We start from the raw sequence: 115343 nt of genomic DNA, 5'->3' as shown, positions 1-115343 counted from the left end.
GAACGTATGTAGTCGCCGCGATTGGCGCATTAGCCTCGCTTTTGTATTGGGCGATGCAAGTTTTCGGAGGTTCCAGAGACGAATAAAAACAAACCCGTTACGAGAGTAGCGGGTTTTTTATTTAAAAAATTTTGAAGTGCAGACACAGAAAAAGTAGTGACCATATCAAAGGATGAATCAAGATACAATACAATCTCGATTTTCCCGGTTCTCGGTAGTATTTATAGATATCTTTTAGTAACAAAATTATACTGATAGGAATTAATAATAGGAACAAAAAGAAACCCAATCCCGGAGTACACGGACCGCTTGGAGCCATTTTGTCGCCAATAAGTATTGCAATTACATAAACCACATAGAACAAAATCCATTTCAACTCTTTTCTCATAACTTTTATTTCTTTAACTCCCAACTTTTAACTCCTTACTCTGAACTAGAGCTGAATCTGTCGTTCCAATTGCTGTTCTAAAGAAATAAAAGTCTCCGTTCTTGAAACGCCTTCGATGGGTTGGATTTTTTTGTTGAGCAATTGCATCAGGTGTTCGTTGTCGCGACAAATAATTTTGATGAGAATGCTCCAGTTTCCGGTGGTGTAGTGACATTCCAATACTTCAGGGATTTTTTTGAGTTCTCTTACGGCGTCGGCATTGCTCGAGGCTTTGTCTAAATAAATGCCAATGAAGGCCATGGTTTTATAGCCTAACACTTTATTGTCTATCACCACTTTAGAACCCGAAATCACACCGGCTTCTTCGAGTTTGCGCAAACGTTGGTGAATGGCGGCACCGGAAATCCCGATTTTGTTGGCGATTTGTAAAATGGGCTTTCGGGCATCTTCCATAAGATCGCGGAGGATTTCTTTGTCGATACCATCAATTTCTATTTGTAGTTGATTTATTTTCATGACTCAAATATTTAAAGTAAAAATAAGGATTTACTTTAAATGTTTAAACAAAAAAACCAAAATCGGTTAAGATTTTGGTTTGTATAAGAAGATTTGCTGAAGGTAAAATGGTTTGCCGACTAGCCCTGATGGGAGTGGCACGAAGTAAAACGGACAGCAGGAATTACGCTGCCAAAAATGCCCGAGCCATTCGCTTCTCAGTAACTCAGTTGCGCTGTTAATTCCCTAACAGTCGATCCGGATTGTAGCCTACATAAGGCATTTCGGTTTCTTTGAAAACCACGCCGAAGGTTTCCAATTCATTTAAGATTGGGTTGTACACTTCGGGACGGATGGGCAGTTGTACACCCGGCGTTTTGATGTTGCCGTTGAGTATTTGCAAGGTCGCCATAGCCACCGGTAAGCCTACGGTTTTGGCCATAGCGGTATAGGTTTGGTCGTCGCCGATGCAAACCATTTTGGAGTCGATTTGTTGGCGCTTGCCATTGATTTCGTAGCCGAATTTGTGGTACATGACAATCATGTCTTTGTCTTCGGGTTGTAGTGACCAGCTGTCGTTGAGGATGCGTTCGAGGATTTGCGCCGGTGTGGCATTTTTGAGTCCGACCTTTTTATTCGGGTTGAACAAATCCAGTTCTAGGAGTTTGTCCCACATGATGTCATCTTGCTCAATACCCAATTGCAAACGGGTTTTGATTTCCACCGAATCGGTTGGCGAATACGGTAGGAACGAATTGATGAAATCGCGGTAACTCATGTTTTCTGAGTCTTCCATTACATAAGTGTCATCGGTCATGCCCAATTGCACAAACATGTTCCAAGCTTTCGAAAACCCTACGCGACGAATGGTACCGCGGTACAAGGTGAGTACATCGTCTAAGCCGTATACGCTGTGGTATTTGAGGGAATCACGGTTGGCGTAACCTTCAAATTTGCCGTAGCCTTCCACTTCCAGGAATTCGGTTCTGCGGAACAATTTGTGGTACGGAATGTATTTGTATTTGCCTTCTTGGATGAATTTGGAAGCACCACCTTGACCGGCCAACACCACATTACGCGGTGCCCAAGTGAATTTATAGTTCCACAAATTGGTATCGCTTTCGGGCGCTACTAACCCCCCGCAGAATGATTCGAATAAAATCATTTTGCCGCCTTTGGCTTTGATGTCGTCTATGACTTTCATCGCGCTCATGTGATCGATACCCGGATCAAGTCCGATTTCATTCATAAAAATCAATCCTTTGGCTTTGACTTCGGCATCTAAGCTTTGCATGGCATCGGATATATAGGAAGCCGTAACCATGTTTTTTTGGAAGGCTACACAATCTTTGGCTACATCGATGTGCATGTGTGCCGGTAACATAGAAATTACGATATCGGCTTTTTGGATTTCAGCTTGGCGTTGGGCTTCGTTGTTGATGTCGAGCGCAATTGCCGTAGCGTTGGGATGGTTATTGGTTTTGCGTTGCGCCAATTCTAACGATAAATCGCCTATGGTTAGGTGTAAATTTTCTTCGTTGGATTTGTTTAAAAGGTATTGTATCAAAGACGATGCGGAACGACCGGCACCGATAATCAGAATTTGTCTCATGCGTTTGTTTGTTGTTGGTCACAAATGTATGAATTTGATTCTAACAAAAAAGCCCATCGTTTCGGATGGACTTTCAGTTATTCTAAACCTTCGAGTTCTTCGAGCTCTTTTTTGGCTTCTTGTTTGGTTTCGATTTTTTGTTGTTCAAATTGGGTATCGGTAGCGACTTCGTCTTTAACCAACAAAGTTTTGCCTAATACTACAGTTGAGCATAATGCGGCAATTGTTAAAATGATTTTAGGGAATTTCTTCTGACTGTCTTCTGATTTTTTTAAAGTTAGTAAACCAAATACGAATGCCAGTCCAATAGGCAAAAAGGCCAAAGTATCTAGCGGTAATATGGTAAAGGCGATACCTAAAACACCAAAAACAACGGATAAGATTAAAAATAGTTTTCTCATATGATAGGTCTTAAATGCCCGAGGCAGACGTTAGTGTTAATTGTCCGGTGCCGACAGGAATACTGAATTTGAGTAAGGCAGGAATTTTGTTAGCGTCAGCGGTCAGCCAAATTAGATTTTTGTCTTTGCCTTTTAAAGCATCCGTTTTGGCGCTGATAGACAATTTGTAACATTCTTTTTTGCCCAAATTACCGGCGTTTACGGTTTCTTTCCCCATAAATTTAAGGGTAACCGGAATCTGTTTTTCATCAAAAACAATCATTAGATTTTGGGTTTGTCCCACTTTGAATTTGCTGAAATCGAGTGTTCTGACTTTATACAAAAGCGAAATCACATCTTGTGTTGAAGCGCCAATGGTGAATTTTTTTTGGGTTTCGGGTTTGTTTTTTCGCTTTGTAGTGCTGTTTACCGTGTTGCCTTTGAATGCATATTTTTCCTTTTTGGTATAGCCGCCTTCGTCTATGCTTCTTTTGTACAAACTGGGTTTTAGGTTTGCGGGGTTAACATAAGACTCATAAATGTCTCTGATTTTAAAAAACGAGTCCCATTTGCTGTAAGTAGACAATTCACAACTCAAATGCAAATAGGCATTTTTGGAAGTCGATACGGTTTCGGTGCTCATGGTTACCTGTGCCAATTGCGTCATCAATCCGCTCATATTATAGGAGCCGGCATATACTAATTTTTCTCCTGATTTAATTGCCTGACCAAAACTTAAGTTAGAAAAACCTAAAACAAATAGGCAAACGCCCCAAATAATCTTTTTCATAGTTGAAAATTAAGTTGCAAATATAAAATTTTAAAAAAGGTCAGCCATAAAAGAAAAGTGAAATTACTTCGATTTGGAATTGAAATAACGGATAAATTTGCAGAATAGTATACAACACAAAACCTATGGAACGAAAAATCATAAGCTCCGCCTTAATTTTAGGAATCACAGCAATTATTTTGGGTGCATTCGGAGCACATGCCTTAAAAAAAGTATTGACAGAGGAAGCATTAGTAACTTTTGAAACCGGTGTGAAATACCAAATGTATCACGCGCTGTTTTTACTTTTTTTGGGAACAACCGCCTTGGTATCGGATGTTGTCAAAAAAAAGGTGTTTCAGTTGGTAGTTGTGGGTGTAGTTTTCTTCTCCGGATCTATTTATGTTTTGGCTACTCGAACCATTACCGGAATTGATTTCAGACCGTTGGGTATCGTTACTCCAATCGGCGGAGCCTTGTTAATATTGGGCTGGACAGCTTTGTTGTGGAATTTAACACTTCGAAAAAAATAATATTCAGAGAAAAAAATAGTTTCTGAAATTTAATTTTTACCTTTGTACCCTGTTTCATAATACAACACAAACTCAATTTTATGGAGAACTACGCTCAAATTACGAAATCGATTTCGTTGGACCAATATGGTATACAAAACGTTCAAGAAATCATTCATAATCCCTCTTTTGACCAATTATACAATGACGAACTAAATCCGAATTTAGAAGGTTACGAAAAAGGACAACTTACAGAACTCGGAGCAGTAAACGTGATGACCGGAGTATTTACCGGAAGATCACCTAAAGACAAATACATTGTTAAAGATGCTGTAACCGAAAATACCATTTGGTGGAATTCTGAGAAGGCAGCTAACGATAACAAACCTATCTCACAAAACACTTGGGAAGCTTTAAAAGAAACGACAGTTAGTCAATTATCCGGAAAAAAATTATATGTGGTTGACGCTTTTTGCGGCGCCAATGAAAATACCCGTTTGAAAGTTCGCTTCATCATGGAAGTGGCTTGGCAGGCGCATTTTGTTACCAATATGTTTATCCGTCCTACGGAAGAAGAATTAGCTAATTTCGGTGAGCCTGATTTTATTGTCATGAACGGTTCCAAAACTTCTTTCAAAGATTATGCGGCTCACGGATTGAACTCTGAAGTGTACATCGCTTTCAATTTAACCGAAAAAATGCAATTGATTGGCGGTACTTGGTATGGTGGTGAGATGAAAAAAGGAATGTTCTCGATGATGAACTACTACTTACCATTGCAAGGAATTGCTTCAATGCACTGTTCTGCCAACAAAGGAAAAGACGGCGATGTGGCAGTCTTTTTCGGATTATCAGGAACGGGAAAAACCACTTTGTCTACAGATCCTAAACGCGAATTAATCGGCGATGACGAGCACGGTTGGGACGATGAAGGCGTTTTTAACTTTGAGGGTGGTTGTTATGCTAAAACCATCGATTTGAGTCAAGAAAACGAACCGGACATTTACGGAGCGATTAAGAGAGATGCCTTGTTGGAAAACGTAACGGTTGATGCCAACGGTGCCATTGATTTTAAAGACGGTTCGGTAACCCAAAACACCCGAGTTTCTTACCCGATTTATCACATTCAAAATATTGTTAAACCGATTTCTAAAGCCGGTCACGCTACCAAAGTAATTTTCTTAACAGCGGATGCATTTGGCGTCATGCCACCGGTTTCTAAATTAACACCGGAGCAAACACAATATTACTTCTTGTCTGGTTTTACGGCCAAGTTAGCCGGAACGGAAAGAGGTGTTACGCAACCGGAGCCGACTTTTTCCGCTTGTTTCGGTAAGGCGTTTTTATCCTTACATCCAACGAAATACGGAGAAGAATTGGTAAAGAAAATGGAGGAAAATAACGCTACAGCTTATATGGTTAATACAGGTTGGAACGGAACCGGAAAACGTATCTCTATTAAAGATACTCGTGCTATCATCGATGCTATTTTAGATGGTTCGATTGAAAAAGCGGAAACCAAAACAATTCCGGTCTTCAATTTGACAGTGCCAACTTCGTTGCATGATGTGAATTCTGCTATTTTAGACCCGAGAGATACATATGAGAACGCTGCAGATTGGAATGCCAAAGCAACCGATTTAGCCTCAAGATTTATTAAAAATTTCGCTCAATATACCGATAACGAGCAAGGGCAAAGCTTAGTAAAAGCCGGGCCTCAGGTATAAACAAACCAAACTAACTAACCAAAGAAAAAGCCATTCGATTTTGAATGGCTTTTTTATTTTGTAACGGGATTGTTAATTATTTTCCTTTGTTGGCTTCGGCTATGTATTTTTCTAAAGCCATGGTCATTGAAGGTGTTTCCGGAGTCGGAGCCAAGATGTCAATGCGCAAACCGTGTTCTAAAGCTTCTTTTTGAGTAGTGCTTCCGAAAACAGCAATACGGGTATTATTTTGTTTGAAATCAGGGAAGTTTTTGAACAACGATTTGATTCCGGTTGGACTAAAGAAAGCCAATACATCGTAGTACACATCGGCTAAATCAGACAAGTCGCTCATTACGGTTTTGTAAAACGTAGCTTGAGTCCAATCTACTTTTAAATTGTTTAAAGTTTGCGGCACATCATAATTCAATTGATCTGAAGCCGGCAACAAAAACTTTTCTTCTTTGTATTTTTTGATTAGTGGAGACAAATCAGCAAAATCTTTTTGTCCCACATATATTTTGCGTTTGCGGTACACTACATATTTCTGCAAATAGAAAGCAATAGCTTCCGATTGGCAAAAGTATTTTAAATCTTCCGGAACTTTGTAGCGCATTTCCTCAGCTACTCTGAAAAAATGGTCTACGGAATTTCTGCTGGTTAAAATGATGGCCGTATAGTTGTTGAGGTCTATTTTTTGAGCTCTAACGTCTTTTGCACTTACTCCTTCTACGTGAATAAACGAGCGGAAATCAACTTTTACCTTATGTTTTTGTTGTAACTCAAAATAAGGTGAGTTCTCTACTTTAGGCTCCGGTTGAGAGACCAAAATTGTTTTCACTTTCAAATTTGACATTTTAATGTGCTAAATTTTTTGTAATCAAATAATATATAAAATAGTACGGTGCTATTTCAAGTGCGCAAAGATACAAAATAAAATAAAACAACTTGCCGATAAGTAAGTTTTGATAAATCTTTAAAGAAACTAAGTAAGAATACAAGTTTATTATTAAAATGATACCAATAATGCAAAAAAGCAGCACATTTGATGTGTTGTTGCTGTAAAACATATAAATGTTTAGGGGAAGAATCAGCAAACTGATGAAGGTTCTGTAGCTAACTTTTTGCAAATTGAGTTGTTCGGCAAATTCTTCAATGTTGAATACCGTGGCGATAATCTTCTCGATAAGAAACTTAGAAAGTACAAAAACGCCGAAAAAAGTAAAGATTCTGATGAATAACAGCCAATCGGTTTTGGATACATAACCAAAATGACTTAACGCCATCTGTATAAAAAATGCAAAAGAGATGTTCTGAACCACAAACAAGAGAATGGTAAAACCACTCATTAAATGTGACGGATCTTTGTAGACTTTGATGTATTTATCCGAAACTAAAATCTTCAAAAAATCGTTAAAACGCGTTTCAAAGGCTGTTCGGGTAATGGCAATTAAGGCAAAAGAGAAAACGAAAAGATAAGTTGCCCAATCTTTTGCATCGATTACCCTTGGTTCAAAAACAATTTCCGTCATATATCCGACAAAATTACTAATTTTTTATTTGTTAAATTATTATAATATTATTAAGATGAAGCACTGATAAAAAGTTTATTTTTGCACAAAGTATGACTGCATCTTTATGAGCGACGGCATTGTAATTATCCCGACCTATAACGAAATTGAAAACATCGAAAGTATCATTCGAGCCGTTTTTTCATTACCAAAATCTTTTCACGTTTTAATTGTTGATGACAATTCTCCGGACCAAACGGCGGCTAAAGTCATCGAATTGCAAAAAGAATTTGAAAACCGTCTTTTCCTCGAAGTGAGAAAGAAAAAAGCAGGCTTAGGCACAGCTTACGTTCACGGTTTTAAATGGGCTATGCAAAATCAATACGATTATATTTTTGAAATGGACGCCGACTTTTCTCACAATCCCAACGATTTAGAACGATTGTATGAAGCTTGTGTGAACGGTGCTGATTTGGCTATCGGTTCTCGCTATGTTACTGGTGTGAATGTGGTGAATTGGCCACTTAGCAGAGTGTTGTTGTCCTATTTCGCTTCGGTGTATGTGCGCATGATTACCGGTATGAAAATTATGGACGCCACGGCCGGATTCATTTGTTACCGACGTTCAGTATTGGAAAAAATTAATCTGGATGCTATTAAATTCATCGGTTACGCCTTTCAAATAGAAATGAAGTACCGTGCTTTTGCTAAAAATTTTAAAATTGTGGAAGTACCGGTGATTTTTACCGATCGCACCAAAGGCCAGTCTAAAATGAGTGGCGCCATCATTAAAGAAGCTATTTTTGGGGTTATCTCACTCCGAATCAGGAAGTTTTTAAACCGATTATAAATTACCGAAAATGAATACCGTTTTAATTAAAAATGCCAAGATTGTAAATGAAGGAAAGATTGTATTAGGTGATGTTTTGATTGAAAACGAATGGATAGTCGAAATAGCCGAAAACATCAGCCCTAAATCGCCCGATTGCAAAATCATTGAAGCCGAAGGCCAATACTTGATGCCCGGCGCTATAGACGATCAAGTGCATTTTCGCGAACCTGGATTAACCCACAAAGGCACTATAGCTTCCGAAAGTCGTGCTGCTGTTGCCGGTGGAATTACCTCTTTTATAGAACAACCCAACACGGTTCCGAATGCAATTACTCAAGAACTTTTAGAAGACAAATATCAAATTGCCTCTACAAGATCATTTGCGAATTATTCGTTTATGATGGGTGGCACCAATGATAATTTAGAGGAGTTGTTAAAAACCAATCCTAAAAATGTTGCGGGAATCAAGCTTTTTTTGGGTTCGTCAACCGGAAATATGCTGGTGGATAACCAAGAAGCCTTAGAGAAAATATTTTCTTCTACCAAAATGCTAATCGCGGTTCATTGTGAAGATGAAGGAACCATCAGAGCTAATTTAGAACGGTATAAAGCTGAGTTTGGCGAAGACATACCGGTGGAATACCACCATTTGATACGAAGTGAAGAGGCTTGTTATTTGTCGTCTTCCAAAGCTATTGAATTGGCTAAAAAAACCGGTGCTCGATTGCACGTTTTTCATTTGTCTACGGCTAAAGAAATGGCTTTGTTTACCAATAAAATTCCGTTAGAGGAAAAACAAATCACAGCTGAGGTTTGTATTCATCATTTGTGGTTTACCGATGCCGATTACAAAACCAAAGGCAATTTGATTAAATGGAATCCGGCTGTAAAAACGGAAGCCGACAGAGACGCTTTGTGGAAAGCTTTGTTGGATGACCATATTGACGTAATTGCCACCGACCATGCGCCACATACTTTAGAAGAAAAACAACAAGTGTATACCAAAGCACCATCGGGTGGACCATTAGTGCAACATGCTGTAGTGGCGATGTTTGAAGCACACCACCAAGGCAAGATTTCGATTGAAAAAATAGTGGAAAAAATGTGTCACAATCCAGCCAAAATTTTCAAGATTGAAAAACGCGGATTTATCAAAAAAGGCTATTATGCCGATTTAGTTTTGGTAGACACCGCTATGCCTTGGAATGTTAAAAAGGAGAACATCTTAGCACAATGCGGATGGTCGCCTTTTGAGGGCTATAACTTTAAATCGAGAATTACCCATACTTTTGTAAACGGAAACTTAGTGTATCACAATTTTAAAGTCAACGACCAACCGTTTGGAAAACGATTGCTGTTTGACCGTTAAACTATTGAAAATGTTGCACATGCTTAAAATTTTAAAGATGCGTTTAATAACCCTTTTGCTGGCTTTTTTATTGGTTTTTGTTGGTTGTACTACTGCGGTAGAAAAACCTAAAAAGTTAATTGAAAAAGATAAGATGGTCGATATCTTGTACGATATAGCTTTGCTTGAAGCTATAAAATCGCAAAATGTAAATGGCGGCATCAGTTCCAAAAAATCCAATGAATTTTTGTTCAAGAAATACAAGATTGACAGTTTACAATGGGAAGAAAACAATAAATATTACGCTTCTGACATTGAAGAATACAAAAAGATGTACGAAGAAGTAAAGAAGAGAATTCAAGAAGAAACTACAAAAGCCAATAGCACTTCCGCCCAAGGCGCTCCGCCATCCAGCCCGGAGGAACCGATGGTGCGATAGTTATTTTTGGTGTAAACGAACCACTTCGGCTATAACCGATTCAATGCGTTGGAATTCAAAATTCAACGCATTTTTTATTTTGGCATTCGAAATCGTGTCGGAAGACAAAAGCGATCGGGTACTGTATTTAGACAACCTTCTTTTGGTGTTGAAGAAAGTCGCCGAAAGCCAATCCAAGCGCCAACCTACAGACAACATCCAAGGTTTAGCCTCTAATTTTGGTTTTTGGACACCCAACTTTTCTGCAATTAAAAAGATGATGTCTTTGAAGGTTCGATTTTCGGCTATCACAGAAAATCGTTCTCCCGAAATTGCACTATTCATGAGCTGTATCATGACCGAAGCTACATCGGTGGCGCTTACGTAGCCCGTAGCGCCATTGGTGTAAAAAGGAAATCCTTTTTGAACAGCAGAAAAGAAAATACCGCTGCCTTGTTGCCAAAAACCGGCTCCGAAAATTACGCCCGGATTAACAATCACTACATTTAAACCTTCTTGCTGACCGCGCCAAATTTCCATTTCGGCTCCGTATTTAGAGATGGCGTAATCGCTATGCAGGTATTCCGGATTCCATTCGGTTTCCTCTGTTATAATGGTTTCGTTGGGTTTTAAATCGCCTAAGGCCGCAATAGAACTCACATGACACAGTTTGCTCACTTTAGAGTCTATACAAAAGTTCACGATGTTGGCCGTGCCTTCGATATTGGTTTTGCGGAGTTTGTTTTCGTCTTTCGGGTTGTAGGAGATGAGTGCGGCGCTGTGGTAAACATGTGTTACGCCTTGAAAGGCTTTTTCCAAAGACGGCACGTCGATAATGTCGCCTTCCATCCATTGGATTTTGTCGAATTGGGCTTCCTTGCCATACAATTGGAACAGTGATTGGGTTTTGCGGATGTTTTTTTCGTTTCGGTAAATGGCCCGAATTTCCGTCTCGTTTGCCGTTAATTGCAACAGCAAATGCGCGCCTACTAATCCGGTTCCGCCTGTGACTAAAATCATTTGGTAAAGATAATTAGATTGTTAGATTTTTAGATAATTAGATTGGATAAAAAGTACACCTTTAGTCATTCTTTTAGCCCTGATGGAAGCTACTACCGTGTAGTGCGGACAGCAGGAAAATGGATTCCCGATAAATCCCGAGCCTTTCGCTTCTAAAATTCCTAATTCTGTTTATCTTTGCGCTCATTAGAGAAACAATTACGAAATGAGGAATTTAGTAGCAGAATTGCAATGGCGTGGCTTGGTTCACGATATGATGCCCGGAACAGAAGAGCAACTTTTAAAGGAAATGACCACGACCTATATTGGGTTTGACCCGACCAGCGATTCGTTGCATATTGGGAGTTTGGTACCGATTATTTTGTTGGTGCACTTGGAGCGTTTTGGTCACAAGCCGATTGCTTTGGTTGGTGGTGCTACGGGGATGATTGGTGATCCTTCGGGGAAATCGGACGAGCGCAATTTGTTGGATGAAGCGACTTTAGAAAAAAATGTAGCCGGGATTAAAGCGGTGTTATCTCGTTTTTTAGACTTTAATTCGACGGCGGAGAATGCGCCGATTTTGGTGAACAATTACGATTGGATGAAGGATTTTTCGTTTATCAATTTTGCGCGTGATGTGGGGAAAAGAATTACGGTAAATTACATGATGGCCAAGGATTCGGTTAAAAAACGTTTGAGCGGCGAAAGCGGCGAAGGGATGAGTTTTACCGAGTTTACGTATCAGTTGATTCAAGGATACGATTTTCATCATTTGTACAAAACGCATAATTGTTTGTTGCAAATGGGCGGAAGCGACCAATGGGGCAATATTACTACCGGAACAGAGTTGGTGCGCAGAATGAATGGCGAAGGCGCGAAGGCGTATGCGATGACATGTCCGTTAATTACCAAAGCCGATGGTTCAAAATTTGGAAAATCCGAAGGAGGTAATGTTTGGTTGACGGCGGATAAAACTTCGGTGTACAAATTTTACCAGTTTTGGTTGAATACTACGGATGTTGATGCAGAGAAATACATTAAGATTTTCACTTTTTTAGATAAAGACACGATTGACGCTTTAATTGCCGAACATCAAACCGCGCCGCATTTGCGTGTGTTGCAAAAACGTTTGGCGGAAGAAGTAACCACTTTTGTTCACGGTAGAGAAGAGTTGGAGAAAGCGATTTTTGCTTCAGGTGCTTTTTTTAGTCCGACGATGGACGATTTGAAAAAATTAGACACCAAAACGTTTTTGGAAGTGTTTGAAGGCGTGCCGCAAGCAGCAGTTGAAAAAGCGGATATTGCCAACGGTTTGGATATGATAGCCGCACTTTCAGCCAAGACCGGTTTCCTGGCTTCAAACAGTGAAGCGAGAAGAGAGTTGCAGCAAAACGCGATTTCTTTGAACAAAGAAAAAGTGACTGCGGATTATGTGATAACCGAAAATGACTTGATTAACGGTCAGTTTTTGATGCTGCAGAAAGGAAAGAAAAATTACTATTTAATTAAAGTGGTATAAATAAAAAGGAACCGATGAGGTTCCTTTTTTTATTCGCCTAAATTGATTTCCATTTTGTTGGATGTAAACCAGCCTTTGGTTAAGGTTTTGTCTTTTAAAAGTTCCTTTTTCTCTGCTTCGGAAAAACTCATTAGTAGCTCTTCGGTCATTAAGTTGATATGGAGTTCAATAAAATGCTTTTCTTTTTCTTCTATGTAATACTCTATAACATCGTTTCTATGGTATCTTCTTTTGTCCCAGACCAGAATTGACCTGAAGTGTTTGGTTTGATTAGCCTCCATATTTTGAATGTGCTCTAAGAATCCCTCTTTCTTGATTTGAGATAATTGTTCCGGAGTTCTGGATTTTATGTAAGTATCCACAGAATCAATATATCGAGTATAGTCGGCTTCCGATTTAAAATACCTAATATTACTATTGCCGGTTAAAATGCCGTTGGCTTCAATGGCCGTGTCATTTTCATAAAGCTTGTAGTACACATTGGGACGGAGAGAGCCGGCTCCGATTGGTATTACCTCTTTCGGATCTAAGATAAAAGTGATGGGTTTGTTGGTAAGATTGGTTAGGTGGTAATGTAAAACAAATTTTCTTTCGGTTTCATTGGAATTTAATACCGATAAAGAGTCGATTTTTATTTCGATAGGTTTTTCTTGTCCAAAAACGGTAATAGCGAAAAAGAGACAGACAATCAATTTCATAATGGCATTTTGTTTAGAACGAAAAAAAGCCAATTTTATTACAGTACCATTAAATTACAACCACGAATGTCAGAATGATCAAAACGACCCAGGACTTCGAAAGCGTTGTTGGGTTGTTTTTTGCCCAAATCTTGCGTGGCGATGAAGGAACAAGAGTTGATGTTGGCCAAGTCAATGATGTTGATACCTCCGGTTTTGCAGTAATCCACATAGCTTAACGCATCTTCGGTGTCTCGGATTAAGATGTGCATCCAACTCGGGCATTCGAAAATACCGTTGCCTAAGGAATAGGCTTGCGAGAGCAATTCGGTCATCCCGTATTCTGAATGGATACTTGGAACGCCAAAACCACTGCATAGGATTTGGTGCAGTTCTTCTCTAATCATTTCTTTGCGTTGGCCTTTCATACCGCCGGTTTCCATAATGATGGTGTTTTTGAGCTGAAAGTTTTGCTTTTCGATTAGGTCGAGCAAGGCATAAGTCACGCCTATTAAAATTACATTTTGGCCTGAGTTATCCAACTCAATCAATTTCGAAATCAGTTCGTCGTAATTGTGCAGGTAAAAGCCGCTGTGTTCGTTGTTAGATAATTCGATTAAATCTTTTACCATATAAATCAGCGATGAACCACTGCGCTCTAAATAGGATGGAAGCAAGGCCAAAACCGCATAGTCTTCGATATTGCCGTAGCATTCTGAAAAGGCTAAGCGATAACTTTGTTCGTATAGTGAGACATCGGTGACTAAATGTTGGCTGGTAATCATTCCGGTAGTTCCGCTGCTAGTGAAGGTTTCTTGGATTTCGTTGGTGTTTGAAACGACTTCATGACTTTTAAAAAACTGTATGGGTAAAAACGGAATTTGTTGCAGCGATTTTACTTTTTGTACATCGGTTTTTAAGAAGTCGCAAAATTCCTTATAGACCTTGTTGTTTTCGTATTGGAAACGAAACACCTTTAGCGCTATTTTTTCAAATTGCTTGTGCGAGGAAATGGTAAATATGTCTTGTGGATGAACCAAAGTGTTTAAAGATTTAGCGCAAAAATACGGAAAATAAAAAAGGCCCTAACGTTCATTAGGGCCTTTTTGGTATTGTTAGGATTGGGATTATTTAATCACCAATTTAGTAGTAGCTGTTTTACCTTCTTCAGTAATTCTAACCACGTAAACACCGGCGTTTAATCCGTTAACGTTGATAGCGTTATCAGCCGTTGTAGTGTTTAATACTTGTTTGCCTAATACATCAAAGATAGCAACGGTTTTCTCTCCGTTAGCAGCAGTTTCGATGAATAAAGTACCGTTAGCAACCGGATTAGGATACACTTTTAGACCAGAGATTTGGTTTTGAGTAGTGCCTAAGGTAAAGTTAGCTGTAGTATCGATTCTTAATTCGTCAGCTATAACTGTTGGGGTGATTGCTGGACCATCTTGTCTGAACATAAATCCACCCAAGTTCGCAAAAGCTGTAGCAGGAGTAACACTTAACACTGGTGAAGCACTTCCTCCTATAGTTGGATTAATGTATAATGACAAAGCATTATCAGCAAAATCATATCTTAAAACTACATACTGAATGTCGCCAGCATTGTATAAAGTTGGATCCCAGTCTGTAGCAGTAGCACCTGTTCCTAAACCGTATTGGTATTGAGTGCCGTTTTTACGAGTCCAAATTCTGGCATTAGTCGAAGCACCGGCTGCATCAGTAAATAATGCAAAATAGTTACTAGTTAAGTCGGCTGTAACGTTGGCTAAATCAGATACGGTTACAATAAATGAAGCAAAGATTGAACCTGCATTAGTGCTGGTGAATAATGTTCTTGATTCTCCACCTGTACCTGAAAAAGTAATTGAATTTCCTGATGATGTGATACCGGCATAAGATAAACTTCCGCTTGCAATAGTAATATTATCGCCTGAATTTACTAATGACCATTTTTGTTCAGCATTTAATGAACCGCCAACAGTGTATGGGAATGAATCTGTAAAAGGCAGCGTGTTTACCGGTTTACATTCGGGAGCAGTAACGGTTTTTGTTAAGCCACATGCGCCACTAACGGTTAAAGTTACGTTGGTGCCTTCAGGGATGTTGGTGATGATAATATTACCTTGGGCTGTAGTTGATGGATTGTCGCCACCAATAGTTCCGGCATTAACTGATAAATTGTATGAACCGGTATTTCCACCTGTAAAAGGAATAGTAGCAGTGTAAGTGTCTATATTCAAAGTTGTAGCATCACAAACAGCAGTTTCTGCATTTAAAGTTAAGCTACAAGCAGCAGCGCCAAACCAAGTAGTAAATACTTCGATTTCGTCAATAGTAATATTTTGTGTAGCGGCATATTGTCTTAAAAACACTCCTCCGATACTGGCTGTTCCACCACCTGTTGTAGTATGTTCAGGGGTTCCTGCGGCAGCTTCAGTAGCCGGAACTCCTGAAGATTTAACCCAAATGCTGGCAGCACCGGCTGCAGTTACGTCATATTTTACTATAATAAGGTAGGTAGTATTCAAATCGAAATCTGTAGGAGTAGCTGCAAATGAAGCCGTACTTGTGTTTGAGATTCCAAAATTAATTTTACCGGTTGTAGTTGACGGTTTTACATAAATTCTGGCTGCAAATGTACTTGGAGCAGTTCCTAAATGCGCAAAGTAACCTGCATCTCCGGAAGTAACATTTACTAAAAATGAGAAATACAAAGATCCTGACGTTACAGCGGCAGCAAAAGGCTTGTTGATGTCTTCCCCAGTGTTGTCGAGTCTCGCTGCATTGTTGGCAACGGTATTGTAACCTGTGTAGGTCAATCCGTTAGATGCACCAACATCAACGGCATTAGTTCCAGCACCACTGTGTGCACTCCAACCATTTGCAGTCAATACAGCATTGTCCGGATAATTAAAATCTTCTGTCAATACTTGTCCGAAAGACAAAGTGCTTACAGTAAGTAATAATAAAGAGTAAATTTTTTTCATTTTTTTTAAGTTTATTTAGCCTACAAATATAAGCACAATATTTGTTTGCCGAAAATAAGAGCGTAAAAAAATGATTAAAAAAAAGTTAAACCTACAAAGTTTAACTATCTGACAATTAGTTTTCTAGTGGTAGTGGTGTCTCCTTCGGTAATTTTGATAATATAAACACCCGGCGGAATAGTGCTGATGTTTAATTCGCGAGAAGAAATAGTGGTTTGTAGCACCTTTTTACCCAATACGTCAAAAATTAAAACCTCTTTGTCCAGACTAGTTTTTGAAGTGATGTAGATTTTTCCGTTGCTTACCGGATTTGGATAAAAACCAAGCGTTTCTCCTTGTTGCTTCCCATCCTGAGCAAAAGCGCCGAGAGAGAACAAGCAGAAAAATAAAATGGTGTATATGTAGTTTTTAGCCATGATAAAAATTTGGTTAAGACAAATGTATAAAAATAATTTCAAATATTGTACCAAAAAAAACTCCTTCTTGTTGGGAAGGAGTTTTTTATAGTTATTTTTTTATTATTGCGATAAAGTCCAGCCGGTGGCCCAAGATGGTAAAGCTGTATCGTTTCCTGCACCAGTTGCAGTAGTTGTTCCTGTTAGTAAAGCGCTTACATCAGCTGATGAGGCATCAGTCTTTTTGCCTTTAGTGTTTGTTGCAATATCTGTAAATTCATAGTTAGTCACTTTTAATGCTGTGCCTACAAAAGCAATTGTCTCATCGTGCTCAACATCTACACCGGTTTTCCAACCACTTAAAACTACATTGGTGAACAAAGCTTTGGTTCCTCTTCTTAATTTTAATCCTTGGTTTTCTGTGTAAATTACTGCATCTGCTGTACTGCCCGGACCAACTAATGTCAAGTTTGTGATTGATGGATTAGATATAGGAGTGTTGGCAAATCCGAATTCATAATTGTCTGCTTCAATTCCTCTGTTTCCTCTTCCGAAAGCAAGTTTGCCGTACCAGTTGGTGTTGGTTCCGTTCCAACCTTCAGTCCAGTCAAATTGATCGTCTTCATTTCCTAAAGAAACTAAGTTAGAAGTGTTTACAGTTCCTCCGAAAAATTCAAATCCGTCGTCAGAACCGTGGTAACATTGCACATATTCAAAAATAGTTCCTGAACCTACTCCGAATAAAGATACACCATTGAATTCTTTAGTAGCACTAAAGTTAGCTCCTGTATATTCTAATCTTAAGTAACGGATTGAACCTGAGTTATCGTTAGCAATAGTTCCACCATAAGTTAAGTCGGCCACTTCAGATTGTGCTGTACTAGCTCCACCACTTACAGTATTGATAGGTGCTTTTCCGCAAATTACTAATCCTCCCCAATCACCAGGTGCAGGAGTAGTATTACCACTGGTCATGATAACCGGATTGTTGGCTGTACCGTTGATGAAAATTTTCCCACCTTGTGCAACGGCAATATAAGCAGCGGTTCCGCCGGTAGCATGAATTTCTGTTCCTGCCGGAATGGTTAAGGTAGCGCCGTCTCTTACTACTAAAGCACCGGTTAAATTGTAAACGGTGTTGGCATTCAATATTACTTCGCCATCATTAATGTTCCCTTTAAAATCAGAAGGATTAACTTCAAAACTTGATGTAGGTCCGTTGTCATCAGAAGTCGAACAAGCCGTTAGTAAACCGGCTACTACTGTTAAAATTCCGAAAGCTTTTAAGATTGTTTTTTTCATTTTGTTATTGTGTTTTTTGTTGTTTAAACTCTGATACAAAAATCAATCAGCAGTGTTTCTTTAAAGTTAAGCGAGTATGATACTTAGATTATTAAAACAATTTCTAATATTATGCGAATGTTTCCTGTGTTAATTCAATTTATATCAAAAAAAAAGGAGCAACTCTGCGTTGCTCCCTGGTATTTTTAGAATTGATAATTAAGACCTAAACTGATAGCGATCCCTTTTCTGTAAGAGAGCACGTTTACATCTCCCGAACTGTTTTCTTGCACACGGTTAATGGCAGGATTTAAAAGGTTTCTGGCTACAAAACCAAGGCCTAAGTTTTTATTGAACTTTAATTTGGTTACAAAATCCAATGAACCAAAAGCTTTGTCCACTTGATTGCCTCGTCCGTTAGTTCCGATAGAATATAAACGATCAGAGAAATGGGTAAAAGCAATTGTGCTGGTTAAGCTGCTTTGTTTTTCATTCCATTCTTTCAAGAATGAAATATCTGCATTTAGTAACAAATCAGAAGCTCCCGTTAATCTGCTTTCTTTTTCAGTAAAATCAACATTGTAATCTGTTTCGCGAATTACTTTATTAGAATTTAATTCTTGGTTACTATATAAATAAGAAGCATTAACTCCCGCACTAAGTTTTTGGGTGTTGTTTTCATCGAAATTAAACAATAGCTTTCTGTATTCTACTTCAGCACCGGCTACGTAACCGAAATCACCGGTATTTACAAAAGAAACGTCATTGGTAGAAGATACAATAGTTACTTCGTTGATAGGGTTCTGAATGTATTTACCAAAAGCGGTAACCGAAATTACTTCTTCGTTTTTAGGGAACATTTCCCATTTTAAATCGATGTTGTAATCGTCTGATTCATACAAATAACGGTTTCCGATTTTAGTTTCGTTTACTTCTTCGTAAATGAACAACGCTCTTTCTTTAAATTGCGGTAAAGTGTAAGTTTTACTCAATCCCAAACGCAAGTTTTGTTTTTCGGTTACTTCGTATTTTAAAGTCAAACTCGGCAAGAAAGCCATTTTGTCTAATTTGTCGTCGTCACCGGTTGGATCAAGTGAAGTATTCCAAGCCACTTCTTGCAACAAGTATTCTGCTCTTAATCCAAGGAAAGCTGTTAGTTTGTTAAACTTGTATTCTGTATTTAAATAACCACCACTAACCAATAAATCTCCTGTGTAAAATTGAGGTTTTGTAGCATTGGCTACTTGTGCATTCCCACGGAAAGTAGAGATTTCGAAAAAGTTATTGTTGTAGTTTGTTGCGTTGAAAAATGCATCCAAGTTATTAATATCAACAACATCTCCGGTATGGTTGTTATTCGGTTTGAAGTTGAATTGCGTCGCTTCAAAATCACGTTGTTTGATTTTGGCAGAATAACCCGCAGTGAATTTTCCTTTGTAATCGCCTTCAGCATTTTTGTTGAATTTGTAGTCGATAGCCAAATGAGCTGCGATTTCATTTTCTTCCAATTTTTGAAAGTAACGGTGGTTATTGGCTGCCGATTGTCCTAGTAAAATATAACCGAAATCATATTCGTTTAAGATGTTTTGCGTTCTGTCAGGTTGGTCACCGGTAATAGTGTTGTAAGATACGCCCCAGTTGAATTTAGAACGTTCGGTTATTTTGTGCTCTCCTAAAAGTTGGTTGATCCAAAGGGTGTTTTTGTCGTATTTATTTCTACGAACAAAACCGTTATTGTCTTCACCACCATCAACAAAATAACCGCGATATTCTTCTTTAGAAAGAGAAGAAGTGTTGATTAAAACCGAGTTGAAATTGATTTTGTGACTTGCATTAATCTTGTAAGCGGCATTGATCATACCGGTAAAATTGGTGCTGTAATTCATCAGGGTAAAAGTTTCCCAATCTTTATTTGCTACACCCATACCGTTGATACTTTTGGCACTACCGTCGGTAATGGCATTGTATTCATTGCTGTAATTGGCTGTACCAAAAAGGCTTAGTTTTCCTTCTTTTCCGATATCGAATGATTTTCCTCCTGAAAGACCAATAGAGCCGGCAAACGGATTTCTGTCTTCTAACTGCAACGTACTGAAGTTGTATTCGGTTAAAGCATTACCGGGAATTGATTTAGACCCGAAACCGGTAGCATTATAACCTTTTTGTAACTGAAAATTGTCTTCAGCTACGGCATTGGTGTTGATTTTTGAACCAATATCCACTTTAAAAAATCCTTTTCCTTTGTATTCTTTAGAAACGATATCGACGTTTCCTCCGGCAAAATCTCCAAACAATTTACTGTTGTATACTTTATCAATACCAACAGATTCTACGATGTCAGTCGAGAAAATGTCTAAAGCAATATTCTTTTTCTCCGGATCGTTGGACGGAATCGGTAAACCATTTAAAGTAGTCGAGTTGTATCGGTCACCCAAACCACGCACAAAAATATTTCCTGAACCTTCTTGTTTGGTGATTCCGGTAGTTTTGGTTACAGCAGTAGCCACATCACTAACTCCTTTTCTGGATAATTCCTGCGCTCCAATACTTTGTTTGATTTCAACGGCATTTTTTTGTTCTAAAAGTAAAGCCGATTCTTTTTCACGACTCACCACTTTCTGAATTACTACATCTTGTAATTGATAACTTCCAGAGCCTAATGCTTTGTTGATGGTTAAAGTTTCGCCGGCTTTCACTACAATTTTTTCTTCTATGGTTTCATAACCTAAAAAGCTGAATTGTATGGTGTAAGTTCCGGCTTCAATGTTCAAGCTGTATTTACCGGTTTCGTTGGTTGTTACGCCTATGTTTGTTCCTTTAATAATAACATTCGCAAACGGTAAAGGCTCATTGTTTAAATCTTTATCCGTCAAAGTTCCACTTACGGTTCCTTTGTTTTGGGCAAAACTTATAAGGTTGATTAGTAATAAGGTAACAATTAATTTAAGTTTCATTGTAGTCGTGTTTAATTTTGGTGCAAAGAAACTATCGCATTGTAAAGGTCGTGTTACTCCATTATTACCTTTTTGTTCCTTTAGTTTTACCAAATTGTTAACATATTAAATTACCGTTAACTCCACGAAAGCGATATATCATCATTTTGTATTATCTTTACCTTTACTACCGCGAAAATAGTATGCGTTTGTTATGAAGAAAAAAGACATTAAGATTTTATTAGTCGATGATGAACAAGATATCTTAGAGATTGTAGGATACAATCTTGCTCAAGAAGGGTATCAAATTGTAACGGCTACTAACGGTAAAGAGGCCATTACTAAAGCCAAAAAAGAGCTGCCACATTTGATTATTATGGATGTGATGATGCCCGAAATGGACGGAATGGAAGCTTGCGAAAACATCCGTAAATTGCCTGAACTCAGCAATGTCATTATTACTTTTTTAACTGCACGCAGCGAAGATTATTCTCAGGTAGCCGGTTTTGATGCCGGTGCCGACGATTATATTACCAAACCTATTAAGCCGAAATTGTTGGTGAGCAAAGTGAAAGCATTGTTACGCCGACTAAAAAGCGATGACCAAACCACCGAAACCCTCAATGTAGGCGGTATTGAAATCAATCGCGAAGAATATAAAATCATCAAAGAAGGTAAGGAAATTATCCTGCCGCGCAAAGAGTTTGAATTGTTTTATTTATTGGCTTCCAAACCCGGGAAAGTATTCAAACGCGAAGAAATCCTGGATAAAGTTTGGGGCAATGAAGTTATTGTTGGCGGCAGAACTATTGATGTTCACATCCGAAAACTCCGCGAGAAAATCGGTGAAGATTTATTCAAAACCATCAAAGGAGTAGGTTACAAACTCGAAGTCTAAATGAAGGTCAATTTCAAGAAAACATATACTTTTGCGTTAGTTTCTACAACGTATATTACCCTTTTTTCCACCGGTTTTCTTGGTATTTTATTGTGGTTTTTCCACGAATTCTCCTGGGCTATTCTACTAGTTTTTGCCTTGTCAATGGCTACCTTTTCTTTCTTCGTTATACAGTATCGCGTCGAGCATTTTATTTATCGAAGGGTAAAAAAAATCTACGACGATGTTTCGTTACTCGAATCGACTTCTTTCCGAAACCAACCCATTACTACTGACATGGCTACGTTAACCAAGCAAGTGAAAAAATTTGCAATGGATAAAAAGATGGAAATCGAAACGCTCAAAGTGCGTGAAGAATACCGTCGGGAGTTTTTAGGGAATGTCTCGCACGAACTTAAAACGCCGTTATTCACCGTTCAAGGCTATCTTTCTACTTTGTTAGATGGCGCGATGAACGATAAAAATGTGCGTAAAAAATACTTGGAAAGAGCCGAGAAAGGCGTAGAGCGACTGATTTATATCGTAGAAGATTTGGATATGATTTCCAAATTAGAAACCGGCGATTTGAACTTAGAGTTGTCTAAATTTAACATCGTCGAGCTTATCCAAAATGTCTTTGATTTATTGGAAATGAAGGCTGATAAAAAGAACATCATTCTGATGTTCGACCGTAAATACAGTAAACCCATCAAGGTCTTTGGCGATAAAGAAAAGATCCAACAGGTGTTGACCAACTTGATCATGAACTCTATAAAATACGGCAAAGAAAACGGCACTACTGAAGTCAGCATTGAAGATTTGGTGAACAATAAACTCATCATCCGCATCCGCGATAACGGTGAAGGTATCGACAAGCACAATTTGTCGCGAATTTTTGAACGCTTCTTCCGCGTGGACAAAAGTGGAGCGCGCAGCGAAGGCGGTTCCGGTTTAGGCTTGTCTATCGTGAAACACATTATCGAAGCCCATGGCGAAAAAATTTATGTGGAAAGCGAGTTTGGCAAAGGTTCTGAATTTTCATTCACCATGGAAAAGTATAAATAACTGTTTCCAATTTACGGTTGCCTCACTTTTAGGGAAACCTTTATACAAATCGATTTCGAGCAATTTTTCGGCTTTAAATTCGCCTTGCTTGGCAAAGGGCGCCATGCCTTTTCGTTTGCATCGTTTGGCTAAATATTCTTGTTCAAACTGACCGGGAGTCGGAATAAAAAAAGCTTTTTTCTCCAATTTTGCCAAATCCATCACCGTCGTGTAACCCGAACGACAAAGTACCAAGTCACTCTCATTAAAAGCCTTTTCCACTTCTTCCGAAGTCATAAAATTGTAATACGTGATGTGACGGTCTGTTTTGATGTTTTGCTCCGGTTCTACTTTTCCTTTGATAAAAAGAATACTTCCTTCGTAATCCTGAAGTTCAGCTGTTAGTTTATCCTCCAACATAGTCCGTTGTGGTTCCGGTCCCGACAAAATAACCATCAAATCGTATCGCAACGGCAAGTTTTTTTTGACCAAACGACTCAATGGACCAAGGTATTTTAAGTTAAGCGAACTGTTTTCCAAGTGGCCTAATTTTCCCGTCAAGTTGGGCTGGTCTTTGCAGTCCGGTATCCAGCATTCGGTAAATTTTGCTATAAAAAATTGGTGTAGCTTGGAGGAAATCCAAGTGGTTTTACCCGACAATACATTTAGCTGGTGTGTGATAAAAACGCTCGGCACTTTTTTGCTGTAAACGCCCAAACGGTTATCGGAAATAATGCCTTTTAAATCGTATTGTTTGACCAATGATTTGACCTTCTGTTTTTCTTCAAAAATGGCCTGAATCATTTTCGGGCTGTTCTTAATGAGTTTCCATTTGAAGTCCTTTTCGTCTTTGGCATATTCTATTTCGTAAGAAGGCAGTTCAATCGAAATAAGTTCCGGAAATTCTTTTTGTAACAGTTGAAGCGCTACACCGTCAGAGGCAATAATAGGTGTAAAGCCATATCGCTGTAGTTCTTTAATGATAGGGATACAGCGGGTAGCATGACCCAAGCCCCAATTTAAGGGCGCAATTAGTATGTTTTTCGAAGTCGTTTTCAAGTTGGGAAGGTAAGCTTTTAACATTGCAAAGTAAAAAAGATTTCGGATAGTTTATATTTCCTTAATTTTACCAAAAAATTAAATCTGTGGGCAGTAAGAATAAACTAAAGCGATTCAAAGAAAACGAAACCTTTCAAAACGTGTTCCAACCAACTCGTGAAGAAGTAGTAGGTGGACAATTTCCGTTAAAAGGCAAATGGAACAGCGAATTTTTCAAAAATAACCATCCTATCATCATCGAATTGGGTTGTGGTAAAGGCGAATACTCGGTAGGCTTGGCCGAACAATATCCCGACAAGAATTTTGTGGGTATCGATATCAAAGGTGCCCGATTTTGGCGTGGTGCTAAAACGGCTGTAGAAAGCGGTATGCACAATGTGGCGTTCGTTCGTACCCAAATAGAACTCATCGAAGGGATTTTTGCCGAAGGCGAAGTAGCCGAAATTTGGATTACGTTCCCCGATCCGCAAATCAAATACAAACGTACCAAACACCGCATGACCAATAGCGAATTTCTGAAATTATACAAACGAATTCTCCAATCGGACGGCGTGGTTAACTTAAAAACCGACAGCGAATTCATGCACGGTTATACTTTAGGGTTATTACACGGCGAAGGCCATGAAGTGTTATACGCCAATCACAATGTATATAAAAACGAAGGTGCACCTCAGGAAGTAATCGGTATCCAAACTTTTTATGAGAAACAATATTTGGAAATCAACAAGGCAATTACGTATATTCGTTTCAAAATCAAATAGATGACCAACTTCTTGCCGCTTGTATTGGGTTTTTGCATTGCTTTTTTGGCGGTTATACTTCCGGGTTTAATCAACATGACAGCAGCCAAAATCAGTTTACAAGAAGGTAAAAACGAAGCGATTAGCTTTGCGGTCGGTGCTTCGGTAGTGGTGTTTGTACAAACCTTTATTGCCGTTTTGTTCGCCCGATTCATCAGCCAACACCAAGAAATTGTAGCGACCTTACAGGAAATAGGTATCTTTATTTTTGCCGGATTGAGCGTGTATTTTTTCTGGATTGCCAAAAAGCCGAAAAAAATCAAACCTGAAGCCAAAATCAAAGGCAAATCGAACCGCTTCTTTTTTGGGATGTTGCTCTCGATGCTTAATTTATTGCCGATTCCTTTCTACGTATTTGCCAGTATGGGTTTAGCCGCAGCGGGTTACTTTAGTTTTGATAAAATTCCGGTGGCGACTTTTGTAGCTGGTGTCGTATTGGGTTCTTTCAGTGTTTTTTACTTGTATATTGTCGCCTTTAAAAAGATTGAAAAGAAAACCGAATTTTTAATGCGAAACATCAATTATGTCATTGGTTCGGTGACCACTTTCATGGCTATTGTAACGCTAATAAAACTTCTTTGCGATTAAAATGGAAGACAATTTTTTCGAAAGAGTATACGATATTGTCCGCCAAATTCCCGAAGGAAAGGTCACTTCCTATGGCGCTATTGCAAAAGCGCTAGGTTCGGCTCGTTCCGCACGTATGGTTGGTTGGGCGATGAATGCCAGTCACGGACACGATGATGTTCCGGCGCACCGAGTAGTCAATCGCATTGGGATGCTTTCCGGGAAACACCATTTTGACGGCACTAACTTGATGCAACAATTGTTGGAAAACGAAGGCATCGAAGTTGTCGATAACCAAATCGTCGATTTTGAAAAGCATTTTTGGCAGCCTGAGGTTAAGCGATTGTAAGCGATATTATTCCAGCAAACAAACCGTAAACTTCGTCCTGTTTTCACCATTTTCAAAAGCCAAATAGCCGCCGTGCGCTTCGATGATGTTTTTGGACAAAGTCAGCCCAATACCCGCACCGTCTTTACGAGTGGTAAAGAATGGCAAGAAAATTTTATCTTCAATTTCGGGTTCAATGCCGGCACCGGTATCAGTAATAATAAGATAAAGGCGTTTTTCTTTGAGTTCAGCGCTAATGCTGATTTCTCTTTGGTCTTTTCCCTCTAAAGCATACATGCTGTTGGTTAGCAAATTGATCAGCACTTGCTCCATTTGATTGCGATCTACTGTAATCCATCGTTTAAAGTTCAGTTGGTTAACCACGGCAATGGATTCCTTTTTGAACAAAGGTTGCATGATTTGCAAACAGCTTTCCACCAATTCCGATAGCTCTGTTTTTTCTTTTTTAGGCGATGGCAACATGGCGAGTTTTCGATAGCTTTCTACAAATTCCTGCAGGTGATTACTGCGATTGTGCATCGTGGCTACGCTTTGTTTGATGTCTTCCAAATCTTCGGCCGACAAACTTTCTTGTTGGACCAATTCGTTTAAATTTTGCGAAAGCGAGCGAATCGGTGTGAGCGAATTCAACAATTCGTGTGAAATGACTTTCATCAAATTAATCCAAGCTTCTTTTTCTTTTTTCTCTACTACTTTCTGAATGCTATCCAATAAAATAATGTAGTATTCTTGGTCAAAAGTCTTGGTTGCTGAGGTTTGGATGAGGAAAGTTTGGGTGTCTTGTTTGTTAACCCTGATTTGCAATGAGGTTTTCATTTCCTGAAAATCTTGTGCTTCAATAATCTCGCAAAGCGATGGCAATTGGTTTTTCAAATAATGCCATCTGGAAACTTTCGGCACTTCAAAATGCTTCGAGAAATAATCGTTCATCAAAAAGATGTTCCATGATTCGTTTTCTTTTTGTAAGATGATGATGCCGGTTTCGATGTTGTTTAGAATCGACCGATAAATCAGGTCTTTCGAAAGTTGTTCGTGCTGTTTTTCTTTGAGTTTTCCATACAACTGAAACAAACTGGCGTAGTTGTGATAGGATTTGTGTTGGGAAAAATCGGCTGAAAAATCGTTTTGCAAAATCGATGCAATAGTTCGGTCAAACACCAAAAACGCATTGCGCAGAAAAAAGTACAATTCGGTCAGCAACAAAAAAGTAACAAAACCCGAAAACAATCCGGTGTAAATCAAATCTTCGGAAAACAAATAAATGCTTAGCCCAACACAAAAAACCACCAAAATTAGGCGGAAGAAAAGCAGTTGGTAGAGTTTGTAATTTTTAAACATTTATTCCGGATTGATATTGTATTTTTCCATTCTTCGGTACAAAGCGGCACGCGACAAACCTAGTTCTTCCGCTGATTTGCTGATGTTATAACCGTGTTTGACCAACACTTTTTCAATGGTATTTTTCTCTACATCCGACAGCGGCAAATCGTCTTTGCTTTCGTAAATTGTAACCAGATCTAAGTCTAAATCGGCCGCCGAAATCGTGTTGTTGTCACACAAAATCACCGCGCGTTCAATGCGGTTTTCCATCTCGCGGATGTTGCCGTTCCAAGCGTGTTTCTCCATTTGTTCCAAAGCTCTCTCGCTGTACACAATTTTGTTTCGGTTGTATTTGGCGATCATTTTATCCAATAAAAATTGGGCCAACGGAATCTTGTCTTCTTTGCGTTCTTTCAAGGACGGCAAGGTAATTTCCATAGTATTAATGCGATAATACAAATCTTCGCGGAAGTTTTTTTGGGCGACTTCTTCCTTCAAGTTCAAATTGGTAGCTGTGATGATTCTCACATTCAGCGGACGCGGCTTTGATTCGCCCAAACGAGTCACGGTTTTGGTTTGGATGACTTGCAACAATTTCGATTGCAAATGTAAAGGCACATTCCCAATTTCATCCAGGAAAATGGTACCGTTCTGCGCATTTTCAAAACGTCCGGCGGTATCGGCTTTGGCATCGGTAAACGCACCTTTGGCATAACCGAACAATTCGCTTTCAAAAATATTATCGTTTAACGAACCCAAATCGACATGCACAAACACATTGTTTTTTCGATTAGACTGTTGGTGAATGTACTGCGCCATCACAAATTTTCCGGTGCCGTTTTCACCCAAAATCAGGACATTGGCATCGGTTTTAGCTACTTTTTCACCCAAAGCATAAGCCTTTTGGATCAAGTTAGATTGCCCGATAAAAAATGAATCCGTTAAAGTATTTTGATCCGTTTTCTTTTTAACTTTTCGGGATTCTTCAACAGCTAGTTTTACCGTTTGCAGAAGTTTTTCGTTTTCCCAAGGTTTCAATACATAATCAAAAGCTCCATTTTTTAAGCCTTCTACAGCGGTTTCCACTTTTCCGAAGGCTGTCATTAAGATGACGATGGTTTTAGGCGAAAGTGTTTTGATTTCTTTTAAAAAGTACAAGCCTTCGCGTCCGTCTTCAAATCCGATGCGGTAATTCATGTCCAATAACACCACATCTATGTCGTTTTCCGATAACAATCGAAGCACATTTTTCGGATTGTTGAGTGTAAAAATCGTCTCAAAGTGTTTTTTCAAGAGCATTTTGGCCGCAAAAAGAATGTCTTCTTGGTCGTCTATGACTAAAATGTTGGCGTTTGTTTTTTTCATTGAAGCAGCAGGTATTTCAAATCACTGTTCGGTTTCGGACAAATGGTGTTCGATTATGAACACTTGTATTTTTTATTCAGCTGTAAATCGCTTAAAAACAGCGTTTTGTAAATTTTAAAACTTTGGCACAAAATTGTACTCACTCGTACTAAAATAGTTACAATGGACACCATCCTCGAACGTAAAAATAACAAAAAAAAGTATCTGACCGCAGCGGTTTTAGCGGCACTTATTTTGGGTTATGCCGCTTATGCCATGATAACCAAAAAAAGAGCCTATAATGTAGCCCAAAGCGAAATCACTATCAAAACCGTAGAATCTGACTTTTTTGAAGATTTTATGGTGTTGCAAGCCCGAGTAGAACCTATGAATTCGATTTTAGTCAACATAGTCGAAGGCGGTTCCGTACAAGAAATTTTTGTGAGTAACGGCGATAAAGTAACCCAAGGCCAACCGTTGGCAAGGTTATACAATCCGAATACCGAGTTGAATTATATGCAACAGGAAACGGCTATTATCGAACAAATTAATAATCTCAACAAAGCCAAATTGGATTTGCGCAATCAAGAACTGAATTTGGCCAAAGATTTAGTATCGATTGAACACGATTATCAAGATGCCAAAAACTTGTATGATTTGCATAAAAAATTATTTGACCAGGAAATTTTAGCCAAAAACGATTGGGAAAAAACCCAAGAGAATTTTCGCTTTCAAAAAGAACGCATGAACATCATCAAACAAAGTGTGACCAAAGAAAAACAAGCCAATCAAATTCAAATCGGACAGCTCAATCAATCCATCGGTATCATGGAAAAAAGTTTGGGTGTTTTGCGCACCAATAAAAAGAATTTTTTGGTAATGGCACCGCTTTCAGGGCGATTGTCTTCGTTTGAACCGGTGTTAGGCCAAACCTACCAACAAGGTCAAACTTTGGGTAAAATAGATGTGATGAAAGGCTATAAATTATTAGCCGATGTGGACGAATTTTATTTGCCGAAAGTAACCCAAGGGCAAAAAGGAACCGTCGATTTTAACGGTCAAGAAGTAGCTGTGGTAATTGCCAAAGTAATACCCGAAATCAAAGGCGGGAAGTTTCAGGTTGAGTTGAATTTCAGCGGCAATGAGCAACTCGATTTGAAACAAGGATTGAGTTTCAGTGTGCGACTGAATTTATCTGAAAAAACAAAATCGATTGTACTTTCTAAAGGCACTTTCTACCAAGAAACCGCCGGAAAATGGATCTTTGTAGTCAATGGCAATAAAGCCGAAAGGCGCAAAATAACCATCGGCAGAGAAAATCCGTTATATTACGAAATTACCAAAGGATTACAACCCGGCGACAAAGTAATTACTTCTACATATCGAGATTATTTGGAAGCGGAAGTGTTGAGTATTGAATAACACAAAGAGTATGAATATCATTTTAACTAACAACCAACAGTAACAAATGAAACTATTATTGACATTTATTTTCAGTTTAGTAATAAGCTTAACGATTTCGGCCCAAGAAAATGCGCCTACTATAAAAGGGAAAGTGAAAATTTCTATTAAAGAAGGCACTTTTGAATGTGATTTAACCATCAGCGAAATTCCGGCTATTCAGGATTATGTGATCAGATTGAATTCGGGGATGAATTTATTACACATGAAAAGCAAAAAGCCGAATGAGTTTGTTTTGGGCTACAATAAATCGTTAACAGATTCTACATCAACAGGGGAAACATTAGCCTATTTTTATCCTGATAATAAAGGTAAGGGGAAATTTTTGCCCAAGGAAATCCAATTTAGGTATGTTGGTAAATATCCGGTTGCGACCGATACCATTGAAAACTATTCCAAAGGAGATTGGAAAGGTAATATTGCATTCAATGGCTATTCGGTTAGAACTGATGGAAGTCAAAGTGCATGGTATCCGTATCTTTATGATGCTAAAAATGATATTTCATATGAGAAGATGTACTATGAAATAGACTTTGAATGCGTGGATTGCTCTACCATTTATGTAAACGGAAGTAAGCCGGTTAAGTCACAGAAAGTTACTTTTAAGAGTGAGCAACCTTATGAATTGGCCTTATTTTGCGGAAAGTTTGATTTTGTAAACGACGGCAATCTCATTTTACTAAACCCAACCTTTACCAAAGAAGATGTAACCGATTTTTCAAGCTTAGTTTCACAATACAAACAATACTATGAGAGTAAATTGAAAATCAAATTCTCAGAACCCCCGGTGTTTGTAAGCACAACACCAACTGCACCAAAGTATGGTTGGCTGTTTGTTTCATATCCTACAATTATGGGCATCGGTTATGGAAACGACGGATTAGGAGCACTTTTTGACAAAAAACAAGATTGGTACAAGCAGTATATAGGCCATGAACTTGGACATTATTATTTCGGAACCTACAAAGTTTTAAACTCGGAATTGGGCGATATGATGTCGGAAGGATTTACCGAATACATCTCTCTTAAATTAGTTGAGGACATTCAAGGAAAAGACATTTACGATAAAAAAATAGAGGAAAATATTAAGTATTTAACCGATTTTAAAACCATTCCGATAGCCAAAATAAAGTCAATCTCTGAAATTGGTGACCGACAAACTTTTGTTTACGATTATGCTCCAATGATGTTCATCGCCATTGAAAAAGAAATCGGTACAAAAAAAATGTGGGAATGGATGCATACTCTTTTAACCGTTAAAACCGATTTTACCAATTACAATTTTCTGTTGTCAACCTTGCGTCAAACGCTCCGTGATGAAAAGAAATTGCAAACAATAATAGACCGTTATTTCGCTAATGAAAAATCGGTAGAAAATATTATCAATGTCATCAAAAAACGAACACTATGATACACATTCAAAATCTTTCCAAGGTTTTCAGAACCGAAGAAGTCGAAACCAAAGCCCTAAGCGAAGTTTCAATCACAATCAATCAAGGCGAATTTGTTACCATTATGGGTGCCTCGGGCAGCGGAAAATCGACGCTGTTGAATATCGTTGGCCTTTTAGACAGTGCTACTTCCGGAAACTATCAACTCCTTAATCAAGAGATGACCGGCTTAAACGAACAAGAAAAATCCAAAATCAGAAAGCAAAATATTGGGTTCATCTTCCAAAATTTCAACCTGATTGATGAGTTGTCGGTATTTGACAACATCGAATTGCCGTTGATTTACAACAATGTTCCGGCTTCCGAAAGAAAGCAAAAAGTAGCCGCGATAGCCGAGCGTTTAGGAATTTCACATCGCTTAAAACATTATCCGCAGCAGCTTTCCGGCGGTCAACAACAAAGAGTAGCCGTGGCCAGAGCTTTAATCAATGATCCGAAAATTATTTTGGCCGATGAACCTACCGGAAACCTCGACAGTAAAAATGGGAACGAGGTCATGGAATTACTCACCGATTTGCACGCCAACGGCTCGACCATTCTAATGGTAACGCATTCTGATTACGACGCTTCGTTTTCGCAACGCACCATTATCATGAAAGACGGTATGGTACTTTCTGAAAAAACAAACAGCAGAAACGTCGATGTTTTTGTGTCTTGATCATCACTTTTAAAAATCATTATTATGTTTAAAATTATCACCACAACCATCGCCTTTTTATTGGGTTTAATAGCTTTCGGACAAGTGTCTGAAAACAGAACGGTAGCCGAGTTTTCCAAGTTGAAAGCCTCTCACGGTATTGAAGTTTTTTATACGGTATCAACCACACAAAGCGTGAAAGTAGAAACCGATGACAATGAAAAATTAGCCTACATCAAAACAGAGGTAGAAGGCCAAACCCTCAAAGTGTATGTTGATAATAATTCCAAAGAAGACTACAGCTACGGAACCGGTAAAGGAAAAAACATCAACGGAATGCGTTTTAAAGTTTTAAAAGTATACATCACCGGCAAAGCACTTACAGCCATCAAAGCGAGTTCTTCGGCCAGTGTGAAATTGGAAAACCTGAATTCGGTGGATCAATTGGAAGTGGCTGCCAGTTCGTCGGCGACAGTTTCCGGAACTTTTGATTGTACCGATTTGCAAGTCGATATCTCTTCAAGCGGAAATTTTAAAGGAAAAGTCAATGCCAAAAATGTGGCAGTTGAAGTCAGCAGCTCAGCCGATTGCGATTTGATGGGAAAAGCCGATAAAGTTACCATCAAAGCCAGCAGTTCAGCCGATTGTAATGCCAAGGATTTAGTGGCTGAAGAAGTAACGGTAAGAGCTAGCAGTTCAGCCGATGTAACTGTTTTTGCTTCCAAATCATTAGATGCCACAGCCACTTCCAGCAGTAGCGTGGATTATTTCGGCAACCCTTTTCAAGTGAATACCGATAAAAGTTCTTCGGGTTCTGTGAACAAACGATAATCATCATCATCAAAAAACGAACAAATCATGTTACAAAACTGGTTACACATATTTTTATTCCAAATCAAAAACAACAAGCTTTTTACGGCTTTGAATGTTTTAGGATTAAGCATTGGAATAGCCGGACTCATTTTTGCCATTTTGTATTGGAACGATGAGCACAGTTACAATGCTTGGAATCCCGAGAAAGAAAAGGTTTTTGAATCTATTAGTAAAGTCAGCGAAGACGATTATTGGGCAAGTAATGTAGCAGCGTTCGAACCCTATTTCAAAAAAGATTTCCCCGAATTAGACACGTATTGTTATTTCGACAATTGGTATTTTGAAGAAATCATTCAGTACCAAAACAAAAAGGAAATCGTTAAGATTACCGATGCCCAAAAAACATTCTTCGAGTTCTTTCCGTTTACCTTTATCAAAGGAACGGCAAAAAGCGCTTTGCAAGACAATGCCAGTATTGCTATTTCTGATAAAACAGCGGAACGATTATTCGGTTCAGAAGAGCCGATAGGTAAAATGGTGACTTACTCAGGCCGAAAATTAGTGGTAAGAGGTGTTTATACTATTCCCGGAAAATCCTCTATGGCTCCGAATGCCGTTACTTGTTTGATGGACGGCCGATTGGTAGAAAACAAGGACAATTGGGGTAACTTCAATTACGGCTTGTTGTTAAAACTCAAAAACCCGGCCGACAAAGACAAAGTAAGCGCTCGTATGGTGAAAATTCTTCACGAAAATCGAGCGGTTCGTTGGGCCAAAGAAGAAGGGTTAACCATAGCCGAATGGATGAAAAAAAATGGTCCGGGCAAAACCCAAATCATTTTAGAACCACTCAAAGACGCCCGTTTACACGCCATAACCGAAGGCTATGCAGAAGGCAAAGGCAACTATCAGTTTTTGCTGATTATGCTGGGTTTGTCGGTTTTGATTTTAGTCTTGTCGATAGTGAACTATGTCAATTTAGCCACAGCCAATGCCATCAAAAGAGCGAAAGAAGTTGGTGTTCGTAAAATTTTAGGCGCTTCCAAAGGCAATATTGTCAAGCAATTTTTGTTTGAAACGGTGCTTACGGTGTTGTTTGCCATTTTGCTGTCGTTGGTGTTGGTGGAACTTTCTTTGCCTTATTACAATGAGTTTTTGGGCAAGAAGTTACTCATTCATGGCAATCAATTTTATGGGCAATTGATTTTGATTTTTGTTTTGACTATTGTTTTAGCAGGCATTTTTCCGGCGATTTATGTGTCCAATTTTGAAACTTTAAAAGTGTTGAAAGGCAATTTCGGGCGAAGCAAAAGCGGCATTTGGCTCAGAAATACGATGTTGATATTGCAGTTTTCGATTGCCACGTTCTTTATTATCGGGTCCTATATTGTTTACCAACAAATCCAATACATCAGCACCAAAGATTTGGGTTTTAAAGGCGATAAAGTTGTCGCCATTTCCTATCGCAATCCCTACGATTGGCGCGAGAAAGATTACTTGGCCAAACTCACCAATCGCTATAATTTGATTAAAGCCGAAGTGTCTAAAATAAAAGGCGTGGCGCAAGTGTCTACCGGTGCGTTTTCTTTTGGCTCAACCAATGGTTCTACGTCGAGTTTTGTTTACAAAGAAAATACGATTCAAGGCCGTAATATGGGTGTCGATTTCGGGATGTTGGAAATGATGCAAATCCAACTCAAAGAAGGTCGCTTTTTGTCGGATAAAATAGCTTCCGACACCATCAATTCGATGTTAATTAACGAAACCACTTTGAAGATGATGAACGAGAAAAACCCAATCGGGAAAGAAGTGGATTGGAACGGCAATAAACTCAAGATTATCGGAGTGGTTAAAGATTTCAACCTGTTCGGGCCGCAAGCGGAGATTCCGCCGATGGTGTTTTTCCACTTCAAAACCATCGATTGGATGTTGCAAAACGCGAGTAAAATTCATGTCAAAATTAGTGGAGATAATCCGGAGCAGACCTTAGCAGAGATTGAAAAATTCTGGACTAAAAAAGTCGACACAGAATATCCGTTTAGTTATGATTTTGTAGACAAGGCGTATGCGCGGACTTACGAGACTTACGTCAAACAAAAAAACTTGTTTGCATTGCTGAATGTTATCGTAATTCTGATTGCGCTTTTTGGTTTGTTTGCCTTGGCTTCCTATTCTATTCAGCGACGTATGAAAGAAATTGCCATCCGCAAAACCCTAGGCGCAGAAACCGGAGTTTTGCTCAAAGAACTATCCAAACAGTACATCATTTTTTGTTTAATTGGGTTTGCCATCGCACTATTTCCGGTGTATTATTTACTCAACAAATGGTTGGAAAATTTTGCTTTCCGCATTGAAATTAGTTTTATGCCATTCGTTATTGGGTTTGTCATTTTATTGCTGTTGACGCTGTTAGTAGTGCTTTCCAGAGCCTATCACGCTACCCGATTGGATGTGTTGAAATACTTGAAATATGAATAAAAAAGTTTTTTTAATTGTTTTACTGTATACGTTTTGCCCTTCTGTATTTGGTCAGGATAATTCCTGGCCATTGCAGAAATGCATTACCGAAGCCATGAAAAACGCCATCGAAATTAAAATTGAACAGCTCAACGTAAAAAAGGCACAAAAGCAACACAATTCAATCGTTAACCAAATGTTGCCCAATGTTTCGTTTACCGGAAATCAAAGCTATAATTTTGGGTCAACTATCGACCCGGCTACGAATGGCAGGGTAAGTTCTAACATCCAAAACGACAATTTCTTTTTGAATGCTCAAATGAATCTCATCGATTTTAAAGCCTTTGCCACCGCTCAAAAAACCAAAATAGAGATAGAGAAAGCCAAAGCCCAATTGGCCATTATCGAAAACGAATACCAACTTCAAATTTTAGAAAGTTACTACCAAGCTTTGTTTACCCAAGAGTTGTTGATGATCCAAAAAGAGCAATTCAAAAACGCACAATTCAACCTGAACCGAGTGACCAAGGAAGTCGAAATCGGCAGCAAACCCAAAAGCGATTTATACGATATCCAACTCAGTTTTGCCCAAGAAGAATTACGCATGATGGAAACCGAACAGTCGTTGTTGCGCCAAAAAACACAGTTGTTTCAACTCATGAATGTGAACGATGTGGCTGTAGCCGAAGTGATATTGGAAAATGCTATACCGGCTGATAGCGATGCAGTAAACCAATCGATTTCAAACCCTAAAATTAAATTTGCCGAACTCAATTACCAAAGCATTCGCAAAGATACTCAGTTGGAAAGAGCCAATAATTTACCAACGCTGACCACCTATTACGGTTTTTCGACTTTCTATTACAAACCACTGAACCAACCCAATGCAGTGGTAGCCGATTTTAACCAACAAATCAGTGACAACAAGAATCACCAATTGGGTATCCAGCTCAATGTGCCGATTTTTAACGGTTTCCGAAACAATAAAAGAATCTCTGCAGCCAAACTGGAAACCGAGAAATCCCAATACGCTATAGCGCAGGAAAAGTTGAAAGTGGATAACCAAATTGTCCTCGAAAATCAAAACCGCAATAATTACCAAAAATTATTTGCCAAACTCCAAGAAACCAAATCCTACGCCGAAGCTTCTTTTCGCACTTCACAGGCCAAATTTTCTTCCGGAGTGATTGATGCCATCGTGTTTTCGAGTGTTAAAAATCAGTGGCTGAATGCCGAATACGATTTGCTTAAAAACAAGTTGCAACAACACTATGTGGCTTTAAAAATCAGCTTGCTCAACGGAAACACTTTCTAATGTTTTTTAGCCTATTATTGTATCAATATTTTCAATTCATTAACGATTGTTTCCAAACATTTCGTATTATCTTTGCAATCTAAATTCAGTTTAAATAAAAGAAACTGAAAGATTTAAATTTAGTACGAAATGAAATTAGATAGAAAAGAAATTTTGGCTGCTTTGGAAACCATTACCATTGCAGGCGAAGGCAAAAATATGGTCGAAAGCGGTGCCGTAAAAAACGTGCTGACTTTCGGTAACGAAGTAGTTGTTGATTTAGTTATTGCAACACCGGCCATGCACATCAAGAAGCGTGCGGAAGACGATATCAAAAAACTCATCCACGATAAATTTTCACCCGAAGCTGTGGTGAAAGTGAACATCAAAGTGGAAACGCCTGAGCAAAATCCGAATCAAATCAAAGGCAAACCCATTCCCGGTATCAGCAATATTATCGCTGTTGCTTCCGGTAAAGGCGGCGTTGGTAAATCAACTGTAACAGCCAATTTAGCGGTGTCTTTAGCCAAAATGGGCTTTAAAGTAGGGGTATTAGATGCTGATATTTACGGACCAAGTATGCCCATCATGTTCGATGTGGAAAACGAAAAACCGCTTTCTATTGAAGTCGACGGCAAATCCAAAATGAAACCTGTAGAAAGCTACGAAATCAAATTGCTTTCCATCGGATTTTTTACATCACCCAGTCAGGCTGTAATTTGGCGTGGCCCAATGGCAGCTAAAGCCTTGAACCAAATGATCTTCGATGCTGCTTGGGGCGAACTCGATTTTATGTTAATCGATTTACCACCGGGAACCGGCGACATTCACTTGTCCATCATGCAATCGTTGCCTATCACAGGTGCTGTAGTGGTAAGTACACCGCAAGCCGTAGCTTTAGCCGATGCTAAAAAAGGGGTTTCCATGTTCTTGTCGGACAGCATCAATGTTCCGGTATTGGGTATCATCGAAAACATGGCCTATTTTACGCCGGAAGAATTGCCAAATAACAAATATTACATCTTCGGCAAAGAAGGCGCGAAAGACTTGGCAGCCGATTTAAACGTGCCGTTCTTAGGCGAAGTGCCATTGGTACAAAGCATCCGCGAAGCCGGAGATTACGGTCGCCCTGCAGCCTTACAAACTGCTTCGGTCATCGAGAATGTATTCGAAGAAATCACCCGTAATGTAGTGCAGGAAACGGTAAACAGAAACGAAAGTTTACCGCCTACTGAAGCGATTAAAATCACCACCATGGCCGGTTGTTCGGCTGTGAAGAAATAGACCGGTTAGACTTCTTAGATTTTTAGACTTCTTAGAAAATGAAGTATTTTAAAATCTAAAATGTCTAATAATCTAACCATCTAAAATGTCTGAATTATGACTAACGAAGAATTAATTGTCAATATCGAAAAAGCACTAGACGAAATCAGACCGTTTCTGAATTCTGATGGCGGCGATATCAGCTTGGTTTCTATAGAAGACCAAAAACACGTTAAAGTACGTCTTCAAGGCGCTTGTACTTCTTGCAGTTTGAGCGTGAGCACCATGAAAGCCGGGGTGGAAACCACCATCAAAAAGTACGCGCCGCAAATCGAAACCGTAGAAAACGTAGTTTAGTCATTTTGTCCTAATGTCTACACTGAGCACAGTCGAAGTGTAGGGCGTTACCCTGCGGGTCGGGCTATTCGTTGCAATCTTTTCGGGATTGATAATCCCAAAAAGGATTTCCACTTCTATCCCTAACGCGAATGTAGCTTGGTATGACAAAAATCATAAAATAAAAGTTCGGGTTTAAAGACCTTAGCGCCTTTGAATCATAGAACCTCAGAATCTCAAAGCATGATAGAAACAGATATACTGATCATCGGAGCCGGACCAACAGGTTTATTCGCTGTTTTTGAAGCCGGTTTGTTAAAATTAAAATGCCACATTATTGACGCTTTGCCGCAACCCGGCGGGCAGTTGGCCGAATTGTATCCCAAAAAACCCATTTACGATATTCCCGGTTATCCCGAAGTATTGGCGGGCGATTTGGTGAACAATTTAATGGAGCAAATCAAACAATTTCAGCCCGGATTTACCTTAGCGGAAACCGCGGAAACCATCGATAAATTAGAGGATGGAACGTTTATCGTGACCACCAACAAAGGCACCAAACACCACGCTAAAGCCATCGCTATAGCCGGCGGATTGGGTACTTTTGAACCGAGAAAACCCGAAATTGAAAACATCAGTTGTTACGAAGAAAAAGGCGTAGAATACTTTGTGAAAGATCCGGAATTGTTCCGCAATAAGAAAATTGTCATTGCAGGCGGTGGCGATTCTGCCTTGGATTGGAGTATCTTCTTAGCCGATGTGGCTTCAGAGGTTACCTTAATCCACCGCAGAAATGAATTCCGAGGCGCTTTAGACTCGGTAGAAAAATTACAAGAATATAAAAAGTTAGGCTTGGTGAATTTAGTAACACCGGCTGAGGTAGTTCGCTTACACGGCGATGACCATTTAACTGCCATTACCATCAATTCCGATGGCCAAGAGCAAACCATCGAAACTGATTATTTTATTCCGCTTTTCGGGTTAACGCCAAAATTAGGAGCTATCGCCAATTGGGGATTGGAAATTGAGAAGAACGCGATTAAGGTCAACAATGCACTCGACTACCAAACGAACATTGACGGTATTTATGCCATAGGCGACGTTAATATTTATCCTGGTAAATTGAAGCTTATTTTGTGTGGTTTCCACGAAGCTACCTTAATGTGTCAAAGCGTTTATAATCGCTTAAATCCCGGCAAACGTTACGTGCTAAAATACACTACAGTTTCCGGTGTTGACGGTTTTGACGGTACTCGAAAAGAAGCAGAAAAAGCAGTAGTAAAATCAATCGACTAATGGCACAAGACATCACTATTAAAATTACAGATCGCGACGGTGTCACGCATGAAGTGCAAGCGCCAACCGATATGAATATGAATATTATGGAGTTGGTTCGTTCATACGAATTGGCTCCCGAAGGAACTATCGGCATTTGCGGAGGCATGGCCATGTGTGCTTCTTGCCAATGTTATGTTTTAAATGATATTCCGTTACCGGAAAAAAATCCTGATGAAGAAGCTATGCTTTGGGAGGCTTTTAATGTGAAAGATAACAGTCGTTTAGGATGTCAGCTGCACATTACGGAGGACATGGACGGACTAGAGATTGAATTGGCTCCGGAGAGTTAGAAAATAAAAAAGGCGAGAAGTATAAAATTCTCGCCTTTTTTTTATGCAGTTGATTGTTCGTTATTCTTTAATAAATTGTACTGTTTTAGTAGCTTTATCTTTGGTGATTTTCACAAAGTAAACACCTTGTGAGAACGATTCGGTGTTGATGGTTAAGTCAGCTTCTGTCGAAACATTTACTTGTTTAACCAATTGGCCTAAAGTATTGTAAACTGCGAAGGCATCAGGTAACTCCTCGTTGATAGAGATAGACACAAAATCGGAAGCCGGGTTAGGATACAATTTCACTTCATACATCCAACCGAATTCTGAAGTGCCCAACGATTGACAACCCAAAGAAGAAGCTAAAGTATTTCTTCTCGGTGAGTTTTGCATTACGGCTAGTATTCTCGCTTTTTGGTTTAAAGTAAAGATGTTCATACAAGCATCGTTAGTATAATCCATATAGTTTTCTACCATGTCTACACCGGTAGAAGAAGGACAAGAGTCATAAGTGTCTAAACAATCATAATTTTCCCAACCTGCGGCAGGAGTGTCTGCACAGTAGTCAGTGTTGTTGGTACAATTTATAACACCGGCAACCTGAGAACCACCGTCTCCCCAAATATGTCTCAATCCGAAACAATGTCCAATTTCGTGGGTAGCTGTTCTTCCTAAATTATAATCAGTGAAATAAGAACCTTGATTTGGGGCTACATCAGCAGAACCAAAACAACGGTAATCAATGATTACACCATCTGTATTGGCGGCACCTCCATTAGTATTTAGTCCGCTTAAACCGGAATTACTTGGGAATTGTGCGTATCCTAAAACGCCGTCCAAATCACCACCAAATTGGCATACCCAAATATTGAAATACTGGGTTGGATCCCATTGAGTTTGAGGTTTTAAAATGGTTTCAACATTAGTTTGGTTCCAAGTTGTGTTACCTAAGTTAACACGGTTTATACCATTAGTAGCCACTCCGTTCGGGTCTCTTTGAGCCAAACAAAACTCAATTTCTACATCGGCACCAACTGCATTAGTATTGTATCCTGGCGTATCCAACATTCTTCTGAAATCTTGGTTCAAAACGGTAATTTGAGACAAAACCCTTGCGTTAGAGATATTTCTACCGGTTCCTACATTTTGTCCGCTATGAATCACGTGAACGACTACCGGAATAGTAATTACTACATTAGGTGTTCTGCCGGTTGTCAATCTTTCTTGGATTTCGGCTACTTTGGGAGCAATCCATTGCTCGAAAGCTTCGGTATTGGCTCTCTCTGGGTCGTTGGCTCTTAGAAAGTGTTCGTATTCATCTGTAACACATCTTATTGAGCCGTTTGAAGCATTAATACTTCTTACCGGAGTTCCGAAAACACTTCTGTTGGGCGTGTTTTGGTTTTGGGCAAAAAGCATAGTGCTGAAAAGTAAAAGCGTAAAAGTTCTTAACATATTCATTATGGTTATTGGTAATTTATAAAATAAGTCGGCTAATGTAATAATTTATAAACTTTTTTAAATAAATAATTTAAAAATTAACTTCAACAGATAAATAATTTTCTTAGAATTGAAAATGTTACAGTCCTAATTTTGTTTTGGCCAAGGGTAAAATACGCTCCACAAATTTCGCATAAGCCTGCGTTGAAGGATGCAAACCATCGGTCGCCACCAATTCGGGTTGTAATAGACCAAGTCGCGTAATGTCTGTGATATAAACATAAGAAATGCCGTTGCTTTCGCAATAGGCTTTCGCAAAGGCATTGTATTGGTAAACACCTTCTGAGATTGAAACGGAACCTTGTCCGAAAGGCGTATAAGCATAATCAGGAATGGAAACTACGATTACCCTATTTTTGTTTCCTCCGGCTTTGGCAATAGCAATGTCCACCAACTCCGGAAATTCCTGTTCGTACAGGCTGAAAGGTTTGCCTTGGTATTGGTTATTGACTCCTATGAGTAAGGTGACTAAATTGTAATCGTTAGCCGGGTTTTGAGCCGCTATAGAGGTTTTTAAATTGGTCGTGGTCCAGCCGGTTTGCGCAATGAGTTTAATTTCGAAATTATCGGCAGTGGTTAAGTATTGTCCAAGACTGTCTTTTAGTTGTTCCGGAAAACGACAAGTTTCACAAACACTTTGCCCATAAGTATAACTATCTCCTAGGGCCAAATACTTAAACAATCTTGGTGTTGGCGGAGGGGAGGTTTGTTGGTCTTCGGAACAGCTGTTCAAACCGAAAGCCAAACCAAAAATTACAAGCATTTTAAAAATGGATTTCATCATTGAATTTTTGGTTTGACTCTTATCTTTAAGCAAGCTCTAAACGGGCTTCGATTTTTTCTTCAATAGCATTCCAAAGTCCGATTCGTTTTTCCAACGCTAAAACCGAAACTTCTTCTACTTCCTTCCACTTTTGGGTATCGTCTTGGCAAAGTTCGTTTATCATTTGCATCGCCATCGGACCGTGTTCGTCGGCATCCAATTCGATGTGTCTTTCAAAGTAATAAATCAGTTTGTTTAGATCCACATCCGGGAAATTTTGCTGAAAGTTTTTCAGGATTTCGGTAAACATATTCGGAATCAAATCTTCGCGACCAAAGGTAAACGCAGCGGCAATTTTATGTACTTTGCCTTCTTCAATTACTCGGAAGGTAAAATCGAGAAACGCCTTAACATTCTCATGTAAATCACTTTGTTTAATGGCGATGAATACGTTTTTAGTGTCGACTACATTCTTCAAAAAGGCTTCCAATTCGGAAGTTGAAGCACCGCAACTTTGCATCGCTTCCACATACATTTCAAAATGACTCAAGCGTTTCCCGTCTAAAGTCAAATCGCTTTCTTCCGCCAATACAATTTCGTTAATCAAATAACGGGTTTCCGGATTTTCCGAGGCAAACCAAGGTGTTGTAGTGCAAGTTAGTTTGTTTTGCAAGGCTTTCAGGAGCGACATAAAGTCCCAAACCGCATACACATGACATTCTAAAAACTGACGCAAATCGTCCATCGTTTTTACTTTTTCATACAGCGGATGTTGCAACAATATATCTTTTTGTGGTTGGATAGTTTGATTAATAGTGGTGATAGTCATAACTTTTTTTTAGTATTTACGTTCCGTAAATCAATATGGATTTATCGAAACAAAAATAAAAATGCTTCCCGTAATGGAGAAGCATTTTGTATCAATTTTATTGATTGTTTAATATTTTATTTGAAGGCCGGCATACCGGTAATATCGGCACCGGTAATCAGCAAGTGAATGTCGTGTGTACCTTCGTAAGTAATTACACTTTCTAAGTTCATGCTGTGGCGCATGATAGAATATTCTCCGGTGATTCCCATTCCACCCAAAATTTGACGGGCTTCGCGGGCAATATTAATCGCCATATCCACATTGTTTCTTTTCGCCATCGAAATTTGAGCCGTAGTCGCTTTGCCTTCATTTCTTAAAACACCTAGTCTCCAAGTCAACAATTGTGCTTTGGTAATTTCGGTAATCATTTCAGCCAATTTCTTTTGCTGTAATTGGGTAGCGGCAATCGGTTTGTCAAACTGTATTCTTTCTTTGGCATAACGCAAAGCGGTATCGTAACAATCCATAGCAGCACCAATAGCACCCCAAGCAATACCGTAACGAGCCGAATCCAAACACATCATCGGAGCACCAAGACCTGATTTACCCGGTAATAAGTTTTCTTTCGGCACTTTTACATTGTCAAAAATCAATTCGCCCGTAGCCGAGGCACGCAACGACCATTTGTTGTGTGTTTCCGGCGTGGTAAATCCTTCCATACCGCGTTCCACGATTAAACCGTGAATTCTACCTTCTTCATTTTTGGCCCAAACTACTGCGATGTCAGCAAACGGTGCATTTGATATCCACATTTTGGCGCCGTTCAACAAATAATGGTCGCCCATATCTTTAAAGTTGGTCACCATACCGCTTGGATTAGAACCATGATCAGGTTCCGTCAATCCGAAACAGCCCATGAATTCACCTGTCGCTAATTTTGGCAAGTATTTCATGCGTTGCTCTTCAGTACCGAATTTCCAAATCGGATACATCACCAAAGACGATTGTACCGATGAGGTCGAACGCACACCCGAGTCACCTCTTTCAATTTCCTGCATGATCAAACCATACGAAATTTGGTCTAATCCTGCACCGCCATACTCCTCAGGAATATACGGACCAAATCCACCTATTTCCCCCAAGCCTTTGATGATTTGTTTTGGGAATTCCGCACGTTGTGCATAGTCTTCAATGATAGGAGAAACTTCACGCTTCACCCAAGCACGCGCAGAATCACGCACTAATTTGTGTTCTTCCGTTAATAAATCATCCAATAAATAATAATCCGGAGCTTGAAATAAATCTGGTCGCATAGTTTAAAATTTGGTTTACGAAAACGTTTGCAAAGCTACACAATCTAAGTTAAAATCTCAATCAACAATTGTTATAATTTTTTGAAGCTTATCCGGCTGTCCGCTCTATCTTTTTTGTTTTGTCATGCTGAGCTTGTCGAAGTACAAAACAAAAAAGGATGCCGCTGCCATCCGGGCTAGGGCATTGGCTTTACGCTCAACGGTCGAGTTTTTGAAACGCTTTTTTTTTTTCAAACAAAAAATCAGCCATTTCCAGTACGTCTTGGCGTTCTGCTAAAACAGTTGCTCGGGTATCGGCTTCACAATAGGCAATGAACAACTCTATTTCTTCCGGTTTTAATTTGAGGCTGTTCAGGTAAAAGTTGCGGTCGTAATGACTGCTGAGGAAATCTTTAAAACTAGGTGGCGGAACAGGTTTTTGCTGCGGTTCTTTGTCTTTGTTTTTGAACCAATTGGATATGCCTTTAAACATCCGTACAAAATCGACACCATTTTCAATAGTGCCGTCATAAACATTAACAACTTTTAAGGCATTGGCTTGTTTGGATAATTTAATGGCATCAATATCACCTTGAGTGATTTGCACTTTTAGGCTTGACTTGTTCACAATTTCAACATCTTCCAAGGCTATGGGTTTCTTTTCAATGGTAATCGTCAATTGGTTTTGATTGAAATATGTTTCGGTAATTTTGAGTTTGAAATCGAGGTATTCTTTGGAAAGTATGTACAGTTCATCGCCTAAAGCAACACCAATACTAAAATGCCCTTGGCTGTCTGTAGTGGTGCTTTTTTTTGTAGTCAAGTTGACAAGGTCGATATTGGGAATACCTTTTCCTTCGCAAACTATTTTTCCGGTTACCACTTTTTCGTTTTGAGCTAAACAAAAGGTTGTCGTAAAAAGCAAAAAAGTAAAGAGTAGTGTTGGTTTCAATAATCAGACTTTAAAGATGGAACCTCTAAAGTACTATTTTCATTTTCGCCAACTGATAAAGTAGTGTTAATTAAGATTTTTTTACCAACTTGACAATCTTACATTTTCAAGTAAAAATCTTTAGTCAATGCAATATAGTCTTCGGTGTATTGGTGTCTGGCCGTTTCGATGATCAATTCGTCAATCGGCAATTTATGGGTTTCAGCAAAGGAAAAAGCAACTAAGCTTCGTTTGATTTCGGATGTCGGTGTGCCTTTCACTCGGGTAATTTTGAGCGGAAATAAATCACATTCTTTAGCCAAAGCAATTAATCTCGCTTCTTCTTTGTGCGGTACAATCACAGCTAAAACACCTGTTTCGGAAAGCAGTACGGAAGCAGCTTCCACCAAATCTTCAAAAGGTAAAGCGTCTTGAAAACGCGCTAAATCTCTCGATTCATTTTCGGTTTTGTAATCTTCATTGTAAAATGGCGGATTGGAGACTATCAAATCGTATTGCTGCGCCAGTTCGCTATCGCTCGTGTCCTCATCTTCCAAATCGTCCATAAAATCATCGAGTGAGGCGTGAAAACAAAACAAACGGTCGTTCCAAGGTGAGTTTTCAAAATTGTCTACGCATTGTTCAAAGGCGTTTTCGTCTATTTCTATGGCGTCAATATGCTCGGCCTGACTTCTTTGGGCCAACATCAATGCTATTAATCCGGTTCCGGCACCAATATCCAAAACGGAAAAAGGGCGGTGGTCAATCGGCGCCCAAGCGCCAAGCAAAACCCCGTCGGTGCCTACTTTCATCGCGCAGCGGTCTTGTTGGATGGAGAATTGTTTGAATTGGAACAGAGACATCTTAGATTTCTTAGATTGGTTAGACCTTTTAGATAATTTGAATCTAAGAGCGTAGCGATTCTAACTTTCTAACGCGAAGCGGTCTATAGCGAAGCGTTTCTATAAATACATTTCAATTAAGCCTTCCGGTAGATCCATGATGACTTTTTTGTTTTGTCTGTCGATTTTTACCAAGAATTGGTCAATCATTGGAACTAATATTTCTACAGTACCGTTTACCACTTCAAATAAGGGTTGCGCTGTAGTGTCATTGATGGAGACTATTTTTCCGAAAACACCGAGGCGTTTATCTTCGATTTCAAAACCAATGACTTCGTGGAAGTAAAATTTGTTACCTTCGAGTTTTGGTAACATCTTCAAAGGCAGGTAGATTTCGCAGCCAATGAGTTTGTCGGCTTCCTCTTCGGAATCGACATCTTCAAATTTGACACGTAGGAAATCGTTTTTGTGCAGGTTGCTGTGTTCAATAAAAAATGGAACCAGATCTTTGTTGAATTCAACAAATACTGATTCCATATTTTCATATAATTCGGGTTCGTCGGTGTCTAAATAGACTAAGAGTTCTCCCTTGAAACTGAATTTTTTGGCAATTTTACCTAAATAGAAACAATCTTTTTTATGCATGTTGCCTAAAATAGATTAAGCTTCTGTCTCTTCGCTTGCTTCTTCAGCAGCAGGAGCTTCTTCAGTAGCTTCTGCTACAGTCTCTTCAGCAACTTCAGCTACAGTTTCTTCCACTGCAGTTTCAGCTACAACTTCTTCAGTAGCTTCTTCTGCTACTTCAGCAACTTCTTCCGCTTTAGCAGCTTCAGCAGCAGCGGCAGCACGTTTGTCGTTAGCTTCTTTTTCAGCTTTTAAAGCTTTGGCTTTAGCGGCTTCTTGTGCTTTAGATAAACCTTCTTTTTTAGCGGTTACTTTGTTTGCTTTTTCTTCCAACCATTTAGCCAATTTAGCATCAGCTTGTTCTTGAGTCAAAGCGCCTTTGCGAACACCTCCGTCTAAGTGGTGTTTCATTAAAGCTCCTTTGTAAGAAAGGATAGCTCTGGCCGTATCAGTTGGTTGAGCACCATTGTGTAACCATGTTACTGTTTGATCCAAGTTCAAATCAATAGTAGCAGGGTTAGTGTTTGGATTGTAAGTTCCTAATTTTTCTAAGAATTTACCATCTCTTTTTGAACGAGCATCAGCGGCTACGATCCAATAAAAAGGTTTCCCTTTTTTTCCGTGTCTTTGTAATCTAATTTTTACTGACATAATCTTTTTGATTAATTTGAGGTTCTCGACCTCGGTTATTTAAGGGCGCAAAGATAATCTTTTTTCGCAAACAAACTAATTGAAAATTATATTTTTACGGCCAAAGCCTTGTAATAACTAACTTTAACGTTATTTTTTTAAAATTTAATTAGCATTTTTATATTAAAAAGTTATTTTTGTGGAGAAATACATTGAAAAAATGAAAAGATTTTTGTCCCTAATTTTAATTGCTGCGGTAATGACTTCTTGTCAAGAAGACGTCAAATTCAACGATCCGGGTTTACAAGGATTGAAGGATGATATTTTCTGGACCGCAGGCGATACCAGAGCCTACCTCGATGCTAACGGAAGACTTTCCATAGAAGCCAAGACCCAATTTGAGACGTTGACTTTAAACACAAGTGGCACTAATGAAGGTACCTATGTTTTAGGAACAACTAATGCCAACAATTCAGTTACTTATTCGTCAACTATTGATAATGTTGACTTGGAATATGCGACCGTAGCGGTACCGGGACCGGTTAATGCCATTACTTCATTAAACGGAGGAACAGGTTACAGCAGTGGAACATCGGTTTTAACTACCGGAGGTTCAGGAAGTGGTTTAAGTGTGAATATAGTAGCCAATGCTTCAGGTGTTGTAACCAGTGTAACATTAGCTTCCAGAGGTAATTTTTATGTAGCCGGTGATTTGATTACAGTAGTAGGAGGAAATTTAAATTGCAAATTCCGTGTGCAAAATGTACAAAACAGTAACGGTGAAATTAAAATTACAGAATACGACAACGTAAATATGACGGTTTCCGGAAAGTTCAAGTTCAATGCGGCCAATGCGAATAACAGTCCGTTTGGCGGTCCTATTTTGAACTTCCAATACGGTGAGTTCTACAAAATACCGGTTTTTCCATCTATTTAAGTATCAGTTCGTTCAAAATAATAAGCCGTCAACAGACGGCTTTTTTTATTTATTCGCAATTAATTCACTTTTATGGTGTTTTGCGTTTTATTTAAGGTTACCTTTGTCAAAATTTAAAAATTAAAATATGAACATTTTTGTTGGGAGTCTTCCGTTTAGTATAGACGAAGCAGATTTACGAGATTCTTTTGAAGTCTATGGAACGGTTAATTCCGTAAAAATTATTACTGATAAATTTACTGGAAGAAGTAAAGGATTCGGTTTTGTGGAAATGGAAAATGATGCGGAAGCTCAAAAAGCAATCGATGAGTTAAATGGAGCTACTGTAAGTGGTAGAACTATAGTGGTAAACAAATCAGAGCCGAAACCGGAAGGGGAAAGAAGAAGCTTTAACAATAACCGTGGAGGTTATAACGGAGGTGGAAATTCTCGTGGCGGATATAACGACAGAAACAGCGGCGGAAGATACTAATCCGAAAACGCTTACTATAACTCAAAAAACCATTCGATGCTTCGGGTGGTTTTTTTGTTAATAACTAAAGTTGATTTCCTAAGTCTGAAAACGTATTTTTGAAATTGTTCCGAAGATTGTTCGTTTGCCCAAATACACCTCGGAATATGGAATTTAACTTTGGGATTTTCACCTATGTATTTAATTTTTGATACCGAAACTACCGGTTTGCCCCGTAATTGGGCGGCACCGATATCCGATACCGACAATTGGCCTCGTTGTATACAAATAGCATGGCAATTGCACGATGCTATGGGTAATCTGATAGAACATCAGGATTATTTGGTCCGGCCGGAAGGGTTTAATATTCCCTATGATGCCGAAAGAATCCACGGAATTTCAACCGAATTGGCGCAAGCCCAAGGTATTCCTTTGTCGGAAGTGCTTGAAAAATTCAATACGGCTTTGTCTAAAGCCAAATTCATAGTCGGACAAAATGTAGGTTTCGATGTCAACATCATGGGTTGTGAATTTTACCGTTTGGGCGTCAATTCTCCAATGGCAACCTTACCGGTTTTGGATACTTGTACCGAAGTCACAGCCGAATTACTCAAACTACCCGGCGGACGTGGCGGCAAGTTTAAATTACCCACGCTAACCGAGTTACATAGTTATCTTTTCAATGTGCCGTTTGCCGAAGCACACAATGCGACAGCCGACGTTGAAGCCACAACACGTTGTTTCTTAGAGCTCATCAGACGCGAGGTTTTTACCAAAGAAGAGCTCGACGTTCCGGCTGATTATTTCCGAGAATTCGGCGAAAAAAATCCGAAGGAAATTCAGCTCATAGGATTGCAACACATCAACTTGAAGCAAGCTTCGGAAGCCATCAGAAAGCAACTGCAAGCCCAAGAAGTCGTTACACCAACCCAACATGAAGAGCAAGTACATCATGATATCACAGACGTTCAGTTTGTGCACTTACACAACCATACGCAATTCTCCGTATTACAGTCTACCATCAGTGTAAAAGATTTGGTGAATGCTGCCGTTCAAAACAAAATGCCGGCAGTGGCCATGACAGACCACGCCAATTTAATGGGTGCGTTTCATTTTGTACGCGATATTATTTCGCACAACAAATCGGCGCAAGCCAAAAACAAACAAGCTGAAGAAAACGGCGAAAACCCAACAGAAACTATCGTAAAACCTATAGTAGGATGCGAGTTTTATGTGTGTGATGATTTAAAAGACAAATCGCGCAAAGACAACGGTTACCAGATTGTCTTTTTGGCTAAAACCAAAAAAGGGTATCACAATTTGGCCAAATTATCCTCTATCGCTTACACCGAAGGGTTTTATTATGTGCCTCGAATTGACAAGAAAGTCATCCAAGAATACAAAGAAGATATTATTGTCCTTTCCGGAAATCTCTACGGAGAAATTCCGAGTAAAGTTTTGAATATAGGTGAAAACCAAGCCGAAGAAGCGCTTATTTGGTGGAAAGCACAATTCGGGGAGGATTTCTACATCGAGTTGATGCGCCACAATCAAGAAGATGAAAATAGGGTGAATGCCTCGCTCATTTCTTTGGCCAAAAAACACGGCGTACAAACGGTGGCCACCAACAACGTTTTCTACATCAATAAAGAAGATGCCAATGCTCACGATATTTTATTGTGTGTGCGAGACGGCGAAAAACAATCAACGCCTATAGGTCGCGGTCGCGGTTATCGCTACGGTTTTAACAATCAGGAATACTATTTCAAATCGAGTAACGAAATGAAAAAGCTCTTCCATGATTTGCCGGAAGCCATTGTCACCACTGAAGAAATTGTCAATAAGATAGAAATATACGATTTGTCGCGAGAAGTGCTCTTGCCAAAATTCGATATCCCGGAGGAATTTGTAGTGTCCGAAGACGCCCTCGACGGCGGTAAACGCGGGGAAAACAAATACTTGGCGTATCTGACTTTCGAAGGTGCTAAAAAGCGTTATGGCGAAATCACACCGGAAATTCAGGAGCGCTTGGACTTCGAACTAAAGACCATCGAAAACACAGGATATCCGGGTTACTTTTTGATTGTACAAGATTTTATAGCGGCTGCCCGCCAAATGGACGTTTCGGTTGGTCCGGGTCGTGGTTCCGCAGCAGGTTCCGTGGTAGCGTATTGTCTTGGCATAACCAACATCGATCCGTTGCTGTACGATTTGCTTTTTGAGCGGTTTCTTAACCCTGATCGTGTGTCGATGCCCGATATTGATATCGACTTTGATGATGAAGGACGAAGTCGTGTTATGGATTATGTAATCAACAAATACGGTTCGAAACAAGTAGCGCAAATTATTACTTATGGAACGATGGCGGCCAAATCCTCAGTCCGTGATACCGCGCGTGTATTGGATTTGCCATTATTTGAAGCTGATAAAATCGCTAAATTGATTCCGACGACTCTGAATCTGGCTAAAATCTTCACCCTCGATAACGACAAACTCAAAGCGGCGCTCAGAGCCGAAGAATATGACAAAGTCAAAGAGTTGATTGAATTGGCCAACGGCAACGACTTAGGCAGTGAAACCATTCAGCAAGCCAAAATTTTAGAAGGCAATTTGCGCAATACCGGAATTCACGCCTGTGGTGTAATTATTACGCCGGATGATATTACGAATTTCGTTCCGGTAGCCACGGCTAAGGATTCGGATTTGTATGTCACGCAGTTTGACAACTCGGTGGTTGAAAGTGCCGGTTTGCTTAAAATGGACTTCCTGGGGTTGAAAACCCTAACACTGATTAAAGATACCGTAAAATTAGTAAAATACAGAACCGGGATAGAACTCGATCCGGATGCGTTTCCGATAGATGATGTCAAAACGTACGAGTTGTTTCAACGTGGAGAAACGGTTGGAATTTTCCAATACGAGTCGCCCGGGATGCAAAAATACCTCAAAGATTTAAAGCCAACGGTATTCGGTGATTTGATTGCCATGAACGCACTCTATCGTCCGGGACCGCTGGAATACATTCCTTCTTTCGTTCGACGTAAAAATGGCGAAGAGGAAATTGTCTACGACCTTGAAGCCTGCGAAGAATATTTAAAAGACACTTACGGGATTACCGTTTACCAAGAGCAGGTAATGCTTTTGTCGCAAAAACTCGCCAATTTCTCCAAAGGTGATGCCGACGTACTGCGTAAAGCCATGGGGAAAAAGCAAAAAGATGTTTTGGACAAAATGAAATCCAAGTTCATCGATCAAGCGGTGGCGAACGGTCATGATGCTGAAAAATTGGAGAAAATTTGGAAAGACTGGGAGGCGTTTGCGCAATATGCTTTCAATAAATCGCACTCTACTTGTTATGCTTGGATTGCCTACCAAACGGCTTATTTAAAAGCGCATTATCCGGCCGAATATATGGCAGCGGTATTGTCTAATAATATGAACGATATCAAGCAAGTATCATTCTTTATGGAAGAATGTAAGCGAATGGGCTTGCAAGTACTCGGTCCCGATGTGAATGAAAGTTACTATAAGTTTACTGTAAACGAAAACTATGCGGTGCGTTTCGGAATGGGCGCCATCAAAGGCGTCGGAATGGGCGCTGTACAAACTATAGTTGAAAATCGTAAAGAAGGCAATTATAAATCGATTTTTGATTTGGCCAAACGCATTGATTTGCGCGCTGCTAATAAAAAAGCCTTCGAAAACTTAGCCTTAGCCGGTGGTTTCGATTGTTTCAGCGATACACATAGAGCGCAATATTTCCACACTGATGGCGATAACATTACGTTTTACGAAAAAGCCATGCGTTATGGTGCCAAGTTTCAGGAAAACGAAAACTCTTCGCAAGTCAGTCTTTTCGGCGATGCCAGCGATGTACAAATAGCCGAACCAACCGTTCCGCCTTGTGAGGAATGGAGTACCATGGAAAAGTTGGCCAAAGAGAAAGAAGTAGTAGGGATTTACATTTCCGGTCATCCGCTGGACGATTTTAAATTTGAGATGAAATACTTCTGCAACAGCAAATTAGAGAATTTAAAAAATCTGAATAATTTTGTAGGCAAGACGCTCACTTTCGCCGGAATCGTGACCAATGTGCAATACAAAACCGCCAAAAACGGCAAAGATTGGGCGATGTTTACCTTAGAAGGTTACGATGAAAGTCACGAATTCAGGATCTTTGATGAGGAGTATCTCAAGTTCCGCCATTTCTTGGTAAACAACCAGTTTGTGTATTTTAAAGTTACTGTAAAGGACGGTTGGGTCAACCGCGAAACCGGCAAAAAATCGGATCCGCGAATTCAATTCATGGATGTAAAACAGTTGCAAGATGTATTGCCGCAATTTGCCAAAAAGCTAAGTATCCAAATGGACATTCATGAGCTGCAAACGGAATTTATCCATCAACTCAACCAATTGTTTACAACCAATAAAGGAGATCATACCGTAACGTTTGAAGTGATGGAGTTTGAAAAAGTACTCAAACCTATCGAACCGTTACCCAAAGTTGTGGTTGACGAGGAATTAATCGCAGATTCCGATAACCCTGAAGAAGTTGTGATGGATATTCCGGTGGTAGAAGAACAAGTACAAATAGCCACGCGAATTTCATTGCCAAGTCGCAAATTGAAAATCCGCATTTCCAACGAATTGTTGACGGAGTTAGAAAAAATGAACGTCAAATTCAGCCTTAACTAACAAATCAATTCTGGTAATGCTTTGATAGCCAAAACTGATTTTTTTAACATTTAATAATCAAATAAATTGCCTAATTTTGGCAACAAATAATAAAGTAATTTAAAAATATACAATATGGCTTTAGCAATTACAGATGCTACTTTTGAAGAGGTAGTATTAAAAGCAGACAAACCGGTAGTAGTTGATTTTTGGGCGGCTTGGTGTGGACCTTGTCGTATGGTTGGACCGGTAATTGATGAAATTTCCTCAGAATACGAAGGCAAAGCAGTAGTAGGTAAAGTGGATGTAGATGCCAATCAGGAATTCGCTGCCAAATACGGTGTGCGTAACATTCCAACGGTTTTGGTGTTCCAAAACGGTGAAGTGGTTGGTCGTCAAGTAGGCGTTGCGCCTAAAAAAACCTACACCGACGCTATCGACGCTTTGTTGTAAAATACCATGAAAAAGAAAACTGAGGTCTAACGAAAGTTAGGCCTTTTTTATTTTCAGGAGCTCAGCATTGGCAGTGTTTGGGAAAAGTCGTCCCGCTGTCCGCGCTACACGGTAGCTTGCTCCCATCGGGGCTATAGTCACGTTTAGCATTTTTTTAGCAATGCTTTCTAAGCAATTTCAAATTTCAAATCCTTATATTTGACTTATGAAGATTGAAGCACAAAAAGAACTCGTTTCCGGATTCAAGCATTTGGAATTGCTGGCCAACCAAGTGGTAGAAGGCTTTATTTCGGGGATGCACAAATCGCCTTTTCACGGATTTTCCGCTGAGTTTGCCGAACATAAAGTGTATAATACCGGCGAAAGCACCAAACACATCGATTGGAAATTATTCGCCAAAACCGATCGTTTGTACACTAAACGATTCGAAGAAGAGACCAATTTACGTTGTCATTTAATTATCGACAACTCATCTTCCATGCATTATCCCAAATTAAAGGCGAATGAGTCGTTTTACCATAACAAAATCGGTTTTTCAGTATTGGCTTCGGCAGTCTTAATGAACCTGCTTAAAAAGCAGCGTGATGCTGTTGGCCTTAGTGTGTATTCGGATACTTACGAATATTACGCGCCCGAAAAAGGCAGTGATCGACACCATCGAATGATTTTGAATAAGTTAGAAGATTTATTGGAAAATCCAAAACAGGCCAAAAGCACGGATACGGTGACCTATTTACACCAAATAGCCGAGAAAATGCACCGCCGTTCGATGATTATCTTGTTTACAGATATGTTTGATCCTAACGCTAATGACGGCAAATCCGAGGCGTTGTTCAATGCATTACAGCATTTGAAACACGACAAGCATCGGGTAGTGGTTTTTCATGTCATCGATAAGCAAACCGAAATCAACTTCAATTTCGACAATGCGCCGCGCAAATTCATCGATTTGGAAACAGGTGAGCAGATTAATATTTTCGCCGACAGCATCAAAGAAGCCTACGAGGAAAAGGTAGCGGCTTATTTTAAATCCTTGGCTTTAACCTGTGCGCAAAATAAAATCAAGTACGTTCCTGTGGCGGTTGAAGAAAGTTTTGAAAAAATTTTAACGACATACTTAGTTGAAAAACAATTGTTTGGTTAGCCTGTCAAAAGAGAATTGATTTTTTTAGCAAAAAAAAGTTGCAGAATAGAAAATCAGTTGTATATTTGCAACCGCAATTAAGCGATGGTTTGGTAGTTCAGTTGGTTAGAATACATGCCTGTCACGCATGGGGTCGCGGGTTCGAGTCCCGTCCAGACCGCTAAAATTGGGAAAGGATTTCAGAAATGAAATCCTTTTTTGCCCAAAATAGGTTTTTAAAAAATCTAGTTTAGGTTCCAAAAAAGCATTTAAGATTAGTTGTGTTGTTTCGCTACGACTTTGTAACTCGTAGCAGGTTTAGTAGTTAGACCAATGAAAAGCTTTCCCTTTTTTAGGGATGGCTTTTTTGCTTTATAACACTTGTAGTTTTTCATCTTCCTCTTTAAAAAGTTCCTTTTTCAGCTGTAATTCATTGGAATTTTGTACATTGCGTCGTCTTTTTTTAAAAGTAAAGGACAACATCAATCAAAAAACCAACCAATGAAAAAACAACTACTCACTTTTATCTTATTTTTTGCGAGTTCTTTATTAGTGGCGCAAAGTTTTAACCAGCCCAGCATATACAACAATGTCTGTGATGACAACAATGATGGTATTGCTGCTTTTTGGTTAGGAGAAATCTCTTTTGAAATCCTAGGGAATTTAAACACCCAAGATTATTCGATTTCACATCATGAGACTCAATTTGATGCCGCTACAGGTACAAATGCTCTTAGTAGTCCGTACACAAATATTTTACCTTATCAGCAAACGCTGTTTGCCAGAATTGTGACCAATGCAACAGGAGATGTTTCAATTATAGGTTATCCATTAAATGTTAATCCGGCGCCATCAAACCCTACAGTTTCCATAACCAATTGTGCTAATACAACTACGAGTTTTCCTTGTTGGGATTTGACAAGTGTTCAAGCCCAAATTGCACAAGGAGCAACTGCTTCGATAGTTACTTTTTTCACTTCTCAGGCTGATGCCTTCAGTAATGTTGCTCAAATTGCCAATCCAAGTTGTTACGTCAGTCCTTCCGCTTCACCGGTTAATCCACCGGTGTATTACAGGGTTGAAAATGCTGTCACCGGATGTTTTGCTGTTGGAGTTGTCGAATTAATAACTATTGATTGTGGCGGTGGTAATACTTGTAATCCACCTATTTCATTTCAAGCCAGTTCAAACGATTTAACTTCGTTGGTATTGAGTTGGACAAATGACGGAAGCACGACACAATCTTCTATTGTTGTTTTACCTGCTGGGAGTCCACCACCTACTAACAACACAACTGCTTTTTATGCCGCCACTAGCCCGTATGTTATAACCGGATTGTCTTGTGGGACTACTTATGATGTTTACATCAGAACTTTTTGTAATTCTGCTAATTTGAGTAGTTGGGTTTCTCAAACGGTTGCTACTTTAGGTTGTCCGATTGAAGCCGGACAACCGACAGATTTAAGACAATGTGCAGGAAGTAATGGTCAGGCTTGTTTTAACTTAAACCAAAACGATGTTTTTATTATCAATACTTTAAATCCTGCAGAATATACGGTTACTTACCATAATTCTCAGGCTGATGCTGCTAATGATGTTAGTCCTTTGGCATCGCCATATTGTACCGCAACTTCGCAAGCTGTATTTGCCCGTTTGGAAAACAATGCTACACAAGAATTTCAAATTTTCGGTTTTTCAGTAATGGTAGAAACTTTTACGCAAGTTGCTACACCTTTAAATAGTATACAACAGTGTGACGACAACAATGATGGTTTTGTGACTTTCGATTTGACTACTGTTCAAGCACAAATTAACAGCACCAATCCTTTGCAGTATTACCCTAGTTTGGCTAACGCCCAAAATCAGGTAGTGCCGTTTACCAATCCTTCGGTATTAAACATCAGTGTTCAGAATCAAATTACCAATGTTTTTGTCAGAGAGATAGTGGCAGATGGATGTGACAACATCTATTCTTTCCAGATTCAAGCTTTTGCTAATTGTAATGTGGCTTACACCTGTTCTCAGGCTAATTCACTTTGTAACTCGCTTGGAGCAGTATTTCAAAACACTACTAATATGTCTTCAACAGGAACTTATGGTTGTTTGAATACTTCGCCTAACCAAACTTGGTTTTATTTGCCTGTAAGTCAGGCTGGAACTATTAATCTTTTAATCCAACAAAGCACCAGTCCGACTATTTCATCAGCTAACTTAGATGCTGACTATGTAGTTTTTGGTCCATTCTCCGATCCGGTAACACCTTGCAATGGTCAGTTAACACCGAATTTTATAGTAAGTTGCAGTTACTCAGCATCGGCTACTGAAAATGTAGTTATTAATAATGCAGTTCCTGGCCAATATTATTTGTTGATGGTTACTAATTTCAGTAACCAATCAGGATACATTAAAATTTCAGAAGTAACCGGCTCAACCGGTGCAATAGATTGCTCAGGCTTGCGCTTGAATGCCTTTTTGGATGTAAACAATAACGGAACGCAAGACAATGGCGAACAAAATTTCCCTCTAGGACAGTTTACTTATGAAATCAACAATAGCGGTAATGTACACAACGTAGTGTCGCCTACAGGTTATTATAATATTTATGACACCAATGGTAATAACTCTTATGACATCAGTTACGCCATCGATCCCAACTATACAGCTTCTTATGGAATTACAACAGCGTCTTACAGCAACATTCAAGTTGTTATCGGAGGCGGTTTGCAAACCTATAACTTCCCTATCACTATAACACAACCATATAATGATTTGGCAGTACACATCATTCCTGTGAATGCACCAAGACCCGGTTTTACTTATATGAATAAAATCGTGTATACCAATAATGGTAACCAAACCATCACATCCGGAACGGTAACCTTTAATCATGATCCTTTGGTTGCAATAGTAACTAATACACAAACAGGAACAAGTCCGATAACTAATGGCTTTACGTATAATTTCAGCAATTTATTGCCGTTTGAGTCGAGAGAAATGATTGTGACCCTACAAGTGCCCACCATACCAACCGTTGCTTTAGGTGGTTTATTGACCAATACAGCTTCTATCGTTCCGTTAACCGGTGATGTAGTGCCGGAAAATAACTCGGCTGTTAATACCCAAATTATCATTGGGGCTTATGATCCGAATGACAAAATGGAAGCACATGGGGAAAGAATTCTCTACACAGCTTTCTCAACCAATGATTATCTGACTTACACCATTCGTTTTGAAAACACCGGAACGGCCAATGCAGAGAATGTTAGAGTGAATGATATTTTAGACGCCGGTTTAGATGCTAACACCATTCGTATGGTCAGCGCTAGTCATTCTTATGTAATGGATAGGGTTGGGAACCAAGTTAATTGGATTTTTGAAGACATTCAATTGCCGCCATCAGTGGCCAACACCAACATCGGAAAAGGCTATATCACTTTCCAAATCAAACCTTTGTCGGGCTTCGCCGTGGGCGATATTATACCCAATACAGCTTCGATTTACTTCGACTTTAATCCGCCAATTATTACCAATACTTTCAATACTGAATTTGTGCAGCAATTAGGTGTAGATGAATTTGAAAACAACGACTTTGTGTTTTACCCAAATCCTGTATCCGATTGGCTGACCATCAGTGTTCGAGGTAATGCAAACATTGCGGGTGTTACAGTATATGATATATTGGGTAAAATGGTATTCACCCAACAAGTTTCCAACTTGTCCACTCAAACCATAGATTTGTCTGCTGTTTCAAAAGGCATGTATTTGGTTGAGGTGACTACCGACACCAACCATAAAGTCATCAAAAAATTGATTGTAGACTAATTATACCCTCTTCAATAGTAAAGCCTTCTCTTGAGAAGGCTTTCTTTTTTGGGCAAAGCTTAGCTTGGTGAATATAATTTCTTATTTTTGAAACTGTTAATCGATTCAATTCATACATGAAAAGAGCTCTGGCTTTAGCATTACTAACCGTTTGTTTTTCTTGCCAATATTTGGAGAAGAAAGTGCCTTCCGAACAAGAATTGCTTGAGCAACAACTGAAAGAAATCAATTGGAAAGAAGTGGATGAATATCCATCGGTTAGCGATTGTGAAACCCTGACAGATGCCAATCTGCGCAAGCAATGTTTCTTCGATTTTTTAACGGCTACTATTGAACAAAAACTGGCTGTTGATACCTTGGCAACGATGTTTCCTAAATTGGATACCATCGAAGTGAGAGTCACTGTTTTACCTGATGCTACTTTAGAATTTAAACCCGAATTTCCTAAAGATTCTGTGGCTTACGATACCATTAAAATCGACAGTATATTGCGTGCCCGCTTAGTTGATTTTCCCAAAGTAAATCCGGCGATTAAAAGAGGTATACCGGTAAAAACACAGTTTGTCCTTCCGGTAATTATCAAGCAAGAATAGGTTTAAGTTTAGCGAGAGACTAGAATTTATCGGCTAAATTTTCTGCCTTTCCAAGAGAAACCTCCGAATAAAGAATACATCCCAACTAAGCTGGCGTAAAATGGATAAACCGCAGCGGAAGCTAATGGTAAAAGCCATCGGCCTTTGCGTAAGTATCGGTTGGCCTTGTATAACAGGGCATAATCTACTAAGTACTTAGCCGAAAACACACCTAACCAAATACTTGCCTCCAAACAATCACAAACCACAAACCACAAACCAACAACCAAACCTAAATTCATCAAGAATACTAACACTGCCAGAAGCTTTGCATAAGTACTTTGGTAGCCTGTCGTTTTACTTGCCCAACGAACCCGTTGTTGGAAGAAATTAAACAAATCATTTTCGGGTTTGGTTTTGACAATGTTTTGCGAGTGTTTTAAATAGTGCACTTTTTCAGGGGAATGATTTACCGCTTTTTGCAGCAAAAAGACATCGTCGCCACTTGCCCTGTTTTGGTTGCCGTTAAAACCGTCTAACTCGGTAAAGAACTTTTTAGTATAGGCCAAATTGGCGCCATTACACATAAAGGGTTTGCCAAGCCCAAAACTTCCGATGGTGGTGCCTTGTAAACTCAATAAATCCAGTTGCTGAAACTGATGGAACCAATTGTTTTTGGTAGTATAAGTCACTGCCCCGATGATCATTTCCGGTTGGTGATTTTGTATGTATTCGTCTATTGTTAACAACCAATTTTTGGGTACGGTACAATCGGCATCCGTGGTGATAATCCAATTGTGTTTTACGATGGGAATTGCGCGGGCTATAGCATCTTTTTTGGGAGAATCGGTTAACCGTAAATTCTCCAATAATGTTGTATCTATGGTGTCGTATTCCATGCGCCAACGGATACAAATTCGCTCTGAAAGATCGGTCGAAAAATCATCTACCATGATAATCTCTATCAACTCATGCGGGTAATTCAGTTTGGAGAAAGACGCCAATAGTTTCGGAAGATTTCTCGCTTCGTTACGAAACGGGACTATAATGGTGAATGCCGTTTTAGGCGCTGCCGCTGCAAAGGTTTTAAAAGATTTGACTTTGTTGTAGCCCAAAATCAATTGAACCATCAGGACAACATAAAGGGCTAAAATCAAATACAAGATTATGGTAAAGATTTCCATTTCGGTTTAAATTTTAAGACAAAATAACTGCCTATTACTACCGGTAAAACTACATTCAAAAACCACATTAGTGTGGCAATAAAAACTACTACCCATTCGTTTACACCCAATTTTTCAAAGAAAAAGAGCGCAACGCTTCCCTTAACCGCAAAGTCTAAAAATTGAAAACTCGGCAATGACGACGCTAAAAAATACACCGTAGCTATCGAAGCCATTAAGGTTAGATAAGGTAAATCTACATCAAAAGCGAGAAATAAAAAATAATATTGGTGGGAAAAAACCAAGTAGCGACCAACCGCTAACAGCATATTTTTACGATGAATCTTTTTTGGGATTTCATTGATTTTTGTCAGTAGCTTTTCGATGGAATATCCTTTGATTTTAATGGATTTGGTTAAAAAAGACAAACCGATAAACAGTAGGCAAATGCCAATAATGGTCAAAACCCAGAAGTTATATCCCAAAACCCATAATCCAATTGTTCCGAATAATATCGTTATAATCATTTGAATGCCGTTACAAATCAAATTGAGGAATATGATTTTTTTGGTTTTCTTTTGCTCGAAATACAATGCTTTTCCGGCATATTCTCCCAATCCGTTAGGGGTAAAAATTCCGGCCGTTAAAGCACTAAGCACTTGTTTGGCAGATTCACCTGTAGTAATAGGATGAATGAAAGCAACTAAATTTTGCCACTTTAATATTTCCAAATACCGATTGGCTACACTAAAAGAAAACAAGAATAACAAACCTGAAATGCTCCATTTTCGATCAAGCAATTCAAAGAATTTTTTCCAATTTAATTGGTCATTATTGTGAAGTTCGCTGTATATAAAGTAAAACGAAAGCAACACTATAATCAGCTTTACGGCTGTTATAAAGGCTTTGTTTTGTAATACTTTTTTCATTTCACAAAGTAACGGATATCCTGAAAAGATTCCAATGAAAAATAAAATGGTATAAACTTGAATCTAATAAATTGATTTACAAAAAATAATATATTTTTACGGTCTATAAAAAACTAACAAACCAAACTCAAAAAACTAACAATTAGTAATGAAAAAAATTACCATTTTATTCTTGTTGTTGCACAGCATTGGCTTTGCCCAACAAACTTCATGGGAAAAGGTATCAGCGCAGAATTTGACACCGTTAAAGCAAGTGGAGCGCTCTAATTTTCCAAAAGATTTTAAACTTTTTGCTACTGAAATCAGTACTTTAAAGTCGGCCTTGCAAACGGCTCCAAATCGTTTAACTTCGAGTCAATCCAATACCGTTGTGACCATCCCTAATGTAAACGGCGGCGTTGAAAGATTTCAAATGTTTGAGTTTTCCAACTTTGCTCCCGAATTACAGGCTCAATTTCCTAACATCAGATCTTATATTGGTGTTGGAGTTGATGACAAAAAAGCGCAAATTCGATTGAGTATAGATGATTCCGGTATGCAAGCCATGATTTTCAGAACCGACAAAAGAAATGAATTTATAGAACCTTATTCAACTGATGGTTCGGTTTATGCCGTTTATGAATCCAGCCGTGAAAAAGGAGCTTTACCATTTACTTGTTCAACAGTTGACAGTTCCGTTGCCCACAGTTTGCAAAGACAACAAAATGTGCAAACGCCTATGTCAAGTTCGGGTGAATTGTTGTTGTTCCGATTAGCTTTGTCTTGTAATGCCGAGTACACAACATATTTCGGCGGAACAGTAGCCGGTGCTTTAGCCGCTATGAATGCTACTATGACACGTGTGAATGGTGTTTTTGAAAAAGACTTGTCTATCCACATGAACATTATCGCCAACAATAACTTGGTGATTTTTACCAATGCTTCTACAGACCCATATACTACTATGGGTAACTGGAATGGTCAGTTGCAAACTACATTGTCCAACATTATTGGAGAAGATAATTATGATATTGGTCACATGTTTGGTTCAACCGGTGGTGGCGGAAATGCCGGATGTATCGGTTGTGTTTGTGAAGATGGCAGTAAAGGAAGCGGTATTACTTCTCCTTCTAATGGTGTACCGATGGGAGATACCTTCGACATTGATTATGTAGCGCACGAAATGGGTCACCAGTTTGGTGGGAACCACACCTTTTCCCACAATGTGGAAGGTTCGGGCGTGAATGTAGAACCGGGTTCAGGATCAACCATTATGGGTTATGCCGGAATTACTACTCGTGACGTACAGCCTAACTCAGATGATTACTTTGTTTACGCCTCGATAAAGCAAATTCAAGACAATATGTTTGGCAAAACCTGTCCTACCAGAGTGACTTTATCCAATATTACACCGTTAGTTAATGCCGGTCTAGATTATACGATTCCGAAAAGTACGCCTTTTGTATTAACCGGAACGGCTTCGGACGGTAATGGAGATGCTCTGACCTATTGCTGGGAGCAAAACGATACCGCTACTACACAAACAGGCGCTGCCAGTGCGGCTTCTGCAACTAAAACGGGTGGACCCAATTGGCGTTCTTATGATCCCGTTTCTTCTCCGCAACGCTATTTCCCGACTTTGGCTCGCGTCGTAGCAAACCAATCTACAACACAAGGAACGGATATTGTTGTAGAAGCGTTGAGTTCTGTTGCCAGAACTTTAAATTTTGTCTTAACCGTTAGAGATAATTTTGCCGGTTCAGGACAAACCAATTCTGATGATATGACGGTTACTGTAGATGCTGTGGCCGGGCCTTTTTTAGTTTCAACGCCTAATACCGCTGTAAGTTGGGCAGTAGGTTCTAACCAAACTGTGACTTGGGATGTTGCCGGTACTACGGCCAATGGAGTTAATGCTCAATATGTAGATGTTTTCCTTTCTACTGACGGTGGATTTACTTATCCGATACAATTGGCCAGTAAAGTGCCGAATGACGGTTCCGAAGTGATTACTGTTCCTAATAATGTTGGTACTACTAACCGTATTATGGTAAAAGGATACAAACATATTTTTTATGATATTTCTAATGCTAACTTTTCTATTGTAGCACCAGCGGTTGATTTTGCTATAGCCTATAATGGAGTAGCAGAGCAACAAAACAAACAAATTTGCACCGGAAGTTCTGTTTCTTATACGATTCCATATACTGCTTTTGGCGGATTTAACGGAACAGTGAATTTAGCACTTTCAGGGCAACCTGCCGGAACTACAGGAACTTTCTCTCCCGGTACTGTTTCAGCCAACGGAAACGTTATTCTAACCATTAACAATACTGGCGCTGCTACACCGGGTTTTTATGCCATGACAGTAACAGCTACTTCAGGTTCGATTACTAAAACGGCTCCTTTTTACTTGGAGTTGTTCAATGCAAATTTCCCAACCCAAACACTAACTTATCCTGCTCATTTGCAAACAGGAATTCCAACTACTTTAACGTTAACTTGGCCGGCAAATGCGAATGCCACAGCTTACGATGTTCAAGTGGCCACCGATGATAATTTCACCAATATTGTAGCTTCAGCTACCGTTACTACTAATTCTTATGATGTAACAGGTTTGGCGGATGCTACCAACTATGTTTGGAGAGTATTGCCGAAAAATAATGCTTGTGTAGGGAATTATAGTACAGCCAATTTATTTAAAACCGGATTACCTGATTGTACGGTTTTCACTTCAACTAATGTGCCTATTACTATTCCAACTACGGCAAACGTAACGGTAAATTCAACTTTAAACGTTGCCTCAACCAATACAATTTCAGATGTAAATGTAACTGTAAACATAAGCCACACTTGGGTGAACGACATGACGATTACCTTAATCAGTCCAACCGGTACACAAGTGCAATTAGTGGCTCAGCCGTGTGTAAGTGATAGTTTATTGAATATCAATGCCACTTTTGATGATTCAGGAACTGCTTTAGTTTGTCAAACCAATCCTGCTATCAGCGGAACTATACAACCGTTCCAATCGTTATCGGCTTTCAACGGGCAAAACATGAACGGGACTTGGACTTTAAGAGTGTTAGATTCTTTCAATCAAGATGGTGGAACTATTAATAGCTGGAGTTTAAGATTGTGCAGTACAACCGCTGTGCCGTTAAGTGTTGAGGAAAGTTCTATTTCAGCGTTCAGTTTGTATCCGAACCCAAACAACGGAGATTTCAATATCCAATTCAATTCAACGTCTAACGAACCTATCGAGTTAGCGATTTTTGATATCAGAGGAAGACAGATTTACCAAAATGTTTATACCAATAACGGATTCTTCAATGAAAATCTTCAGTTGGCTAATTTACAATCAGGCGTTTACTTGGTGAAAGTGAAAGACGGTAAAAATGAGCTTACCAAAAAATTCATCAAACAATAATTGAATAAGTATCCAGATAAGAAAGGTCGTTTTTTAAACGGCCTTTTTTTATGGAAAGCTTCATTTTGTTTCCTATTTTTACCAAACAAAAACTATAGATTTTGGGCAACGAACGCATCATATTAGGCATTGACCCCGGAACGACCATTATGGGATTCGGATTAATTAAAGTGATTAACAAGAAGATGGAATTTCTTCAGTTAAACGAATTGATACTGAGCAAGTATGATGATCATTACACTAAATTGAAGGTCATTTTTGAACGTACTATTGAACTCATTGAAACCCATCATCCGGATGAAATTGCCATTGAAGCGCCATTTTTCGGGAAGAATGTACAGTCGATGTTAAAGTTAGGAAGGGCACAAGGCGTTGCCATGGCGGCCGGTTTGTCGCGTCAAATTCCCATTACCGAATACGAGCCAAAAAAAATCAAAATGGCCATCACCGGCAACGGAAACGCCAGCAAAGAGCAAGTTGCCAAAATGCTGCAACAATTGTTAGGCTTAAAAGAATTGCCAAAGAATCTGGATTCTACCGATGGTTTAGCGGCTGCGGTTTGCCATTTTTTCAACTCCGGAAAAGTTACCGTCGGAAAAAACTATAGCGGCTGGGATGCTTTTGTAAAACAGAATGAAAATAGAGTGACTAAATAATTTTTGTAAAAAAAACCACATTTTTTTAGAGTTATTAAAAAAATTATATATTTATACTTTAACTCTTTAAACCAACCTTTTATGAAAATGATTAAAATCGTAAGCTCCTTTATGCTTATTCTTGCATTTGCTTCATGTTCCTCTGATAGTGGCGGAAGTTCTTCTGATGAAGCCAGTATGTCTGTCAACGGAACAAATGTTGTCTTAAGTTCGCCTATCGTTCAAAGAGGCGAAGATACTTTTGTAATGACTGCCGATCTTCCTAATGATGAATCATTGCAAATTGAATTTAACAAATACGGCAACTTAGGAGAGTTTAGTTATTGGCAAGAATTTGAGGTTTTTAAAACCTATGAACATTATAAATCAAACTATTTTACGTTTAACCTTATTTCGGTTAATGAAAATACCAGAAGGGTTAAGGTTTCTTTCTCAGGTACACTTTATGCAGATGAAAACGATCTGAATTCTGATACAAGACAAGTTAGCGGTACTTTTGATTTGCCGTACTTGGTTACTACACCATTATTGAACGGATTGGGGTTGAAATGTAAAATTGGAAGCAATGACTGGTATGAAACTTCATTTTGGGACAATGGCTTTGGTAATATTGATAGAAAATTTATCAGTGACGATGAAAACCAAATTATCATGAAATTTGTTGACGAAGATATCTCCACTGGAACGTACACCTTTACAACAAGCAGCATGAATAAAATGCAATTGGCAAAATTTAATACTACTACACTCTCATACACTGAATACAATACAACAGGAACGGTAACAGTAACGTCCAATTCGTTTCCGCTGTTTGGTATTCGTGTCATCGAAGGCACCTTTAGTTTAACGGCTACCAATCCATCCAATTCGGCTGATGTGATTCAGGTGACTAACGGTAGTTTTAAAACCAATTTCTAAATACAAAGTCTTATAGATTGAATATATTTGCCAGACTTATGTCTGGCATTTATATTCATATTCCATTCTGCAAACAAGCTTGTCATTACTGCGACTTCCACTTTTCGACTTCCCTGAAGAAGAAAGACGAAATGGTTGCGGCTTTGGCGAACGAAATCGCCATGCGAAAAGACGAGTTTAAGGATGAGGTTGTGGAAACCATTTACTTTGGTGGTGGCACTCCCAGTATATTGGAGATTGCTGATTTAAGATGGTTGATTGAGGAAGTGTTTCAGCATTATAATGTTACTGAAAATCCCGAAATTACGGTTGAAGCCAATCCCGATGATTTATCCGAAGAACGTATTATCGCCTTGTCGCAAAACAAAGTCAATCGATTAAGTATCGGAATCCAATCGTTTTTTGAAGACGATTTAAAGCTGATGAATCGCGCGCACAATGTAGTGGAAGCCAAGCAATGCCTGGAAATTGCCACAAAGTATTTCGACAACATTACCATCGATTTGATTTACGGGATGCCCGAAATGAGCCGCGAAAAATGGCTGCAAAACATTCAAACGGCCTTGTCGTTTAACATTCCGCACATTTCGAGTTACGCTTTGACCGTTGAACCAAAGACTGCCTTACATCAATTCATTCAAAAAGGGGTGATTGCTCCGCTGGATGACGATTTGGCGCAAGAGCATTTTCATTTGTTGGTCGACACTTTGGAAGAACACGGTTTCATACATTACGAACTGTCTAATTTTGGGAAAGAAGGCTATTTCTCCAAAAATAATTCGAGTTATTGGCTGGGCAAAAAGTACCTCGGCATCGGACCTTCGGCGCATAGTTATGACGGAGAAAAGCGTGGTTGGAACATTGCCAACAATTCGCTTTACCTGAAATCATTGGCCAATAACGAATTGCCGATTGAAATCGAAACCTTAACCAAAACCGACCGTTACAACGAATATATCATGACCGGTTTGCGCACCATTTGGGGTGTTTCTTTGGATAGAATCGAAAACGAATTCGGTGTCAACTATCGTAATTATTTACAACAACATGCCGCCAAATACCTAGAAGACCATTTGCTTTTTGTAGACGATAACATTATCCGAACCACCAAAAGAGGGAAGTTTTTAAGTGACGGAATTGCGTCCGATTTATTTTTGCTAAATTTGGAATGATATAACCGCAAAGAGCGCAAAAGAGATAAGCAAAGAACGCCAAGAAGATTATGACAGAAAATGAATTGTCTAAAGTTGTATTTGATTGTGCTTTAAAAGTTCACCAAGCATTAGGTCCCGGGCTCTTAGAAAGCGCATATGAAGAGTGTTTGTTTCATGAGTTAAAAAAAAATGGTTTAGATGTTCAGAAGCAAAAAGCACTTCCGCTTGTTTATGAAGAGGTTAAGCTCGATGTTGGTTATAGAATTGATATTATTGTAGAAAACAAATTGATTATAGAAGTTAAATCTGTTGAGACATTGAATGATGTTCATTTTGCACAACTCTTAACCTATTTGAAATTGACAAATTGTAAGTTAGGATTGCTAATCAATTTTAATGTATTATTAATAAAAAACGGAATAAAAAGAATTGTAAATAATCTTTAATCCCTCGCGAACACCGCGTAATTCTTTGTGAACTTTGCGGTTAAATCCTATGAAAGCGACTATAAACCACCATCAAATCGACTTATCAAAACCCATTGATATTTCCATTCCGTTAACCAATACGGAGGACAATCCTATCGCCTGGTATATTGAAAAACCGGTAATAGAGCCGGTGAAATTTGGTAATTGGGTAGGGAAAGTGTCGGAAGGCAGTTCCACCAATTTTAACAACATCTTTTTTAATCCGCACGGACATGGCACGCATACCGAATGTTTAGGCCACATTACCAAAGCTTTTTACAGCATCAACCAATGTTTGAAACAGTTTTTCTTTTCGGCGGAGTTGATTACAGTGGCGCCCGAAAGTGTGGTAGACGATTTTATCATCACCAAATTTCAAATTGTTAATGCTTTAAACGGGAAAACTCCGGAAGCACTTATTATTCGCACCTTGCCGAACGAAGAGAGTAAAAAACACAAAAACTATTCACACACCAATCCACCATATTTGTCAGAAGACGCAGCGACTTTTATCCGAGAAATCGGAATCCAACATTTGCTGATTGATTTGCCCAGTGTTGATAGGGAAGAAGACGAAGGCCGATTGTTAGCACACAAAGCCTTTTGGAATGTACAAGACGTTAATCATCTTAACCCCGATGCTCGATTGGATTGCACTATTACAGAAATGATTTATGTAAACGAAGAAGTGCAAGACGGTAACTATATTTTGAACCTGCAAATAGTTTCTTTTGAAAACGATGCTTCACCAAGTAAACCGATTTTATACAAAATTGAAGACTAAACACAAATCATGAATATCCAACAACTCTACGAATTCTGCCTTTCCAAAAAAGGTGTCACCGAACATTTCCCGTTTGATGAAGATACTTTGGTGTTTAAGGTAGGTGGGAAAATGTTTTGCCTGACTTCTTTAAAAGAATGGGAAAACAACACACCATCCCTCAATTTAAAATGTGATTCGGAACGTGCCGAAGTGCTTCGAGCCGAATATGATGCCATCAATCCGGGCTATCATATGAGTAAAATCCACTGGAATACCATTGCATTTCACAGTGATGTTTCCGATAAAATGATGTGTGAACTCATCAATCATTCTTACGATTTGGTTTTCAAAAGTTTGACCAAAAAAATTCAAAATGAAATTCTTCAAAACGAGAATTAGGCATTACTTTTGCAAAGCGATAGCAATACAAAATCTTAGAAATTTTTTACCATGTTAGATAATTTAAAGAAAATACTAAACGAAGACCAAGATCCCAAAGCGATTGAGAAAATCACCGCTAAATTGGATAATCTTTTGATGAGCAATGAAGAAGTAGGTTACATCGCCGTACAAAAAAAGCCGGCGGTAAACATGTTTCCCGACAGCATAGTGGTAACCAACAAAAGAATCATCCTTTGCAAGCCTAAAAATTTAGGTTTGTCTATGGAATTCATCGATTACGATTGGGATGATATTGAAGCCAGCTTTGTAAAAGAAGGTATTTTGGGTGCCGATTTTACTTTTACCACCAAATCCGATTTAACGCATACCGTAGATTATTTGCCTAAAAATCAGGCACGAAAACTCTACACTTTCTCCAAAGAACAATTAGATTTGTTGAAAAATCCACAAGTGACACCGGTAGTTCAAGAACAACCTAAAGTGGAGGAAGTAATAGAAACCCCAATAGCAACGGCTGAGATAGTGGAAGAAGTGGCCACTGAAGAAGTAACCGACTTTGCCGAGATTATTCCGGTAGCGCAATCCGGTTACCGTGACGAAAAACAATTCCCGGATGATCGTTCCGGTTTGGCTGAATTGTCGCAAGACGAACTCTTCGAAAAACTCAGCAATTACAAAAAATTACTTGACAACGGATTGATCTTGCAAGGCGAATACGATGCTTTGAAGAAGGAAATCCTGAGCTATATGTAAGCTAAGAAATTAGTAATAAATAAAAGGGAATAGTTAAAAATATAGTTAACTATTCCCTTTTTTCTTTTCACTGATCCCTTTATTACATCGACTTCTTCTGCTTGGCTACAAAACCGTCGGCTTGTAGTTTAAGCAATTCAATGGCCCCTTTTTTCTTGTATTGGTAAACCTCTTTGTCATCGCGAATGTCGGCGTACACTTTGTCGTATATGTCGGCATCGGTTTTTTGTTGTAACTCGCTTTGGTAGCGGTTTTGTGCTAAAATGTTTTTCAAACTCATTTCGGCGTCTTCTTGCTTTAAATCGTATTCGCCTTTTGGAGATAACAATTTGGCAAAAATCGGAGAAGTTTCTATGGCTAAAAACAACAACATAATGAAGAACGACGGCAACCAAGGCAATTTGCCTAAGGCGTTGATGCGCGCCATCAAACCATCAAAATTGTCAATTATAGGCTGACTTTCGGAGACCTTTTTGTCTAAGTCGGCTTGCAGGGTTTTGCTTCGGGCTTCTTTTTCGGCGATTATTTTCGCGTTGGTTATTTTTAGCGAATCAAGTTGTTTCACTGCAACATCATGAGCGGCTCGTTTCTCTTTATAAATTGGTCCTTTACCCATTTTTTTGGTGCCGGCAGAACCTTCGGCTTCAGTGATATAAGCATTGTATAACGCAGCTACTTCTTTTTCTTTTTGGGTGATGGCCGACTTCAGACTGTCTGTCTCCGCCTTGTTTTTATCTACATCGCTCTTGAAGTAATTGGCGACCTGATTTTTATTGGCAATCGCCATTTCATTTTTTTCTTTCAATAAAACGGTATTGATTTCTTTTTCAAAAATTTTGATTTCCAAAGGCTTTGAAATGACTACTGCTATAATGATAGCCAATACAATTCGCGGTGATGCCTGAATAAATTCATCCAGAAAGCTGTCTCTTTTTTTGATGGTTGAAACAATGAATCGGTCCAAATTGAAAATCAAAAATCCCCAAACCAAGCCAAAGAAAACGGCGGTGTAAAGATTGTCAAAAACGGTGTAAAGCGCATAACTGGCGGCTATAAAAGCCATGACTGCGGTGAAAAATACGGTGGCGCCTATGCCTGCGTATTTGTTTTGTTCGCCATTGGAACAAGAGTTCACAATGTGGGTATCAACACCCGAACACAGGAGGAAAAAACGTTTTAACATGATGATTGATTTAAGTCCGAAACGGGTCCGGATGATTGTGATGATTGATGATTATACAAATATAACGCCAAAAGCTTGGGTTTATTGTAAGGTGTTGATTTTTAACAAAAAAACCCGCTTAAGGTTGCGGGCTGGGTTCGATTGAGGTTTCTGAAATGAGTTCTCCTTTTTGGTATTTCTTTACGCCAATGGCTTGACCTTTAGCGTTGTAAAAAATCCATTCGCCTATGATGTACCAGTGCGTTCCATCGGCTTCTTCCACCATCATAGATTGGCCTTTGGCCGTTATTCGGCCTTTGTGGTCAAAAGTGGTGATGTTACAAATGCTGTCTTTGTACTGCTCTTTTTTAACTAGTTTTCGGTTTTCAAAATAACGCCAAGTTTTAATTTCTATACTCTTTTTATAGCGTCCTTTTGATTTTAGCAGTATACCGTTCACCGTGTCCTTATAAACCCATTTACCTTCCCGGTGATGGTTGATGGTTTGATTGGTTTTGCAACTGTAAATCAATAAAAGTAGTAACGCGAAAAAAAGCAATCTGAAATTCATTTACTCTGATTTTATGGCAATGGGTAAACTGTACATGGTTCTTACCGGTTTTCCGTCAATTTTTCCCGGCAGCCATTTTGGTGAATTTTCTAACACTCTTTTCGCTTCTTCTCCGGTACCGTAACCCATGTCGCGCAGAATTTTGATGTTGGATAAAGTGCCGTCTTTTTCTACAATAAAGCTGGCAAATATTTTTCCGCTGATTTTCTTGGTGGAGATTTCCTCAGGAATTTTGTAGTTAGAACCAATGTATTGGTAAAATGCCTCTAATCCGGTTTGGTACTCAGGTTTTTCGGTTAGTTCAGCTAAATTGTAGAGATCACTTTCTTGTTTTTTTGTTGGAACCTCAGTAATAGTAGTTGCTTTTACGGCTGATTTATCCGAAAGCATAATGTTCTTTGTACGGCCTTCTTTCCAAATAACGATTTCTTTACCCGGATATTTTGGTATAGGCTTATCCATTTTTTCTTTTTCAAAATGGGGATGTGTATAAAACCAATATTGAAAAGGTTGCGGATGCTTTTTAGTCCTTGCATTCTTCAAAATAACACTTCCGGAAAAATAGGCTATGTCTTCAGGCTTGTATTGGTTTAATTCTTTATTAGGAACATTTTTACCGTCAATCCAGATAGCGTATTTCTTAGCGTTCTTGTATTCGTTTAATTCTTTTGCAGTGGGTGATTTTTTTTCAAATGGTTTTGGAATCATTAAGAAAAGTTGAATTTCCTCTTTTTCACTTTTGGTAAGATTTTCATATTTTTTATCAAAGATGATTTTTGAATACTTTGCCCCATTTTTAGTTTTGACTAATTTTTCATAGTATCTGATGCGAACACCTTTAAAATAGTCTTGTTCATCAATTGTATTGTTTTTTGGAGTAGCCTTTGTAACTATTTTTTCTTGTGCTATAATATCAACGCAGCAAAGAAATACTATACCGGTAAGCATAGGGATAATGGCTGTTTTTTTTAAGAAGGCTACGCTTTTCGTAGTGTTTTTGGTCATCATAATTAATCGTTTTTTGGTTACTAAGTAATTCAAATTGCTGGCCAAGTAAATTGTTTGATTGCCGTTTCCTTTTTGCAAGAGTAAATTTTGGTAAAAGGGAACATTATTATAAGATTCAACTACTTTTTGGTCGGCAAGAAATTCGTGGTTAAGTTGGATTGCTTTTTTATAGAAATACAAGAGCGGGTTGAACCAAAAGATGGTGATGAGCAACTCGATAAACAAGATGTCTAAAGTGTGTTTTTGAGTAACGTGAACGAGTTCGTGAGTGTACAATTCGTCTTCTATATTTCTTTGGTTGTAATCGTCGAAATTGATGAAGATGTTATTCAGAAAGGTATGCGGCAGTGTTTTTTCATCCACCAAAACCAAGGTGGCATTTTTGTATTTCACCGTTGGATTTGAGTCCGATTTTGATATTAATTTCCAAATATTTTTTCCGAAACGAATGCTTAATAAGATTGTTATTATGCCATACAAACTCCATACAGCTATTGAGGTGTAATCAATAGTTTCCACAACTGCAATATTTTCGTTAGAAAACGGAATCGGCACAAATTCAGGTTCGGTGATTGTTGTAACCGGAACTTCTTCAATGATTTCAAAGCTTAAAAAGGGAATTGCAAGCGAAATGACTATCGCTAACAATAAGTAAAACCGATTGAATAGGTGTGTTTTTTCTCTTTCCAATACCCAGTGATAAAAGACAAGAAAGACCAGTAAACTGACGGTTGATTTGATTAGAAAGTCGGTCATTTTTTCTTTTTTTGAAGTTGGACATCGATGATTTTCTTTAAGTCTTCCAGTTCTTTTTCCGATAAATTGGTTTCGGTAGTAAAAAAGGAAGCAAATTGCGAAGCCGAGTTGTTAAAGAAGTTTTTAATCAATCCGTTAACGTGTTTTGAAAAGTAATCCGACTTTTTAACCAAGGGAAAATATTCTCGTGAGTTCCCGAATTCGGTATAAGCCACAAAGTTTTTATCAATCATTCTTTTTAAAAGTGTGGCGACTGTGGTTGTGGCGGGTTTTGGCTCCGGATACGCTTCGAGTAAATCTTTCATGAACGCATTGTCCAGTTTCCATAAATGTTCCATCAATTGTTCTTCGGCATTGGAGAGTTGCATTGTTCTACGGATTTAGAATTAACTCTACAAATGTAGAATAATATTTTATTTCTACAACTGTAGAAGTAAATTTTAACATTTTTGGTCTGTGTAAGCTAGGTTTGCGTTAGGGATTGCAGCATTGTTTGAGCTCTCCCGGTTTTTCGGGAAGCGAGTGCGGAAAGCCCGACCTTGTTGCTATGAAGTGGTTGTATTGAACTTTAAACGTTGTGCAACAAGGGAACGCCCAAAAGAAAAATCCGTTTACTCAAATATGAATAAACGGATTAGAGATTGTTGTAGGTGAGGATGACTATTTACTCAGCTCCACAAAATATTTATAAAACAATGGTATCGTCTCAATGCCTTTTAAGTAATTAAAAATGCCGAAATGCTCGTTAGGTGAGTGAATCGCGTCGGAATCCAAACCAAAGCCCATCAAGATGGTTTTTGATTTCAGTTCTTTTTCAAACAAGGCCACAATCGGAATACTACCACCGGAACGCACCGGTATGGCCGGAACGCCGAAGGTTTCCGTGTACGCTTTGTTGGCCGCTTGATAGCCAATGCTGTCGATAGGCGTAACATAACCTTGACCGCCGTGGTGTGGTGTTACCTTGACTTTAACCGCTTTAGGCGCAATGCTTTCGAAGTGTTTTTGGAACAATTCGGTGATTTCCTCCCAATCTTGGTTGGGTACCAAACGCATCGAAATTTTGGCGTAGGCTTTACTGGCAATGACCGTTTTAGCGCCTTCACCGGTGTATCCGCCCCAAATGCCGTTCACGTCTAAAGTAGGGCGAATGGAATTTCTTTCGTTGGTGCTGTAACCGGTTTCTCCGTATACATCTGCGATATCCAAAGCATTTTTGTAAGCTTCTTCGCTGTACGGACGTTTGGCCATTTCCGCTCTTTCAGCAGTCGATAATTCTTCCACTTTATCATAAAAACCCGGTATGGTAATATGATTGTTTTCGTCGTGTAAGGATGCAATCATTTTAGTCAACACATTGATAGGATTGGCTACAGCGCCACCGTATAACCCGGAGTGTAAGTCTCTGTTTGGACCCGTCACTTCCACTTCCACATAACTCAAACCGCGTAAACCGGTGGTGATGGAAGGTTGTTGGTTGGAAATCATTCCGGTATCGGAAATTAAAATGACGTCGCAGCTTAATTTTTCTTGGTTTCTTTCTACGAACCAGCCTAAACTTTTGGAGCCGACTTCCTCTTCACCTTCAATCATGAATTTCACGTTGCACGGCAAACAATTGTTAGCAATCATATATTCGAAAGCTTTGACGTGCATGTACATTTGGCCTTTGTCGTCGCAAGCACCACGGGCAAAAATGGCGCCGTCGGGGTGAATTTCGGTGGTTTTGATGACCGGTTCAAACGGAGGTGATGTCCATAATTCCATAGGATCCGGCGGTTGTACATCGTAATGACCATACACCAAAACTGTTGGTAAAGTTGCGTCGATGATGTGTTCTCCGAAAACAATGGGATAACCCGGCGTTTCGCAAATTTCCACCAATTGGCAGCCGGCTTTTTCCAAGCTGGCTTTTACTGCTTCTGCCGTATTGATAACATCCTGAGAGTAAGCACTGTCGGCACTTACGGAAGGAATTTTTAAAAGTTCAATGAGTTCTTCAATAAAACGTTCTTTGTTTTGCTGAACGTAGTGTTTAATATTATCCATTTTTGAAATTAAATTGTAGTATTCAAATTTACTGAAAAAAGGCATTTAAAAAAATTCACAATTCATAATTCGTAATTAATAATTATCTTTATATTTGCACTCACAATTTTAGCGGGTATGGCGAAATTGGTAGACGTGCCAGACTTAGGATCTGGTGCCGCAAGGCGTGTAGGTTCGAGTCCTATTACCCGCACAAAAAGTCCAAACGAAAGTTTGGACTTTTTTTTGGTGTGTAGGTTCCCCCGATACTTCGGGGCTATTACCCGCACAACAAAAGCTCTAACAAAGGTTAGGGCTTTTTTTATGCCTATTTGGTTAATAATATGTTTACAGTTTGTTGTTTATGAAACGGTTCAATTTTGAAAATTGGATTATTTTTACAGCGTCAATGGTATTTTGATGTAAATCTTTTAGTCTAATGAAAGGGAAAAAGCTTATGATAACTGTGGTTTTGGCGATTGTTGGTTTTGTGTTATTGGCCTTATCCGGCTATTTATTATACAGAAACAATGCTAATTCGATGTCGGCTGAAAAGCAAAAGCAATTGGAAGAGGCCATCAAGCAAATCGAGGTTTTGAATGCCGAAATTGTAGAAAAAGATAAGTTTGTTGACGAAGCAGAGCAAAAGTTAAAAACCCACAAGTTTGATGTGTTTACCTTGGCTCCCGGACAAAATATTCCGATAGTTGAAATTGTAGACAATGATTTGAGCGAAGGCGCTACCGTTGATGAAGGCAATAAAAAAGTACACAAACTGATGTACCACCATCAAATTCGTTTTTCCTTAGTCAATGCCGGAAAAAGCGCTATGAAAGACGTGATTTTTTCCATTAAAGACGATTACAATAAGGGCAAAGAGAAAAAGAAAAAATCCAAAGCCGACGCCAGTATCAACTATTTAGGCAAGAAAATTGATGACAACGAAATGGGCGAATACGAGAATTTCGAAATCCCGACGCTCAACCTGAAATCTAAAAAATTGCTTTACACCAGTAATCTTCCTAGTAGTTTTGGAGTAGGCGATTACGAATACCATTTGGTAGTAGAATGGAGTCAAGGCTTTTACCAAATGTTCATCAAAATTGAAGAGATAGAAGGCAAACTGAAATACACCTACGAGTTTTTTGATGTGAACGGAAAAACCATTGATTTCAATAATCTCGAGAAAAGCATCAGCAATTAAAAAAGCCGCTCATTAGAGCGGCTTTTTAGTTTATTTTGCTGTGGCAATCCAACGGTTGATTTTTTGTTCCAACAGCGCTAGCGGCATAACGCCCGATTCTAACACTTTTTGGTGGAAGACTTTGATGTCGAAGTTTTCCCCCATTTTTTGCTCTGCAGTATGACGCAATTCCATGATTTTCAATTGTCCTATTTTGTACGATAAAGCTTGACCTGGGACTGCCATATAACGCTCAATTTCGGCGATAATGCTGGCTTCGCTTTCTGCTTCGTTTTCTAAAGAATATTGAATGGCTTGTTCGCGTGTCCAGCCTTTGCTGTGCAAACCGGTGTCAACGACCAAGCGAATGGCGCGGTGCATTTCGTTACCCAACATACCGAAATATTGGTATGGATCTTTGTACAAGCCCAATTCTTTTCCTAAACTTTCGGTGTACAAAGCCCAACCTTCACCATAAGCGCCAAACCAGTTGAACTTTCTAAAATCCGGTAGTTGTTGGTTTTCTTGTTGGAGCGAAATTTGAAAATGATGGCCCGGAATGGCTTCGTGTAAGAACAAATCTTCATCGCCGTAATAATTGTAATTGGCTACATCCGGAATCGGTACGTAAAATGTTCCCGGTCTCGATCCGTCTGCTGCACCTTGAGAATACTCGGCACTAGCGGTTTTTTCACGGAATGCTTCGGTGCGTTTAACGCGGAATGCCGTTTTAGGTTGCAAGGCGAAAAATTTGTTTACATTCGGCTTGATGATGTTGTGGATGCGCTCAAAATTGGCAATCACTTCTTCCGGTTTTTTGAACGGTTTTAATTCGGGTTTGTTTCGCACATGGTCAAAGAATTCAATAATAGTGCCTTTGAAGCCAACTTGTACTTTTACTTTTTCCATTTCGGCCTTGATGCGCGCCACTTCTTTTAATCCGATTTCATGGATTTCCTCCGGCGTTTTGTTGGTAGTTGTCCATTGTTTTACATACACTTTGTACAAGTCATTTCCTCCTTTGATACTACCGATGCCGCTGGTGGTGCGGCAAGCCGGAATGTACTCCGTTTTCATAAACGCAATGAACTTTTCGAATTGCGGATTGAGTTTTTTGTTGATTAGCGTGGCATAGGCTTTGGCGAATTTGTTTTTTTGCATCGGACTAAAGTCGGACGGGAATTTTTTACAGCTTGAGTAAAATAAATGATCTTCTACTTTTGGTGTGAGCAAATCCTGAAATTGCGGTACAATTTTTTCGGCTAGCACTCTCGGGAGAACCACTTTTTCTTTGATGCCTTTTTTCATGTATACCATAGCTGAGTCGAGCCAAACGGTGTAAGCGTCCATTCTTTTTAAGAAATTCTGATAGTCTTTTTCCGTTTTGAAAGGTTGCGCACTTTCGGCACTGGCGTATTGTCCCATGGTCAAATGCGTACCCCAAAATTGATGCATCGGCATCAGATTGGCGTTTTGTTGGAGCATTTCTTTGCCCACGGCAATTTCCCAAGCCATGATATCATAGCTGTTTTTTTCTTCTTCAGAAAGCGAAGTACTATCCACTGTAGTCAGTAGATTTTCGTATTTGCTGTAAAACTCCGATTGTTTTTTGCGATGTGAATCGGTCATTTCAAAAGCCAATTGGTCGTTGAACTGATTTTGGCCGTTTTGAGTAGCGTCTAACGGATTCAACGCATTCTTATCTTCAAAATAAGTTTTGGTAATGTTATTGATGTCGCCTTTTTTGTCTTCAGATTTACAACTGCCAAAGAAGACACTCAATACAATAGCCATAGAAAAAGAGTATAAGTTTCTCATGATTAAAGGTTTAGTTAGGGTAAAGCTATCGGTTTTTGGTGGAATCAATTGTTAAGAGTTTGATAAATTATCCGTGGTATACCCGTGAAGCAATAATACGATTTTCTTTGATTTCTAACACTTCCGCCACCAACATTTCAGGTTCGTCGGCCACCGTTCGAATGTATTCCATAAAAACGCGATCGGAATTGGCCGTTAGCGAAGTAACTCGGTAATGTAAACTGGGTAAACGATCGAAGGCATCTTGCCACCAAGTTCTTAAGGTGTCTTTACCGGTTACTAAACCTTTAGTTTCCGGATGGCGGATTTTGAGTTTCGGACTGAAATGCTCGGCTTCATCGTCGTAAAGTGAGAGTAATTTTTCCAAGTTGTGCGCATTGAAGGCTTCAAACCAAAGGTGCGCAATAGAAAGGTTTTTTTCTGCTGACATAGAATTGTTTTTTACCACAAGATTACTGTGGTTGGTCATAAAAAAATCCCAAGTCAATGGGATTTTATAAGGGTAAATATAGTTGTTTTTACAGGTTTTTCAAATTGATGATTTCCTGTTCGGTTAAGAAACGCCAATTGCCTCGCGGTAAATTCTTTTTAGTCAAACCGGCAAAAGCCACGCGATCAATTTTTAAAACATCATATTTGAAATTTTCAAAGATGGCACGAACTACTTTTACGTTAGGCGTGCGAAGTTTTAAGCCGATTTCGGTTTTAGGCTCGCCATCGATATACGAGATTTCGTCTACATATAATTTGTGTCCGTCTAAGGTAACGCCACCGGCAATTTTTTCCAAGTCTTCAAACTTCAAATTACGGTCTAAACTGACTTGGTAAATTTTGGTCGACTTTTGGTTCGGCAAACTGAATTTGCGAATCATATCCGTATCATTGGTAAAAACCAACAAACCGGTAGTGTTTTTGTCCATGCGGCCAATCGGTTGGATTTTGGCTTTGGTTGCTGCACGAACCAATTCTAATACATTGCGATGATCGGCATCGTCTTCGTTAGAGGTGGTGAAGTTTTTCGGTTTGTTGAGCAAAATATATTCTTTGCGCTCCGGAGTGATTAGGGTGCCGTCAAAATTTACGACATCGCCGGGTTTGACTTTGTACCCCATTTCGGTAATGGCTACACCATTCACTTTTACGTTACCGGATTGGATGTAAATGTCAGCGTCGCGACGGGAACAAATGCCCGAGTTGGCGATGTATTTGTTCAAACGAATATCGTCTGACTTTAACGGTTTTGGGATATTATTTACCGGCTTAACGGTTTTTTTTGGAGCGGTTGCTTCAGTAGTTGGTTTGGCTTTTTTCGGGGCTTGAGCTCGCTTTGGCAGACCACCCGGAATTGACTTTTTCGAATTTGTTCGAGAGCTGCTTTTTTTATTATTGCCTTCCTTCTTATTCATAATGCTTTATTTAACGTCATTCTGTTCAGCCTTTTTGGCTCAGAATTTTGGCAAAGATACGCATTTCAATGGCTTATACCGCCGATTACTATACCGTAGTTTGAATTTAGCCCTCTCGTCCTTAGACGAGACGGGAATAAGGTATAGCAATGGCAATGACCTTTCGCTCCTAACGCACTATAGTTTCGACTATCTTTTTGCCGTGAAGCAAGACCGACGGATTGATGAGCACTATACAGAAAACACCGGAAACGACTAGGAATTTCAAGATGTTGTGTAGTTTCAAATAATCGGGTTTGCCATTGGATTTCCATAGTTTTTGGAGGAAGAAAATCAGAATAATCAGGCTGACGTAGAAATAGAGGTCCATGTAGCCGACTTCAAAAATTTCGATTAAATAGTAAATCGGAATTAGGGTAGAAACGGTGAGCGCGGTGATGATTTTTTTAGCAAAAGTTTCGCCATACAGCACCGGTATGGTTTGGTAATCGTTGGCGACATCGCCTTTGAGGTTTTCTAAATCTTTGATCATTTCGCGGATGAGAATGAGTAAAAACAAGAAGGTCGCGTGGGCGAATATTTCGGGGTATAAATTTTTGTAATACAGTAAAATGGCAAAAAACGGGAGAACAGCTAAGAAAGCTGCCGTCAGATTTCCAACTACAGTAATTTTTTTGAGTTTGTGCGAGTAAAACCAAATCAGGAAAATATAGGAGGAAAAGAACAGCACGGCTCGAAACGACACAAAAAAGGCTAACAGAAAAACCACAAAGTTCACGGTAAAATAAACTTGCAATTTGGTTTTTTGACTCACTAATCGGTCGAGTTGCGATTTGTTGGGGCGATTGATTAAATCTTTTTTGCTGTCGTAAAAATTGTTGATGATGTAGCCGGAAGCAATGGTTAAACCCGACACCAATACAATGATAAATAGGTTGAAATCGAGCAATACGTCAAGCGCTCTCTTTTCGGAGGCCATAATAAAAATGGCCGAAAGGTATTGTGCCAGCGCGATGATGGGAATGTTGTAACCGCGCACCACAGAAAACATACTGATGATTTTCAGTACGGTGTGTTTGGTTTTTCGGCTAAGCATTTTGAGAGAATTAAAATTGGTAAACGACTTCCAATTTATAATCCTTTAGAGATTGTTTTGCTTTTTCTAAATCTTCGGTAAAGCCTAAGATGTAACCGCCACCGCCGGAACCACAAAGTTTTAAGTAGTAATCGTTAGTGTCAATTCCTTTTTGCCATACGCCGTGAAATTGTTCCGGAATCATGGGTTTGAAATTGTTTAAGACTACTTTAGACAATTGTTTGGTATTAGCAAAAAGCGATTTCATGTCGCCGCCCAAAAAGCTCTCTACACAAGCATCGGTATATTTGATGAATTGTGATTTAAGCATTTTGCGGAAGCCTTCTTCTTTCAATTTTTCCATAAAGATGTTCACCATAGGAGCGGTTTCGCCCACTATGCCGGAGTCTAGTAAGAATACAGCACCTTTGCCGGTAGCACTTTGAGAAGGAATGCCCGTGGCTTCGATATTATCTTTGGAATTGATTAGAATAGGAATGCTCAAATAGCTATTTAACGGGTCGAGCCCTGAACTTTTGCCGTGGAAAAAAGATTCCATTTGGCCAAAGATGGTTTTTAACTGTAATAATTTTTCACGGGTTAAATTCTCTAAGACCGTGATTTTATCTTTAGCGTACTTGTCGTAAATCGCCGCTACCAAAGCACCGCTGCTACCAACGCCGTAACCTTGTGGTATGCTGGAGTCGAAATACATTCCGCGCGCTACATCCGCTTTTAAAGCTTCGATGTTAAACGTAACCAACTTAGGTTGCTCTTGCTGTAATTGGGTTAAATATTCAGCAAAACGACTTAAGCTGGCGTTTGATTTTTGGGCTTCTACACTTGGGCTTTCATCTACTTTTAAAGCGCCGTTGTAAAAATTGTAAGGAATAGATAAACCTTTAGAATCTTTGATGATTCCGTATTCTCCGAAGAGCAGAATTTTTGAGTAAAACAATGGTCCTTTCATAGTTCTATACACTAAGGTTTATGGCGCCTTCGCCAATTTGATCACAAATATAGTTACCATTTTGACAATAGCCAACTAATTCGGCCTGAATAAATTGCAAAACGGTTTCGCTAACGTTTTCGGGATATAAAACATGTACGTTGGCTCCTGCATCTAAGGTAAAACAAACCGGAGTTTGGGTTTCGTTTCTGAATTTCCAAATCTTGTTGATGATTTCCAAAGTATTAGGTTTCATCAAGATGAAATAGGGTAGTGAAGTCATCATCATCGCGTGTAAGGTCAAAGCTTCACTTTCTACGATTTGGATGAATTGTTGTAAATCGCCGTTTTCCAGAACCTTTTTCAGTTTGGATAAATTTTGATGGGCTTGTTCAAAGCGCTGTTCGGCAAAAGGATGATTGTGCATTAAGTTGTGACCTACAGTACTTGAGACAACTTTTTCTCCTTTGTCTACTAATAAAATAGTGTCTTGGTAGTTTTTAAAATTGGCGTGTATGGTATTAGGGAATTCCACTCCGAACAAATCAGAACTGCCGTTAATGGATGTATTATTTCCCCAAACCACTACGCTGCCTTTAACACTTCGGCAAGCGCTACCCGAACCCAATCGGGCTAAAAAAGAGGCTTTTTGGTAAAAGAAATCTTCCGTCATTTCGGGATATAATGCTTTTTCAAGCGACATGATATTCATAGCTAAAGCGGCCATGCCTGAAGCTGAAGAGGCAATTCCGGAACTGTGCGGAAAGGTATTTTCAGTAGCTATGGTAAAATGATACTCTTTTAAATAAGGGCAATAAACAGCAATTCGCTCTAAGAATTTTTGGATTTTAGGCTTGAACTCTTCTTTGGGTTGACCTTCGAAAAGCAAATCAAAAGAGAAACTACTTTGGTCTTGTTTTTTAGCAAAGGCCAATTTCGTAATGGTTTTACAATGGTTCAACGTAAAACTCACCGATGGATTCGCCGGGATTTGTTCCGATGAAATAGCATTGGAGCTGTTGGTGTTTTCTCTTTTCCCCCAATATTTAACCAAGGCGATATTGCTGGGAGCGCTCCATTGAAAGCTTCCGTTATCAATAGTAACAGTACTTGATTTGGCTATAAAATCCTTTTCGGATATCATACAGTTAAAGATTTTGAGCAAATATACTTTTTTTAAGATACGGATGTATATTTGTTTAGTATATTTGGCGAAAATTTAAACAAAAATTATGCAAAGAGGATTAAGAATTGCCTTAGTGATTTTTACTTGTTTAACCATAGGGTATTTGTCTGGGATGGTAACTCGAGAGAGTATTACCACTTGGTATCCAACATTGGTGAAACCGGTTTTTAACCCGCCGAATTGGATTTTTGCTCCGGTTTGGACAATATTGTATATTTTGATGGGTGTAGCCGGCGGTATGATTTGGAACCGAATTGAAACGGATGAAGCTGCTGTAAAAAAGGCTTTTAAATTTTTTATCATCCAATTGGGTTTGAATGCACTTTGGTCTTATTTATTTTTTGGTTTGCACAACCCGTTGTTGGCTTTCATAGAAGTGATTTTACTTTGGTTAATGATTTTGGAAACCTACAACCAGTTCAAAAAAATTGACAAAACAGCTGCCTTACTTTTACTTCCATATCTAGGTTGGGTGAGTTTTGCTACGGTATTAACCGGTAGTATTTGGTGGTTGAACCGATAAAAAAATCCCATCTGAAAAGATGGGATTTTTTAATTATTGTATCATCAATTTTTTGATGGTTTTGAGTTGGTTCTCGGTTTGAATTTCTATCAGATAAATGCCTTTAGACAAATCGGAAACATTAACTGTCATTTGTTTTTCTCCTAGTGAGTTAACTACTTTTACTCTTTTACCTACTACATCAAAGAAAACAATTTCAGATAAATTTTCTGTAGACTGACTCAAATCTATGGTAACCGATTGGTTGGCCGGATTAGGATACATCAAAATAGCTTTCGAGCTAAATGATGGATTGCCTAAATTTTCTACAAACTCTGTACTAAAAGTATTGGTCACTATCGGCGGATTATAATCAAAGAAAATCGAAGCCGTATTAGGGATAACATCTCCCAAGGCATAGCCGGCTTTAGGTTTGATTCTGAAATGTACATAGCCATGACTGTCATTCGGATGGGTAACTGTTGGCGGCAAATCAATATTGTAAAAATGCCAAGTCAATTGACTGTTTTCGCGTCTGGTGTTTACAGGATGACTGGCATTGAGCATTTCAAAAGTAGTTTCGTCTAAATCAGGGTCTAGTAAATCTTCTACTCGGATAAATTCGGCATTGGCTGTTCCGGTATTTTCAAATCGAATGGTGTAATACAAATAATCATTGCTGGTGAAATCATTAAAAACAATTCTACCACCGTGTGATTCTGCTTTGTCATTCGGATCATATGAACCTACCACCATTTGTGTCAAAGTGGAAGTATTATTAGGAACATGAGCGTCACCATTAATTTGAATCGAAGCAGTGTTGGACAACCAATCTCCTAAGTTCACTGTTGGGATCGTTGGCACTTGTAGGGTTACCGTAATGGTTCGGATCTCATTAAGCGCCAAATCCGTAAAGTCATAAGTAAATCCGTTACTTGTAGTGCTTACTCCTGTTTGTGAAATAGAATAGATGGTCACATGGGTATCTTTAGTGAAAGTAACTGTGCCGTGTGGTATAGTTGAGGTGCCATTATTTCTGTATCTAATAACTACATCATAAGTAAAGCCGGGGCGAGGCAGATTTTGCGGAATAATATAGCAACCGGCATCAACATAAGCTTGTAGAACGGTGATAGGAAAATACAAATACGTGGTGCCGCTTCCCGCCGAGAGTGTGATGTTGCTATGCGTTGTATTAGAAGCGTAATAAGCAGCTAATCCACCATTGATTTGAAAACTAAAATCATAAGAATTGGTCGGATTATTGTCGAAAATATAATAAGATCCATTGTATGGGCTACCGTTGAGATTATTACCCGAATCGTTGATTTGGTATATAAAATTACCTTGGCTAAAATTACTTTCTCCGCTATCCTTAATGCCATTGTTGTTACTGTCGATAAAAGCGTTTAAAACTAAAGCTTCAGTGCAATTTCCGCTGTTGATACAATCTTGCATGCAAATTTGGAGTGGAGCCGACCATGGACTACTTACACTTATGTCACAAACTTTTTTGACATAAACATCATAACAAGTATCAGGTGATAAACCGGTAAGGACAAAAGAATTTGAAGTTGCAGAAACCACGTATGAGAAAGAATCTGACGGTTGCGCTCCAAGAGGAACAACACAAACTCGGTTAAAGATGGAACCCATACTGCCGCCAACATTATCCCAATTAATTGTAAACGAAGTATCAGAAATGTTGGTAGCCGTTAATTGCGTTGGTGCCGGGCAAGGATCGCCGCAATTGTGTGTGTTCAAGGTCAAGGTTGTAAGGCTGAAACAACTGTTCTGGATATTTTGAACTCTAACAAATAAAGTTTGTGTTCCGGGAAAAACTAATGGCGTATATCCGCTACCTTGTATCTGATTTGAACCGGTTTGCGCATCAACCATAGTCTCATAATAAGTAACCAAAACATTGGGATTTCCGCCGGTTATTTCCGCCAGTGCATCACTCAAATTGTAAATAGGTAATTCTGTTACATCACACTCACTTAATGTGGCAGGATTGGCATTCGGTATAGGCAAAACTCTAATGTCAACCGATGAGATGTTAACTGCGCCGTTGGTGTTGTTGACGATTCTGATCCCAAGTGTCTGAATGGCTGGTTGAACATTGACATAATTATTGGGATTGACAATCGGGTTGATATTATTTTGTGCATTCGCAAACGAATCGTAAAAAGCAACTGTATAATCACCCGGATTTACAGCGGCCAAGATTGTAGGTGTCAACTGCGTCAAATCAAAAACAGCAAATTGATCATTATTGTCATCACACTGTTCAATAGGTGGGTAAGTCGATTGGAATTGGGCGTTCGCAGTGATACAAAACAACAAAAATAGTAGTAGTTTTTTCATAAAAAGAAAAATTTGAAACTCAAATTTAACTGATTTTTAAATAACTACAGTAAAAAATATAAGAATTTTTTTAATGTAAACTCACCACTTTAGTAATCTTCCAACCCTCGTTGGTTTTTTTCCAAAAAATGGTAAATCGACTAACATTTTTGGGTTCATTGGGCGGATTGGTGGTGTTGCTGAACGAATGCAACCCAATTTCAACAGCACCATAATCTTTAATTTGGTAAACTTCTATACTCCCTGGTACGAGCGTTCGGGTGACTTTCCCACAGATGTATTTTTTAGTACCTTCGAGAATGTCTTTTTTCGAATTGGATAAACCGCCTTGGTCATGGTAAAATTCTATGTCTTCAGCATAGAAATCGGCATAGGTTTCAAATTTGGTGTCGCAATGATTGTAAGCGTCAAAGAATACGCTGTCGAGTTTGACAATGGTTTTGTATAATTCCGGATTGTCAGGCGTGTAGTTTTTGGTCAGTTGGTAGTCGTTTGATTTTGAAGTACTACAACTAACCAACAAGAGGAATAAGGCGAATGAAAGGATGGCTTTTTTCATGAGTTGGTTATGGCATTGGCTACAATGAATCCGCTTGTCCAGGCATTCTGAAAATTAAATCCGCCCGTAATCGCATCAATATTGACAATTTCTCCGGCAAAAAATAAATTTTCATGCCACTTGCTTTCCATCGTTTTAAAGTTAATTTCTCTTAAGTCGATCCCGCCTGCAGTAACAAATTCTTCTTTGAAAGTACTTTTGCCATTCACCTGAAATTGTCCGTTAGTGAGCTGGTTAGTTAAATCTGTCAGTTGCTTTTTAGTCAAATCCGCCCATTTGGTTTCATTTGAAATGTTGGAGGCCAAAACCAAACTTTCCCAAAGACGGTTTGGCACCCGAGCGCCAGCGAATCGGGCGTCAGCCAAATCAAACGGCGATTTTTTACTCACCACTTTCTTGGCGTGTTCTTGTTTGAGTTCTTTTAAAGTTTCCATTGCTTCCTCAAAAGTAACGTCGTTAAGCCAATTGACTTCCAATACAAATTGGTAGTTTTTCTCCGCTAAAATCCGAGCGCCCCAAGCGGAAAGTCTCAAAATTCCCGGTCCGCTCATGCCCCAATGGGTAATCAGTAACGGGCCAGTAGCTTCGAGTTTAGTATTTTTCACTTTCACTTTAGCCAAGGCTGAAACACCCATCAAATCTTTGATGCGAGCATCTTTGATGTTAAAAGTGAATAGCGACGGTACGGGTGGAATGATGGTATGATTCATGTTTTGGAGCAAATCCCAAATCTTAGGATTGCTGCCTGTGGTCATGACCAATTTTCGACAAGAAAACGTCTCGTGATTGGTTTCGACTTTCCAATAATCTTCTCCATGAAAAAGCGATTGTACACTTTGACCGGTTAGGACCTCAATTTTTAATTTTTGTGACAAGCCCAAAAAGCAGTCGATGATGGTTTGCGAGGAATCCGTAGTGGGAAACATTCGGCCATCGTCTTCAATTTTCAATGCGACACCGCGTTTTTCAAACCATTCTATTGTATCGCCTGAGCAGAATTGGTGGAACGGACCGCGCAATTCTTTTTCGCCTCGAGGGTAAAATTTAACCAACTCATTCGGTACAAAACAGGCATGAGTAACATTACATCTTCCTCCGCCGGAAACACGTACTTTTTCCAATACGTTTTTCCCGCGTTCGAGTATGGCAATTTTCAGCTTGGCATTTTGTTCAGCAATATTGATGGCTGTAAAAAAACCGGCTGCACCGCCGCCTACTATGATGATGTCGTATTTTGAATTCATAATCTTTCCGGAAAATCGGTAATGATACCGTCTACTTCCAATGATTTTACAAAGGTAATATCTTCGGGTTCATTTATCGTCCAAGGAAAAACTTTAAATCCTTTTTCTTTGATTTTTTCAACATTTTCAGCAGTTAGCAAATGATAATAAGGATGAATCGCTTCGGCTTTGATGAATTTGGCGAAAGCCATAGCCAAGTCTAAATCGGTTTCGGTCAAAACCCCAATTCTAATGTCTTCATCATGAAAGCGAACTTCCTGCAAGGCATTCCAATCAAAGCTGGAAATGAGGATTTTGCTTTGGTTGAAAGTATTTTTTGCTATCAAATTCAAAACCGCTTGTGTAGCCGAAAAGGTTTTGATTTCCACATTAATCTCACAGCGATTATCCACCAATTCGAATACATCTCGTAAAGTCGGAATTCCTAAATGTTGTAATTCTTTGGCATTGTAATCAGTCACCAAACCCATTTTCGAAGTCGTTCTGTCGATGGTTTCATCGTGAATGACCATTGGAATCTTGTCTGAACTCAGCCAAAGATCCAACTCAATCATGTCAACGCCCAAGGCAATAGCTTTCTCGAACGAAGCCAAGGTGTTTTCGGGAGAATGACCTTTCGCACCGCGATGTCCAATTTTGAGCATGGTTATAGTTTCTCCAACAAAACTAAGGTAAAATTAGTATCTAAAGTTACTTTTCCGTTTTCAACGGTGGCTTCTGTGTTGGAATAGGCGTCTCTTACTCGCATTCCGTTGGCAAAAATAGTTCCGACAGGGATTTCTTTTTTTCCTTTTGGCAAATCCAAACCAATCACTATTTGATCGCTGAAATTTCTATTGGTGTAACTTCTGCTGAACACATAAGGCGAAGCCGAAATCATTTGGTGTACTCCGGCGCCAACCGCAGGATGGTTTTTACGAAACGTTCCTAACAATTGGTAATGGATCAACAATTGGTTTTTAATTCGGTCGGTTTGCAAGTCGTTCCAGTTCATAAACGAGCGTAAAGTAGCGTCGCCTTGAGTGCCTTCTATTTCCAATGGTCTTGCTGTTTCATCGCCATAGTAAACCTGTGAAATTCCCGGAGCCAATAACAATTTGGTGCCGGCTTCGAAGATTCTCTCTCTTTTTTTGTCGAAAGGCCAACCATCATCGTGCGAAGTGGTATAGTTCATTACGGTATTGCCTTTTAAATCGTTTTGCAAGATATTGGAATACTTAGAGAACAATTCTTCGTAGTTCATTTTGGCTTCGTTTCTAAAGTCGAAATTGATTAAACCGGTAAAGCCATTGGCGTAATAATCGACTTTTTTATCGCCAAAATCATAAAGTCTTTTTGCTCCGATATTGTAACCGTAAACTTCCCCAACGGTAAAGAAACCATTGTTGTCTATGACTTTTTTCGGGTTGTTCTTTTTGAATTCGCCGAAAGCCCTATCGCATACTTTTTTAAAATCGGCCCAAACGTCTTCGGTGGTATGTTTGGCGGTATCCACTCTGTAACCATCAATGCCGTAATCGGTAATATAATCCGAAAGCCATTTCATGATGTAATATTTAGGCGCTCTAGGATAGCCTGTTTTTTTGAAAAACGCATCGAGTTCGGCGACTTCTTCTTCATAGCGCCCTTCTTTTTTCCATTTTTCGACTAACATAGGAGGCAAAGCTACATTGGCGTTGCTCTCGGTTTTTACGTCGGGAAGATTCTCTACCAAAGTGCAATTGATGTAAGTGTCGTAGGATTGATAAGTACATTTAGGCGAAGTTCGTACCCAATCGCTTGGATAAGCAGGATCGAGTTCTGTAACCGGTCCGGTGTGATTGATCACCGCATCCAATAAAATTCGGATGCCTTTGGCGTGTGCTTTTTCGACTAATTCTTTTAAATCTTCTTTAGTGCCGTAACTTGGGTCGACTGCCGTCCAATCTTTGGTCCAATAGCCGTGAAAACCGTAAGTGTTTCCGGTACCTTCATCTACCGAACCGTGAATTTGCTCCACCACCGGCGTCATCCAAATGGCTGTGATGCCCAAATTGGTGAAATAACCTTCGTCGAGTTTTTGGATTACTCCGCGTATGTCGCCGCCTTCAAAGCCACGCAATACTCCGGTTGGTTTATTGCGATTGATGATTTTATCATTGGCCGGATTCCCGTTTTGGAAACGGTCAATCAATAAAAAATACACGTTAGCACTTTCCCACACAAAAGGCGTTTGGGTGATTGGAGCTTCTTTTTTTACCGTTTCTTTGGTACAATTGCAACCAAACAATAGGAGTGAAGCGGATAAAGTGAGGAAGATATTTTTCATATTAGTATTCAATTTTAATTTCCGGCGAAGTACCTTTTTTCCATGTAACCGGTAGGAAAAGCGATTCGTTATTGGTTTTGAAGATTGTTTCTTGTCCGTTAATAAAAATACGTTTGGCTTTGAGGTTATGTACTACTATTGTAACATTTTTATCAGTTGACAAATAGTTTTTGCCAACGTTTGCCGTTAATTTCAGCACTAATATATTCCCATTGTTGTTGCTGTTGAAATTGAGTATTTCAAATTGTCCTTTTTCAAAAGCTTGTGGTGTTTCCCCGTTATCGTTGTACAATTTTCCGGAAGAGGTTTTCACACTGTCATCAAAATAGAAATGCAAGTTGAAATTGTCCAGCGAATATTTTGAAGTGTTCTGAATGGTTTCAATCATCGGCACAAAACTACCGCCGCGCACGAAAGTCGGAATCGATGTTTCGGCTACAACTACTGTTTCCGTGGAACCTGCAGCGTATTTTTTACCCGAATAAAAGTCGAACCAATTGTTGCTTTTCGGGAAATAGACTTCGGTTGAGGTAACGCCTGCTTTTGTGATTGGTTTGATTAAAAAGGCATCGCCCCAAAAGTAGCTTTCCTTTTCGTTGAGTAACTTTTCGTTGGATGGTTCTTCAAAGAATAAAGGGCGCATCAAAGGTGTTCCTTTTTGGTTGTTTTCGAAGGCTAAAGTATAGTTGTACGGCAATAATTGGTAGCGTAATTCTACCGCTTTTTTGGCTTTGGCTTTGGTATGAACGTCTTTGTAAGCCACTTCCGAAGCTACGTCTTCTTGTGCATGCGGACGGAAAATTGGGTTGAAAACGCCGTATTGTAACCAACGCAAATACAATTCGTTGTCGAAATAATCACCGGCAAATCCGCCAAGATCAGAATGCATATACGCCATGCCTTGCATTCCCATTTGCAGGGCAATTTCCATTTGCGATTGTAAGCCGCCCCAACTTCTGGACACATCGCCACTCCAAGGCATCATCCCAAAACGTTGTGACCCCGAATAACCGGCGCGCATTAGGATAAATGGTCGTTGGTTTGGGAAATCTTTTTTATAACCGTCGGCTATTAATTTGGCCCAATGGTGCCCGTAAATATTGTGGACTTCATCGGCTTTTCCGGCAGCAGTTACCACTTTTGACGGGAAGACTTCCGGTTCACCCAAATCGCCCCACATACCACCAACGCCTTGGTTGATTAATCTTTTATAAACATTCCAAAACCATTGGTTGCCTTCGGGTTTGAAAATATCCACTACACCGGTGTTTCCGAAATAAAAATCCCAAGTGGCCGGTTTACCTGATTTATCGGTAACCAAAACTTTTTGATCTGCGGCTTCCTGCCATTTGGATGAGGTGGTTAAGACAAAAGGTTCCGTGATTAGAACCGTTTTAACGCCTTTTGCTTTCAAATCGGCTATCATTTTTTCGGGATTCGGGAATTGGTCTTTGTCCCAGTCGAGGTTACCCATGGTGCCTTTGACTTCTTTGCCGAACCAATACAAATCGAGGATAATCGCGTCTACCGGAATCCCGTCGGTTTGGAAACGGTTGATGGTTTTTTCGACTTCTTCTTGGGTGTGGTATCCGAATCGGCTGGAGAAATTTCCTAAGGTCCAGCGCGCGGGCATGGGTTGTTTTCCGGTTAAATCAGTGTAATTGGACACCAAATCTTCCCAAGTATCGCCTACAATAATTTGATAGGTTTTTCGACCTGAAATGGTTTCGTATTCCAGGGTGTTGTTCTTTTTACTGTCTAAATCCAAGTGACCAATGGCGCCATTGTCGAAATGTACGGCGTACATTTTGGAAGATAATACTAACGGAATGCAAAAGTTCATCAATTCGGCACGGGTTTCATAACCGTAGTGCGCTCGGTTGTATAAGGCTAAACGATTCCCGCGGCGGTTCATCCCTAAAGCACGAGCACCGCCACCAAACAGCATCTCCGAATTGTCGAGGTTGAATTGTAGAATTTCGGTGCTGTCTTTTTTGATGTAACCGGTTTTTTCAGACAACAACACTTTTCCTTGGTTGGAATAGGTAATGCGAAAAGGCGCTTTGTTGATGACTACCGTAATGTTATTAGTGACTAACGAGATGGAAGTTGCGGTCTTAGAAACCGAAGCGTTAACTTTCTCCGGGGTTTTAATTACAGCATGTGAATTCGGGTTGTAAACTTCTCCGTTGGGTATAAAGGAGGTTTCGACTATTTTATTCGAATACGGTTTAATACGGTAGGTTCCATCACTGGTTTTTACTTCTAAGAGATTGTTTTTCCAAGTATGGGAAAGGTAATTTCGGTTCGCATTTTGGGCGAATGTAACAGCAGTAAAAAGGAGTAAGAAAAGTAATTTTTTCATCAGTTATTTCTAAATTATGAACCATATAAGCCATGTAAGTACAACTAAGAAAGGCCCATATAACTTATGTGGTAAATTTTATTTCAATTCCAATATCAAAACCGATTTGCCATCAATAGTGATGTCGTTTTTCAAGTCGAAAGTTTTTTCAGTGAAAATATCTTTACCCGATTGGTACTTTTTGATATTTTCTGCAAATCGATTGGTCTTGAAAGTTTGCTTTTCTTCGTTATTGTTTACAACCACCATAACGCTTTCTTTCTCGTTGTAACGGAAATACACATAAACGTTGTTCTCCGGAATGTAATGCGTGGTTTTTCCGGTGTGGATTACCGTTTTGTTTTTGCGCCAGTTTAATAGTTTAGCAGTAAAATCAAAGAATTTGTTTTGCTCCTCAGTTCTTCCGGCTTTGGTAAAGGCGTTGTTAGTGTCGCCATTCCAACCACCGGGGAAATCCCTGCGGATATCACCATCGCCTTTGCCTTTATCGCCGGCCATACCAATTTCGGAACCGTAATAGATTTGCGGAATACCGCGAACGGTGGCGATTAGGGTCATGGCCATTTGGTATTTTTTGAAGTCGTTTTTGTAGATTTCGTTTAGGCGATTGGTATCGTGATTTTCAAAAAAAACCAATAAATTATTGATGTTTGGATACAGAAAATCGTTGTTGAAATTTTCATATACTTTCACCATTCCGTTGCGCCATTCTTGTTTGTCTTCGTTAAAAACTCCGTTCGCAATAGCCTCTTGCAACGTAAAATCCATTACACTAGGAAGATTGGAGTTAAAGCTTTGAATGGCTCCTATTTTACTGTCTTTTTGCCAATACGCCATTTGTGCTTGGTCGTACATCCATACTTCACCAACGATATTGAAATTCGGGTATTCGTCGGTTATGGATTTGGTCCATTTTGCGATGGCTGTTTTATCATTGTAAGAATAAGTATCGACACGGAAACCATCTAAATCGGCGTATTCGATCCACCAAATGGCGTTTTGAATAAGGTAATTTAAAACTAACGGATTGGATTGATTCAAATCGGGCATCGATTTAACAAACCATCCATCCATACACAAATCAAAATCTTTTTTGGAGGCATTGGTATCAAATTGAGCAGCCATTCTGTAGTTGGTTTGAGCATAACCCGGAAACTGATGTATCCAATCGTAAGTAGGTAAATCGCTCATCATCCAATGTTTGTAACCCCAATGGTTGGTCACGTAATCCATAATGTTTTTCATGCCGCGTTTGTGCAATTCGGCGCTCATACGAACATAATCTTCATTGGTTCCGAAACGCGCGTCAATTTTGTACACGTCAGATTGACCGTAAGTGTGATATGAACCTCTTTCGTCATTGTCTTCGCATAGTGGCGTTGGCCAAACGGCTGTTGCGCCAAGCGATTGGATGTAATCTAAATTTTTGATTATTCCTTCGATATCGCCACCGTGGCGACCGTCTTTGTTGCTTCGGTTGGCTTTTTCGGTTAGTTTGTCGTTGTTGTCGTTGTTAGGATTACCGTTAGTAAAACGATCCGACATGATGAGGTAAATCAAGTCAGAACTGTCAAAGCTTTTGCGAAAGCGCGAATTTTCTTTTCTGGATTTTAAAGCATAGTTTTGGGTAAACGATTTTTTGCCGTTTTTGAAAGTGAACACCAAATCTTGCGCCGGACTATTTTGGGTATCGATAGTCACGAATACGTAATTAGGGTTTTCGGTTTTTTGAATGCCTTTGATTACGATTCCGTTAGAAACAGTCACCTCGTTTTGGGCAATGTTTTTTCCGTAGAACATGATTTGTACTTCGTTATGCGTCATGTCGCTCCACCAAAAAGGCGGTTCAACGCGGTCAACTTGTGCGAAAGCGGAAACAGAGACTAAAAGAGAGAAGAGTAGTTTTTTCATAATTTATTTTTTATAAACCATAAAGGCATATAAGTTCATTTAAGTTTCTCTTATTGTCCTTATATGCCTTATAGGGTTCAACTAATTATTTTATACAGTCACCAAACTATTCGGCTCTACCAAAATGTCTTTGCCATTAACAAAAACAGTGATTGGCGAATCGCCTTCTAAAGTAAATTTGGTTTCGTTTTGATGAACCGATACTTTAAGAATTTGGTTTCTGAAATTGATTTTAAACGAATAGCCGTTCCATTCTTTCGGGATTCTCGGTTCGAAATGCAGCGTATTGTCTTTAACACGCATACCGCCAAAACCCTCTACGATACTCATCCAAGTTCCGGCCATCGACGTAATGTGCAAGCCTTCTTCCACTTCTTTGTTGTAATCATCTAAATCCAAACGAGAAGTTCTTAAATAGAAAGTATAAGCTTGTTCCATTCGGCCCAATACAGCCGCTTGAATGGAGTGTACACAAGGCGATAAAGAACTTTCGTGAACGGTAAACGGTTCGTAAAAATCGAAGTGTTTCTCCAATTGTTCTTTGCTGAAATGATCTTCAAAGAAATAAAAACCTTGCAGTGTATCGGCTTGCTTGATGTAAGGCGAACGCAAGATTCGATCCCAAGACCATTTTTGGTTGATAGGGCGTTGTGATTTGTCTAAATCATGCACTTTAACCAATTCTTTGTCTAAGAAACCGTCTTGTTGTAAGTATACGCCGTGTTCTTCCGAATATGGGAAATACATATGGTCAGCCACTTTTTTCCAATGCAGTATTTCGGCATCGTCTAAGTTGACCTTGCTCATGATTCTGGCGTAATCAGAAGCGTATTCTTGTTTTACTTTTTGGATTTGCTCGATGGCGTAATCGATACACCATTTGGCAATATAGTTCGTGTAGAAATTATTGTTAACGTTGTTTTCGTATTCATTCGGACCGGTAACGCCTAAGATTACGTATTGATTTCTGTAGGTAGAGAAGGTCGCTCTTTGGTGCCAAAAACGAGCAATACCAATTAAGACTTCCAATCCTTTTTCGGGGATGTAACTATAATCTCCGGTGAATCGGTAGTAATTAAAAATGGCAAAAGCGATAGCACCATTTCGGTGGATTTCTTCGAAAGTAATTTCCCATTCGTTGTGGCATTCTTCCCCGTTCATGGTTACCATAGGGTAGAGAGCCGCGCCATTTTTGAATCCTAATTTGGCTGCATTTTCAATGGCTTTATCTAATTGGTTGTAACGATAAGCCAAAAGGTTTCGTGCCACTTGTTGGTCTTTCGTAGCCATGTAAAACGGAATACAATAGGCTTCCGTATCCCAATAAGTAGAACCACCGTATTTTTCTCCGGTAAATCCTTTCGGTCCGATGTTTAGTCGGGAATCTTTACCCAAATAGGTTTGGTTTAATTGGAAAATATTAAAACGAATACCTTGTTGTGCTTTAACATCGCCTTCGATAGTGATGTCGCTCATTTCCCAAATTTTGGCCCAAGCGGCGATTTGGTTTTGTAACAAGCTATCATAACCCAAAGCCAATCCTTTTTGGATTACATTTTGGGCTGCCGGAATTAAATCGGTTGTAGCGTGATTCATAGATACCGTGTAACCTCCCAATTTTTGTAGGGCGATGGTTTGTCCTTTAGCTACCAATTGTTCGTAGGTAAAAATGACTTTATCGGAAGTGGTGTCGGTAAATTCCGGTTCGGCATTTTGGTTTTCGTTGTTGAGGAAAATGCTGTTGTGCATGAAGGTGGCTACTTCAAAATGGGTTTTGAAAGTACGGGCTACTACAAAAGCTTCATTGGTGTCGTGTTGGATTTGTAATGGTTCCCAAAATTTCTCTTCCCAATTGGCGTCTTCGTTATGAACACCGGCATCCAAATATGGCTTGAAAACGATAGTGGCATCTTGGTTTTTCGGGGTGATTTCGTATTTGATTACACCTAACTCATCGATGTCTAAAGAGAGAAATCTTCTAACATTAACATCGATTTCGATACCGTTGTTTAACAATGCGTTAAACGAACGATGGTACCAACCCTCTTTCATGTTCAATTCGCGTTTAAAGTTAGATACTTTACAAGACGCTAAATCGAGTGTTTCACCGTTAATTTCAACTAAAATACCAATCCAACTTGGGGCATTTAATACTTTAGCAAAATATTCCGGATAACCGTTTTTCCACCAACCCACTTTGGTTTTGTCAGGATAATAAATACCTGCTATATAACTGCCTTGGAAGGTTTTGCCTGAATAGAATTCTTCAAAATTGGCACGTTGTCCCATGGCACCGTTACCGATACTGAACAAACTTTCCGAGGATTTTACGCTGTCTAAGTCAAATCCTTCTTCAATAATCGACCAGTTGTCTGGTTTGATATAATCTTGGTTCATTGTAATTTTTTTATTGTCCTTTTATCATTCAATTTTAATCCAGGAGTGCTTCAATGAAAGCTACATCCATAAATGTAAAATCTTTAAAATTATATTTCGCTTCATGTAAAATGGCGGCGTCGCCTATACCAACACTAATCATGTTGGCAATATTGGCCGCTTGAATACCAGCCACGCTGTCTTCAAAAACGATGGCGTTTTCGTTAGACACGTTTAGTAGCTGTGCAGCTCTCAGAAAAACTTCGGGATCCGGTTTGGCGTTAGATACATCGTTTCCGTCAACAATAGCATCAAAAAAAGGCAGGATTCCGGTTTTTTCTAAAATAGGGCGGGCGTTTTTACTAGCTGAACCCAAAGCAATAAACTGATTTTTTTCTTTAATAAATTCGAGTACATGCAATACTCCGGGCAATATTTCACTTTCGTCCATATCGACCAAGTAGGATAAGTAATCTTCATTTTTTTGGATCAGCCATTTGTTTTTGTCTTCTTGAGAGGCTTCAATATTGCCTAATGCCAAAATGATGTCAAGAGAGCGAACGCGGCTGACACCTTTTAAATCTTCGTTGTGTTCGGGGGTAAATTCGATACCCAATTCCTGCGCTAATTTTTGCCACGCTAAAAAATGGTATTTAGCAGTGTCAACGATTACGCCATCGAGGTCGAATATGAATGCTTTTTTAGTCATTAATTGATATCTTTACTGTCTTTTACTTTAAGGGCTAAATAGGCTGCAATAAGGAAGCTTACGCCACTCATTACTAAGGCATAGATAGCGTGGTCGCCATAAACATATTTTACTAACGGGCCTCCTATCAAAGCGTTGATGATTTGTGGGATAACAATGAAAAAGTTAAATATTCCCATGTAAACTCCCATTTTTTTCGGGTGAATGGCTCCTGCCAAAATAGCATATGGCATGGCTAAAATACTGGCCCAGGCAAAGCCTACCAATATCATAGAAAACACCAAAGTTTCTTTGTTTGGCATAAAGTAAATCGAAATCAATCCGATTCCGCCTAAAACCAATGATAGGGCATGGGTTTTTCTTCTTCCTATTTGCTTAGCGATGTAAGGTAGAAGAAAAGCTACGATTGCCGATACAAAATTGTAAACACCGAAAATGATACCTACCCAATCACCAGCCGATTGAAACTCGGGACTTTTAGTGTCGTTGACCGATAAGCCGTAAATGTGTTGGGCTATGGCTGGAGTAGTAAATACCCACATTCCGAATAATCCGAACCATGAGAAAAATTGAACCCAGCTTAATTGACGCATGGTGGTAGGCATTTTGGCGAAGTCGCTGAAAATATCAGAGAGCTTGGCTTCTTTTTCCTCACCCATGGCTTCTTGGTGTTCTTTTTCGTCACGAAATTGTGCCAATTCCGCCGGAGAATATTCTTTAGTTGTAATTACGGTTACCAATATGCTCCCGATTAAAATTAATGCGCCAATAATGAAAGAATAAATTAGGTTGTCCGGTATTGCTGAAGTTGCGGTAGGTTGATTGCTGATGCCAAACCATTCGTTTAAGACGTAAGGTAGCCAAGAACCTACAACTGCACCAATTCCGATTAAAGCGGTTTGAACACTAAATCCCAAAGTATGTTGGTCTGCTCTCAAATTGTCGCCTACCAACGCTCGGAAAGGTTCCATAGCAATGTTAAAAGAAGCGTCCATTATCATAAGCATTCCTGCTCCAACCCATAAGGCCGGCATGAAAGCGATAAAAATTTCGGCTTGAGGCATCAATACTAAGCCTATAGAAGCTAACAAAGCACCGGTTAAAAAATAAGGTTTTCTTCTTCCGAATCGTCCCCAAGTATTGTCGCTGTAATGTCCGATTAGTGGTTGGACAATCAATCCCATTAAAGGAGCAATAATCCAAAACCAGGATAGTTCATGTACATCGGCACCGAAAATTTGGAGAATTCTGCTGGCGTTAGCATTTTGGAGGGCAAAACCCATTTGTATCCCCAAGAAACCGAAACTCATGTTCCAAATTTCCCAGAAACCTAATTTACGCTTTTCCATTATCGTAATGTATTGGTTTATAATACGATAAGCGCTTTGCTTATCAAAACTTTAATTTGTTTTCGAAGTAAAGTATAAGCTTTGATAATTGCCGTAAAGATAATAAAGAATTTATAATGTGATGGTTTAGCCTCAAAAAAATGAGGCAATCCGCCGGCGCAAACGTTTTTTGTTGATAAAAACTATCGGGTTGATTCTCTTTCGACCAACTCGGTTTCGATTACTTCGGTTCTGTATTGTTCTTCTTCTTCCTCGTCGGCTTCCAGTCTTTCGATTAGCATTTTGGCGGCTTTTCCACCCATTTTCACACCATTCTGACTGACCGTTGTGATGCTTGGAGAAGAATATTTAGAAATGATGCCGTCGGTGAATCCGATTACGGAAATATCATCCGGCACTTTTTTACCTAGTTTATTGGCGACTTTAATCGCGGTAACCGCAAACAATTCGTTCACTGCAAATATGGCGTCAATTTCATTGTTAGACAGAAGATTGGCAATGCTGTCTTCAAAGTTTTCGGTATCTTCGATTTTCAAAATCAGATTTTCATCTACTTTCAAATCGCTGTTTTTTAAGGCTTTGATGTAACCTTCTGTTCTCAATTTGCCTACGCTAACGTAGTCAACCGTAGAAATCAAGGCAATTTTTTTAAACCCTTTGTCGATAAAGTGTTGGGTAGCATTGAACGCTGCTAGGCTGTCGTCAATAATTACTTTGTCGCATAAAATTTCATTCGTTACGCGGTCAAACATTACTACGGGCATACCTTGATTGATGACTTCGGTAATGTGGTGAAAATCTTTCTTGAGTTGCGTTTCTTTGGATAACGACATGATGAAACCATCGATGCTGCCGTTGGCTAACATTTCCATGTTAATGACTTCTTTATCAAAGGATTCGTCTGATAAACACACCAAAACATTATAGCCGTTTTCATTGGCTACATGTTCTACACCGCTAATCACGGTTGCAAAAAAGTGGTGTATGATTTCAGGGATAATAATGCAAATGGTTTTGGTTTTTTTATTCTTTAAACTCAACGCAATATTGTTGGGTTTGTAGTTGTATAGTTTAGCAAATGCCTGAACTTTTTGTCGGGTATCTTCACTAATTTCCAGACTGTTTCTGAGCGATTTTGAAACGGTTGAAATGGATACATCAAGTTCCTTGGCAATTTGTTTAAGTGTAACTTTTCTTTTCATGATGAAATTCGGTAAATACTATTTTCTGAATAAAGATATAGGTTATTTTTCATTCTGTCAATTTTGTCCTTAAAATAGTGACATTATGGAAAAGTTTTCAACACGAAAACGTTTTCGAATCGGATTTAACAAGCGTTTATTCGGCTGATTGATTTTTTTACATAAATTTAACATTCGAAGTATAAGTATACGCACAAAAATTAAATTTTTAACCTAAACAAAACGTATGAAAACAATTTACAAAAAGTTGTTATTTTTATTCCTTTTGCTCCCTTTTGGCGCTCTTGCACAGAGTACTTTGAGCGGAGTGGTTTTGGACAGCAAAACCAGCCAACCATTACCGGGAGTAAATGTAATTGTCCAAGGTGCTAACAGTAGCACAACGACAGATTTTGACGGAAAGTTTCAAGTGGGAGGCCTTAAAAGCGGAGACAAAGTTGTCTTCTCTTTCGTAGGGTACAACTCTCAAACGATTACTTTTTCCGGACAAAAATCGGTCAACATCACTCTTGAAGAAAGTGCTAACCAACTTCAAGAAGTAGTAGTTCAAGTGGGTTACGGAACCGTTAAGAAAAAAGACGCTACGGGTTCTGTGTCAACTTTAACTACAAAAGACTTTAACAAAGGGGCTAACGTAACAGCTGAAAACCTATTGAACGGTAGAATTGCCGGGGTTACTGTTAATGCCGGCGGAGGTGCTCCAGGTAGCGGGTCTCAAATCAGAATTAGAGGAGGTTCTTCATTGAGTGCTTCTAACGATCCGTTAATTGTAATTGACGGTTTACCGGTGACCAATACAACCAATACCGGATCTACTTCTATCTTGGCTGCTTTGAATCCAAATGATATTGAAAGTTTCAACGTATTAAAAGATGCGTCTGCAACAGCAATCTATGGTTCAAGAGCGGCTAACGGTGTGATCATCATCAACACCAAGAAAGGTTCGAAAAAACTTGCAGTAGAATACAACTTCCAATACGGTTCAGGTAGATTGTACAACCAAGTAGATGTTTTCAATACCAGAGATTTTATTGCTCAAGTTGAAGCGAATACTATTAATGGTTTGCTTTCTGCAGGAAGTACTAACTTATTAGGTGTTGATGATCCTACTACTTCAGTTTCTGATGATTTGTCTACACCAGGAATTATAGAAGGAAGAATTCTTTACAATACTGATTGGCAAAAAAAGATTTACAGAAGAACAGACTATGTAGACAATTCAGTATCTATCAGAGGTTCTTTATTCAATAAAATTCCGGCTAAATTAACTTTAGGAAATACTTACCAACAAGGTTTGAGATTGACTAACGACTTTAACAGAAATTCTGCTTCGGTTGTTTTGAATCCAAGTTTCTTTAACGATCATTTGAAATTGCGTTTGAATGCGAATTTTACCAATGAAAATAACCGTTTTGCGGATGGCGTAGAAGGAACTGCTATTCGTTTCGATCCTACTAAACCGGTTTACGATGCAGCTTCACCTTATGATGGCTTTTTCGAGTACAGAAACGGAAACACTACTGCCGATTTCTTAACTCAAGTTCCTAGAAACCCTGTGGCGCAATTGTATCAAACAAATGATACCGGTATCAACAACAGAGTATTAGGAAACTTTGAAATTGACTATAAGTTTCATTTCTTCCCGGCTTTAAGAGCAGTTGTTAATTTAGGTTTCGATGAAAGTAACGGAGAAAGAAGACGTTTGGTTGGAAACACTGCTTTGACAGGATTTATTAACGGTAACACTTTATATGGTACAAATGAGTATTCTGAAGCAACCCGTAGAAATAAATTGTTAGATGCGTATTTCGTTTACAACAAAAAATTCAACAAAGTTAATTTTGAATTGACTTCGGGGTATTCTTATCAAAAATTCCAAGTTTACGGATTTAATACTTTCAACGTAAACAACCCAACAGCACAAGCACCAAGATCATTTGCTAATCCCGATGAAGTGTTGATTGGTTTATTCGGAAGAACAAATATCTCGATCAACGATAAATATTTGTTCACTTTCTCTTTAAGAAGAGACGGTACTTCAAGATTCAGCGATGCCAACCGTTGGGGTAACTTCCCATCAGCAGCTTTTGCTTGGAAATTTGGACAAGATGTGTTCAAAGATTCTAAAGTTGTAAGTGATATGAAATTGCGTTTAGGTTGGGGTATTGCCGGTCAGCAAGAAATCCCTGTTGGAGATTTTTACTTAGAAAGATATAATGTTGGAGATACCAATTCACAATATTATTTTGCTAACTCTCCTTATCCGGTTGGTGTTCCTGCACCAAGAAATCCTGATTTGAAATGGGAAACTACAACTACTTATAACGTAGGTCTTGACTATGGTTTATTCAACAACAGAATTACCGGGTCTTTAGATGCTTTCTACAAACAAACTAACGATTTGTATTTTGGAGATACTCCTTATGCAGACGGTAGTAACTTCTCAAACTCAGGTCCTGCTAATATCGGTAGCTTCTCTACAAAAGGTATTGAGTTCAGTTTGAATGCCGACGTAATCAAAAGAGATAATTTGAATTGGAATGTTAATTTCAACGCAACCAAATTCGAAAGACGTATCGATGAATTACCGGCAGGTTCAGATGTATTCTTTGGTCAAGCCGGAGGAACAGGAGGAACAGTACAAATTCACAGAGAAGGTTACACACCGGGCTCGTTCTTTGTTTACAAACAATTGTACAGCACAGATGGTTCGCCAATTGAAGGGGCTTTTGCCGACTTAAACGGAGATGGTATCATCAACGGAGATGACCGTTACATCTACAAAAATCCTGATCCGGATTTGGTACTTGGTTTCGCCTCTAGTTTCAATTACAAAAACTTTGATTTCTCTTTCAACATGAGAGCCAGCTTCGGAAACAGAATTTACAATGCTTTAAAAGCGAACAGAGCTTACAATGCTTTATTGAAACCGGATGCTGAATTAGGAAACGTTTTAACCAGTGTGTTAGATACCAACTTTACTAACGTAAACGGTGAAAATGTAATTTCTGACATCTACATTGAAAACGGTTCTTTCTTAAGAATGGATAACATCACGATGGGTTATACTTTCCCTAATTGGTTAGGTAAAGCTTCATTAAGATTATTCACGGGGGTGCAAAACGCCTTTATTATTACCGATTATGATGGTTTAGATCCTGAAATTAATGACGGTAGAGATAATACAATTTATCCTAGACAACGTCAATTTTTATTCGGAGCAAACGTAAAATTTTAAATAAATTACTATGAAAAAAATTAAGTTTAACCTATTCCTTATTGTTGGTGCTTTGACATTAACAATGAGTTCATGTACAGATGATTTAGATATTAAAAGTGACGATCCTTTAGTATTTTTATCAGATGAGTTTTTTGAACAGCCGGATGCTTACCGTCAAGGATTGGCCGGTGTTTACGGAAATTTATCGTTAACCGGTACTACAGGTGCAGGTTCTTCTAATATTCAAGGAATTGATGCAGGAACCAGCCAGTACGGTAGATGTTTATGGTACTTGCAAAACTTGTCTACAGACGAGGTGCTTTGGAGTTATGAAAATGACCCTGGTACCAGAGAAATTCAAAGAAATATTTGGACAGCTTCTAACCCTATTTTCCGTGGAATGTACGGTAGAGGAATGTTCCAAGTGGCTTTGGTAAATGAGTTTTTAAGACAAACTACTCCGGAAAAATTAGCTTCTCGTGGTATCACCAGCCAATCTGAAATTGATGAAATCAATGATTTCAGAAATGAAGTTAAAGTTTTACGTGCCTTGGCTTACTATCATTTGATGGATTTATTCGGAAAAGCAGCTTTCAATGATGAAAATTCTGCTTTAGGAGTAGCCGGTCCTCAATACGATAGATCACAGTTATTTGCCTACATTGAAAGCGAGTTGAATTCAGTAATTCCGAATTTGAAAGCGCCACGTACCAACGAGTATGGTAGAGTTGACCAAGCTGTAGCTCGAATGATTTTAGCTAAAATTTATTTGAATGCACAGGTATACATCGGTCAAGATCGTTTGGCTGACTGTGTTACGCAATGTAACCAAGTTATTGCCGGCGGTTACACTTTGAATCCAAACTATTTGAACAACTTCACAGCCGACAACCATTTGTCTTCTGAAATGATTTTCTCTTTGCAATCAGATGGTGTTGCAACTCAAAACTACGGACCAACTACTGTTATGATTAACGGACAAGTAGGTTCAATTGAGCAAAACGGTACTGCTCTTGGCGTTGGCTCAGGAGGCTGGGGTGGTGCTTTGCGTTTGAGAAAACAGTTTGTTGAAAAATTTGAAGGATCCGATTTTGCTAACGACGATAGAAATACTATTATTTCAGGTGTTAGAAACATTGACATTTCTGATGTAGCCAATCGTGATCAAGGTTATATCTTAGCTAAATTCTCTAACAGAACTTCTTCAGGAGTAGCCGGAATCAATTCAACTTTTGTAGATACTGATTTCCCTTTATTCCGTTTAGCCGACGTTTATTTAATGTATGCTGAATGTGCTGCTAGAGGTGCAGCAGGTGCTTCACTTTCACAAGCGGTAACTTATGTTAATGCTTTGAGAGAAAGAGCTAACAACGGAAATACAGCAGCAAATATTTCTGCTAACGAATTGACGTTGGATTTTATTTTAGATGAGAGATCAAGAGAGTTGCACTGGGAAGGACACAGAAGACAAGATTTGATTCGCTTTGGTAAATATACCGGAGGAAGTTACAATTGGGCTTGGAAAGGAAATGGGTCAAACGGTATCGCGATCTCTGCAAACTTGGCTTTGTTCCCAATTCCAACAGCTTCTTTGGCAGCTAATCCTAACTTAACTCAAAACCCTGGTTATTAATAACATTATAAACTATAAATTACAAAAGAAATGAAAAATATATTTAGAAACATTTTAGCTGTGGCGCTTATCAGTGGATTTGCTTCTTGTACAGATGAACAAGATTTAAAATTTTTAGACAATGCAGCTGAGTTCAGAATCCTTTCTCCGGTATCAGGTGATGCCGTTGTGTTAAGCCCGGAAACACCAACTAATCCAGGTTTGTCTATGACATGGGAAGATATGGATTACGGTACACCAACGCAAGTTACTTATACTGTACAAGTAGATAAATCAGGGGATAATTTTGATAATCCTGTTGATTTAGTTAGTACAAATAATACTTATGTAACTGTAACTTCAGATGCTTTAAACGGAGCTTCTTTAGCTGCTGGATTAACCCCTTTCTCACAAGGAGGTTTAGAAATCAGAGTTAAATCTACTGTTGGTTCTCCGGCTAGTGAGGAAAAATTCTCGACAGTAATAACTTATTTGGTTACGCCTTATTCTTCTGAATTGCCAAAATTAGCAGTTCCGGGGAATCACCAAGGTTGGAATCCTCCAACGGCACCAAGAATTGCTTCTTCTGCTTTCGGTCAAACGGATTATGAAGGATACGTTTGGTTAGACGGAGGCTTTAAATTTGTTGGTCCAGATGCAGCCGGTAACTACAACTGGGGTAACACTGATTGGGGTGACGATGGGTCATTCTCAGGCGTATTAGCAGAATCTGGAGAGTCTGATATCACGGCTACTGCAGGATACTACAGAGTAAATGCTAATACTACAACTTTGTTATACACTATTGTTCCTACCAATTGGGGAATTGTAGGTGCTGCAACTCCTGGAGGTTGGGATAACAGTACACCATTAACTTACAATCCTTCAACACAAAAATGGGAAGGAACTGTTGTTATGACTGCAGGGGGATTTAAATTTAGAGCAAACAATACTTGGGATATCAATTTAGGAGGAGATCCGGATGGTGATGATTCTATGAATTATGGTGGACCGGACTTATCTGTTGATACAGCAGGGACATACAATGTAGTTCTTGACTTAAGCAATCCAAGAAAATACTCTTACTCTGTTACACTTCAATAAGTCTATATGAATAACTAAAAAAGGGTTTCCTTTAGGAGACCCTTTTTTTAAATTTTAAGCTATGAAAAAAGTTATTTTATTTGTTTTAACAGGGTTATTTGTGAATATCGCTATAGGTCAAGTTTCTTGGCAAGGTGGTTCCAATCCAGACGCAACGGCTTCGGCCACCATTCTATTTGATAAAACAGGAACCGGTTTGGCAACCTACACCGGTACAATTTATGCCCATACCGGAGTTACCTTGAACGGAACACCATGGCAAAATGTTAAGGGTTCTTGGGGTAACAATACCACACAGCCCGCACTTACTTTAGTGTCCGGAAATATCTATAAATTAGATTTAACACCAACTATTTTGGCTTTCTACGGGATTTCTTCCGGTTCAGTAACCAAAATTAATATGGTATTCAGAAATGCTGCCGGTAACGCCCAAACGACCGATTTAACTTTGGATGTGGGAGCTTTTCAAGCCGCATTAATAAGTCCGTCCGAATACAGTAATACTATCATCAACAGCGGTCAAAGTTTGACCATCTCAGCTTCCAATACCAATGGTTCGGCTAATTATAATTTGTTGGCGAATGGAGTAAGTATCAATACTGCTTCCGGAACAAGCTATAGTTATACTGATACCAATATTACGGTTAACAAAGCTTATGAGTTACAAATTACACAAGGAAGTACTTTCTTTACCAAAACATTTGGCGTAATTGTAAATGCCGGAACTGCTAATCAGGCTATGGCAAGTGGGCTAGAGGATGGGATCAATTACAACGCAACTGATGCTGCCAAAGCAACTTTGGTTTTAGATGCTCCGGGGAAAGATTTTGTCTATGTAGCAGGAAGCTTTAACAACTGGCAACCCGGAACTAATTATTTGATGAAGAAAGATCCCGGAACAGGAAAGTTTTGGTTAGAATTAACCGGACTAACTCCAGGACAAAATTATACTTACCAATATTGGGTTGTAGATGCGACGCCAACTACCAACTCTCCAGCTGTTGTAAAAACTGCCGATCCATACTCAACTCTTGTGTTGTCTCCTTTTGATGATCCTTACATTCCAGCCGCCAGTTACCCTAACTTACCGGCTTATCCAAGCGGACAAGAAAGAGAGGTTACCGTTTTGAAAACCGCACAAACGCCATATAATTGGAGCACGGCTACCACCAACTTCGTAAAACCTAAAAAAGAAGATTTAGTAGTTTATGAGGTTTTAATCCGAGATTTTGACGCCGACAGAAACTTCCAAGACTTGATTGACAAAATTGATTACTTCAAAAATTTAAATATCAATGCTATTCAGTTAATGCCGGTAATGGAATTTGAAGGCAATGAAAGCTGGGGTTACAATACTTCGTTTCATCTGGCCTTGGATAAATTTTACGGTACAGCTGATAAATTCAAGCAGTTCATCGACTTATGTCACCAAAACGGGATTGCAGTTATTTTAGACGTAGCCCTAAACCACGCTTTCGGAAGAAACCCAATGGTAAGAATGTGGATGAAAGATGCTGATGGTGATGGTTGGGGTGATCCTGCGGCCGATAATCCTTATTTTAATGAATTTGCCAAGCATAGTTATAGTGTAGGGTCTGATTTTAATCACTCACAAGCCAGAACCAAATACTACACCAAAAGAGTAGTAAAACAATGGATTCAAGAGTTTAAAATTGACGGTTTCCGTTGGGATTTAACCAAAGGATTTACCCAAGCTTGTTCAGGTGGTGATGATACTTGTACCAATACGTATCAAGCAGATAGAGTTGCAATTCTGAAAGAATACGCAGATTATTCTTGGTCCCTTGATCCAACACATTATGTGATTTTTGAGCATTTAGGTGCTGATAACGAAGAACAACAATGGGCCAACTATCGCATTAGTGAATCACCAAGTAAAGGCGTAATGATGTGGGGTGAATTACACGAAGCCTACAAACAATTAGCCTTGGGTTATTCAACCAATGCCGATATCACCAGAATGGGTCACGTTAGTCGTGGTTTCTCTGCTAAAAGATTGTTAGGTTATCCGGAAAGTCACGATAAAGACAGATTGATTTATGAAGCAGTTGCCTTCGGAAACGGAGGAGGAACAGCACCGCCATTAAATAACTTAAACAATGCTGTGCCAAGAATGTCTGCTATCGGGGCTTTATCCATCTTAGTGCCTGGACCAAAAATGATTTGGCACTTTGCAGAATTGGGGATGAATAACTCTATCTACACTTGTGAAAACGGTACTGTAAATTCGGAATCCGATGTTACCACAGGAGATTGTAAATTGGCCACCAAGCCGCAGCCGCAATGGGCAAACAACTGGTTGACTATGACTTCTCCAAACAGACAACAAGTGTACAACGATTGGAAGCGATTAATTCAGTTAAAAATTAACGAACCGGTTTTTGAAGCTGATTATGCCATTAGTCCGGATGCCAACAACATCAGACAAAGAATTTATATTTACGATAATGCATTGCCTTCAACCTCTTTGAAAAATGTGGTGGTTTTAGCCAATATGTCTGTGGCTAGTCAAAGTATCAATCCTAGTTTCCCGTATACCGGAACTTGGTACAACTTGATGGATAATACGCCAATTACTGTTACCAACACTACAGCAACCATTACCCTAGCTCCGGGAACTTTCCGTGTGTATGGAAACCAACCGGCCAGTACATTAGGAAATAATGATTATAATGCCTTAGCCAATGTTAGTTTGTATCCAAACCCAACATCAGGAAGCTTTACGATCAAAGGACAGGTTTACCGTGTTGAAGTGTATTCCATCACCGGTCAACGAGTGAAGTTGTATGAAAATATTACTTCAGAAGATTATCAATTTGATATCAACGACTTAAACAGTGGTATTTACTTAGTTAAAGCCTATGATGGTAACAACAATTCTTCCACCATGAAGTTGATCAAACAATAAGGTTAGATTAGTTATATAATTATTTGACAAGAGCTGCATTTTTAATGTGGCTCTTGTTTTTATAAAAAAAAACAGCTTAAATTTTTTTCTCTCTTGACTGAATTGTACTTTTGGTCTATGAAAAAACCTTCAAAGTCGATAATTATCAAGATTTTAAAGATAAGCGGATTTACGTTCGGTTCCATATTGCTTTTGATGTTTTTGATTCCGATTCTCTTCCCCGGAAAGATAGCTGAAGAAGTCAAAGCGTTTGCCAATAAAAAACTAAACGGCGAACTCAATTTCAAAGAAGCCAATCTGTCATTTTTTAACCACTTTCCGTCACTCACCTTAACCTTAACCGACTTTTCCCTGAAAGGTTCTGCACCGTATCAAAAGGAAACCCTGGTTTCAGCCAATGAAATGGCTTTCGGGATTGATATCAGTTCCTTAATTTTTGACAAAAGTGTTGTAATTGATCAGGTTTTTGTCTCCAACGCTTTCATCAATGTAAAAGTCAATGCCAAAGGCGAAGCGAATTACAACGTCTATATCTCCAACGAAAAAGCCACAGCTAAAGATACTACCGGTAATACTTCTTTGCGATTAGACAAAATTGCCATCGAAAATACTCATTTGGTTTATAACGACCAGTCGACCAAAATTCTAATCGATGCCAAAGGCTTTAATTATATTGGGAACGGCGACTTAGACCAAGCCATTTTTGATATTTATACGGAAGCGGAAATAGCCGATTTCGATTTTACTTACGACGGTCAGCAATACCTTAATAACAAAAGCGTTAAAGCCGATTTGATTACGAAAATCAACACCAATTCCTTAGCCTTTGTCTTCCAACAAAACAACTTAAAAATCAATAAACTTCCGGTGGAATTCAGCGGAAAATTCGATTTCTTAAGTAATGGTTATGATATGGATTTTAACATCAAATCCGAAAACAGCAAACTCAACGATTTCTTCACCGCTTTGCCGCCTGCCTATGTTACTTGGCTCGAAAAAACAAAAGTCAAAGGCAGCACCGATTTGTTGTTTACGCTAAAAGGAAAATACATCGCCTCTAAAAATCAGAAGCCCAATGTAGCCTTCAATATGAAAATTCGCGACGGTCTTATTGCTTACAAAGACGCACCGTTCCCGGTGTCGAATATCTTTCTGAATTTCGATACACAGTTGCCTGCTTTAGATACGGAACAACTGAAAGTCAATATCGATTCTGTTTTCTTTAATGTCGATAAAGATTACGTTAAAGCCATTATCAAAACGCAAGGTTTGTCAAAACCGACTATCGATGCCCGAATCAAGTCTAAAATCGACTTAGCCTTGATGGACAAAGCCTTCGGATTGCAAAATATGGATTTGCGCGGTATCTTGATTGCCGATCTAAATTCGAAAGGCGTATACGATCAAAAGAACAATAAAATTCCGGTTACCAACGGCAAAATCAATTTCAAAAACGGTTATGTAAAAACCGATTATTATCCGAATCCGATACAAAATATCAATTTGATAGCGTCCATTTTAGATCGGAAAGGTTCTTTAGACGATTTAAAAGTCAACATTACACCGGCATCGTTTGTCTTTGAAGGCAAGCCTGTTTATGTAAACGCCAAGTTGCAAAACTTCAATAATATCCGATACGATATCAAAGCCAAAGGCGAATTGGATTTGGGCAGAATCTATAGTGTTTTTTCCCAAAAAGGTTTGGATGTGAAAGGCTTTGTTAAGGCTGATGTCGCTTTCAAAGGTTCGCAAGACGATGCCATGAACGGCCGCTACAATAAGTTGCAAAACCAAGGTACTCTAGTACTTAAAAACATCAAAACCACTTCGGAATATTTGCCTAAACCATTCTTGATTAAAGAAGGAACGTTTAAGTTTCATCAAGACAAGATGAATTTCAACGATTTCCTTGCTGCTTACGGTCAGTCCGATTTTAAAATGAATGGCTATCTCCAAAATGTAATCGACTTTGTGCTAACCAATAAAGCAGTACTCAAAGGCAACTTTCAATTGCATTCGGACTTTATCAATGTGGATGAGTTTATGACTGTTAGTACTGTAAAAGCAGACAGTACAAAAACCAATGTAGTTGCGCAAACCGGTGTGGTGGTTATTCCGCCTAACTTCGATTTACAGTTCAATGCCACTGCCAATAAAATCAATTTTGATGGTTTAGCGATTGAAAATTTAACCGGGAATCTTAACATTAACAATGGGCAATTAGCGCTCAAACAGTCCGGTTTTGATTTGGTTGGTGCCAATGTAAATATGGATTTGGTGTACGGCAGTCAATCGACTGAAAAAGCGTTCTTCGATTTTAAAATATTGGCCAAAGAATTTGATGTTAAACGGGCTTACAACGAAGTTAAAATGTTCCGAGAAATGGCTACAGCAGCCGAAAGTGCGGAAGGTATTATATCGCTCGATTATAAAGTGGCCGGTATACTCGATGCGAATATGGCACCAATTTATCCTTCCTTAACCGGAGGCGGCGTTTTGTCGGTGAAAAAAGTCAAAATGAAAGGCTTTAAACTCTTTGGTGCCGTTAGTAAGAAAACCGGTAGAGAAGCCATCAGAAATCCTGATTTGTCGCAGGTTGATATCAAAACCACAATTAAGAATAACATCATCAACATCGAACGCTTCAAGTTTAAAGTGGCCGGTTTCCGTCCAAGAATTGAAGGACAAACTAGTTTTGATGGTAAATTGAACATCAAAATGCGTTTAGGATTGCCACCTTTCGGGATTATCGGTATTCCGATTAAAGTTACCGGAACCCAAGAAGAACCTAAAGTCAGATTAGGCAAACAAACCGAAGATTTACAGGAAACCGAGTACGACGGCGAAGTACCACAACCTATTTCCGAGCCTGTAAAAGCGCAATAATTTCAGCTTTTTTTCCGCTAAAATCAACGGCTATAGCCTATATTTGTAGTCCGTTAATCTATTACTATTTTGCTATGAATAATGCAGTTGCCGGTTTTTCTAAATTATCTAAAGAAGAAAAAATTCAATGGTTGTCCGAAGAATATTTCAGTAATCCTTCTGAAGCCGTTACAACCCTTAAACAATATTGGAATACTGATGAAAAGCTCCAACAATTGCACGATGAATTCATAGAAAACACCATCACTAATTTCTATTTGCCTATGGGCATTGCGCCCAACTTTCTCATCAACGGCAAGTACCATTCGGTGCCTATGGTGATTGAAGAAAGTTCCGTAGTAGCAGCAGCAGCCAAATCGGCTAAATTTTGGAGTACTCGCGGCGGTTTTAAGGCTACAGTACTGAATACTGAGAAAATAGGTCAAGTGCACTTTTTATTCCAAGGTGATGGCGAGAAACTACAAGCTTTTTTCAATGCAGTTAAACCAGTTTTACTCGATTCGACTGAAAGCATCACGAAGAATATGCAGAAACGCGGCGGCGGTATTGTATCACTTACCTTACGCGATAAGACAGCCGAATTGACGAATTACTATCAATTGCACGTAACCTTCGAAACGAAAGACAGTATGGGCGCGAATTTCATCAATTCGTGTTTGGAGCAATTGGCGAAGACTTTAAAAGAAGAAGCGCAACAGTACGACGGTTTTTCGGAGACAGAGAAAGACATTACGGTAGTCATGAGCATCTTGTCGAATTATGTACCGAATTGTATTGTTAGAGCCGAAGTTTCTTGTAAAGTAGAAGACTTAGCCGAAAAGAAAATCGAAAATCCGCAAGAGTTTGCCGAGAAATTTGTGCAAGCGGTGCGCATAGCCGAAATAGAACCTTTCCGTGCCGTAACACATAACAAAGGTATCATGAATGGTATAGATGCTGTGATTCTTGCTACCGGGAATGATTTCCGTGCCGTAGAAGCCGGAGTACATGCTTATGCTTCCAGAAACGGTCAGTATTCGAGTTTGTCTCATGCCAAGATAGAAAACGGAATCTTTACTTTTTGGATGGAAGTTCCGTTGGCTTTGGGAACCGTTGGCGGCTTGACTTCCTTGCATCCGTTGGTGAAAATGGCGTTGGAAATTTTAGGTAAACCTTCTGCACAAGAATTGATGCAAATTGTAGCCGTAACCGGATTAGCCCAAAACTTTGCCGCTTTACGTTCGTTAACTACTACAGGAATTCAGGAAGGGCATATGAAAATGCATCTCAATAATATCTTAAACCAATACCAAGCTACAGCAGAGGAGCGGAAAGTCATTGCAACACATTTCCAAAACAGTACGGTTACTCACGCTTCGGTAGTGGAGTTGATTGAGCGTTTACGAAAATAATGGCTTCACCAATTTAGGAAGACATGAAACAAACTTTTTACAGTAACGGCAAGTTGCTTATTACCGGAGAGTATTTGGTGCTCGATGGCGCTAAAGCTTTTGCTTTGCCAACCCAATACGGTCAGAATTTAATTGTAGAAGAAACTGCCGATGGTAATTTGCAATGGACCAGTTTTGATCATGATAAAAGCATTTGGTTTGAAGATACGCTGTCTTTTGAGTCAATTGTAAACAAAGAACGTTTTGAGGATAAAGGCGTTAAAAATACTTTAATCGAGATTTTACACGAAGCGTATCTTATGAATGCAGCTTTTGTCAATAATGCAATAGGCTACAAGATTTCCACCGAACTTACTTTTCCCAAATCTTGGGGTTTAGGCACTTCATCTACTTTGATTAACAATATTGCACAATGGTTGCAAATAGATGCTTTTGAATTGTTGCGAAGAAGTTTTGGCGGAAGCGGTTACGATATTGCTTGTGCACAAAACAATACCGGTATTATTTACCAATTGGTCAACGAAAAACCTATCGTGGAAATAGTGCACTTTAATCCCGATTTCACGGATAAGATTTTCTTTGTCTATCTCAACCAAAAGCAAAACAGTAAAAGCGCAATAGCAGCTTATTACAACAATTTAGGGAACATTCAAAAGGCGATTCCGACAATCAATTCCATTACGCAATCTGTTATTGCCGCTGAGCATCCCAAAACTTTTGCTTTGGCTTTGGCACAACACGAAATAGAACTCAGTAATATTTTAGAATTAAGCACCGTAAAAGAAACCCTTTTCCATGATTTTGAAGGCGTTGTTAAAAGTTTAGGTGCTTGGGGTGGCGATTTTGTCTTGGCCATATCCAAAGAAAATCCAACCGATTATTTTAAAGCAAAAGGATTTGAGATTGTCATTCCTTACAGCAAAATGATACTATAAAAAAAACCTGTCTAACAAGACAGGTTTTTTTATTTCAATAACTTTTTCTATTAATAGAAAGTAGCTCTATTGTCAACGATATCTGCATCGTTTTTCAACGCTTGCATGAATCGACCGGCATTGCCTTGTACTTGTGGTTTTAATTTGGCTACGTATTCTTTGTAATCTTTAATGGCCGGCGCTTTGGTAACTGCTTTTGGCATGATTACATATACTCCTGAATTACCGTCGATTGGTTTAGAAACTTGACCGGCTTTGGTAGCGAAAGCAGTTCCTACTACTTTAGGCTCAAATCCTGCTCCCGGTACTGATGGGCTTTCGATAGTTAAATCTACAGCGTTCATTACCGTTACTTTGTTAGAGGCTGCAATAGCGCTTAATGAGCTTCCGTTCATTTTGGCTTTGATCATTTCTGCTTTTTTCTTGTTTTTCAATAAGAATTCAACTTGCGGACGAGCATCTTCAACAGCCATTAAACCTTTCTCATTGATTTTTTTCAATTTTACAATGATGTGACCTACGTTAACAATTTCGAAACGTTTTACACCGTTAAGGTCAGTTTCTTTGTCAAATGCCCATTTTACGATTTGTCTTTGGTTGCTAATTGGACCAAAGCTTTCGTCAATCGCTTTTACTCTAACAGATGGACTAACGGTTAATTTCATTTCTTTAGCCAAAGCTGCGAAATCCTTAGTAGCGGCTTCCATTTCAAACTTGGTAGCTTGTGTGTAGATTTTATCTGTAGTAGCTTCAGACGGTTCGATTTTTTGTGCGATAGTTGCTAAACGAATGGCGTCTTGTTTGTCAGTTACATTGATGATGTGGTAACCGAATTCAGTTTCTACTAAACCGATTTTTCCAATTGGATTATTGAAAACAAAATCGTTAAACGGTTTTACCATTTGACCCGGAGAGAAAAACCCTAAGTCACCACCTTGTTGTGCTGATGAATCATCAGAGTTGGTCATAGCCAACATCATAAACATAGACGGATTAGCTTGTGCTTGTGCTAACAAACCTTCAGCTTTTGCTTTAGCTTGTTCTTTAGTTCTTTTTTCTTTTTTGTTTGGTACTTGAGTACCTTCCCAGCTAATCAAGATATGACTGGCTTTGGCTTTAGCACCTGCTTTTCTGCCTAAAGCTTTTGAAATGCAGTAGTAGTTGCTGAATTGGTATGGTCCGTAAACATCTCCTGTAGCTAAAGCAAATAACTTATCAGCGTGTTCTGCCGGTAAATCTTGTTTAGCGATATAAGTTGAATCGAAAGGAATATCAGAATTCATGTTTACAAACTCAGCATTGTTAGTGGCTGCTTTGAAACCAGGAATAGTATCGTTTTTACCGTCTCTGAATTCGATACGAGTTGATAACAAACTGTTGATTTTGTTTTTGATTTCTGCTTCGTCAGCAGCAGACGGTTTGTCTTCTACTAAAACGTATTCAATTTCGCGAGATTCTTCTGCTTTGAATTTCTTTTCCTTGGTTTTCATGTAAGCTACGATCTCTTCGTCAGTGATTTTTACGTCACTATCTTTGATAGAAGAGTAAGGTACAGTTACGAAGTCGAAAGAAACTTTGTTGTTTTCAGCTTCATATTTAAATTTACCTTCAGCATCAGTAGTAAACAAAGCACCTTTTACCAATGAATTATAGATTTGGTATTTGGCATTCAATTCTGCATTTTTCTCTCTTTCTTTGAAAGCAGTCATTCCTTCCGGATTCGCTTTAAAGTAGTCTTCA

At 39.1% G+C, this 115343-nt stretch carries 95 protein-coding genes and 2 tRNA genes (2 of these 97 cut by a window edge); 48 read left to right on the top strand and 49 right to left on the bottom strand.

The features are described 5' to 3' along the window. Window positions 1–86: the 3' end of a zinc metallopeptidase gene (locus SK086_RS00990; RefSeq protein WP_324689093.1), read on the top strand. Its footprint begins 616 nt before the window's first position; only the last 86 of its 702 coding nucleotides appear in the window; its start codon lies beyond the left edge, outside the window; it ends in the stop codon at window positions 84–86. Window positions 87–433: 347 nt separating this feature from the next. Here the strand turns inward: SK086_RS00990 and SK086_RS00985 are convergent, their stop codons facing one another. From SK086_RS00985 to SK086_RS00970, 4 genes are all read right to left on the bottom strand, one after another. Continuing rightward, entirely contained in the window at window positions 434–904 is a 471-nt protein-coding gene (locus SK086_RS00985; RefSeq protein ID WP_290874052.1) for an Lrp/AsnC family transcriptional regulator, read from the bottom strand. Between the two features lie 217 nt (window positions 905–1121). Continuing rightward, the gene (locus tag SK086_RS00980; protein WP_324689090.1) at window positions 1122–2495 is read right to left on the bottom strand and encodes a saccharopine dehydrogenase family protein; all 1374 of its coding nucleotides are present in this window, start codon (window positions 2493–2495) and stop codon (window positions 1122–1124) included. Window positions 2496–2572: 77 nt separating this feature from the next. Further along, on the bottom strand, window positions 2573–2896 hold the full coding sequence (locus SK086_RS00975) for a hypothetical protein (RefSeq protein WP_290874046.1): 324 nt from the start codon (window positions 2894–2896) through the stop codon (window positions 2573–2575). 10 nt (window positions 2897–2906) lie between these two features. Further along, window positions 2907–3665, bottom strand: a complete 759-nt coding sequence (locus tag SK086_RS00970) for a DUF3108 domain-containing protein (protein WP_324689087.1) — start codon at window positions 3663–3665, stop codon at window positions 2907–2909. Window positions 3666–3790: 125 nt separating this feature from the next. On the opposite strand from SK086_RS00970, the gene SK086_RS00965 reads away from it, so the two are divergent. Together SK086_RS00965 and pckA are read left to right on the top strand one after the other, a co-directional pair. After that, window positions 3791–4177: a DUF423 domain-containing protein gene (locus SK086_RS00965; protein WP_324689085.1), complete on the top strand. Its 387-nt coding sequence runs from the start codon at window positions 3791–3793 to the stop codon at window positions 4175–4177. A gap of 80 nt (window positions 4178–4257) precedes the next feature. Beyond that, on the top strand, window positions 4258–5883 hold the full coding sequence (pckA, locus tag SK086_RS00960; protein WP_324689083.1) for a phosphoenolpyruvate carboxykinase (ATP): 1626 nt from the start codon (window positions 4258–4260) through the stop codon (window positions 5881–5883). Between the two features lie 76 nt (window positions 5884–5959). Here pckA and SK086_RS00955 read toward each other — a convergent pair whose 3' ends face one another. Both SK086_RS00955 and SK086_RS00950 read right to left on the bottom strand, forming a co-directional pair. Then, window positions 5960–6709: a uroporphyrinogen-III synthase gene (locus tag SK086_RS00955; protein ID WP_290874035.1), complete on the bottom strand. Its 750-nt coding sequence runs from the start codon at window positions 6707–6709 to the stop codon at window positions 5960–5962. A gap of 10 nt (window positions 6710–6719) precedes the next feature. Next, entirely contained in the window at window positions 6720–7394 is a 675-nt protein-coding gene (locus SK086_RS00950; protein ID WP_290874032.1) for a DUF4271 domain-containing protein, read from the bottom strand. Between the two features lie 106 nt (window positions 7395–7500). On the opposite strand from SK086_RS00950, the gene SK086_RS00945 reads away from it, so the two are divergent. The 3 genes from SK086_RS00945 to SK086_RS00935 are packed head-to-tail and all read left to right on the top strand — an operon-like array spanning window position 7501 to window position 9992. Next, on the top strand, window positions 7501–8223 hold the full coding sequence (locus tag SK086_RS00945; protein ID WP_324689078.1) for a polyprenol monophosphomannose synthase: 723 nt from the start codon (window positions 7501–7503) through the stop codon (window positions 8221–8223). Between the two features lie 10 nt (window positions 8224–8233). Continuing rightward, window positions 8234–9574 carry a dihydroorotase gene (locus SK086_RS00940; RefSeq protein ID WP_324689076.1) on the top strand — a complete coding sequence of 447 codons (1341 nt, stop codon included), beginning with the start codon at window positions 8234–8236 and terminating at the stop codon, window positions 9572–9574. 19 nt (window positions 9575–9593) lie between these two features. After that, a complete protein-coding gene (locus tag SK086_RS00935) occupies window positions 9594–9992 on the top strand; it encodes a DUF4296 domain-containing protein (RefSeq protein WP_324689074.1) in 399 nt (132 codons plus the stop codon). Here the strand turns inward: SK086_RS00935 and SK086_RS00930 are convergent, their stop codons facing one another. Beyond that, window positions 9993–10991 carry an NAD-dependent epimerase/dehydratase family protein gene (locus SK086_RS00930; protein WP_324689072.1) on the bottom strand — a complete coding sequence of 333 codons (999 nt, stop codon included), beginning with the start codon at window positions 10989–10991 and terminating at the stop codon, window positions 9993–9995. It abuts the gene before it with no gap. Between the two features lie 205 nt (window positions 10992–11196). On the opposite strand from SK086_RS00930, the gene tyrS reads away from it, so the two are divergent. After that, entirely contained in the window at window positions 11197–12492 is a 1296-nt protein-coding gene (gene tyrS, locus SK086_RS00925; RefSeq protein WP_324689070.1) for a tyrosine--tRNA ligase, read from the top strand. 29 nt (window positions 12493–12521) lie between these two features. Here the strand turns inward: tyrS and SK086_RS00920 are convergent, their stop codons facing one another. The 6 genes from SK086_RS00920 to SK086_RS00895 form a co-directional block, all read right to left on the bottom strand. Further along, a complete protein-coding gene (locus tag SK086_RS00920) occupies window positions 12522–13190 on the bottom strand; it encodes a hypothetical protein (RefSeq protein WP_324689068.1) in 669 nt (222 codons plus the stop codon). Window positions 13191–13228: 38 nt separating this feature from the next. Next, the gene (locus SK086_RS00915; protein WP_324689066.1) at window positions 13229–14209 is read right to left on the bottom strand and encodes a LuxE/PaaK family acyltransferase; all 981 of its coding nucleotides are present in this window, start codon (window positions 14207–14209) and stop codon (window positions 13229–13231) included. An 87-nt stretch (window positions 14210–14296) separates the two neighbouring features. Beyond that, window positions 14297–16159: a T9SS type A sorting domain-containing protein gene (locus SK086_RS00910; protein ID WP_324689064.1), complete on the bottom strand. Its 1863-nt coding sequence runs from the start codon at window positions 16157–16159 to the stop codon at window positions 14297–14299. 104 nt (window positions 16160–16263) lie between these two features. Then, a complete protein-coding gene (locus tag SK086_RS00905; RefSeq protein ID WP_324689062.1) occupies window positions 16264–16575 on the bottom strand; it encodes a T9SS type A sorting domain-containing protein in 312 nt (103 codons plus the stop codon). Window positions 16576–16677: 102 nt separating this feature from the next. After that, window positions 16678–17856, bottom strand: a complete 1179-nt coding sequence (locus SK086_RS00900; protein WP_324689060.1) for a hypothetical protein — start codon at window positions 17854–17856, stop codon at window positions 16678–16680. Between the two features lie 185 nt (window positions 17857–18041). Then, window positions 18042–20789 (bottom strand): TonB-dependent receptor, encoded by a 2748-nt coding sequence (locus tag SK086_RS00895; RefSeq protein WP_324689058.1) that lies wholly within the window; start codon window positions 20787–20789, stop codon window positions 18042–18044. A gap of 193 nt (window positions 20790–20982) precedes the next feature. Here SK086_RS00895 and SK086_RS00890 point away from each other — a divergent pair, with 193 nt between their 5' ends. Next, entirely contained in the window at window positions 20983–21666 is a 684-nt protein-coding gene (locus SK086_RS00890; RefSeq protein WP_290873038.1) for a response regulator transcription factor, read from the top strand. Beyond that, window positions 21667–22710: a sensor histidine kinase gene (locus SK086_RS00885; RefSeq protein WP_290873041.1), complete on the top strand. Its 1044-nt coding sequence runs from the start codon at window positions 21667–21669 to the stop codon at window positions 22708–22710. On the opposite strand, the gene SK086_RS00880 is transcribed toward SK086_RS00885, so the two are convergent. After that, window positions 22684–23772 (bottom strand): glycosyltransferase, encoded by a 1089-nt coding sequence (locus SK086_RS00880; RefSeq protein WP_324689054.1) that lies wholly within the window; start codon window positions 23770–23772, stop codon window positions 22684–22686. The two genes, SK086_RS00885 and SK086_RS00880, sit on opposite strands and share 27 nt — an antisense overlap. 62 nt (window positions 23773–23834) lie before the next feature. On the opposite strand from SK086_RS00880, the gene trmB reads away from it, so the two are divergent. The 3 genes from trmB to SK086_RS00865 are packed head-to-tail and all read left to right on the top strand — an operon-like array spanning window position 23835 to window position 25464. Beyond that, window positions 23835–24509: a tRNA (guanosine(46)-N7)-methyltransferase TrmB gene (gene trmB, locus SK086_RS00875; protein ID WP_290873047.1), complete on the top strand. Its 675-nt coding sequence runs from the start codon at window positions 23835–23837 to the stop codon at window positions 24507–24509. Beyond that, on the top strand, window positions 24510–25136 hold the full coding sequence (locus SK086_RS00870; RefSeq protein ID WP_324689051.1) for a LysE family transporter: 627 nt from the start codon (window positions 24510–24512) through the stop codon (window positions 25134–25136). It begins immediately after the preceding gene. 1 nt (window position 25137) lies between these two features. Further along, window positions 25138–25464 carry an MGMT family protein gene (locus tag SK086_RS00865; protein WP_290873053.1) on the top strand — a complete coding sequence of 109 codons (327 nt, stop codon included), beginning with the start codon at window positions 25138–25140 and terminating at the stop codon, window positions 25462–25464. 6 nt (window positions 25465–25470) lie between these two features. Here SK086_RS00865 and SK086_RS00860 read toward each other — a convergent pair whose 3' ends face one another. Beyond that, window positions 25471–26802: a sensor histidine kinase gene (locus SK086_RS00860; protein ID WP_324689047.1), complete on the bottom strand. Its 1332-nt coding sequence runs from the start codon at window positions 26800–26802 to the stop codon at window positions 25471–25473. Further along, a complete protein-coding gene (locus SK086_RS00855; protein ID WP_324689044.1) occupies window positions 26803–28149 on the bottom strand; it encodes a sigma-54-dependent transcriptional regulator in 1347 nt (448 codons plus the stop codon). It abuts the gene before it with no gap. A gap of 162 nt (window positions 28150–28311) precedes the next feature. On the opposite strand from SK086_RS00855, the gene SK086_RS00850 reads away from it, so the two are divergent. The 10 genes from SK086_RS00850 (at window position 28312) to SK086_RS00805 (ending at window position 39468) form a co-directional block, all read left to right on the top strand. Then, a complete protein-coding gene (locus tag SK086_RS00850; RefSeq protein WP_324689042.1) occupies window positions 28312–29550 on the top strand; it encodes an efflux RND transporter periplasmic adaptor subunit in 1239 nt (412 codons plus the stop codon). Window positions 29551–29596: 46 nt separating this feature from the next. After that, window positions 29597–31000 carry a gluzincin family metallopeptidase gene (locus SK086_RS00845; protein ID WP_324689040.1) on the top strand — a complete coding sequence of 468 codons (1404 nt, stop codon included), beginning with the start codon at window positions 29597–29599 and terminating at the stop codon, window positions 30998–31000. After that, window positions 30997–31698 (top strand): ABC transporter ATP-binding protein, encoded by a 702-nt coding sequence (locus SK086_RS00840; RefSeq protein WP_324689038.1) that lies wholly within the window; start codon window positions 30997–30999, stop codon window positions 31696–31698. The genes SK086_RS00845 and SK086_RS00840 overlap by 4 nt, the downstream gene beginning before the upstream one ends. Window positions 31699–31722: 24 nt before the next feature. Further along, on the top strand, window positions 31723–32508 hold the full coding sequence (locus SK086_RS00835) for a head GIN domain-containing protein (protein WP_324689036.1): 786 nt from the start codon (window positions 31723–31725) through the stop codon (window positions 32506–32508). 27 nt (window positions 32509–32535) lie between these two features. After that, window positions 32536–34968, top strand: a complete 2433-nt coding sequence (locus tag SK086_RS00830; RefSeq protein WP_290873074.1) for an ABC transporter permease — start codon at window positions 32536–32538, stop codon at window positions 34966–34968. Continuing rightward, window positions 34961–36262 (top strand): TolC family protein, encoded by a 1302-nt coding sequence (locus tag SK086_RS00825; RefSeq protein ID WP_324689032.1) that lies wholly within the window; start codon window positions 34961–34963, stop codon window positions 36260–36262. Before SK086_RS00830 ends, SK086_RS00825 begins: the two co-directional genes overlap by 8 nt. A gap of 129 nt (window positions 36263–36391) precedes the next feature. Then, complete coding sequence (locus SK086_RS00820) at window positions 36392–37525, top strand: Mrp/NBP35 family ATP-binding protein (protein WP_324689030.1); 1134 nt, start codon at window positions 36392–36394, stop codon at window positions 37523–37525. Window positions 37526–37621: 96 nt separating this feature from the next. After that, window positions 37622–37861: a NifU family protein gene (locus SK086_RS00815; RefSeq protein WP_324689027.1), complete on the top strand. Its 240-nt coding sequence runs from the start codon at window positions 37622–37624 to the stop codon at window positions 37859–37861. 222 nt (window positions 37862–38083) lie between these two features. Beyond that, on the top strand, window positions 38084–39136 hold the full coding sequence (locus tag SK086_RS00810) for an NAD(P)/FAD-dependent oxidoreductase (RefSeq protein WP_324689025.1): 1053 nt from the start codon (window positions 38084–38086) through the stop codon (window positions 39134–39136). Beyond that, window positions 39136–39468, top strand: a complete 333-nt coding sequence (locus SK086_RS00805; protein WP_290873087.1) for a 2Fe-2S iron-sulfur cluster-binding family protein — start codon at window positions 39136–39138, stop codon at window positions 39466–39468. Before SK086_RS00810 ends, SK086_RS00805 begins: the two co-directional genes overlap by 1 nt. A gap of 60 nt (window positions 39469–39528) precedes the next feature. On the opposite strand, the gene SK086_RS00800 is transcribed toward SK086_RS00805, so the two are convergent. From SK086_RS00800 to SK086_RS00765, 8 genes are all read right to left on the bottom strand, one after another. Further along, the gene (locus SK086_RS00800; protein WP_324689022.1) at window positions 39529–40911 is read right to left on the bottom strand and encodes a T9SS type A sorting domain-containing protein; all 1383 of its coding nucleotides are present in this window, start codon (window positions 40909–40911) and stop codon (window positions 39529–39531) included. Between the two features lie 118 nt (window positions 40912–41029). Then, window positions 41030–41734 carry an SGNH/GDSL hydrolase family protein gene (locus tag SK086_RS00795; protein ID WP_324689020.1) on the bottom strand — a complete coding sequence of 235 codons (705 nt, stop codon included), beginning with the start codon at window positions 41732–41734 and terminating at the stop codon, window positions 41030–41032. Between the two features lie 25 nt (window positions 41735–41759). Then, window positions 41760–42542: a DUF3050 domain-containing protein gene (locus SK086_RS00790; protein WP_290873108.1), complete on the bottom strand. Its 783-nt coding sequence runs from the start codon at window positions 42540–42542 to the stop codon at window positions 41760–41762. A 116-nt stretch (window positions 42543–42658) separates the two neighbouring features. Then, window positions 42659–43837, bottom strand: coding sequence for an acyl-CoA dehydrogenase family protein (locus SK086_RS00785; RefSeq protein ID WP_290873109.1), 1179 nt, complete (start codon window positions 43835–43837; stop codon window positions 42659–42661). A gap of 196 nt (window positions 43838–44033) precedes the next feature. After that, window positions 44034–44768, bottom strand: a complete 735-nt coding sequence (locus SK086_RS00780; protein WP_324689016.1) for a hypothetical protein — start codon at window positions 44766–44768, stop codon at window positions 44034–44036. A gap of 98 nt (window positions 44769–44866) precedes the next feature. Further along, the gene (locus SK086_RS00775) at window positions 44867–45604 is read right to left on the bottom strand and encodes a tRNA1(Val) (adenine(37)-N6)-methyltransferase (RefSeq protein ID WP_324690432.1); all 738 of its coding nucleotides are present in this window, start codon (window positions 45602–45604) and stop codon (window positions 44867–44869) included. Window positions 45605–45709: 105 nt separating this feature from the next. After that, on the bottom strand, window positions 45710–46234 hold the full coding sequence (gene rimM / locus SK086_RS00770) for a ribosome maturation factor RimM (RefSeq protein ID WP_324689014.1): 525 nt from the start codon (window positions 46232–46234) through the stop codon (window positions 45710–45712). A 15-nt stretch (window positions 46235–46249) separates the two neighbouring features. Then, entirely contained in the window at window positions 46250–46864 is a 615-nt protein-coding gene (locus SK086_RS00765) for a 30S ribosomal protein S16 (protein ID WP_324689012.1), read from the bottom strand. 199 nt (window positions 46865–47063) lie between these two features. Between SK086_RS00765 and SK086_RS00760 the strand changes: the two genes are divergently transcribed. The 8 genes from SK086_RS00760 (at window position 47064) to SK086_RS00725 (ending at window position 58896) form a co-directional block, all read left to right on the top strand. Further along, window positions 47064–47780, top strand: coding sequence for a DUF6252 family protein (locus tag SK086_RS00760; protein ID WP_324689010.1), 717 nt, complete (start codon window positions 47064–47066; stop codon window positions 47778–47780). Between the two features lie 127 nt (window positions 47781–47907). Then, window positions 47908–48252 (top strand): RNA recognition motif domain-containing protein, encoded by a 345-nt coding sequence (locus tag SK086_RS00755; RefSeq protein WP_290873119.1) that lies wholly within the window; start codon window positions 47908–47910, stop codon window positions 48250–48252. A gap of 174 nt (window positions 48253–48426) precedes the next feature. Further along, a complete protein-coding gene (gene dnaE, locus SK086_RS00750; RefSeq protein WP_324689006.1) occupies window positions 48427–52926 on the top strand; it encodes a DNA polymerase III subunit alpha in 4500 nt (1499 codons plus the stop codon). A 114-nt stretch (window positions 52927–53040) separates the two neighbouring features. Beyond that, window positions 53041–53358 carry a thioredoxin gene (gene trxA, locus SK086_RS00745; RefSeq protein ID WP_295337453.1) on the top strand — a complete coding sequence of 106 codons (318 nt, stop codon included), beginning with the start codon at window positions 53041–53043 and terminating at the stop codon, window positions 53356–53358. A gap of 205 nt (window positions 53359–53563) precedes the next feature. Continuing rightward, entirely contained in the window at window positions 53564–54502 is a 939-nt protein-coding gene (locus SK086_RS00740) for a DUF58 domain-containing protein (protein ID WP_324689001.1), read from the top strand. A gap of 86 nt (window positions 54503–54588) precedes the next feature. Then, window positions 54589–54662 (top strand) — tRNA-Asp (locus SK086_RS00735). Window positions 54663–54982: 320 nt separating this feature from the next. Continuing rightward, on the top strand, window positions 54983–58303 hold the full coding sequence (locus SK086_RS00730; protein WP_324688999.1) for a T9SS type A sorting domain-containing protein: 3321 nt from the start codon (window positions 54983–54985) through the stop codon (window positions 58301–58303). Window positions 58304–58419: 116 nt separating this feature from the next. Then, window positions 58420–58896: a hypothetical protein gene (locus SK086_RS00725; RefSeq protein WP_290875411.1), complete on the top strand. Its 477-nt coding sequence runs from the start codon at window positions 58420–58422 to the stop codon at window positions 58894–58896. Window positions 58897–58922: 26 nt separating this feature from the next. On the opposite strand, the gene SK086_RS00720 is transcribed toward SK086_RS00725, so the two are convergent. Together SK086_RS00720 and SK086_RS00715 are read right to left on the bottom strand one after the other, a co-directional pair. Further along, complete coding sequence (locus SK086_RS00720; RefSeq protein ID WP_324688996.1) at window positions 58923–60059, bottom strand: glycosyltransferase family 2 protein; 1137 nt, start codon at window positions 60057–60059, stop codon at window positions 58923–58925. Beyond that, complete coding sequence (locus SK086_RS00715) at window positions 60041–60967, bottom strand: hypothetical protein (RefSeq protein ID WP_324688994.1); 927 nt, start codon at window positions 60965–60967, stop codon at window positions 60041–60043. Before SK086_RS00715 ends, SK086_RS00720 begins: the two co-directional genes overlap by 19 nt. Window positions 60968–61115: 148 nt before the next feature. Here SK086_RS00715 and SK086_RS00710 point away from each other — a divergent pair, with 148 nt between their 5' ends. From SK086_RS00710 to SK086_RS00675, 8 genes are all read left to right on the top strand, one after another. Then, window positions 61116–64376, top strand: coding sequence for a zinc-dependent metalloprotease (locus SK086_RS00710; protein ID WP_324688992.1), 3261 nt, complete (start codon window positions 61116–61118; stop codon window positions 64374–64376). A gap of 101 nt (window positions 64377–64477) precedes the next feature. Then, window positions 64478–65032, top strand: coding sequence for a crossover junction endodeoxyribonuclease RuvC (gene ruvC / locus SK086_RS00705; RefSeq protein ID WP_324688990.1), 555 nt, complete (start codon window positions 64478–64480; stop codon window positions 65030–65032). A gap of 81 nt (window positions 65033–65113) precedes the next feature. Next, window positions 65114–65950, top strand: coding sequence for a DUF6252 family protein (locus SK086_RS00700; protein ID WP_324688988.1), 837 nt, complete (start codon window positions 65114–65116; stop codon window positions 65948–65950). Between the two features lie 38 nt (window positions 65951–65988). After that, window positions 65989–67122, top strand: a complete 1134-nt coding sequence (gene hemW, locus SK086_RS00695) for a radical SAM family heme chaperone HemW (protein WP_324688986.1) — start codon at window positions 65989–65991, stop codon at window positions 67120–67122. A 50-nt stretch (window positions 67123–67172) separates the two neighbouring features. Then, the gene (locus SK086_RS00690) at window positions 67173–67550 is read left to right on the top strand and encodes a GxxExxY protein (RefSeq protein ID WP_324688984.1); all 378 of its coding nucleotides are present in this window, start codon (window positions 67173–67175) and stop codon (window positions 67548–67550) included. Window positions 67551–67599: 49 nt separating this feature from the next. Further along, a complete protein-coding gene (locus SK086_RS00685; RefSeq protein WP_324688981.1) occupies window positions 67600–68355 on the top strand; it encodes a cyclase family protein in 756 nt (251 codons plus the stop codon). Window positions 68356–68364: 9 nt separating this feature from the next. Next, window positions 68365–68736 carry an MmcQ/YjbR family DNA-binding protein gene (locus tag SK086_RS00680; protein WP_324688979.1) on the top strand — a complete coding sequence of 124 codons (372 nt, stop codon included), beginning with the start codon at window positions 68365–68367 and terminating at the stop codon, window positions 68734–68736. A 51-nt stretch (window positions 68737–68787) separates the two neighbouring features. Further along, a complete protein-coding gene (locus SK086_RS00675; protein ID WP_324688977.1) occupies window positions 68788–69492 on the top strand; it encodes a PH domain-containing protein in 705 nt (234 codons plus the stop codon). Window positions 69493–69574: 82 nt separating this feature from the next. Here the strand turns inward: SK086_RS00675 and SK086_RS00670 are convergent, their stop codons facing one another. The 5 genes from SK086_RS00670 to SK086_RS00650 form a co-directional block, all read right to left on the bottom strand. Further along, window positions 69575–70675, bottom strand: a complete 1101-nt coding sequence (locus SK086_RS00670) for a DUF4407 domain-containing protein (RefSeq protein WP_324688975.1) — start codon at window positions 70673–70675, stop codon at window positions 69575–69577. Between the two features lie 118 nt (window positions 70676–70793). Then, window positions 70794–71225, bottom strand: a complete 432-nt coding sequence (locus tag SK086_RS00665; RefSeq protein WP_324688973.1) for a hypothetical protein — start codon at window positions 71223–71225, stop codon at window positions 70794–70796. Further along, a complete protein-coding gene (locus SK086_RS00660) occupies window positions 71226–72989 on the bottom strand; it encodes a M56 family metallopeptidase (RefSeq protein ID WP_324688971.1) in 1764 nt (587 codons plus the stop codon). It abuts the gene before it with no gap. Beyond that, entirely contained in the window at window positions 72986–73357 is a 372-nt protein-coding gene (locus tag SK086_RS00655; RefSeq protein WP_324688969.1) for a BlaI/MecI/CopY family transcriptional regulator, read from the bottom strand. Before SK086_RS00655 ends, SK086_RS00660 begins: the two co-directional genes overlap by 4 nt. Window positions 73358–73649: 292 nt before the next feature. Further along, a complete protein-coding gene (locus tag SK086_RS00650) occupies window positions 73650–75038 on the bottom strand; it encodes a dipeptidase (RefSeq protein ID WP_324688966.1) in 1389 nt (462 codons plus the stop codon). 111 nt (window positions 75039–75149) lie between these two features. On the opposite strand from SK086_RS00650, the gene SK086_RS00645 reads away from it, so the two are divergent. Then, window positions 75150–75231: transfer RNA gene (locus SK086_RS00645), tRNA-Leu, on the top strand. Window positions 75232–75456: 225 nt separating this feature from the next. Continuing rightward, window positions 75457–76221 (top strand): hypothetical protein, encoded by a 765-nt coding sequence (locus SK086_RS00640; protein WP_290874416.1) that lies wholly within the window; start codon window positions 75457–75459, stop codon window positions 76219–76221. Window positions 76222–76251: 30 nt separating this feature from the next. Here the strand turns inward: SK086_RS00640 and SK086_RS00635 are convergent, their stop codons facing one another. The 6 genes from SK086_RS00635 to SK086_RS00610 all read right to left on the bottom strand — a co-directional run bounded on the left by SK086_RS00635 (window position 76252) and on the right by SK086_RS00610 (window position 82592). Further along, window positions 76252–78018 carry a DUF885 domain-containing protein gene (locus SK086_RS00635; RefSeq protein WP_324688962.1) on the bottom strand — a complete coding sequence of 589 codons (1767 nt, stop codon included), beginning with the start codon at window positions 78016–78018 and terminating at the stop codon, window positions 76252–76254. A gap of 67 nt (window positions 78019–78085) precedes the next feature. Then, window positions 78086–78448: a nuclear transport factor 2 family protein gene (locus tag SK086_RS00630; protein WP_324688960.1), complete on the bottom strand. Its 363-nt coding sequence runs from the start codon at window positions 78446–78448 to the stop codon at window positions 78086–78088. Between the two features lie 88 nt (window positions 78449–78536). Beyond that, window positions 78537–79424, bottom strand: a complete 888-nt coding sequence (locus SK086_RS00625; protein WP_290874426.1) for a pseudouridine synthase — start codon at window positions 79422–79424, stop codon at window positions 78537–78539. Window positions 79425–79593: 169 nt separating this feature from the next. After that, a complete protein-coding gene (locus SK086_RS00620) occupies window positions 79594–80520 on the bottom strand; it encodes a geranylgeranylglycerol-phosphate geranylgeranyltransferase (protein ID WP_324688956.1) in 927 nt (308 codons plus the stop codon). 10 nt (window positions 80521–80530) lie between these two features. Beyond that, window positions 80531–81469 carry a mevalonate kinase family protein gene (locus SK086_RS00615; protein ID WP_324688954.1) on the bottom strand — a complete coding sequence of 313 codons (939 nt, stop codon included), beginning with the start codon at window positions 81467–81469 and terminating at the stop codon, window positions 80531–80533. Between the two features lie 4 nt (window positions 81470–81473). Next, window positions 81474–82592, bottom strand: a complete 1119-nt coding sequence (locus SK086_RS00610; RefSeq protein WP_324688952.1) for a diphosphomevalonate/mevalonate 3,5-bisphosphate decarboxylase family protein — start codon at window positions 82590–82592, stop codon at window positions 81474–81476. Window positions 82593–82680: 88 nt separating this feature from the next. Here SK086_RS00610 and SK086_RS00605 point away from each other — a divergent pair, with 88 nt between their 5' ends. Continuing rightward, window positions 82681–83157 carry a TspO/MBR family protein gene (locus tag SK086_RS00605; protein WP_324688950.1) on the top strand — a complete coding sequence of 159 codons (477 nt, stop codon included), beginning with the start codon at window positions 82681–82683 and terminating at the stop codon, window positions 83155–83157. Between the two features lie 33 nt (window positions 83158–83190). Here SK086_RS00605 and SK086_RS00600 read toward each other — a convergent pair whose 3' ends face one another. From SK086_RS00600 to SK086_RS00550, 11 genes are all read right to left on the bottom strand, one after another. Next, on the bottom strand, window positions 83191–85503 hold the full coding sequence (locus tag SK086_RS00600; protein WP_324688947.1) for a DUF7619 domain-containing protein: 2313 nt from the start codon (window positions 85501–85503) through the stop codon (window positions 83191–83193). A 70-nt stretch (window positions 85504–85573) separates the two neighbouring features. After that, window positions 85574–86062, bottom strand: a complete 489-nt coding sequence (locus SK086_RS00595) for a nuclear transport factor 2 family protein (RefSeq protein ID WP_324688945.1) — start codon at window positions 86060–86062, stop codon at window positions 85574–85576. After that, window positions 86059–87306, bottom strand: a complete 1248-nt coding sequence (locus tag SK086_RS00590) for a BaiN/RdsA family NAD(P)/FAD-dependent oxidoreductase (protein ID WP_324688943.1) — start codon at window positions 87304–87306, stop codon at window positions 86059–86061. The genes SK086_RS00595 and SK086_RS00590 overlap by 4 nt, the downstream gene beginning before the upstream one ends. After that, entirely contained in the window at window positions 87303–87950 is a 648-nt protein-coding gene (locus tag SK086_RS00585; RefSeq protein WP_324688941.1) for a glycerophosphodiester phosphodiesterase, read from the bottom strand. Before SK086_RS00585 ends, SK086_RS00590 begins: the two co-directional genes overlap by 4 nt. A gap of 2 nt (window positions 87951–87952) precedes the next feature. Next, a complete protein-coding gene (locus tag SK086_RS00580; protein WP_324688939.1) occupies window positions 87953–89614 on the bottom strand; it encodes an alpha-amylase family glycosyl hydrolase in 1662 nt (553 codons plus the stop codon). 1 nt (window position 89615) lies between these two features. Beyond that, entirely contained in the window at window positions 89616–91979 is a 2364-nt protein-coding gene (locus SK086_RS00575; RefSeq protein WP_324688937.1) for a TIM-barrel domain-containing protein, read from the bottom strand. A 78-nt stretch (window positions 91980–92057) separates the two neighbouring features. After that, on the bottom strand, window positions 92058–93890 hold the full coding sequence (locus tag SK086_RS00570) for a glycoside hydrolase family 13 protein (RefSeq protein ID WP_324688935.1): 1833 nt from the start codon (window positions 93888–93890) through the stop codon (window positions 92058–92060). A gap of 90 nt (window positions 93891–93980) precedes the next feature. Then, complete coding sequence (locus tag SK086_RS00565) at window positions 93981–96287, bottom strand: glycoside hydrolase family 65 protein (RefSeq protein WP_324688933.1); 2307 nt, start codon at window positions 96285–96287, stop codon at window positions 93981–93983. 34 nt (window positions 96288–96321) lie between these two features. Then, window positions 96322–96975: a beta-phosphoglucomutase gene (gene pgmB / locus SK086_RS00560; RefSeq protein ID WP_324688931.1), complete on the bottom strand. Its 654-nt coding sequence runs from the start codon at window positions 96973–96975 to the stop codon at window positions 96322–96324. Next, window positions 96975–98324, bottom strand: coding sequence for an MFS transporter (locus tag SK086_RS00555; protein WP_324688928.1), 1350 nt, complete (start codon window positions 98322–98324; stop codon window positions 96975–96977). The genes pgmB and SK086_RS00555 overlap by 1 nt, the downstream gene beginning before the upstream one ends. Before the next feature lie 182 nt (window positions 98325–98506). Then, window positions 98507–99526 carry a LacI family DNA-binding transcriptional regulator gene (locus SK086_RS00550; RefSeq protein WP_324688926.1) on the bottom strand — a complete coding sequence of 340 codons (1020 nt, stop codon included), beginning with the start codon at window positions 99524–99526 and terminating at the stop codon, window positions 98507–98509. Between the two features lie 226 nt (window positions 99527–99752). On the opposite strand from SK086_RS00550, the gene SK086_RS00545 reads away from it, so the two are divergent. From SK086_RS00545 to SK086_RS00515, 7 genes are all read left to right on the top strand, one after another. Continuing rightward, complete coding sequence (locus SK086_RS00545) at window positions 99753–102764, top strand: SusC/RagA family TonB-linked outer membrane protein (RefSeq protein WP_290872633.1); 3012 nt, start codon at window positions 99753–99755, stop codon at window positions 102762–102764. Between the two features lie 10 nt (window positions 102765–102774). Beyond that, window positions 102775–104379 carry a RagB/SusD family nutrient uptake outer membrane protein gene (locus SK086_RS00540; protein WP_324688923.1) on the top strand — a complete coding sequence of 535 codons (1605 nt, stop codon included), beginning with the start codon at window positions 102775–102777 and terminating at the stop codon, window positions 104377–104379. Between the two features lie 30 nt (window positions 104380–104409). Further along, a complete protein-coding gene (locus SK086_RS00535) occupies window positions 104410–105462 on the top strand; it encodes a SusE domain-containing protein (protein ID WP_324688922.1) in 1053 nt (350 codons plus the stop codon). A 61-nt stretch (window positions 105463–105523) separates the two neighbouring features. Then, window positions 105524–108391: an alpha-amylase family glycosyl hydrolase gene (locus tag SK086_RS00530; RefSeq protein ID WP_324688920.1), complete on the top strand. Its 2868-nt coding sequence runs from the start codon at window positions 105524–105526 to the stop codon at window positions 108389–108391. A 117-nt stretch (window positions 108392–108508) separates the two neighbouring features. Continuing rightward, window positions 108509–111277 carry an AsmA family protein gene (locus tag SK086_RS00525; RefSeq protein WP_324688918.1) on the top strand — a complete coding sequence of 923 codons (2769 nt, stop codon included), beginning with the start codon at window positions 108509–108511 and terminating at the stop codon, window positions 111275–111277. Window positions 111278–111351: 74 nt separating this feature from the next. After that, complete coding sequence (locus SK086_RS00520) at window positions 111352–112668, top strand: hydroxymethylglutaryl-CoA reductase, degradative (protein ID WP_324688916.1); 1317 nt, start codon at window positions 111352–111354, stop codon at window positions 112666–112668. 23 nt (window positions 112669–112691) lie between these two features. Continuing rightward, on the top strand, window positions 112692–113603 hold the full coding sequence (locus SK086_RS00515) for a GYDIA family GHMP kinase (RefSeq protein WP_324688913.1): 912 nt from the start codon (window positions 112692–112694) through the stop codon (window positions 113601–113603). Window positions 113604–113653: 50 nt separating this feature from the next. Here SK086_RS00515 and SK086_RS00510 read toward each other — a convergent pair whose 3' ends face one another. Then, window positions 113654–115343 carry the 3' portion of a peptidylprolyl isomerase gene (locus SK086_RS00510; RefSeq protein ID WP_324688911.1) on the bottom strand. 407 nt of this gene lie beyond the right edge of the window, so the window shows 1690 of its 2097 coding nt (coding positions 408–2097); the start codon falls outside the window, past its right edge; it ends in the stop codon at window positions 113654–113656.

Origin of the sequence: Flavobacterium cheonhonense (assembly GCF_035671315.1) — a bacterium.
Taxonomy (GTDB): Bacteria; Bacteroidota; Bacteroidia; order Flavobacteriales; family Flavobacteriaceae; genus Flavobacterium; species Flavobacterium cheonhonense.
The sequence above is the reverse complement of the archived record's forward strand: the minus strand, read 5'-3'. Positions and strand labels throughout refer to the sequence as shown.

Coding starts and splice junctions, on each gene's coding strand:
- SK086_RS00985 (WP_290874052.1), bottom strand. CDS start 904: ATGAAAATAAATCAACTACAAATAGAAATTGATGGTATCGACAAAGAA.
- SK086_RS00980 (WP_324689090.1), bottom strand. CDS start 2,495: ATGAGACAAATTCTGATTATCGGTGCCGGTCGTTCCGCATCGTCTTTG.
- SK086_RS00975 (WP_290874046.1), bottom strand. CDS start 2,896: ATGAGAAAACTATTTTTAATCTTATCCGTTGTTTTTGGTGTTTTAGGT.
- SK086_RS00970 (WP_324689087.1), bottom strand. CDS start 3,665: ATGAAAAAGATTATTTGGGGCGTTTGCCTATTTGTTTTAGGTTTTTCT.
- SK086_RS00965 (WP_324689085.1), top strand. CDS start 3,791: ATGGAACGAAAAATCATAAGCTCCGCCTTAATTTTAGGAATCACAGCA.
- pckA (WP_324689083.1), top strand. CDS start 4,258: ATGGAGAACTACGCTCAAATTACGAAATCGATTTCGTTGGACCAATAT.
- SK086_RS00950 (WP_290874032.1), bottom strand. CDS start 7,394: ATGACGGAAATTGTTTTTGAACCAAGGGTAATCGATGCAAAAGATTGG.
- SK086_RS00945 (WP_324689078.1), top strand. CDS start 7,501: ATGAGCGACGGCATTGTAATTATCCCGACCTATAACGAAATTGAAAAC.
- SK086_RS00940 (WP_324689076.1), top strand. CDS start 8,234: ATGAATACCGTTTTAATTAAAAATGCCAAGATTGTAAATGAAGGAAAG.
- SK086_RS00935 (WP_324689074.1), top strand. CDS start 9,594: ATGCTTAAAATTTTAAAGATGCGTTTAATAACCCTTTTGCTGGCTTTT.
- SK086_RS00930 (WP_324689072.1), bottom strand. CDS start 10,991: ATGATTTTAGTCACAGGCGGAACCGGATTAGTAGGCGCGCATTTGCTG.
- tyrS (WP_324689070.1), top strand. CDS start 11,197: ATGAGGAATTTAGTAGCAGAATTGCAATGGCGTGGCTTGGTTCACGAT.
- SK086_RS00920 (WP_324689068.1), bottom strand. CDS start 13,190: ATGAAATTGATTGTCTGTCTCTTTTTCGCTATTACCGTTTTTGGACAA.
- SK086_RS00910 (WP_324689064.1), bottom strand. CDS start 16,159: ATGAAAAAAATTTACTCTTTATTATTACTTACTGTAAGCACTTTGTCT.
- SK086_RS00905 (WP_324689062.1), bottom strand. CDS start 16,575: ATGGCTAAAAACTACATATACACCATTTTATTTTTCTGCTTGTTCTCT.
- SK086_RS00900 (WP_324689060.1), bottom strand. CDS start 17,856: ATGAAAAAAACAATCTTAAAAGCTTTCGGAATTTTAACAGTAGTAGCC.
- SK086_RS00895 (WP_324689058.1), bottom strand. CDS start 20,789: ATGAAACTTAAATTAATTGTTACCTTATTACTAATCAACCTTATAAGT.
- SK086_RS00890 (WP_290873038.1), top strand. CDS start 20,983: ATGAAGAAAAAAGACATTAAGATTTTATTAGTCGATGATGAACAAGAT.
- SK086_RS00885 (WP_290873041.1), top strand. CDS start 21,667: ATGAAGGTCAATTTCAAGAAAACATATACTTTTGCGTTAGTTTCTACA.
- SK086_RS00880 (WP_324689054.1), bottom strand. CDS start 23,772: ATGTTAAAAGCTTACCTTCCCAACTTGAAAACGACTTCGAAAAACATA.
- SK086_RS00870 (WP_324689051.1), top strand. CDS start 24,510: ATGACCAACTTCTTGCCGCTTGTATTGGGTTTTTGCATTGCTTTTTTG.
- SK086_RS00865 (WP_290873053.1), top strand. CDS start 25,138: ATGGAAGACAATTTTTTCGAAAGAGTATACGATATTGTCCGCCAAATT.
- SK086_RS00860 (WP_324689047.1), bottom strand. CDS start 26,802: ATGTTTAAAAATTACAAACTCTACCAACTGCTTTTCTTCCGCCTAATT.
- SK086_RS00855 (WP_324689044.1), bottom strand. CDS start 28,149: ATGAAAAAAACAAACGCCAACATTTTAGTCATAGACGACCAAGAAGAC.
- SK086_RS00850 (WP_324689042.1), top strand. CDS start 28,312: ATGGACACCATCCTCGAACGTAAAAATAACAAAAAAAAGTATCTGACC.
- SK086_RS00845 (WP_324689040.1), top strand. CDS start 29,597: ATGAAACTATTATTGACATTTATTTTCAGTTTAGTAATAAGCTTAACG.
- SK086_RS00840 (WP_324689038.1), top strand. CDS start 30,997: ATGATACACATTCAAAATCTTTCCAAGGTTTTCAGAACCGAAGAAGTC.
- SK086_RS00835 (WP_324689036.1), top strand. CDS start 31,723: ATGTTTAAAATTATCACCACAACCATCGCCTTTTTATTGGGTTTAATA.
- SK086_RS00830 (WP_290873074.1), top strand. CDS start 32,536: ATGTTACAAAACTGGTTACACATATTTTTATTCCAAATCAAAAACAAC.
- SK086_RS00825 (WP_324689032.1), top strand. CDS start 34,961: ATGAATAAAAAAGTTTTTTTAATTGTTTTACTGTATACGTTTTGCCCT.
- SK086_RS00820 (WP_324689030.1), top strand. CDS start 36,392: ATGAAATTAGATAGAAAAGAAATTTTGGCTGCTTTGGAAACCATTACC.
- SK086_RS00815 (WP_324689027.1), top strand. CDS start 37,622: ATGACTAACGAAGAATTAATTGTCAATATCGAAAAAGCACTAGACGAA.
- SK086_RS00810 (WP_324689025.1), top strand. CDS start 38,084: ATGATAGAAACAGATATACTGATCATCGGAGCCGGACCAACAGGTTTA.
- SK086_RS00805 (WP_290873087.1), top strand. CDS start 39,136: ATGGCACAAGACATCACTATTAAAATTACAGATCGCGACGGTGTCACG.
- SK086_RS00800 (WP_324689022.1), bottom strand. CDS start 40,911: ATGAATATGTTAAGAACTTTTACGCTTTTACTTTTCAGCACTATGCTT.
- SK086_RS00795 (WP_324689020.1), bottom strand. CDS start 41,734: ATGATGAAATCCATTTTTAAAATGCTTGTAATTTTTGGTTTGGCTTTC.
- SK086_RS00790 (WP_290873108.1), bottom strand. CDS start 42,542: ATGACTATCACCACTATTAATCAAACTATCCAACCACAAAAAGATATA.
- SK086_RS00785 (WP_290873109.1), bottom strand. CDS start 43,837: ATGCGACCAGATTTATTTCAAGCTCCGGATTATTATTTATTGGATGAT.
- rimM (WP_324689014.1), bottom strand. CDS start 46,234: ATGCATAAAAAAGATTGTTTCTATTTAGGTAAAATTGCCAAAAAATTC.
- SK086_RS00765 (WP_324689012.1), bottom strand. CDS start 46,864: ATGTCAGTAAAAATTAGATTACAAAGACACGGAAAAAAAGGGAAACCT.
- SK086_RS00760 (WP_324689010.1), top strand. CDS start 47,064: ATGAAAAGATTTTTGTCCCTAATTTTAATTGCTGCGGTAATGACTTCT.
- SK086_RS00755 (WP_290873119.1), top strand. CDS start 47,908: ATGAACATTTTTGTTGGGAGTCTTCCGTTTAGTATAGACGAAGCAGAT.
- dnaE (WP_324689006.1), top strand. CDS start 48,427: ATGTATTTAATTTTTGATACCGAAACTACCGGTTTGCCCCGTAATTGG.
- trxA (WP_295337453.1), top strand. CDS start 53,041: ATGGCTTTAGCAATTACAGATGCTACTTTTGAAGAGGTAGTATTAAAA.
- SK086_RS00740 (WP_324689001.1), top strand. CDS start 53,564: ATGAAGATTGAAGCACAAAAAGAACTCGTTTCCGGATTCAAGCATTTG.
- SK086_RS00730 (WP_324688999.1), top strand. CDS start 54,983: ATGAAAAAACAACTACTCACTTTTATCTTATTTTTTGCGAGTTCTTTA.
- SK086_RS00725 (WP_290875411.1), top strand. CDS start 58,420: ATGAAAAGAGCTCTGGCTTTAGCATTACTAACCGTTTGTTTTTCTTGC.
- SK086_RS00720 (WP_324688996.1), bottom strand. CDS start 60,059: ATGGAAATCTTTACCATAATCTTGTATTTGATTTTAGCCCTTTATGTT.
- SK086_RS00715 (WP_324688994.1), bottom strand. CDS start 60,967: ATGAAAAAAGTATTACAAAACAAAGCCTTTATAACAGCCGTAAAGCTG.
- SK086_RS00710 (WP_324688992.1), top strand. CDS start 61,116: ATGAAAAAAATTACCATTTTATTCTTGTTGTTGCACAGCATTGGCTTT.
- SK086_RS00700 (WP_324688988.1), top strand. CDS start 65,114: ATGAAAATGATTAAAATCGTAAGCTCCTTTATGCTTATTCTTGCATTT.
- hemW (WP_324688986.1), top strand. CDS start 65,989: ATGTCTGGCATTTATATTCATATTCCATTCTGCAAACAAGCTTGTCAT.
- SK086_RS00690 (WP_324688984.1), top strand. CDS start 67,173: ATGACAGAAAATGAATTGTCTAAAGTTGTATTTGATTGTGCTTTAAAA.
- SK086_RS00685 (WP_324688981.1), top strand. CDS start 67,600: ATGAAAGCGACTATAAACCACCATCAAATCGACTTATCAAAACCCATT.
- SK086_RS00680 (WP_324688979.1), top strand. CDS start 68,365: ATGAATATCCAACAACTCTACGAATTCTGCCTTTCCAAAAAAGGTGTC.
- SK086_RS00675 (WP_324688977.1), top strand. CDS start 68,788: ATGTTAGATAATTTAAAGAAAATACTAAACGAAGACCAAGATCCCAAA.
- SK086_RS00670 (WP_324688975.1), bottom strand. CDS start 70,675: ATGTTAAAACGTTTTTTCCTCCTGTGTTCGGGTGTTGATACCCACATT.
- SK086_RS00665 (WP_324688973.1), bottom strand. CDS start 71,225: ATGAATTTCAGATTGCTTTTTTTCGCGTTACTACTTTTATTGATTTAC.
- SK086_RS00660 (WP_324688971.1), bottom strand. CDS start 72,989: ATGACCGACTTTCTAATCAAATCAACCGTCAGTTTACTGGTCTTTCTT.
- SK086_RS00655 (WP_324688969.1), bottom strand. CDS start 73,357: ATGCAACTCTCCAATGCCGAAGAACAATTGATGGAACATTTATGGAAA.
- SK086_RS00650 (WP_324688966.1), bottom strand. CDS start 75,038: ATGGATAATATTAAACACTACGTTCAGCAAAACAAAGAACGTTTTATT.
- SK086_RS00640 (WP_290874416.1), top strand. CDS start 75,457: ATGAAAGGGAAAAAGCTTATGATAACTGTGGTTTTGGCGATTGTTGGT.
- SK086_RS00635 (WP_324688962.1), bottom strand. CDS start 78,018: ATGAGAAACTTATACTCTTTTTCTATGGCTATTGTATTGAGTGTCTTC.
- SK086_RS00630 (WP_324688960.1), bottom strand. CDS start 78,448: ATGTCAGCAGAAAAAAACCTTTCTATTGCGCACCTTTGGTTTGAAGCC.
- SK086_RS00625 (WP_290874426.1), bottom strand. CDS start 79,424: ATGAATAAGAAGGAAGGCAATAATAAAAAAAGCAGCTCTCGAACAAAT.
- SK086_RS00620 (WP_324688956.1), bottom strand. CDS start 80,520: ATGCTTAGCCGAAAAACCAAACACACCGTACTGAAAATCATCAGTATG.
- SK086_RS00615 (WP_324688954.1), bottom strand. CDS start 81,469: ATGAAAGGACCATTGTTTTACTCAAAAATTCTGCTCTTCGGAGAATAC.
- SK086_RS00610 (WP_324688952.1), bottom strand. CDS start 82,592: ATGATATCCGAAAAGGATTTTATAGCCAAATCAAGTACTGTTACTATT.
- SK086_RS00605 (WP_324688950.1), top strand. CDS start 82,681: ATGCAAAGAGGATTAAGAATTGCCTTAGTGATTTTTACTTGTTTAACC.
- SK086_RS00600 (WP_324688947.1), bottom strand. CDS start 85,503: ATGAAAAAACTACTACTATTTTTGTTGTTTTGTATCACTGCGAACGCC.
- SK086_RS00595 (WP_324688945.1), bottom strand. CDS start 86,062: ATGAAAAAAGCCATCCTTTCATTCGCCTTATTCCTCTTGTTGGTTAGT.
- SK086_RS00590 (WP_324688943.1), bottom strand. CDS start 87,306: ATGAATTCAAAATACGACATCATCATAGTAGGCGGCGGTGCAGCCGGT.
- SK086_RS00585 (WP_324688941.1), bottom strand. CDS start 87,950: ATGCTCAAAATTGGACATCGCGGTGCGAAAGGTCATTCTCCCGAAAAC.
- SK086_RS00580 (WP_324688939.1), bottom strand. CDS start 89,614: ATGAAAAATATCTTCCTCACTTTATCCGCTTCACTCCTATTGTTTGGT.
- SK086_RS00575 (WP_324688937.1), bottom strand. CDS start 91,979: ATGAAAAAATTACTTTTCTTACTCCTTTTTACTGCTGTTACATTCGCC.
- SK086_RS00570 (WP_324688935.1), bottom strand. CDS start 93,890: ATGAAAAAACTACTCTTCTCTCTTTTAGTCTCTGTTTCCGCTTTCGCA.
- SK086_RS00565 (WP_324688933.1), bottom strand. CDS start 96,287: ATGAACCAAGATTATATCAAACCAGACAACTGGTCGATTATTGAAGAA.
- pgmB (WP_324688931.1), bottom strand. CDS start 96,975: ATGACTAAAAAAGCATTCATATTCGACCTCGATGGCGTAATCGTTGAC.
- SK086_RS00555 (WP_324688928.1), bottom strand. CDS start 98,324: ATGGAAAAGCGTAAATTAGGTTTCTGGGAAATTTGGAACATGAGTTTC.
- SK086_RS00550 (WP_324688926.1), bottom strand. CDS start 99,526: ATGAAAAGAAAAGTTACACTTAAACAAATTGCCAAGGAACTTGATGTA.
- SK086_RS00545 (WP_290872633.1), top strand. CDS start 99,753: ATGAAAACAATTTACAAAAAGTTGTTATTTTTATTCCTTTTGCTCCCT.
- SK086_RS00540 (WP_324688923.1), top strand. CDS start 102,775: ATGAAAAAAATTAAGTTTAACCTATTCCTTATTGTTGGTGCTTTGACA.
- SK086_RS00535 (WP_324688922.1), top strand. CDS start 104,410: ATGAAAAATATATTTAGAAACATTTTAGCTGTGGCGCTTATCAGTGGA.
- SK086_RS00530 (WP_324688920.1), top strand. CDS start 105,524: ATGAAAAAAGTTATTTTATTTGTTTTAACAGGGTTATTTGTGAATATC.
- SK086_RS00525 (WP_324688918.1), top strand. CDS start 108,509: ATGAAAAAACCTTCAAAGTCGATAATTATCAAGATTTTAAAGATAAGC.
- SK086_RS00520 (WP_324688916.1), top strand. CDS start 111,352: ATGAATAATGCAGTTGCCGGTTTTTCTAAATTATCTAAAGAAGAAAAA.
- SK086_RS00515 (WP_324688913.1), top strand. CDS start 112,692: ATGAAACAAACTTTTTACAGTAACGGCAAGTTGCTTATTACCGGAGAG.